The following is a 115343-nucleotide window of genomic DNA, read 5'->3' as shown; positions in this document are numbered from 1 at the left end:
TGGATACGGTTTTTCTGAATACGGTAGCTTTTACGCAAGCCGTCGAATACCGGCACATTGAGCCGCAGGCCCATTACCCCGTAGTTCAGCCAACGATCCCACGTAAACATCTGATCGAAGGAACCCGCTCCCGTGTTATACCCGTAGGAGAATACCGCAGAAAGATTCGGCAGGTACTGCACCTTATTATTCTTAAGGTCCAGTTGGGCCAGATCCTTATTAGTCTGCAACTGGCTATATTCTATACGCTGCTGGTAGTTAAATTCATCATACCTGTCCAGCGATTCTTCAAAGGATACATCTTCCAGCGAGCTGGTAAGTTCTATAGGTTGCCTTACAGGGTAGCCCATCTGAAACTTAAGGAGGTCCTTATTTACTTCATACAAGCGTTGGGTACGCGTACGCTCAGTACGTATATTATTATACTGCACCCGTATCCTGTCCACATCGATCTTCTCCGCGAAGCCATTTTCAAATAATGCCGTAGTCTCTCTCAAAAGGGTATCCAGCCGCTGGTAGTTTTGCTCCACCAGCTTCAGCCTTTCACGAAACACCAGCACCCCGTAGTAAGCCTTCGTCACCTGTTCAGCCGTGCGGATCTTCGTCCTCACCCTCTCCTTGGCCGATAGCTCCCGATAAGTCCTTGCCGCCTTCAGCCCTACAAAGTATGATCCGTCAAAGATCAACTGGTTTACAGTAAGATTAGCCGTACCGTCATATTTGGTACCAAAGGCCAGGATCAGATCCTCCTGAGGCTCCTGGCCCCCACCTGTATCCCCTGTAGGGAAATTACTGGGATCTACGAAGGTCTTTCGCAGTTCATAATTATAGTTCATGTCCACCCCTACAGTAACCTGGGGCAGGCCGGCAGCACGGATCTCACCCACCTCCGTTTTCGCAATATCCTCTTCCAGCAAGGCATTTTGTACCTGCTGATTATTATTCAGGGCATAGTCCACCGCTTCCTGCAGTGAGTAAGCCGTCCGGGTAGTGTTCGCTTCCTGTGCAGAAGCGCCGATAGCAATGAGGAGCGATAAGCTGAACAATGCCGTAATTCTGGCGAGCTTCATCATTTCTCTAAAAACAATTTTTCATATTTAGATAAAACTGCACGGCCTTTATCCGAGAGAATACCGTGCATAAATAAGTTGAACAGTTGATACTGTACATCCACCAGGTCAAACTCCCCGCGGGGAAATACCTGGGGGTCCATGCCCATCTGAGTTTGCTCAATTCTGGCAATGGCTAAGACCGAAGGGTTTATGTCTTCGCGAAAAAGGCCCTCTTCCATACCTCGCTTCAGTGTCTTTTCTATGAGTTGCACCAGGTCATTCTGCTTCCACTCCTCATAGATCTTATAGGCCTTATGGTGGTATTTTTTTAGGTCAAATAGCAGAGAAGGGTTCATGTTTTGCACATTCCGGCGCATACAGCGGGATATCCCCTGTATCACCTCGATCGCATTTTCTGAACCGTAAACCACTGATTCAATTTCAGCCTTCTCCAGGCTCAGGTGGTCCCGCGTCACTACACATACCACCTCCTCCTTATCATTAAAATACTGGTAGATCGTTTTCTTACTAATCCCCAGCTCCTTCGCTATATCATCCATAGTCACACTACGGATACCATACTGCAGAAACAGCCCCTCGGCCGTGTGAATGATCTTGTCTTTTACTTCCAAATCTATCTCTCCTAAACGAGGTCACAAACCTACGGAAACTTTCGATCCATTAAAAGTTTCTAAAGTGAAGTAACGGAAGAATTACGTGCGAGTTGAGTTTCAGGGATGAATTTTTGATTAAATGTGACGAGCGGCAACAGGCCATACCATAGTTTATTCAGCATGACGATAAATAATCTGTATTTTTACATCGCCTCATATGCAGGCGCAACCATACCCATCGCCAATGACCCACAGACCAAATCATAATTTTTTTGACTATGGCCCCGCCCGCCTTCATTATGATGTCATGGGATCGGGCCCTCACGTGCTGCTTGCATTTCATGGATTTGGCCAGGGGTACCACTATTTTCAGCCATTTGCCCAGGCAGTAAGTGAGCAATACACCATCTACAGCTTTGACCTCTTTTACCATGGAGGCAGCTTCTGGCATGATGGAGACACGCCACTTACCCCCGCTTTCTGGAAGGAACTGCTCACACACTTTCTCCGCCAGAATAACATAGACCGCTTTGGCGTTACCGGCTTCAGCCTCGGAGGCAAGTTTGTCCTGGCCACCCTCTCCTCATTCCCTCACCGCATAAACGAGGTGCTTTTCATAGCCCCTGATGGCATAAAGACCAGCTTCTGGTACAGCCTCGCCACCTACCCCGGGTGGTTCAGAGATATGTTCCGATCGCTAATAGTAAACCCCGGCCCCTACTATAAGCTAGTCAAAGCCATGCGAAAGCTTAATCTTATCGATAAGGGAGTATTACGCTTTGCCAGCCACCAGATGGATACCCGCAGGAAAAGGCGGCAGGTGTACTACGCCTGGATGGTCTTCCGCGAGCTGCAGTTTGATACCCGCCGTATCGCCGCACTTATCAATAAGCACAATATCCGGGTGCGCATGTTTCTGGGCCGCTATGATAAGATCATTACAGAAAAAAATATGCAGCGGCTACTGAAGCACCTTAAGCAATATGACCTGCATATACTGGAAGCAGGACACAATACACTCATTGCCGACGTGGCGGAATTTCTGAAAAAAGAAAACTAAAAACAGCAGAATCGCCAAATCCTCTGCAACCTTCGCTTTTTCTGTTAATTTTGCAGACCTAAAACCCTACTTACCGTGGAGCAACAAACGACTACCCTGGAGCAGGCCCGCCAACTTGGCCTGCTGGACGAAGAGTTCGAGAAAATAAAAGAGATACTTGGCCGCACCCCCAACTTTAACGAGTTGAGCGCCTATGCTGTCATGTGGTCCGAGCACTGTAGTTATAAGAACAGCATCGTATGGCTGAAAAAACTTCCCAAGGACGGTCCCCGCATGCTGGCCAAGGCCGGTGAGGAAAATGCCGGCCTCGTGGACATCGGTGACGGCCTGGCCTGTAGCTTCAAGATCGAAAGCCATAACCACCCCTCTGCATTAGAGCCCTACCAGGGTGCCGCCACCGGCGTAGGCGGTATCAACAGAGATATATTTACCATGGGCGCCCGACCCGTTGCCCAGCTTAACTCCCTCCGTTTTGGCAACCCCAAACTGGATAAGACCAAGTGGCTCGTACGCGGTGTCGTAAAGGGTATCGGCGATTATGGCAATGCATTCGGTATCCCTACCGTTGGCGGCGAGCTGTTCTTTGACGAATGCTACAATGTAAACCCCCTGGTCAACGCCTTCTCTGCCGGTATAGTAAAGGTAGGCGAAACGGTAAGTGCCACTTCCTACGGCGAAGGCAACCCCGTCTTCATCATCGGATCTGCCACAGGTAAAGACGGTATCCACGGAGCCGCTTTTGCCTCTAAGGACATTACCGAGGATAGTGTAAAGGATCTCCCCAGCGTGCAGGTAGGAGACCCCTTTCAGGAAAAGCTCCTGCTGGAAGCTACCCTCGAGGTGATACAAAGCGGAGCCGTGGTAGGCATGCAGGACATGGGAGCCGCCGGCATCATCTGCTCCACTTCAGAAATGAGCGAGAAAGGCGGCCACGGCATGGATATCTGGCTGGACAAGGTGCCTACCCGCCAGGACCACATGCTACCCTGGGAGCTACTGCTGAGCGAATCACAGGAGCGCATGCTACTCGTCGCTGAAAAAGGCTCCGAAGATAAGGTCAAGGCAATATTTGAAAAATGGGACCTGCGCTGCGAAAAGATCGGTGTCGTCACCAAAGGCCCTGAGCTACGCTTTTACGAAGGAGATGAGCTCGTAGCGGAAATGCCCGCCGAATCCCTCGTACTCGGTGGCGGTGCCCCCGTTTACCATCGTGAATATAAAGAACCTGCTTACTACGCCGAGTACAGGAAATTTAACATCGGCTCGGTATCGGATGTGAAGGACGAGAAAGAAACAGAAGCAGTAATGAAGCACCTGCTCACTCATCCTAACATCGCCAGCCGTGCCTGGGTAGCCGAGCAGTACGACTCTATGGTAGGTACCGACAATACCACCACCAACAGCCCCTCAGACGCACCTGTAGTACGCATAAAGGACACCAAAAAGGCGCTGAGCATTACCGTAGACTGTAACAGCCGCTACGTCAATGCTGACCCTGAGCAAGGTGCAGCCATCGCAGTGGCCGAAGCAGCCCGTAACATCGTCTGCTCAGGTGGTGAGGCCGTAGCCGTTACCAACTGCCTCAACTTTGGAAACCCCTACGTGCCCGAAGTATACTGGCAGTTCGTAGGAGCTATCAAAGGCATGATAAAGAGCTGTGAGAAGTTCGAGACCCCCGTTACCGGTGGAAACGTGAGCTTCTACAATCAATCTTCAGACGAAGGCCCCGTATTCCCCACCCCTACCATTGGCATGCTCGGACTGCTGGATGACATAAGCAACCGCATGACCCTCAACTTCCGCAAGGCAGGCGACCTCATCTACCTGGCAGGGCCTGTACAGGAAGATATCGCCAGTTCCGAATACCTCTACTCCTTCCGCGGAGAGAAAAAGAGCCCCGCCCCCGCCTTTGATCTGGATGTAGAATACAATGTACAGCAGGGCCTGAAGAAAGTGATTGCTCAAAAGCTCGTACAGTCCGCCCATGACGTATCCGATGGCGGACTGTTTATCGCACTGGCTGAATCCGCTATGCCTTCAGCCCTTGGTTTTAGCGTACGTACGGATGGCAACATCCGAAAAGACGCCTACCTCTTTGGCGAATCCCAGAGCCGTGCCGTTCTTTCCCTAAGCCCCGGCAAGCAGGATGCATTCGAAAGCGCTATGAAAGCCAGTGGCGTCGCATATCGCCTTATAGGGAAAGTGACAGAGGGCAGCTTCATCGTAGATGATCATACCTATATGGACAGCCAGCAGGCACGCGACCTCTACACCAAAACCTTGCCTGAGCTTTTTAACTGATACACAACCATCACATCATAAAAAGAGGCTGTCTCAAAAGGCAGACTCTTTCTTTTTGTTCAAAATATAATTTTGCATTCCTCGTAACTACCGCGGGGTTGTACCCCGTGGTTGCCACTTCCGCGAAGTTGTACTTCGCTATGCAGAGTGTTTCAGGTGATTTTCAAAATATTGTTTGGCAGAAAAAGAGGCCTTGCTACTTTTGAGACAGCCACTTTTTTTTGGACTCGTTTATTACCTATTTTTAAGTAAAACCATTTTATAAAAATTATGAAAAAGCAAAAATTATCCCTCAACGCACTCACCCTTAGCAGTTTTGTCACCCAATCCCAGCAAAAGCATTTGGCAGGCGGAGCCAAGACCGACTACAAACAATGTGGCACCGGATACGAAACCATCAATAGCTGTAATACAGACTACGCCGTGTGCGGCACCGGCCCCGTATAATCTGTACACCTGTTATCATTAAAAAAGGGAAGTCCGTGCCGGAGCTTCCCTTTTATTTTATGTAGCTATTCAAAGCCCCTTACCGCACCGCCACAATGGCCCGGCGTATATAGTAGTAAATGACAAAACACCAGCCCCATTACTATTCGGCGCCAGAGAATTTATAAAGACCCTTTCCAGTACCTCCCCGCAACACGGCTTCCTTATCGATTAAATACGTTACCACACGCAATTTTCTGACTTTTATACCATTATATACATGAAGGCTTACATACCTTCTTCATCTTTTTTTGTCAAAATTTTTACCAACCATGAAAAAAGAAAAGTTAAACATCAGCAAACTGAAAGTGAAAAGCTTTACCACCAACAAGGCAGACATAAAAGGTGGGTACGCCTCAGCACCCAACCAGTGCCCCACCGGACTCGGCGCCTATGTGTGCAGCAATATTGAGCCTTGCTAGTCAGCAGATACCATTAACTACAGAATGGCTACCCATATGGGTAGCCATTTCTTTTGAGTAACCACCTCCGGCGCCCGCTAGTAATGAAATAAGTTGAGAGTAAAGAAAGGAGCCCCTGGCTGACGATTGACAGCCATTTTAGTTATTCAGCCAGCATAAGTAAGCCAAAAAAAATAGTGCCGGGCACGAGGCCGGGCACTATCGGGTCATCTGTGTATTCAACGTTTCTACCTTCCTAACGATTTGGCTGGGGAGTTGTCCTTAAATAAGGCTTAATTTTTTTATGGCCTTTAGGAAATTTCTCCGGAATGTCCTCGTCAGCAATGGCCGGAGCAATCACCACGTCCTCACCATCTTTCCAGTCCGCCGGAGTCGCCACGCTGTAGTTAGCCGTAAGCTGTAGCGAGTCTATCACACGGAGCAGCTCATTAAAGTTACGTCCGGTAGAGGCAGGGTACGTCAGCATCAGCTTTATTTTCTTATCCGGCCCTATAATAAATACAGACCGCACCGTCAGGTTATTATCTGCATTTGGATGGATCATGTCATACAGTCCCGCCACCTTTTTATCCTCGTCGGCAATAATGGGGAAGTTCACCGTACAGCCCTGCGTTTCATTAATATCATTTATCCAGCCCTTGTGCGACTCCAGATCGTCCACGCTCACCGCCAGCACCTTAACGTTCTTTTTCGCAAAGTCATCCTTCATCTTAGCCGTGCGTCCCAGTTCAGTCGTACACACCGGCGTGTAGTCTGCCGGGTGGCTGAAAAGCATACCCCAGCTATCTCCCAGCCATTCGTGAAAGTTGATCGTACCTTCAGTCGTCTCGGCCGTAAAGTCAGGGGCCGTATCTCCTAGTCGTAAGCTCATTCTATTACAGGTTTTGGTTTATTTTATTCAACGGAGGTAATATTGATAGGTTATACCTAAATTTTATTTACGAAGTTACCCTCAAAAAATCAAGGTATTCAGCTACTTAGGTGTCTTTCCAGTAGGGTTGACATAAAAATCCCACACAAAATCTTCATGAAATTATGTAATAAACAAAGCAAAACGCCTCCTTTTTCGTTATATTATTTAAAAACGTAGCCTATGCGATTACCCAATTTTTTAATACTCCTACTGGCTGTCGCTCTTTTCTCCTGCGATGAAGACAGCATACAACCAGGTCCCGAAGGACGCTACAATGGCACCACCGATCAGGGTGAGCCCGTCACGTTTCGTATCGAGGAAATAAACGACGAACTGTTTATTACCAGCTACTCCATCACCATACTCTATGCAGTGGGTGGAGGCAATACCGAAACAGAGGTAATAGCCGAAAGCAACGCCAACGGACTCGGAGAGCTGGACAACAAAGCCTTTACCATATATCAGAATAGCGAGCAGAGCTACCCTATTCAGGGCTTTCAGGAGTCTAACCGCATGATATCCGGCACCTATATTTTGAAAGCATTGCTTATGCAGGATGATCAGCCGGAAGTTGTATCAGGAACATTCAGAGCCACTAAAGTCGATCAGGACTAATGAATAAAAAATTACTTTTTGCCGGCATACCGGCCCTATTTTTTCTTGCTTTTGCCACTGCCCAATCCATGGCACAAGTCATCTGGAACCCCCAGGCAGGCGTGCTTATCACTCACTACTCAGATGAGCCTACCGACGTAGATATTGATGACGGCGTAGGCTTCCAGCTAGGCTCCTACGTCCGCCTGCGCGTAACAGACAATGTATACCTGCAGCCCGGGCTATTTCTGCAGCGGACAGATGCAGAATTTGCCGGCGAGGTAAACGGCATCACCGATGAAGATGATATAAACACCACCTCCCTCAAAGTCCCCTTATACCTAGGCTTTTACCTCGGCAAGGCAGGCCCCCTGCGCTTACGCCTCGCCGGAGGTGTTGCCGGCAAGTACCTTACCGGCGTCAAGGACAATAACTTTTCACTCGACAGGGAACAGTTCAATGACTTTAACTGGAGCGTCAATATAGGTGCCGGGGTAGACCTGCTCCTCATTACACTCGACATAGAATACGATCTGGGCGTATCCCCTACCTTCGAGTCTATCTCCGAAGCCAAGACCCGCCTGCTCATGGTCAGTGCAGGACTTAAATTTTAAGCGGTCACAAACAAACCAATCGAATAACTTGGTACCTTCTATACTAACGCCCCTCCGGGGCGTTTTTTTTTGCCCACCCTGAAGGATTGAATAGTAGAGTGATTAAATCACAGAATTATTGATTACCCCGTAGAGACGCCATTCATCGCGTCTTATCCCGTTTACCCACATAATGGAAAAATCATTGAACCTTAAAAACACCATCAAAACTATTCCCCTTTCAGCACCAACTAGATTTAGCGCACACTGATAACCCAAGGGGTGCTCCCGCAATCGGGCAGACGCTGTACGGATAATCTGTGCACTAACCAACACCTCGGGGCATGTCCGGCAGGGCGTTAATTTAGAATGAGCGAATTTTGAATCTGTAAATGATGGATCGATGCCCGTAGGACCGCGATTTATCGCGACTTGTAGCGTATAGCAGGTCGTTCATTTTAAAGGGCTGGATGGGATCACAGAATGGTGATTCATCCCCACCGCCCCTAGAGCATTGCCGTCCAGCTAAGCGCATAAACTCCCCTCCTGAGAGAGAGGCCCGACTTTCGGTGGCCCGACTTTCGGTGGTATGGCAGAATGTTTAGACATACAACATAAAAGTGAACAGATACTTAAGCGGCAATCAGACCTGATCCACTTCCCAGGTGGCACCGTTCCACCCCAACCCGAGGCCTAAGCCGAGTGTCCAGCTTACCTTTTCCTCACAAAGCTTCATACGAATTTGTGTTATCGTAACGAACACAAGGGTTATTATTTCAAGCCGAATCGTATCTTTCACCTTAAACTCACAATCCGACTCGCAATCTATTGAAACCACGGTAGAAATACGATATAAGGAGAACCCTATACCTCCCGCCTCCTTTGTCTTTAACTTACCGGTGCAATTGTTTGCCATAAGTGCTCCATCGTAAAAGGGCCTGTTAAATATTTTCAGTGGTCCTCCTATAGAAATGAGATTCCCTTGTAGGGCCCAGATTTTACAATTCACCTTCCCCATAATATAATTTAACAAAATCCTGCTAAATATCATTGGGGTATAACCCCCACTTATAATGAGCGAGAGATTTGAAGGATGTAAGGGTAGAATAATTGTTTACGATAGACGCCATTCATCGCGTCTTATCCCGTTTACCCACATAATGGAAAAATCATTGAACCTTAAAAACACCTTCAAAACTATTCCCCCTTTCAGCACCAAATAGATTAAGCGCACACTGATAACCCAAGGGGTGCTCCCGCAATCGGGCAGACGCTGTACGGATAATCTATGCACTAACCAACACCTCGGGGCATGTCCGGCAGGGCGTTAATTTAGAATGAGCGAATTTTGAATCTGTAGATGATAGATTGCCCTTGTAGAGGCGCGATTCATCGCGACTTGTAGCGTATAGCAGAATGATGAGTAACGTAATAAAAAGCACCAAAGCCAGTCCGTCCCCCTTTCGATACCTATATAATTTCACCTTACCGCTTGGATACATCCCCCCACGTCAACTACACAGTATCAAATAACTTTTGCAGGTCTGCCCCTTCGCCCCAACCGTTGCGCTCCAAACACCTATTCCAGGCCGGAAGGCATAGCCGTCAAGCTAAGCACCAATTCCCCTCCTGTGGTAATAGGAGAGGTCCGACTTTCGGGGGGAAATAAAAACGCGAAGGCGTGTTTTATTTCGGGGTGGTCCGGCATTCCGCTGGGCCGGCTTCCGGTGGTACATGCAGTAAGTGGCAAGAGAGTAATCACTTCAGTGTACTCCTCTCTTAATTTGTCGGCTAGGCTCCCCGAGTGTGGAAAATTGCTAATGTGCTATTTTCAAGCCATTTACACCCTTAACTTGACGGCTATGGGCCGGGAGGGGGAATACGGAGCGGCTATAATAAGTGATTTTAAATGAGTGAATAATGAATTATTACCCATAGAAACACCATTCATCGCACCTTGCAGCAAAAACCACAGCCGTTCACCCCAAAAAAAACCAGGCCCTTGCGGGACCTGGCTTCATCAATTACAAAACAAAAGATCTTAAGGGCAGTACTGGCCCGGCTGGGGCGTTTTACCAGCCTGCGTGATGCTGATAGTCTTACTCGCTACCCCACAGCCCGATACCGTGACAGAGCCCCACCTGGGTTCGCACAGCATATTATTAGCCGCTACCGTAATCACAAAGCTGCCATTGTTCACTCCGCTGGCCGGTGATACAGTGATCCAGCTTGCATTGTCACTCACGCTCCATGAAGTATTTGACGTAACCGTGATACTACGTGTACCCGATGCAGAACCAAAGGAAGCCGAAGTGGCCGACACCGCCAGAGAGTTACCACACACAGACGTATTAGGGTAAAGCGCCTGCAGGGCCACCTTGTCATAGTTACTGAACTCGCCCGTCTCATTAGCATCGAAGCACGCCAGCATCACAGAGGCCAGGTCTATATTAGTCGTAGTAGGCGTGCCGGGAATGTGGATCGCACCTACTCCCGCGTCACCCTCATTGCCGCCGCTGCCGCAGCTTATAGAGCGGTTAAAGTAGTCCGTATGGCGTAGGCCCACACAGTGGCCTATCTCGTGAGTCGTTACATGCTCCAGCACCTTCAGGCCATAAGCCGTAGTACCCGAGTTGATCAATACCGTATGGTAAGGGTTGCCACTCGTAGGGAAACCCGCCGAGCCACCCCCTGCACCTACCTGGCGACACACCACAATGTCTTTGCCCGTAGTACTGTTACCAAATGAAAGAGTAAACGTAATACCCAGGCCGAGCGCATTGTAGTTAGCCACCGCATTTTGCAGGCCAGTTACCATAGAGGCATCCAGCGTACCCGCATCGCCGCTGCCGTTCTGGTAGCCCAGTACCTTAATCGTTCGCGTGCTGCCACTCGGTACACTCACCAGGTTAGTCGTGCGGTACTGCTCCGCACGCGGGCCATTACCATCCCCTATACTCGCCAGCAATTGCTCATAGGTAAAGCGGATGTCATTCTCCAGTATATAGTGTAGCTCCGTCTTTTTAGTAACGGGGTGCGTGAACATTTCCTTTCTGATGTCGCTCACATCGAAGCCCAGGTCAGAAAAAGCATCTTTGATCTCAGCAGAAATACCATCGGCAGATTTTGACGGTGTTACCTCCGCATCATCCGTACATGAAAAGGTGAATAGGGCAAGCCCTAAAACCAAGTAAAGTACAAAATAGGTGAACTTTTTCATTCGGTTAATAATTGAGGTTAATTGCTTTCAAAAAGCAATATGAAGGTATGTAAAAAACAAATCCTCGATACCAAAATCACCAAATATTTATTTTCACCACTAAGTGAAAATTGAGGGTTAGCTAAGACCCTTCAGGCACATAAATTGATCCCGAAAAACAACACCAAAAACAGTAGAAAATTTGGAAGGCAGAACCACGGAATAATAGATTAATTGTATGACAGAATGATCGATTAATAGAATAATTGAATACCCGTAGAGGCGCGATTCATCGCGTCTTGCGGCGGCTGGCAAAATGATGAGAAATAACACACACCCCGCAGGCTATTCCCCCTTTCGGCCCCACGTCAATGAAGCACACACTGCTACCCAATAGAGGTGATCCGCAATCGGGCAGACCCAGTACAGTTAACCTGTGCACTTACGACCGGGTCAGGCCATGTCCGGCAGGATGTTAATTTTGAATGTGCAAATGATCATTCTTACCCCTATAGACGCGATTTAGCGCGACTTGTGGCCGCATGCAGGGGGTTAATTTTAAATTAAAAAATCATAGAATTTATGGATTCATATCCATTCAGGCCCGGTTCATCACAGCTTACCTTCAGCAGCAGGTGATCGGCCCAGGGTTAAATGAAAATCTGATCAGCCAAAAGCCAGTACAGTACCTTACTCCGGTTTCGTGATCTCACATTCCATCACCAGGTCCTCAGGGTAATGCTCTGTGGATTCCCTGAACTCTTTTTCGTACGCCTCACCCAGTTGGGCAAAGGCATCAAAGAAGAACTGCAGGTACAGGCGGGGCACCATATTTATCATAGGCTTTCCCCGCACAGGCGTTTTATGATAGGCATCCCTGGCCCGGTACGCATATACAGGACCACCCTGTACATCAAACTCACCAATACTCCCGGAGACATCAAAGCGCTCATACCCCTTTTCCGTATTGTCCATCGTAGCCAGATCCTCCTCATCCAGCATGTAAAACATACAGTTCATAGACTTCCCCGGCGTCTCCTCAATGTTCAGGGCTATAAGCGCCTGTGGTATAACAGCACCGGAGTCAGTATCACAGCTAAGGCTATTATCTACAGGAGGGTGAGAAAGATCATTAGTAAGAACAAGCCGTCCAGAACCGCTGGTAATCCAGCAGGTGAACAATTCGGAGCGGACCCTCATATTTTCGCCCCAGTTGTACGTCCAATTGCTTTTTAGATGTCAGAGAGCCGTACCCTATCATCCCAACCTTTCCTTCAGGTATTTCCACAATCTCCCTATCCTCTGTAGGCTTACAGTAAAGAACGAAAGAAAGGATAAAAACGACTATGAAGAACAGACGACCGTGCATCATCATAATTCTATGGTTCAGTCAGAGAAACACAAGATAGCTAAAATGAGGAATTCAGTCGCGTTCCACTCTTCTGTATCTCCATCCCCTACGCAGGCAACCTTCATTAGGCCTGAACGCTGCCAGTGCTTATGCATAATTTGAAAAGTACCTTTCACGCATAATTCCCCTCGGGGTATTTTTCTCAAAAGGCTATATTGCCGCCGAAAACCTAATTGAAATGGATAAACTACTTCTCTCCGGAAATATTTACGACTATCAAGAGTATGGACTGGAAAAGGATTTCGAAGAAATGATCGTCAAACACGCTGACGATATCTTCGGGCCCAACAGCGTCTATATAGATATCAAAAAAAGGATCGGGGAGAAAGACAGCATCCTATCTATACCCGATGGCTACCTGATCGACTTTTCATTTGAAGCAGATCCCAGGTTATACATCATAGAAAATGAACTAAGCAGCCACGACCTGTATAAGCCCATCGGTTCTCAGCTCCTCAAATTTGCCATCGGCTATAAAGCCAGCGGCCGCAAGATCAAAAAACACATCATGGACTACCTGGAGGCGGACGCCGCCAGGCTGGAAAGGGTAGAAAGCGGATCCACCCGGGCCGGACATCGCAACATCGATGCCTTTCTGGAATACCTGATTTTTGAGAAGCCCGTAGCCGCCATTGTCATCATAGACCAGAACAGCCCCGACCTGGAAAATGTACTCGCACAGCTAACCATGGACACCGACATCATCGAGTTTCAGACCTTCACCTACCAGGATCAGCTCATCCACAAGTTTGCCCCCTTTAATGCTGAGATACGCGAAGCCACCGAATCCCCTAAAAACAACCTGAAGCCGGAGGAGCTGAACACAGTCGTAGTACCTGCCCAGGAAGATGGCTTTGAAGAAGAGTTTTTGAATAATGATCGGTGGTACTCCATCCGCATCAGCGCCAGTATGATCAATGAATGGAACATAGTGATTCCATATTGGCAAAAGGAAATTAAAGATGAAGGCCAACTATATAGCCAGCCTTATCATATAAAGCTTTTAAGCCATCTGATCCTCTGGCAGAAGTGTAACGGTCGTTACGATAGTAACTGTAGTCCAAGGAGTAGATCCTGATGTTGTTACAGTAGTAACAGTCAGGGTAGTATAATCCCCATCGCTAGCTTCTGCACCTGCTCTTATTTCATTTTTTAGTGACGTTGTGAAGCTTTCAACTTCTAGTTCTTCAAGTTTCATTTTCTCTTTTTTCATAATAGTAAATAATAAATGATTGAAAATTATAGTGATAAAAATGTAATTCGTCTATTGAATGGAACATAGCGGTTCCGGGCTCATGTAATTTCACTATATGAAATATATTTGAGCAAACGGTATAGTTGATACATAGGCAAACCTATAGCCCGCAGGCAATACTTACCCTATTAACTTATACGCAATAAATATTAATGTAATGCTTAATTATAAAGCACAGGATTCGAATGTATAGCAAAGCCGTATTCATGACTTTACTTACACTGAGTATACCAGGAAAATTCAAAGGATTGGCTTTCTCCCCCTACTTGCCTTCGGTTGGATTGCAGAGCTAAAATGGCTCTAAATTGAGATTTAGGGTATTTTTTTCTTAAAAAAACAGGTCGGATTTACTACTCTTCCAGCCTGGAAAAATCAATATGCTGTGGTTAATTAAATTGAGTGATCCGGGAGGATAAGTACCTCTGAGTCACTAAGTAATGATAAACATTCCAATGCTGCTATACAACACTTTTTCGCAATATTTTACATAATTTTTTAAAACACGAGGCTCATTATATTTTAAGTCAAATACAACTATTTTTCCGACTAATGAATATCATTTTATGATAAAACTTAAATAACCTTAGACGAACCCCATTCAGTATGTAACTACACTATAAATAAACCCAATTACCATTAATCCATTAACAATCTATGTTTAACCCAGACTCAAAAACCCTAAAACCTATCTACCGATATTTCCCTCGGATGCAAGCCCAGCCCGCTGGGGCTGTTTTCGTACTATCTTTATCACCTGCCCTTCCTGGAATGAGTTCAATTTTGCCTGTCACCATCCCACCATCAACTCTATAAACTATCAAACTCAATCATTCACTCAATCACTCATTCACCCCCTCCATCCCCATACTTTCCTTATATTGTCCCCTTAAATAAGAATGAGCCAAGAGACCTGATGAACAACTCCCTGCTGCTGAAGCCCAAACAAGCACTGAATAAGGCTTTTAGGAAGGTAAAGCCGACGCGTGATGAGATAGAGACCTTTAAGAAGGCCGCCATAGCCCTGCTGGACGGTATAAACCCTGCCGAGAGCGAGGAGCACCACAAGAACCTGCTCATTGCCTTTCTGAACCAGACCGGCTACCAGGGCAGCCACGCCATTAATACAAAGGACCGCACCGACCTGGCCATACACCACGGCCCCAAAAGCAGCAGCGAGGCGGGCGTGCTGATAGAGGCCAAGCGCCCGCCGAAAGAGGGTACTCCCCAGGCGGAGATGGTGCGGCCGGACCGGCTCAATGCCAAGGCCCTGCAGGAGCTGCTGCTCTACTACTTGCGCGAGCGGATCACCGCCCACAATACCGGCCTGCGCCACCTGGTCGTTACCGATATACAAAGCTGGTATATCTGGGATGTGCAGACCTTTGAGGCCGCCTTTGCCGAGGACAAGAAGCTGGTGAAGCAGTTTAAAGAATTTGAAGAAGGCCGCTCCGGTGGCCGCAAGACAGAGTACTTCTATAAAGAGATTGCCGCCCCCGCCATAGCCCGTGCCCAGCAGGTGGCGCTTATCCCCTTTGCCCACTTCTCGCTCGCAGACTATGAGAAGGCGCTGCGAAACGAAAGCAAAAAAGACGATACCAAACTGGGGCCCCTGCTCAAGCTCCTGAGCCCCCAGCACCTGCTGAAGCTGCCCTTTGCCAATGACTTTAATACGCTCGACCGCCGCTTTTATACCGAGCTGCTCCATATCATCGGGCTGGAAGAGGTAAAGGACAAGGGCCGCAAGCTCATCCGCCGCAAGGCCAAGCCCGACCCGGCCTCCCTGCTGGAGCAGGCCATAGAGCGGATAGATATGTACGATAAGCTCGAGAAGGTGGAAAATGCCGCCAGCTACGGCGACACCCGCCCCGAGCGCCTCTTTGGCGTGGCCCTGGAGCTCTGTATTACTGGGTAAACCGCGTGCTCTTTATGAAGCTGCTGGAGGCCCAGCTACAGGCCCACCACCGCCATGCGCGCGGTAGCGGCGACCAAAGCTTTCTCAACGCCGGAAAGGTGGCCTCATGGGACGCCATGGAGGCCCTCTTCTTCCAGGTGCTGGCCAAGCGCCCCGCCGAGCGCAGCCAACGGATGCAGGACACCTTCGGCCATGTGCCTTACCTGAACAGCTCCCTATTCGAGCCCTCGGCACTGGAACACGACGTATTCATGGTCAGCAGCCTCAGCGATGGCGAGGAGCTGCCCCTGCTCTCCAAAACGGTACTGCGCGACCACAAGGGCAAAACCCGCAGCGGCACCATGCCCACGCTGCACTACCTGCTGGCTTTCCTGGATGCCTACGACTTTAGCAGCGACAATGCGGGCGAGGAAATACAGGAGCAGAACAAGCCCCTGATCAATGCCAGCGTGCTGGGCCTCATCTTCGAGAAGATCAACGGCTACAAAGAAGGCTCCTTCTTTACGCCCGGCTTCATTACCATGTACATGTGCCGCGAGACGCTGCGCCGCGCCGTGTGCCAGCGCTTTAGCCAGCACCTGGGCAAGCCGGTCGAAAATATCCAAAAATTGTATGAGCTGATCGATCGTGACAAAAAGCAGGAAGCGAATGCCCTGATAGACAGCATGCGGATCTGCGACCCGGCGGTGGGTTCCGGGCACTTCCTCGTCTCTGCCCTCAATGAGCTTATCGCCATCAAGAGCGAACTCAGGATCCTGCTGGACCGCGAGGGCCGTACGCTGCGCGACTACGAGGTGCAGGTGGTAAACGATGAACTGATCATCAGCACCGGCCACGAGGAGTTCTTTAGCTACCGGCCGGGGCAGCGCGAAAGCCAGCGCGTGCAGGAGGCCCTCTTTCATGAAAAGGAGAAGCTCATCGAAAACTGCCTCTTCGGCGTGGACATCAACCCCAACTCGGTGAAGATCTGCCGCCTGCGCCTCTGGATAGAGCTACTGAAAAATGCCTACTACACCCCCGACAGCGGCTACAAGGAGCTGGAGACGCTCCCGAACATTGACATTAACATCAAGTGCGGCAACTCGCTGGTAAGCCGCTTTGCGCTGGATGAGGACCTGAGCAAAACGCTGAAAAAGAAGAAATTCAGTATAGACAGCTACCGCGTGGCGGTGGCGGCCTACCGTAGCGCGAAGACGAAGGAGGAGAAGCGCGAAATGGAACGCCTGATAGAGGAGATAAAAGGCGACTTCCGCACGGAGATAAGCAAGCGCGACCCCAAAATACTGCGCCGCAATAAGCTGCAGGGCGAACTGGTGCTGCTCACCACCCAAACTGACCTCTTCGGCCTGAGCAAAGCGGAAGCCAAAAAGCGGAAAGCCCAAACCAAGAAGCTAACGGAGCAGCTACAGCGACTGGACCAGGAGATAGAAGAGATAAAAACGAATAAGCTCTACGAAAATGCCTTCGAATGGCGCTTCGAGTTTCCGGAAGTGCTCAATGATGAGGGGGATTTTATAGGCTTTGACTGTGTGATCGGTAACCCGCCTTATGTCTTTGGCGGAAATTCTGGAATAACCAAAAGCGAGAAATCATTATACAAGGATCAATATGAAACTGGATCAGGCAAAATAAATTTATTTGCATTATTTATAGAAAAAGGCAATCAAATACTCAAATCAAATGGAGATTTTGGTTTTATAATCCCTAATACCTTTTTACGTGTCACCTCATATAGCCTGGCTCGAAAATTTTATATCAGAGAATTTCAAGCAACTATAATTTATGATTTTGGGGATAATGTATTCGAGGATGCAGTGACGACTGCAATTGTATTAATTGCCATTAAAAGAAAAATTAAAAATTACGAAATAAAGATCCTTAAACAAGATTCTGAAAATTTCATTAACACGAAGCAAATTGCTGATAATAATTTTGTAATAGCCACTAACCTGAAACCGAAGTCCTTAGATTTATTAAATAAAATAAAAAATAATAATACTACACTTGGGGATATCACTACTGAAATTATATTTGGTGTTGTTATTTCAGGAAACAAAGGCCAGGTAGTATCAAACAAGCCGCTTCCAGGTTATAAACCCTTTTTAGAAGGTAGAGAAATTGGCAAATATTTTATTGAACCTGTAGCCCAATGGATTAATTATAATCCTAGCCTATTACATAGACCAAGAACTAAGGAAGTTTTTGAAGCACCGGAGAAAATATTGATCCAAAGAATTACTGGAGGCAAAAGGCCCTTGAAAGCAGCTTTAGATAACCAGAAAAGATATACCAAAGAATCTATAAATAATATTATATTAAAAAGCGAAAACACATTTAATGCTAAATTCATACTAGCGGTCATTAATTCTGCACTGATTAATTGGTTTTATACAACACAATTCACAAATGAATCGAACCTAACTGTCAACCTTTCAAAAACTTACCTTTCTACTATTCCAATCGAAGAACCAGAGAAAGACATTAATTCTAGGATAATTGAATTGGTAGATAATATTCATACTAAAAAAGAAATTGGAGAAAAAACCATTTCTCTGGAAAAGCAAATCGACCAACTCGTCTACCAACTCTACGACCTGACGCCGGAAGAGATTGCGCTGGTAGAAGAGAGCGTGGGCGGCTAGTGAGGCTTGAGCCGAGCGTTGCTACCTATAAAAATAAACCCCCTGCTCCTTATCAGAAGCAGGGGGTTTTTATTATATCCTCCCCATAGCGGCCGGGTATTTTCTTATACCTGCCGGGGGAGTTATGGAGGCTGGTTTATTTACAGCTAGTTTGCTTATAGCGCGTAATGGTATTTTCGCACAAACCGGGCCAGTTGTTATCCACATCACAGTTCTCATAGTAGCTTACTATGTAGCAGTTTCCCACGATGAAGTTATACGTACCGCCGCCGCCGTACACGCTCTCTACCGTGCTGGTGCTCATGTTCATGAAACTATACTGACCGGCGTGAAAGCCGATGTATTTACCCGAAATCTCATTAACGGCGTAGGTAGTCTCGGCCACCTCTGCTTTGTCCGTAGCACTGGTAGTGAAAGAAAGAGTGGTCATCATACCCAACAGGGCGATAGCAAATAGGGTCTTTTTCATAGTTTAGTTTAATTTAACATAGTTAATTACTGTATGCAGGCTAATAAACTGAAATAGCAATTCCTAATAAACCGGCCTAACTCCTGTATATTGTTGATAAAGGGATGATTTTTGTACAGATATTTCTATTAATCAATTTAGAGGCGACTTCCGTTAGTTTAGATTGATTAGACCCTCTGTACCCGGCATGGATTGAAGTAGTGCAGAGGTAGGTAGTTTTAGTGGCTGTAGTGCTCGGGACCACCCCTGGATAAAAATACGCTAAAGCGTTTTTTATCCGGTCCCCTGCCTACTATCGTAGGAGGGGAAATAGATGGGTGTTGGGCGTGCTATTGTGGGCTTAGCTTGTCCTAACCCCTTAAAAATAGGACTAAGATTCTACAAGTTGAGTTGTTAGTTTTAGCTTACCATCTGTTGTCTGTTCCAGTGGCAAGTTACGTAGTTTCTTGGCGCTGTTTGTTCTTTTAAGGAACTGACTGGGCGCTTGTTTTCCAAGGCTGCCATGTAGACGCTCGTGGTTGTAAAAGTTCATAAAGCGATTGAAGGTCTCCTTTGCTTCCTGCAGGTCCTCGAACTCATATTTTGAGCATACGGCGCTTTCTATGATGGAATGAAAGGACTCAATATAGCAGTTCTCCTGCGGTGTAGCTACATGCGTGAACTCATGCTCGATGGCCATTTCCTTTAGGTATTCCCGAAACAGCCCTGCCTCAAACTGACTACCGTTATCGGTTCGTAAGGTTGCTTTTTCAGGTAACTGGTAATGGTAAAGTATTTCTTTCATTAGTTCGATCACCTGGTGCTTGGTCACGCTCCAGGCCAACCTGTAGCCTAATACTCCCCGGGAGTATACATCCAATACGGTAATTAGCAGCGCATTACGATGCTGACCGTGAATATAGATATACTTGATATCGGTCTGCAGGCATTGAAAAGCTGCTTCCGGGCTAGGAAGAAGATCCTGAGCAATGCGTTTGCCACGTTTGTTGCGCCTAATGCGCTGACTGAGCAAGCGAGCCTGCTTCATGAGCCGATAAACTTTTTTCTCGTTGATAACGAGCCTTTCGGTGTTTTTCAACCAGGCCGCTACCTTCTCATAACCATAATCAATAAACTCCTGGCTTAAGAGCCATTCGATCCGCTCCAGCACATAGGCATTGCTGTAAAGAATACCATCATAGCTCAGGGTATGTTGGCTTACTTTACGCCCTCTCTTGCCTGTCTTGGATTGATAGTAATAAGAGCTTCTACTCAGGCCACATAAAGGCAGCACTTTATATGTAGCATAACCCAGGTTAATATACTTTTGAGCAATCATGAGCCTGTACGCTTTTTGGCAGTGCTTTTTTTTAAAAGCTCTTCTTTAATGCGCAGGGCCAGTTCTTTTTCAGCCAGCATCTCTTTTAACTGCTGGTTTTCCTTTTGCAAGCGCTTAAGCTCAGGGTCTACTTTATAATGCTTGCTGGCTAGGGCATCTATGCCACCAGTATCATACTTTTCCTTCCATTGATAGAAAGTATTGCTATAGATACCGTGCTTGCGGATGGTGGCTGTAATGCCTTCCTTTTCTGCTTCTAAAAGAATCTGAAGCTTCTGTTCAGCGGTCCAGTGTCTTCGTTTCATTTGAGATACAAGTTAGTAAAGTTAACTTGTAGAATTCATTGTCCAGTTATTTAGGGGGCTAAGAAGAGCTGCAATTGACAGGTAGTACGACGCTCATTGAAAAGCTCCCTGCCATCTAGTAAGCAGGCTATATCTGAGCTGCACAACCTTAAATTCCATTGGATGCAAGCCCAGCTCCTGCGGGCAGGCAGGGGACAGATTGATTTGAAACCAAAGGTTTCATTCAATTAGGGGAGGTAACTAGCAGAATGCTGTACGTTTCACAAAAGATCGTTATCTTCTACCAAATTCTGGAAAGGGGTCGCGTCTAGATAGCACAGCCTCCACTCTTGTCCACGTTTCAAACACAAAAACTATAATACAATGATCAATAAGATTAGTAAAAAAAAACGCACACCGATAACTAAAAAAGAATTCAGAAGAGAAGTGCTAAAAAGACCCTATACCATAATAAATAAAAACATATCATTTAATATTATTAATTCTTCGATAAGGGGGCCTAAAAGCATATCTTTCAAAAACGTAACGTTCCAAAAAGAAATTAAAATCATAAACTTGTTATGTCTTGAATGCATTACATTTGATAATTGCAGCTTTGAGGGAGATGTTTTAATATCTAGCTTAAAACTATGGGAAAGTGTCACATCGATTGAAATATATAATTGTAGGTTTAACTCAAACCTACAATTCACAAACAATGAACTTAAAAAAGAACTAATAATAAAAGACAGCCACCTAGAAAGCTTAAAAATTAATGAACTGAATCTAGAAAATGACCTAATTTTACAAAATATAAAAATAAATAAAGAGTTACTTTTAGAAAACATTACATTTCACTCCAGTCTTATATTAAGTAATTTACAAGTAAAGGGGTATACTAAATTCAATAATATTATAAATTTTAAAATCAAAACAATTCATTCAATTTTAAAAATAGAAGATTGCACCTTCTTTGACTTCACTCACCTAAGGGAATTACATTATAAAGGAACTATTAAACTTAATAACAATAAATTCATTCGTTTATCAGAGATATCATTCACTTCTATATATTGTAAGTACCTCATGATTGAAAGAATAACAGCCTTAGAGGGAATAGATATAGACTTTTCAGGAATGACCATAGAAGCTTTTCGCCTCATTGCGGGAACTCAAACAAAGGGAAAGCTATCCCTTTCTAACGGTAAAGCTAATCACTTTGACATGACTGGTTACAACGAAAATCTATATTTGAAAATAGTAAGTTTTAGTTTTTCAAGCTTAATATTCAACAACGTCAATAATTTAAAATCCATTTCATTAGTTGGGTGCAACTTAATATCTAATAGAAATAAATTCAATAGGTTCATTTTATCAAACTGCTTACTAGGCAACTTATCGCTTTACAACACTAACTTTTCTGATTTTGATTATGTAAAAATAATAAACTCGAGCCTAAACGAAGTTTCGTTGTACAACAGTACAATATTTAACCCAAACACTATTACTAGATTCGACAATAAAGAATCAAGACACATTTTTCAACAATTAAAGCATGCAAATAATTCACAAAGTGATAGAATACAGGCTTTGGAGTTTAAAGCATACGAAATGAAGTCCTATTTTTACAATTTAATATATGAAGGAAAAATATTGAGTGAGGACGGATTAATAATGTTATTAAGCTGGACAAATGGCTTTGGCCTTAAGTGGCTACGCCCAATAGTAATTTCAATAATTTGGACACTAACTTTTTATGTTTTTATCGTTTTAAGCCTGAAAACAAGTAGTAATAACTGGCTTCTAATTAATCAAAACTGGCAAGCTTTCTGGCAGCTCTTTAACCCTACCCATCGGTTAGATAGTCTTTTTCAAGATTACCCTAACAATCTTACTGCTACCTCCTACTTCCTCGACTTCCTCCACCGTCTTGGCTATGCTTTCATAATCTACCAGGTGATTAGTGCCTTCAGGAAGTTTTACAAGAGTTAGGGACTGTAGTGCTGGTACCACCCGATTGCGGGCCCAGCCGAATGCGGCCCAGCCCTGAATTAAAATACGCCAAAGTGTTTTTTATCCGGTCCCCTCCTGCAAGCAGGCAGGGGACAGAAAGAAAAAGGTGCCACACTTTTTCTTTCAGGCTGGGCCGGCATTCCGGAGGTCCGGCATTCCGGTGGTAACTGGCAGACTGTTTGAAAAAACAACCTCTACCCCTATCTCCACCACAAAAACCAGCAGACCACCAGCTAATGAGAAACCTACCCCACCTGAAAAAGAGGCGGCAGGAACTACGTAATAATGCCACCGCCGCCGAAGCCACCCTATGGACGCTCCTGCGGAAGCGCCAGGTGCTGGGCCTCAAATTTCGCAGGCAGTACAGTATATATAATTACATCGTCGACTTCTGCTGCGTAGAGAAAAAGCTCATCATAGAGCTGGATGGTGAGGTACACAACGATCCCATCATCAATACCAACGACTACCACCGCGACCAAAAACTAAAGGCCCTGGGCTATACCGTACTGCGCTTTGAAAATGACACGGTGTACCTGCACCCCGAAGGGATCGTAGAGGCGATCAGGGGGGTAGTGGAGAGGTAGGAGGTTTTGCCGGCTGTAGGGCTCGGGACCACCCCGCCTGTCGGCACCCCTCCTACTATCGCAGGAGTTGGGCTTGCAGTCAAGGGAAATAGATGGGAGCGGGGCGTGCTATTGTGCGCTTAGCTGCGATTGACAGACAGCGAAGTACAATGCGCCTTTGAAAAGCCCCATGTCAATCAGTAAGCAGGCTATATCTGAGCTGCACAACCTTAAATTCCCTTGGATGCAAGCCCAGCTCATTTTGAAGGAGGGGACAGAAAGAAAAAGGTGCCACACTTTTTCTTTCAGGCTGGGCCGGCATTCCGCTGGGCCCGCACACGGGAGGTCCGACTTTCGCTGGGCCGACTTTCGCTGGGCCGACTTTCGGTTGTAACAGGCAGACTGCCGCCTAATCTGAATAGCGAAATTAACCTGGTATTTTCCGACCTTTCAATAATAGTCTTTCCTGTTGCTGCCCGCTCACTATTATCAAACCCTGTTTCCACCACATCAGAAGTTGGCAAGCCGAGTTCACCTGCATCATCCCCTGGGTAAAGTTCCTGCTCATATACCGTCACATTTCCTGCCGCATCCGCCGCTTCCACACGTACCCATACCCCCTTCACCATATCCACATCGCCTTTTAGTTCATATGCATACAGCTCATTCACTACCAAATCATTACACTCACCACCTTCCAATACCATGCCCCTTCCATCCATCACCGTCACCTGCAGAGAACAAATACCAAAGTCATCGGACGCATACACCTCCAGCACATCACCCATCTTCCCCCTAAATGCCTCAGCTACCACCTTTTCCACCTCCGGAGCATGCATATAGTCCCTCACAGCCAAATTTTGCCAGGAAATAAAGCCCTCAGCCGCAGCCTCATACTTCGCAAATAACGCATCATTCTCCCTCACACGCTTGCTATAACCAGTTGCCTCCCCGAATCTCCTGTGATGTGCCTTTTGCTTTTCACTTAGAGGCCTGGGTGATTTTGCCGGGCGGGCAGACACAATCGTTTTTCCTGCCCGCTGTCTGTAAACAATCGCGCCGCGCACCATCCCTCGTGCGCCTTCTATCCAGGGGTTATTCTCTATAATCGCCATGCTTTCAATACCTTTAATTTTCCAGTGTATATCCATCAAAATTAAAGTCCCATTCCTTACCTCATTATTTCAGGTAAGTATATTCACTTTTGTTAAAAGCTTATTAATCCACGAAAAACATCTGAAAATAGGATATATTCAATATACAGACCACACTTATCCTGTGCCTATCCCGTGGGTATCCCGTGGGTATCCTATAAGCCTCGTACCATCGTCTAAAAGAAGCATATATTTAACTATTTCAGGAAATAGCTAACAGACTCATTCACCTCGCGCCCAAACCATCCTATATGATCACCATGTGTACTTTTCCTGCTAAAAGTGAAGAGGAATACCACAGCCATACATAATCACTTCGTCTCGACGACTAGTTAAGTACTTAACCAGACAGCTATACACCTTTCCACCCCATCCTTTCACACGAAAAGCCCCCTGTTAGTAAAGGCTATATAAGATCAGGGAAAGGTCGGGGCCTACTCCTCACACCAGCCATCCCAGGTGTATTCCTCCGGGCAGCAGTCCGGGTACCACAATGAGCCCGCCCCGCCCTTTATCATAGCCATCAAGCTAAAGCGCTATTTTGCTGATTTTGAATGATTTGCTTATAAAAATGTAGTACTACTCTGCAGCGGCAGCCAGCAATAATTCCACTCCTTCTAAGAGCATAGCCGTCAAGCTAAGCACACAAATTGTTTTAAATCAACTGGTTCGAGATTAGCGAAGCGTTATCTCGTCCGGAGTGGATTAGACCTATTTTATCTTTCATGGTTAAAAAGTTTTAAAACTATATACTCAAGCCACCGTCTTATTTATCCCCCTTCTTTTTTTAAACAAAAAAAAGAGGCCGAAGCCTCTCTTATTAAATCGAATCAGGTTAGTATAGTTAATGAAAACTGCTTACGTGTAAATAATTAACCTACCAATACCTGATCAATAGCTATATCTATTAACAGAGAGCTTCAGAAATTTCTCTGCTTATTGTAATAGTTATTGGAACAGTAAGAGGCGTAATTCCTCCATTCACTTCCTTAGCCTCAGAGGTTTTAAAGCTTTCTACTTTAAGCTCTGACAATTGCATTTTCTGCTTTTTCATAATAATCTATGATTAATCTGTATAAATTACGTAGTAGAGTCAGATATTGTATAAGTCACTATGATAGGAATAGTAAGAGTAAGAGGCGTAACTCCTCCATTCACTTCCTTAGCCTCAGAAGTCTTAAAGCTCTCCACTTTCAGCTCAGACAGTTGCATTTTCTGCTTTTTCATAATAGTTAATGTTTAGTTTCTTAGTATAGAATTGATTTTAAAGCCATTTTAATACGCGAAAAGACATAGCTTTCCCGCTCCTCCCTTAGAGAAAGGCATATCACGTATAGGATATAAATAATAGTATGTAATAATATACTATCTTTCCTCCTTATACTGGACTTAATAAAAATAAAACCGGAGATACGTTACCCACTCAAATAGAAGGGATAAGAAGAGTAGTATTTCATTTGTAATAAGATAGCCTTTGGATTTTAAAGGCGATGGCCTTTAGCAATAGGCTATAACCAACGCGAAAATAAATTCGCGATATTTCCTGGTAATAGTCAAGTCTCATCATACAATTTGTTGAAAAAACCATCCTGAAAGAAGTTAAAGCAGAGGATACCTTCCTCTGCTGTCCACGGCTCGCAATGGTCTGTCCCAATCAGGGAAAGGTCGGGTCCTCCTCGTCACACCAGCCATCGCAGGTGTATTCGCCCGAGCAGCAGTCCGAGTACCAGAATGAGCCCGCCCCACCCTTTATGGCTTTGCCTTCAGAGGTGGTAAAACTGCTGATGCTCAGATTTGAGAGGTGTAGTTTTTTGTCTTTCATGAGTTAAAAAGTTTTAAAACTCAATATACTTAAGCCGCCTGTCTTATTTATCCCCCTTCTTTTATTTTAAACAAAAAAAGAGGCCGAAGCCTCTCTTATTATATGGAATCAGGATAGTATAACTAAAGATATTGCTTACATAAACTAACCTACTAAAACCTGACCTATTCGCTACAAGCAGTTAGCATGCAGCTTCGGAAACAGCTTTTCCTACTGTATATCCGATAATAATAGGAATAGTGATAGCCGGAGTAATCCCGCCTTTTACTTCCTCCTGCTTAGAGGTAGTAAAGCTTTCTACTTTCAGTTCAGACAGTTGCATTTTCTGCTTTTTCATAAGAGTGATGTTTAGTTTATTAGTAATAAAAGTGTGTTTGCTTTCCATCAGAGCGCCCTCTGCTTCCTGCGAGACGTACCTATCCCGTAAAACCAATCAAAAAGATTAGTTTAATTATACATTTACAAAATAAATGAAAGAGGAAGCAAAAGGGTTAAACCCTCAAAAAGAAGAGGCTCGACATGTTCTTAATCATAGGTTAAGCCTTGTATTTCAGTCAATGAGATCAGACATGAATCAAGGCCGAATAGTTATTTTCTTTTGAACAATTTGCAATCTTCAGCTCAAATAATCAAGTGTAATAAAACTTTTAATAATAATTTTTTTTACCTAGAAGGGCTATCTGCCGGATTGTGCTTGAAGGGTACTTCTAAAAATTCTCTTTAGTTTAGAGGAGAAACAAAATACCATCGTATTGAAAAAGCTTGCGCCTCTACTGGTACTGATCATAGGAACAGCCTTATCTGCAAGTGCCCAGAAGATCACCCTGCAACCAGACACCCTCCCCCTACCTCTCAGCTACCGCGGGCTTCATGTGCTGTCCGATTCCCTGGTGTGGGTAAGCGGACCCGAGGGTACCCTGCTGCGCACCACAGACGGCGGCAATACCTGGAAGCAGCTCCCCCCTCCCCCCGCCGACTCACTTGACTACCGCACCCTGTGGGCCTTTGATGAGCAGACGTCCGTAATAGGCTCTGCAGGCCAGCCGGCAATGATCTACCGCACAGAAGATGCAGGCAGAGAATGGCGGATGACCTACAGGGACACCTCAGGCCAGGCCTTTTTCGATGCCCTCCTGTTTGGCAGTGATTCCCTGGGTTTGGTGATGAGTGATCCTGTCGATGGTAAATTCCTCCTGCTGGCCACAGTGTATGGAGGCAGAGAGTGGCGGCCCATACCTCCCTCCGCTATTCCCGATGCCGGGAAGGGAGAAGCCGGCTTTGCCGCAAGCAATAGCGGTATGATCGCCCTGGGTGATTCTGTACTTATGTTTGCTACAGGAGGCAGCCAGGTAAGAGTTATCCGGCTGGATGGCCATTACCAGGGCTGGCATGCCGTAGATGTACCCATGGACGCTACCAGCGAGGCCAGGGGTATATACAGTATGGCCGCTAATGCTCAGGGCAACATAGTCGCTGTGGGGGGAGATTATACCCAAACAGATGACGAAGAAAACAACCTCGTAGTGTCCGCTGATGGCGGCCTCACCTGGGAGCGTATCGATAATGCGGGCCTGCGGGGCTACCGCTCCGGAGTCGCGTGGATACCAGGCACAGAAGCAACCTTTATAGCAGTGGGCACCTCGGGTATGGACATAACCTATGACGGCGGACGAACCTGGCAACCCTTATCAAATACAGACCTTAATGCCATCCGCTTCTCCCCTTCCGGCAAGGTAGGCTGGGCCGTCGGCCGTGAGGGGAAAGTTGTGAGGATTACGGTTTGGTAGAAGCCAGAAAAAGCCGCAGTAAGAAGGTGGCTCATTCATTTTTTATATCACTTTTCCGCACCCGTATACAACAAAACACATGGCTCAAAAATATTTGAATAATCTAATATTAACAAATTGTTAAATCGAAAATAAATGCGTGTATTCACACGTATTTAATTCCATCTAAAATGTACCATAAAATCCTATAGGCCTTTAAAGGCATAAGAAAAATTCTGACTCTTTCTATGTAAAAAAACACCATAAGAAAAAATATACCTCAAAAAAAATATAGTTGAGCCCCTCGCTGAATATCTCCTTAAAATAGATATTTTCACAAGCCTGCTAACACCCTGAAATCCAGTAGAAAAACCTTCTTTTTTTTACAAAAAAAACCTGCAACCTTTGATTCGTCAACAACGACAAAATCATATCATTAACAAACCAATTTTTTTCTAAACAAGAAAATGAAACAACCTAAATTCTTCTCTTCAATGGTAGCTACTATCATGATGTTTACAATTGCTTCCTGCGGCGACGCGACCATTGAAGAACCTCAACCAGTTGGACAAATCACACAAGAAGAGTCTGCTCTGCACAGTAGCTGCACCGGTTCATGCTGGGACTGCTACCAATATGTAAAGTGCCGGCTGGATAACAACCTGCCCGGTTACTGGGGCTCTATCGCTCAGAAAAGAGCTAACATCAACACCTACACCCCTTCTGTAGGCGCAGTCGTCATCCTGTTTGGCAGCGGCTATAATACTACCTATGGTCACATGGCACTCGTTACCTCCGTTACATCTACACATATTTATGTAGATGAAGGTAACTGGAACGGTACCTGCAGCCAGGGTCGCTCTATCTCCCGTACAGACAGCAGAATACAAGGGTATTATAAAAGGTAATTAAGTCTCTGTTTAAATAGAAAAAGAGGCCTCATTGACCTCTTTTTCTATAACTATAACATCGAAATTTACAAAAACAGCCCGGTCTCTGCAGAGGCCGGGCTGTTGTCATGTATATGGGTCAGCGCCTGTAAATCAAGCCCCCTCCTTTCTATCCCAGAAGCGGAGCTTCTTACACGTATCCAGGAAGTCCGCCGCCGAGGATCCATTGCTCAGGTTCATAAAGCCTTTGTCCAGGCTCTTAGGCAGGCCGGTCTTCTCGAAGAGCGGCATGGCAGCTTCATTATAGGCAACAAACTTATAGTGAGCGTAGCTATTAGCCACAAACTCGCGGGCCGGTGGCATCGCCGCCAGGTCCTCTATACCCTCCTTGCTGCCGATTACAGCCACAGCATCATACATCACAGAGGGACCGCCGTCTACCTTCTCATCCATCTGGTGAGATTTACCCTCAGAGCACGTTACACCGGCTACACGGGGACCTACCATCTCCACCATGGCACCAGCCTTTTCGGCCGCCTCCTTCAGAGCCTTCACAGCTTCAGCTTCAAAGCCCTCGCTCACCAGTATACCAATCTTACGCCCCCTAAAGTTGTCAGGCGTATTCTTCAGAATACTCAAAGGGTCTGAGGGTTTCAAATCCCTTCTCACCTCCATCGCAGGCGTTGCCGCTTTCGGCATAGGCTTTACACCCAGCCCTTCCGCCACTTTACCGGCCAGCTTATCATCTATATTCAGCAGATGAGAAACCATGCGCTCACGTATGGAAACCTTTTCTACCTTACTCAGCTCAAACACCAGGGCATCGGCCATATGGTCCTGCTCTACTTCAGTCTGACTGATATAAAACTGCCGCGCCTGACTGTAGTGATCGGCAAAGGTCTCAGAGCGGGCACGTACCTTAGGCCCGTGCGGCTCTTCCGGCACACTTTGATACCCCTTCTCCGCCGACTCGCGCGGACCGCCATCTTCCGGCCCCCAGCTATTAGGCTCATAATTAGCTCTGCCGTGAGGATTATGCATAGACATGTGGCCATCCTGCTGGAAGTGCGCAAAGGGGCATTTCGGCGCGTTGATCGGAATGTGCGTAAAGTTAGGCCCACCCAGGCGCTTAAGCTGCGTATCCAGGTAGGAGAAGTTACGGCCCTGCAGCAGCGGATCATTCGTAAAGTCAACCCCCGGCACCACGTTATTAGTCTGAAAAGCCACCTGCTCCGTGTCCTGGAAAAAGTTATCCGGCATCCGGTCCAGCACCATACGGCCCACCGGCTTGGCAGGCACCAGCTCTTCCGGTATGAGTTTAGTGGCATCCAATACATCAAAGTCAAATTTATCCGCAAACTCCTGGTCGAAAGTCTGCAGGCACAGCTCCCACTCAGGGTAGTCACCCGCCTTAATAGCATCCCACAGATCGCGGCGGTGAAAGTCCGGATCAGCCCCGTTTATCTTCACAGCCTCATCCCATATAACAGACTGCAGGCCCTGCTTAGGCTTCCACAGGAATTTGGTAAACGTAGCCTTGCCTTCCGCATTTACCAGCTTAAACGTATGCACCCCAAAGCCCTCCATAAACCTGAAAGAGCGCGGTATGCTGCGGTCACTCATGATCCACATGACCATATGCATCGCTTCCGGCATTAGCGACATAAAGTCCCAGAAGTTATCATGGGCCGTCTGCGCCTGCGGAAATGCCCGGTCAGGCTCCTGCTTGGCCGCGTGGATAAGGTCGGGAAACTTAATAGCATCCTGTATGAAAAATACCGGGATGTTATTACCCACAATGTCCCAGTTACCCTCTTTCGTATAGAAGCGAACAGCAAAGCCGCGCACATCACGGGCCAGGTCCACAGAGCCCTTATTACCCGCTACCGTAGAGAAGCGCACAAATACAGGTGTCTTCTCTCCTTTGCGCTGAAAGATATCCGCCTTGGTAAGCTCAGGTATAGGATCATACGTCTCGAAATAGCCATGGGCTCCGTAGCCGCGGGCGTGTACCACCCGCTCGGGAATACGCTCATGGTCGAAATGGAAGATTTTCTCTCTAAAATGAAAATCTTCTATTAAAGATGGGCCCCTCGAGCCTTGCTTCAGCGTATTTTGGTCATCGCCCACAGGTATGCCCTGCTGAGTAGTAAGAGTATCATAGCCTTGGCTGGCGTCCTGATGAGTCTCGCCGCCGCTGCCCTGGTACAAGTCCTCCTCTCCGTAGCTAACTTTTTTGCGATGGGTAGATTGGTCGGATTTTTTATCTGACATGATCGAAAATAAAAAGTGATAGAATCTTTATACTCAAAAAATGCTTCGGCAAGCCTGATCTTCCAGACCTCAAAAACTAAAAATGAATCCGAAGCTCTTTAAAAGTTATAACGTAAGAATCAGAGTATCAACAATTTGTTTAGTAATTTTAAAATTGAGTCAAAGAGATGTTGAATATTGGACAAACAGATGAATAGCAGGGCAGGTTTGAAAATTATTCTTTGCTCCGGGAAGATGCTTCTTAAGTCTGATGATAGTTTTTACTGGCAGGGCTCAGGGCACTAGAAAAAAATAAAGCCTGCTACATTTCTGAAGCAGGCCTCTGACATATCAAACGTCTATTGTAGGAATTTTTATACCACGTCCTGCTTAGTAAGGCTTTACGCAAGGACCAGCCTGAGAGCACCACTCAGTTTCAATGATACCTCCTTTTATTTCCTTAGTATTGGACGCCTCAGTAACAAAGCTCTGAAGGCTGATTTCGGTAAGCTTAATCCGCTTTTTCATAGTAATAGTAAGTATAATAGAATTAAATAAAACACAATTAACCCCAGAAGCCCTTACCAGGATCAGCCTCTTATGATGGTCTTATCGCAAGCCCATATTTCACGCGAGCACCATTCTGTCTCGTCTATTCCCCCTTTGAGCAACTGGGTTTTTTCGATTGGCTCAGCCGTTACAAAGCTCTTCAGGCTGATATCTTCTAGTTTTAAACGATTTTTCATAAGCTAAATGAGTCAAAAGTTTAGTTTGGCATAACCCCAATATAACCAATCAACCGACTGACCAAAAGACAATCTGCAGAATTAATTGAATTTGAATAAAGAAAAGAACCTACCAGTCCGGCTGTACAATGGCTTGTCCATAGTCAACACCTATAATTCAGACTCTGCCTGGCCGCTTTTCATCTGTTACCAGCAATTCATATGATAAAAAAAAGAGGGCCCTGCCCTGGCCCTCTTTCTCTTTCAGAAATATCTGTGTTTACTCAATCACAGCCGGAGCATCCCCATTGCACGCTTCAGGATGGCATGTATATTCTGGTCTGGTCTCCCCGCCTTTTACCGCTTTAATCTCAGACGTAGCAAAGCTTGCTACTTTCAAATCACTCAGAGAAAGTTTATTCTTCTTTTTCATAACTAAATAGTTTTAAAATGAACTGACAAAATACCAATTACCCGGATAAAAAGTAAGCACATAGATACATTATTGGGTTACCCGATGGTAGGCATCACAGAGTGATGATCCTCCAGTAGAGACCCAATTTATAGCGTCTTGCCCACGCCGGAACAAGTTGATAGTGGGGGAGTAAAAGAATAATTGAGTTACAGAATGACTAAGTTCAAAAAAATAAGATTACGGATTAACTCAAAACACACAAAGGCGAGCCCCCCTTTCGGCAACCATGTAAATAATGCGTACACCGCTACCCGATAGAGGTGGTCCCGCAATCTGGCAGACGTACTACAGACCACCTTTTAGCAGATGACGGAGTCAGGGGATCTCTGGCAGGATTAATTTTGGATGAGTGAATGAATGACTAATTGAATTATTGATGTGGGAATCCGTAGAGGCGCGATTCATCGCGTCTTCCCCTGCCTGGCAGAGGATTAATCTTGAATAACAGAATAATAGAGTTATAGAAAATATAATCGATGATTATCCCAAAATGAGTGTCATAACGTAATAAAGTCCTTGGATATATGCCCCTAAGTAGTTTTTTTACTTAAAAGATATTGGCGAACCAATAAACCTACCATAAAAAAATAGGTATCCGCCTACTTATGGTAAGCTTAAAATCAATCCGTATAACTTAAAAAGATATGAAAGAACAATACAGAAAGATGGTAGAAAGCTATGTCAGAGCCTACAATAACTTTGACATAGAAGGAATGACCCAAAACCTTGATGAAGATATGGTGTTCGAAAATATCTCGAATGGTAAAGTCGATCTTAGGACCGAAGGTTTGGAAGAATTCAGGCAACAGGCAGAATCAGCCAAGCAATATTTTAAACAAAGGGAACAAATAATCGAATCCTGGGATTTCAGCGGCTCAACAGTAAGAATTGCCATTCAATATAAAGCCCTGTTAGCTATCGATTTGCCCAACGGACTTAAATCTGGCGATACCCTGGAAATAGAAGGGGAATCCGAATTTGAATTTGTGGATGGAAAAATTAAAAAAATAACGGATAAAAGCTAAGTACTCCTGCTACACTGCCAATGCCTTATAGCAGATAAAGTAAATATTCAAATTTTCAAGCTCTGGTCAATTACCTCAATAGCAACCTCTCATCAGACTGTATACAGTAACGGTATACGCAGGCCGGTTTAGTTGTTCAAACATCATTCGTCACCTAATTGGAAAATTATTAACTTTATAGAAGATATTGATAGCAAAAAGAACCAGACTAACCACCAAAAAGCCTAACCATCCCTTACTAAACTAAACCTTACTTATGAACCTGAAAATGCTTATCACCAGCCTGCTTTTTACCATTGTCCTCACCTCTTTTACCTCTGCCCAGGAAGTCACTTACGATGCTAAGCACATTAAGGGGCTGGAGGAGCCTTTTGTGCTTAAAGAAGAGGGGGGGTAATAACCTATATACCGTTTACCCTGGCAAAAGAAAGATAGTGGTTATAGAGTACGATTCGAAGCTAAATACGATACAGGACCTTCCATCATACATTAGGCAAACTATAATATGTAAAAGGTGCCGGAATTGTAGATGGGAAAATACATTTATATAAATGGAGTTGATAGAAGGGCACAGGCCAATCAGTATCAAGATAAATGTCTTATCTGAAAGGGTACTTAATTATGAGGAAAAAACTTAAGAAGACTTTCTTCATTGGTCACTTCGTAATTTGGGCTATTTATTAGCTTTCTCATGAGCTTATTCCTCAATTGCTGAAAACTTTGATTTTTTATCAAAATATAATTCTTGCTATAAATAGGTATTGCGTTAGTTAATATACTAACAGCAGTAGTAAATTTTTTGTCTAAATCGCCTTTACTAATATTATCAACTTTACTCACCCTAAGCTTACACTCAACAACCACCATTTTGGCTCTTTCACCTTTCTTAGCTGCAAAAGCTAAGTCAGGGGTTTTACGTTTATCTCTTTTGTCTGACTTACATAGCATTTTTTCTACTTCGTCTAAGTCTATAGCTAAATGACCATCCTTAAATCTTTTACCATTGCCACCCTCACGGGCAATAAGTTTTGATAGCCTTTCTAGACAAAGCCTTTGTTTTTTTGAAAGAGGATGATTTTCTGTAGTTTCTTTACAATACAAAAGCTCAGTGTTCCTTTCCATATTGCTCGATACGATCTAAGGCTATATTAAACGAAGTGAATATTTCTTCAATATCTAACTTTAGGTACTTATAAGTATACATATAGCTATTTTTATATTTTTTTGAAAGATAATAATTCAAACCATCCTCGACACCTTCTTCATTTGATATATATTTTAACGCACTAATCATGTCAGGATGATGACTAGCAATTAAAAATCTTACACCCAGATTTTTATTCAGCAAAACAATTAACCTTGCATATTCCACCACCCACTGGGGATGCAAATGGGCTTCAGGCTCATCTATTATCATTAAAGTATTTTCATCAAAAGCACCAGACTTTCCAAGCATTTGGAGGATTGAAAAAGATTTTAAGCCAGTAGCACAATTTAGTAAGTTATATACCTTCCCATCTTTCCGCGTAAAAGTATATTCATTATAACCAGCCTCATCAACTGATACTTCTCCTTTGATAATATCTTCTTTCAGAATTGAACCTACCTTACTATTGATTTCTTTATTACGGTAATTTCTTCTAATGTAGTTATGCAAATCTTCCCAATGTTGGATTGTTGTATTATTAACATCAAGTAGCATAGGTGAATCAATATAAAAAACTTTTTCTATGGAGTGAATGGGCAATAACTTATTATTATTAATATCAACTATATTTTCACCAAACTCCTTTATTTTAAAGCTTTCTTCTTTTAAATCATTAAAGTATTTATACATATATTCATTATATATTTCAATACTTCTTTCTTTCTTCAGTGCTAATGCATTTTTCTGTGCCGAAAGTATTTCATCATTGACCAAATCAAACACGGAGTCGAGATCATCATCAACATAGCTTTCGCTTATTCTGGATAAAATTTTCTTTATTCTGTATTGGTTCTTCTCACTCTCAATCCGTTTGCCTATTTTTTCCTTTAAAAAAGAAACAACATCACTATACTCAGTATTCTCATCGAACATAGAGAGTTGTTCTGTATGAGAAGCATTGTTAAGATATCTTTTAAGTAAAAGATAATCTTTCGGGCTCAAATACTCTCTACCTAAAAAGTCAAATGTCCGATTGTGCTTTCTTAAATCTCTACTGATTGCGGCGTCAACATACTCATCAAAATTACTAGACACATTCAAAGACTGATACACTAATTTAGAAATGGTACTTTTGCCGCTTCCATTTTCACCAGCTATTACCGTGATACCATTTAAATCAATTTCCGCGTTTTTGATTGCTCTAAAATCGTCAATAGTAAATTTTAACTGAGACTTATCCATTTCCTTTCTCATTGACTATACAAAGTAGCACAATTATTCTCGTCTTGAAAAGTTTTTAGAATCTACCAAATAAACTGAAGCGCTCATCACCTTCCAAGACCTTTGATAACGATAAGGAATTATGAAAAGAAAAGGTAGCAATTCATATCAGTTGAAGACGGCGAGAATGAATTGCTGAGATCGGGCTATCCCTGAGTTATCACGCTTTTTCTTATAAAAATCCTACGTAAAAGGTTAGGCCAACTATCCTTTTTCCCTATCAATGACTATAATAGCCCTAGATATTAAAAAGTCGTCAACTAAGCCTTAGCCGGCCCATCTCATCATACTTCACACGGCCCTCCTCTATGAGATGGCGGAGAGACAGGGTAAAGGCCTCCGCTTTCGTAGCTGATAGCCGGGCGGTTTGCAGCTTTTCCTTCACCTGGTCAGGCAGCAGAGGGCCATTGTTACTTAGCAGGTTAATAATAGCCTCTTCGGCTTCCTTTTCAGTCTCGGGGCTAAGCTTCCCCGCCTTTTTCTCTTCCACACAGATATCGCATACCCCACACCTATCGTCATTGATCTCGCCAAAGTACTCCAGGAGTATCTGCGTACGGCAGCGGTGGTGGTGCGTAACGTAGGTAATGACCGACTCAGCTTTGTCTATATTCAGCTTGCGGCGCTGGTCCAGCAGTTCCTTGTCTATAGGCAGTTTGGTAGAGTCAAAGCGGGCGGTAATGAACGTCACCTGCGGGCGGTCCTTCTTAGGGTCGTAGATGAGCACCTCACGCTCGTGCAAGAAGTTCATCATGCGCACCACCTCACCGGCCGGCTTATCGATAGAGCCACCCAGTTGCCTCTCATCTATCTTCACAAACGTACTGAAAAGCTCACCCCCATAGTGCCGCAGCAGCGCCTTGATAAGCGGATCATAAGCCCCCTGCTCTATCTGGAAGCGGTACAAGTCGCGGTTATCCATCGTAAAGTAAGCCCGGCTCGGCTGATAGAAGCTTTCATTGAGCTGGATAAAGCCCTCTTCCTCCAGCTTTTTCAGGGCGTGGTAGGCCTCCAGCGCTTGCAGCCGGTACGTATGCGCAAAGGCCTGCAGGTCGAAGTCATAGCTCTCCATCTGGCTGCTGCCCACTGCTATCTTATAATAGTTAGCCAGGCACTGATACACCCGGCGCAGGTAGTCGATGGAAGGGTAAGCCTGCTGTACACGGCTGCGCAAGGCCTCAAGGTCATCCTGGTTATACAGCACCACCGCGTAAGCCTTCTTCTCATCACGGCCCGCCCGGCCCGCCTCCTGGTAGTAAGCCTCCAGCGTGTCCGGCAGGTCCATGTGAGCCACTACACGTACATCCGGCTTGTCTATGCCCATGCCAAAGGCATTAGTGGCAACTATCACCCGCGTATGGCTCTTGATCCAGGCATCCTGCTTCTGGTCGCGCTGCTCATTGCTAAGCCCCGCGTGGTAGTAGTCCGCAGAGATACCCTGCTTCGTGAGCCACTGCGCTATCTGCTGCGTACGCTTGCGACTACGCACGTACACCACCGCGCTGCCCTTTACCACCCGGAGTATCTCCAGCAGTTTGCCGTCCTTATTATCCTCATAGCGCACAGAGTAAGACAGGTTGGCACGGGCGAAGCTTTTTCGAAACACCTCCTGCACCGTACGGAAAGCGAGCTTATCACGTATATCATCCCGCACCTCTGGGGTCGCCGTCGCCGTAAGGGCTATGACGGGTACCTCCGGTAGCAACTCGCGCAGCTCGGCTATCTCCAGGTAAGGCGGCCGGAAGTCATAGCCCCACTGACTGATACAGTGAGCTTCGTCTATCGCAATAAGGTTTACATTCATGCGCTGCAGGCGCTCCCGAAAGAGCTCCGTCTTCAGGCGCTCGGGGGATACGTAGAGAAATTTGATATTGCCGTAGACGCAGTTATCCAGCGTAATATCAATTTCCCGGGGCTTCATGCCGCTGTAGATAGCCACGGCGGCAATATCCCGCCGGTTCAGCTGGGCCACCTGGTCCTTCATAAGAGCTATAAGAGGAGAGACCACGAGGCAGATGCCCTCTTTAGCAAGAGCAGGCACCTGAAAGCACACAGACTTACCACCGCCCGTGGGAAGCAGGGCCAATACATCCTTCCCCTCCAGGGAAGCGCGTACAATATCTTCCTGCAGGGGCCTGAAGGTCTCGTAGCCCCAGTACTGTCGCAGTATATGCCGTGGATCGCTGTAGCTTGCCAATTGAAAATAAAAAAGCACCGGCAAAAGCTGCCGGTGCCTGCAATATGGGGGAATATTATTTAAGTGCAGCTATGCCAGGCAGCTCTTTGCCTTCCATATATTCCAGGAGCGCACCGCCACCCGTGGACACATAGCTCACCCGCTCACCGTATCCGAAAGTATTAACAGCCGCTGCGCTGTCGCCACCACCTATGAGGCTAAATGCTCCATTATGCTCGGTGGCCTGTACCACCGCCTCAGCCACACGGCGTGTACCGTTAGCAAATGCCGGCATTTCGAACACACCCATCGGGCCGTTCCACAGTACCGTTTTAGACCGGGCTATCACATCCGCAAATACCTCGCGGGCTTCCGGGCCAATGTCCAGTCCCATGTACCCCTCGGGGATAGCGTGGTTCTGTACCACCTTCGTATCCGCATCGTTAGAGAACGCGTCTCCCGCCACAGAGTCAATAGGCAAGTGCAGGTGCACCCCTTTCTCTTTCGCTTTCTGGATCAGTTCATTCGCCAGGTCAACCTTATCCTCTTCCACCAGTGAGTTACCAATAGTTCCTCCCATGGCTTTGAAGAAGGTGTATGACATGCCGCCGCCAATGATCAGGTTATCCACCCTGTCCAGCAGCTTTTCGATAATGAGTATTTTATCCGATATCTTGGCCCCACCCATTATAGCCGTGTAAGGCTTCTGCGCGTCTCCCAGTACTCGATCCGCATTTTCCAGTTCCGCCTTCATCACATATCCCGCCATGCGGTCTTCAAAATACTGCGCCGCCACTGTGGTGGAAGCATGAGCGCGGTGAGCAGCACCAAAGGCATCGTTTACATATACATCGCCCAGGCTGGCGAGCTTTTTAGCAAATTCCTCATCCCCTTTGGTCTCCCCCTCATGGAAACGTACATTTTCCAGCAGCAGGATCTCGCCCGGCTTCAGGGCAGCCGCCTTATCACGGGCCTGCTCGCCCACACAGTCATCGGCAAAGTGCACAGTAGTACCAAATGTACTCTGAAGGTGGTCTACCAGGTGGCGAAGGGAGAATTTATCTTCCGGGCCATTCTTAGGCCGTCCCAGGTGAGACATGAGTATCGGAGAGCCACCATCCTGGAGTATCTTTCTGATGGTAGGCACCGCAGCCCGTATCCGCGTATCGTCGGTAATGTGCTGCTCTTTGTCCAGGGGAACGTTGAAGTCCACCCTCACCAGGGCTTTTTTTCCTGAAAAGTCGTAGGAATCTACCGTTTTCATATATCTGTCTAATGGTTTGACGGTTAATCTCTTTTTAAAAAATAATCGTGTGGCTCAGTCCGAACCTGCCGAGGCGCGACGCAGGCGGTCATTTATCGCGCGGCCCAGACCGTAGTCAGGTACGCGCTCTGCCAGTATAAGGCCGGGATTATGCCTGTCCAGCTCGCGCAGCCCGCTAAACAGGCGGCGAGCAGCCTCTGAGAGGTCACCGGTTTCACTGAGCACAAACTGCCGCTCGCTTTCAATCTGCGGAAAGCTATCGCGAAAGCTTAGAATAGCAACACGCTCTGTCAGCAGATGTTCGTCCAGCAGGTCCTCCATATCCACCAGTTTCAGCCGGGTGCGCGGGGCGTAGTGGCTCTTCAGCATGCCGGGCGCCCGCGGGTCAGAGGCACTGTGGTCGCGTACCTGTACCTTACCTACCACATCTTCTATCTCCTCCAGGCTCTTGCCCCCCATCCGGAATACCACGATCTCCTCATTCTCAAACCCGATAATGGTACTCTCGATACCTATATCGCAGTGCCCTCCATCCAATACATAGGGAATCTTAGTGCCCAACTGGTCCTCTACATGGCTCGGCCGCGTAGGGCTTATATAACCGAAAGGGTTCGCACTGGGAGCAGCAAGAGGAAAATCCAGGTCACGAAGTAACTCAAGTGTAAGGGCGTGATCCGGCACCCGGATGCCCACCGTGTCCAGTCCCGAAGTAACCAGGTCCGGTATAACAGGCTTACGCGGCAGCAACAGAGTAAGAGGGCCCGGCCAGAAAGCCTCCGCCAGTTTCAGGGCCGCATCAGGCACATTAGTAGTCAGTTCATTCAGCCGGTCCATTCCGGCAATATGCACGATAAGAGGATCGAAAGAAGGGCGGTTCTTTACCTCAAAAATCCGTGTGACCGCCTGGGGGTTCAGTGCATTGGCAGCCAGGCCATACACTGTTTCAGTAGGTATAGCCACCAGGTCACCATTACGAAGAAGTTTGCGGGCCTTTTCCAGGTCCTTTCCTGTTTCCATCATATCTCAATAGCCTTCTGCGAGGCACCGCAAATGTACTATTTTAATACCTTTTTTACGAACTTGGCCCGAAAATGAACCCTGTATGGGACTAAGCCACGAAAGAGGATGAAAATAAAACGAAAACATAAGCCCTATGCCAGGGGGCTTGCTATCCTGCTGATGCTGATTGCCATACTGGTAGAAACGGGAATTTTTTCTGGCACCGGATTAGTGCCTTATACTTTTTGGATCGCTGTAACTTCCTTTAGCTTATTACTCCTATCTACAACCTAATAAACTAACAACCAGATAATTACAATCGAAGACCCACCCATATACCTGGATAATGGTCTGTACCCCGAATTATGCCCCCGATATAAGGCCATGATGACAGATTTATACTATGCGGAAATCTTTTTCTGCCTGATTACGAAAGGTATGGCAAAATCTGCCATGCCCCCTGCAGGGGTGCCTGGGGCACAGGGGGATACTAAGGCTATTAATCAGGAAATTTTTTAACTAAGCCTGTAAAAAGTTACACCGTATTTGAACGAAGGATTATAGGTTGGCGAACCTGCCGGGAGATTGTAGCTTTGAATATGAATTAACGGTTCACCGTAATGATAGGGGAAAGCCCTGTTAGTGATCCCGTTTTTTCAGCGTTTATTTTAAGGTTGATAGTTGGCCCCGGTTGTTGATAGCCTCCGGGGTTTTTTTTATGCTAAAAAAGCCGATCCTTTCCGGACCCTCCCCATTTTATTAATAGTTAGTAACTGATACAGGGGCACTTTCAGCCCCCAAGCGTTTCAATCAGCCAGTTCTTATATTCCTCCAGGTTGTCATGCTCCTTATTCAGTGACTCATCCCAATAGTGCTCGGCCTCTGAATCCGCCGTTTCCTCATGGTCAAAGTAATAGACCGTGGTCTCCTCGCTGTTAAGTTGTATGAAGTAATAATCACCCCCCAGGTTATGCCCGATCGCGAAGTACTTTTCCGGCACGCCGCTACGGCCAAACATGGTATTGAGCCTGATGAGGTAGTAGGGGTCGTCTATAAGATATTCCCCATGATGATCCAGTTGCTTCAGATCCTCCGGGTACCTGAGTAACATATCTGTATAGTGATCCGGCAGGGTCACTTTTAACTGGCTTTCTATATAGCTGATATCTTCTGGTGTCATAAGCGTATGCAAAATACAAATGCCCGCCAAAAAGGCGGGCATTTTAGTGTTTTATCTCAGTAGCACAATGCGCCGGGCAAGCACTTCCTCTTCAAATTCCAGGCGACAGATGTAGGTACCGGCGGCCACATCGCCCCCCGAGCCATTCTTTCCGTCCCACACCAGGGTCTGCTTGCCTTCGGGTAGTACGCCCTGCAGCAGGGTACGTATCAGGCGCCCCTGGCTATCATATATCCTCACGCGACCCACACCATTCTGAGGGATATTCACCGGTATAAAAGTATAGGGGAATTCGCTGCCCGCCCTCCACGGGTTAGGATAGTTCTGCTCCAGCTCAACAGAGGGGCTCTCCTCCCGGGTAGCAAAGGGCAGGGCATTGGCTATCTCCGTAGCAAACACGCCATTACCGTGGGTAGCCACTACTATGCGGCCGTCGGTAGAGCGGTAAGAAACCATAGGCACCACATTCGTCCCTATCTCAAAGGGTCCCTCCTGTTCCCACACCGTCTGCATGCCATTAAGCTCCGTGGTAGAGTACAACCCCGTGCTGGTGCCGGCCAGATACAGGTAGCCACCCCCCTCCAGGGGAATGATCTCTACCCAGCGTACACTGGGGCCACTGCCGCTGCCATCAGGATTCTCCTCCAGGTTACCGGACACCGGCTGGTAATTCGCACCCCCGTCAGCACTATAAAAGATGCTGTTAATACCATAGTTAGAGAAGGCCACCAGGCTTTGTGAAGCGTTTACAGGGTTAATGCCAATAGAAGCCACATAACCCGCAGAGTTACCAGTCTCATCCTGTGGGAAAAAGGGGCTCGTAACGTCCCTTACCGAGTAGTTGCCCGACTGGGCATTAGTGATCACATACACCTTACCGGTATTAGTGCCATAGTACACCACATTAGCAGGCTCACGGGAGGCCTTTATGGCCGTGATCTGTCCCTGGGCAATATACGTGTTGCGCAGCCGCTCCCAGTTTACCGGGGTGGGGTCCTGCGAACCGGGAGGTATCTGCAGCAGGCTGCTATTGCGGTATACCACGTCTCCCGCTGCCAGGTACATCCGGTTCTGGTTATTCGGATCCAGTACAAAGGGGTTAATAAAGAGATATTCCTGTCCCTCAGCCAGCCCGGCGTTCACAGGATCTATCCGGGCAAAGTTGGTGATACCACCTTCCTGGTTGAGGGTAACGCGGTATATCTGGCTGTTCTGAAAAGAGAAATAGTATACCGCCCCGTTTTGCGTAACGGCAGTAAATCCTCCGTCACCGCTCAGCACGCGCGCCCATGGCTGGCTGGGGTCATCATCAAAAGTAGTATAAGAGCCATTATCCTGCAGGCCTCCTGTGATACGATCATTCACCTCGATCTCATCCTGCGACACCGTGTAGAACTGCGTAGTCACATAGCCGTTATTCAGCTCCTGCCACAGCACCTCCTCTGCCAGGCAGTTCGTGGTCACGCTAAGGCCGCCGTCATGCGCCGATAGCATGCGGTTAGGGCTGCTGTTAAAGAACACGATCTCATGCTGGTCCGGATGATGGTTGGGGTAAATACCGGCATCGTTAGAGGTAGCATATCCCCCTATCCAGGCAGTCTGCTCCGTCGAGTTAAACCCGTCCCGGGAGCGGTACAGGTTAGTCCCTCCCAGAAATACGATATTCTCATCCTGCGGGTGTACCGCCAGCAGCATGTTAAAGCTATCCTGGGTATCAAAATCCCCTACGCGGCCTCCAAAGGCCGGGAGATTCTGGCTGCGGTTAGACCAGCGGTCAGTGGCACGGTTATAGCGCCCGAGGTAGTCCTGAGTAGATGCGGCCAGAAAATACACAATGTCTTCATTGGACGGCGAAATACCAATAACGATCCGCTCAAAAGCAGGCGGAAAATTAAGGGGCGTAATCTCGCGCCATACGTAGCCATCCTGTGAGAAAAATATGCCGGCGATATTACTCTGACCCACAATAGCCACCTTGCTAAAGGTAGCATAGAAGTGTCCCTCACTGGTAACGGCAATATCGGTAAAGCGACTGCTCTCATTACTGAGGTTACCACCCAGGGCCAGTTGCCAGGAAGCGCCCCCATCCAGGGAGCGGTATATGCCGCCAAGGACGGCCGCGTACACCGCTCCATCAGGAGTGATAGCAGTGGGGTCTGCCACTATCCGGTTTACATAGTCAAAGGGGCTGTCCAGCGATTCGGGCGTGTCGGATTGGGTGGAGGGAAGGGGCCGCCAGCTTTGGCCATTGTCCGTTGATTTATAGATACCGTTTCCTCGGTAGGGCGCCTGCCCTCCGCTGGCCGTATTGCCCCGGATCTCACCAGTGCCATAGTACCACGTATCCTCGTATCCGGAGCGTGGGTCCTGCGCAAGTGAGGTAACGCTTTGCACCTCCGTCTGCCCAGTCACTTTAGTCCAGCTATCACCCCCCGTGCTGCTGCGCCACATGCCACCGGATACGCCACCGGCCAGCATGATGGACTCATTTCTCACGTCCATAGCGGCCGCACGGGTACGGCCTCCTACATTTACAGGACCTACACGCCTCCAGTCTTCCGCTCCGGTACGCGCCGTACGCAGGCTTTGGCCGTCCACCTGTGGCAGCCGGCGGCTGTAGGCCAGTTCCCGACTCCGGATATTAGCCGGAATGAGACCGGTAACAGGGTTGCGCAGCATGGCTGCCTCGTAGCTTTCGCGGCCTTCGCGGCTTTCCACCTCTGCCAGTTCGGTCTCTTTCTGTAATAGCACCGAAGCATCAGGCACTGATGGCAGCAGGATCGGGGCCTGCGTACCGTAAATAAAAAGAAGAAGTGAAGTGAATAGAACCGTAAGAAGGATGAATCCCGGAAGGACGCGTTGCCCGTTTCTCATTTTATATTTTTCTTTAAATATACCTGCCCGCCTTATCATTGACAAAAAAAGAGGGCCCTACCCTATGCGGGAAGGTAAGAAAGCAGACAAATTCCGGGATAAATATAAAGGCTTTGCTTTACATAGCAGAAGCTGCAGAGCGTTGATTTCGCTGCAACTGGATATACTTGTAGGCAAAAAAGGCCATACCTGCCGCTAAGAAGATACTGATAAGTATGGTCAGGTGATATTTGAAGCGAAAGGAGGAATCCTTATTGGCCGCCTTTTCCAGGTCAGCTATTTCTTTGTAGCGGCGGTTTGCCAGTGACTGGTATTTCCCCACTTCTGCTTCCAGCTCGTTTATTCGCTTGGAAGTGAAGTGGTTTTGGGTGATGTAAGAACTCTCCTTATTGACCTGAGAGGCACGCACGGCACGCACGATCTCAGTATCTTTCCTGATGATACCCTTAAGAGTGGAGATGATATTGCGCAGGTCACTCTTGGACTTGGTGCCCCAGAAGGAGCTATTGGTTTGCTCATACTCCTGGTACTGCTCCAGAAGAGCATCGCGTTCATCCATCAGGGCATCCAGTTTTTCTGCAGCCTGAGATTTCTGCTCTGTTTGGGCGTTGGCAGGGTGCAAAAATAGCAGGGCCCCGCCCAGTAAAAGTATATAACGTAACATACTCTATTCGATCGTTTATTTCACAAGCCGCTCATACTGAACGGCAACAGGTTGTTGATTGCTGGAACGAACAGATAGAACGCTTATTTTGCAGAGGAGGTTTCAGTGTTGCCTCCCGAAAGCTGTTTGCGAAGCATGTCCGGCAGGGGTATGGGGGTACCCTTTACAGGATCCAGCGTTACCATAACGGTATGGGCCAGGGTATGCAGGGTCACCTCTCCGTCTTTCCCCCTTGATATTATGGCGTAGTCCAGCTTGAAACTGCTCTTGCCCAGGTGGGAGGTGCGGATGAGTACCTCCGGTCGGGAATGTTTCATCTCTACCGGCCTTTTGTAATCTATACTCACATGAGCTACTACCATACCATATTCGCGGTGGTCCCAGCCACCTACCTCCAGTACGTAGTTCATACGGGCTGTTTCCAGCCAGGTAATGTATACGGCATTATTAGCATGGCCCAGCATGTCAAAATCAGACCAGCGGGTTTGGATAACAGTAGAATAGCAGAAGGCGTCCAGTGAAAAGTCCATAGTAATACTGAGGGGTTAAGAGCAGCAAATTACAGCACGGAAACCAAAAATAAAAATATGGTTTCCCTTATAGGTCTTTTCTTTCCGCCCCTTCTATTTCCAGTACGTAATCCTTTCCAAAGGCCATAGAGGGGGTCATAAAGCCGCTTTTATCCTTCGACTGCATGATTTTTTGTGCGGCAAGCAGGGCCGATTCGGCCGTGAGGCGGTAGGCCTCGGGCGTTTCCAGCACAGCCTGCTTTACCTCCCCGTCGTGATTTTTCACCTCGCCCCATACATAACAGCGGTTATTCTTTCGTGCCTCGTCGTCAGGGCCTTTCACTTTTTTCCGTATTTGCTTTTCAGCAACAGACTTCAGGGGACCGCCTTTTAATAGCCAGCCGATGTGTCTCATTAGTCGCATCATTTTCAGTGACTTGGGAGAAGTAGCTGTGTATACGATAATATTAGGGATACCGGTGCTGTGATAAGCCGTGGACACATCGCCCCAGGGTATGCTCACGCTTAGGCTGCTTTTATCTTTCCTGTAGGGTATCTCCCGGGTACGCCAGGCGCCGGGCACCTTGGTTATAGCTCCATCACGGCGTACTGCACCTCCTTTGTGGATATTTTCCAGCATGGTGAGGGCTGTGCCTCGTGACATGTTGCTGCCTCCCTTAAAGGCAAGTTCCAGCAGGTGGGCGTCTGGCAATTGTTCTTTCAGATGTGCCGCCAGGCAATCCGTAGGCACCACATCAAAGCCAGTGCCGGGTACCAGGGCTATGCCCTTCTCCTTCGCCTGGCTATCAAGCGTAGCCAGGTACTCAAACACCTCCAGTTCACCGGTTATATCCAGGTAATGCACACCATTACGCAGGCAGGCCTCCACCATAGGCTTAGCCGTGGCACTATACGGACCGGCCGCATGGATCACGGCCTTCTTACCTTTCAGTGCCTCATCCAGACTTTGGCTGTCACCCAGGGAAAAGGCACGCCAGGGCAGGCCCAGCTCGGTAGCTATTTCCTTCGTTTTTTCCTCATCTCGACCGGCAAGCAAGGGAGCCAGTCCTTTTTCGTGCGCCTTACGGGCTATCAATTTACCCGTAAAACCGTAGGCGCCATATATTAAAAAATCGTTCATTGATGCAGATTTATTTCATTGCCAGGGTCTTCTCAACCATCCTCAGTATACTTCTGTTATAGTCACATTTCTCTCCCACCTCTTCCAGTAATATCCAGGCCAGTTCACGACTCTCATTATTTCGCTGTAACGATGAAGCGTCGTCTGCCGAAAATAAAAAGCGTACATCGAAGTGAAAGTGGGCGGGCTCCTGCTTTCGGGCAGGTATGCGGTGTATGTCCAGGTCAAAGACAGCTCCATCCATTAGGGAAGTAAGCTGCTCTGCCCCCGTCTCTTCCTGAGCCTCCCGCAGAGCTACCTGCAATATATCCCGGTCGCCATCCGCATGGCCGCCCGGTTGCAGCCACTTGTCCAGCTTGCGGTGATGTAACAGCAGTACCCTGTCGGCCGCCGGGTTAATGATCCATGCTGAGCCTGTTATGTGAGCATGAGGAAGCTCCCTGAAGTAACAATCGGTGGGGTGTTGCTCCAGCAGGGAAAGAAAGCGTTTGAGAAACTCCTGCTCTTCAGGATACGTACTCACGTAGCTGTTCAGCCTCTTACAAAGGTCAAATGGTGAGTTCTTCATAGTGTGGTAATAAAAAAACCACCTGCCCGGGCAAACCTAGGAGGCAGATGGTTTCATTATTTTGAGAAGGTTTATTTATTCAATGACAATATTGACCTTATTTAGCCGCTTCTCTTTCAGTTTGTCCGTCTGAACACCCGCGCTGTTATTATTCATGTCGCCTTTGCGGGCATCGACAAAATATACCTTCGACTCAAGATCTTTAAAGGTTACCCGGCCTTTTTCATCAGAGGTCTGAGGCTCCTGTACCAGGTTCTCCCCGGCACGGTAATCCTTTTCATTGGCAAAGATCTTCACCGTTGCCCCTTCCACAGGGTTGCCCAGTTCGTCGATTACCGTAATCCTGAGACCGGTATCGAAAATACCTTTTTCGGAAAATGTAAAAGCACTAAGAGCGCAGACGGCCATCAGGGCCGTTATCATCATCAATCGTTTCATAGTCATCATTACTTATTATCGTACCGGATCGTAGGCCGGTAATTTGGTCTACGAATCCCTAATTTTATAGTTTTTCCGTAGTCCTCAAAGGCGGTATATGTTTTTTAGTGAAATGAGAGAAAAGTGCGGGATCAGGCTGCATCAGGCTTATCGAAAAGAGCGCTGGCCAGTTCATCAAAAGGTTTTGCCTCTTTATACAGCCGGTCAGAATAAACACTGGCCGTAAGCTTTAGATGGTCTGCACGATTATTAACAAAGATAAGCTCGATAGCCACGTTGCCATAAAGCTGGTCTATGTCATCAGACTGATTACTTAGGGGGGGCTTCAGGTAGTGTTTTTCAACTTCCTTCACCTTGTTATCCCGTTCGGTTACCCTGCGGTCTGACTGTGCCAGTCTGTAGCCGCTGTTCAGTACCCTGTCTCTGAGCTGGTCAAGTATGAAGCGGGCCTGCTGCCTGGCTACCTCTTCCTGAAAAAATACCGCAAAGCCATTGGCATAAGGGCTATGCAGCAGGTGTACTTCCAGTTGATGCCCAATACCTGCCTGCTTATAGTAATAGGCTTTTCCCATCTCCTGCATCCACAGCCCGGCGCCTGTGTCCACCCATTCACGATAACGCCCCATATAGTCCTCGCTGCGGCGTATCACCTCATGCACCACACTGGCATGCCGGTTTTTGCGCGGAAAAAGCCTTGACAAAATGTCATCTATATAAGACATAGTAAGTATTTGGGAGAGTAACGCGGCCCATGGTCAAATGATGCGATGTTACCTTACAAAAATGAGATTTTCCTCGTCAGACAAGTCTTCACGGAAAGCGTATCCTTCATAGTCAAAGCCTGCCAGGCCTGAAGGCTCAGTGAGACGCTCACGTACCACGTAGTCCGCCATTGCTCCACGCGCTTTTTTTGCAAACAAGGCAATCACCCGCAGCTTACCGTCACGATCTTCCTTGAAATGTGGCGTCACCACTTTAATACTAGTTTTCTTCAGCTTCAGCGCCTTAAAATATTCCTGGGAAGCCAGGTTTACCAGAACCGGATTATCGTGTTGCTCCAGTTCGGCAGCCAGGTCCTTAGCCAGACGCTCACCCCAGAAAGCATATAAGTCTTTACCCCTCGTATTGCTCAGCGGGGTTTTCATCTCCAGCCGGTAGGGCTGTATCAGGTCCATCGGTTTCAGTATTCCATATAGCCCGGAAAGTATGCGGATATGATCCTGAGCAAACTCAAAATCCTTCTTGCTGTACTCATCCACCCGGATGTTAGTATACACATCCCCTTTAAAAGCGCGCAGCGCCTGCAGGCTGTTCTTTTCATTGAAGGGGAGCTGCCAGTTCTGGAATCGCTCATGATTAAGCTCGGCCAGGTTTTGGCTGATGTCCATAAGTTTCCCAAGGGAATTTTCGGATTTTTTGCGAAGTATTTTTACCAGTTTTTCACTCTCCTCTGCAAAAACCGGCTGAGAATGAGAATATGAAGCGGCATCTGCCGAGAAATCCTGAGTTTTGGAAGGGCTTAATACTACGAGCATACTATTAATCTGACTGATTTAAAAAGTGCAAATATAGCGCTTGATTTTCCCGCAATAAAAAGGCGGGAAGTAAAGTGCTCCACTCCTATAATCTACGGCACAAAATTCGTCAGGTTAAAAAAATTCCTTTTATCATAATTTTTTTAAATCATTTCAAGTGTTTAAACAGTTATACAAACTAACTGAACAACAACACTTTACGCCAAAAACAACAGCTAACAACATCGACCTGATAAATTAGAAAAATTTTATTCTTTAGAGGTTTTAACTGTCAATTTTAAAAGAAATATGGTCGATTGTTAATGAATCGAAAAATGCTCAACCATTAATAATTTGTCATATGTCACTTAAAGAACATGACATACGTCTGATTGAGGACTTTATCGGAGATTCGCTAAACGAAAGCTCGCTGGAAGAATTTGCGGTAAAGAAAGCTACCTCAAAAGAATTTTACGAACTGCTGACCATGCAGGACGAAGTACTTCATGACCTTACAGAGGATCTCTACAAGGCCTGTGTTAAAGAGGAGGAAAACTCAGGTATACGCCCCGTGCCCATTGATCTCAAACCCTTCAAAAAAGCTGGTGATTTTTTCAAGCCAGACCATGTAGGGCTGGCACTGATGATCTTTGCCGGAATGGGGCTTACATTTATGGCCCTGATACTCATTTCCTTACAAACAGTCTATGGTTTTTGAGCCATGACTACAAAATACTTGCAGCCGCAGGGTGTTTAAGTGCCTCCTTTTCATGCGAAAAGACACGCCGCGTCTTAATTGCCTCGTTCATCGCGCCATTCTTAATGATATTTTTGTATTTTTATGTCTGTCAAGATGAACCATGAATCAGCTATTCACTGATCCGTATGTAATCCTCGCCGTTATCGTTACGATATTTGCGGTTTGTATTGCCATTCTTCCTTATTTTATAAGTCTGAAATACCAGGACTACCTGCGTATGCAGGTAAAGGTGGCCAATTACAAGATTCTGCAGGACACTCTGGAGAGTGTATCGGACGATCTGGATAATGTACTGAACCTGAAAGATGAGTTGCACGAACAACAGCAAAATACGATAGGCGAGTGGCTGAAGGATTATTACCTAAAGCAACAACAGGAGCTTATCGCTAACCTGAAAGGCATTGAACTTCAGACGGCAGACCAGGAACTTCCTCAAACCACCTCTCTTATAGAAGAATGCCTGTTCATGCTGAACAGGCAGGAGTTTTTTGCCGCAGTGCTGCAATCTTATATGAAACCCGAGTCCCTTGAAATGGAGGGCGTGGTGGAAACGCTGAGAGAAATGTTCAGCGAAGAGCAACTCCAAGGGGCCGGCCTGCACCTGAATATTACGGCTAATGAGGAGTGGTTCCGGTACATAGACCGAATAGAGCAGATGATCTTTCGTATTTGCGGGCTTCTGATAATGAACAGCTTCTTCCGTAAGCGAGCCCGCGAGGTACACCTCCACTTTGAGTTTGCTGATGAGAATGTGCTGATCCGCTTCCTGGATGATGACCCCTCAGAGAATGCAATGGAAATGGAACTTTTGCCCGAAGAGAGCAAAAGCACCATTTTGAGATGGCTGGAAACCCATGTAAGCAGCATGAGCGGTACCATCAAACCCTTCATCCAATATGATAAGGGCATGAAGCTGGAGATCTGGCTTCCATGTACCTATTAAAATCTCCATACTTCACATAGGAACCTACCTGAAAGCCTCAGGCAGGTGAGTGACCATTAGTAGTAGCCCGGCAATGAGCAAGAGGCCCCCCAACAGTAAAGTAGACATACCCATACCCATGGGGTTATACAACAGGACCATGCCAGCCAGAGCGAAAAAAAGGCCGTGTACCATGTCCTGATTACGCTTATGCACATAGCGTACCTGACAGTTACTCTCCGCCACTTCAGTGACGAGTTCTACGCTTTCCTCATCGAAGCCGCTAAGCATTAGCTCCTTTCTGATAGACTCCCTGCTGGTGCCTGTAGATAGCTGCTGCTCTACGTATTCGAGGATCATTTTCATGAAAGAATCCTCTGTCTGAATTCTTTCCTTTTTGTTGTAAGATGATGGTGTTCTCACGATATGTAAGGGGTTAATAAAATTGTACCTTAATTATCGATAGTTGGTTTATACTAATATACCGGGAAAATGTATGTGATGCGGGACACCACCCCGCAGCAGGCCATGTTTTAGACTAATGCCGGGATAATTATCGACCAGAAAACACTTACCATCTACTAATTTTCTATTTACAACTTCAATTCTCCTCTCAATACTTCCTTTTTCAGTCACCTTTTACGTTCACCACAGGCAAAATCCAGGTAAAGCAGACGATCACCAGGGGAAAAATGGCCCGGCACCCACTTCATTTTTAATTGAAAGTTGAACGCTATAAAACTATTTATCCAAAGCCACCCTCACCCGGCACCGGATTCTTTCAGAAGAGCGGGCACAAAAAAACCGTCCGCTGGGCAGCGGACGGTTTCGATAATAGTTACCGTATAGAAGCTTACGCTTCGGCTTTAGCAGGCTCGCGAAAGCCTACCATAGTGAAGCGTTTCACCACATATTCAGGGTTAGTGAAGCTGGCATTTCCAGCCGGGTTACCACCTGTTACATGGAAATCTGAGAAGCTGGCATTCTGGTTCACATAGATGCCACCGGTCAGGTTGAAGCTAACAGGTGTGGCTGCCAGTCCCATCTGGTCCATGATCTCCTCTTTGGTCGCCTGATCAGTGGTATAGGCGCCGCATGAAATAGCTCCGTGCTCCATAGCAAGGTCACGTGCCATAGCAATGGACTCGCCTGTATCCTTCGTACGGATAAGCAACACGATAGGCCCGAAGAGCTCCTTTGAGAAGACATCCTTCTTTGCCGAGGTCACTTCCAACACCACGGGCGTTGCCGTACGCGCTGTTTTGAACATAGGGTTCTCAATAGTGGCAGACTCCAGCCACACTTTATCACCCAATGATTTTGCCTCGTCCACACGCGAGCAGGTGTTCTGGTTCTGTATAGCTCCCAGTACAAAAGGCCCCGCCTTAGGGTTATTTGCCAGGCCGGTGATATTATCCGCCAGCTTTTGGGCAAAGTCTTCAAAAGACACTACTCCGTCAGCCGTTTTGATTCCGCTGTCGGGGATGAAGAAGTTTTGGGGAGCGGTACACATTTGTCCGCTGTACAGGCTCACCGAGAAAGCAAGGTTTTTTGCCACCTCATCTATATTCTCAGCACTGTCCAGGATCACGGAGTTCACACCTGTTTTCTCCGTGAATACCGTCTTGCCTTTCAGTCCCTCCAGGTAGCTGCCAAATTCGCTGTTGCCGGTGAAGTCGATCAGCTTCACATCCTTGTGCTCGGCCAGTTCCTTCGTAATCATCTTACTGTAAGTATCAGGCGCAAGCTGACAGATAGTAGGGTCAAGGCCATTTTCCTTAAGCACCTTTTGTACCTCGGCTACATAAATAGCAATAGGCAGAATAGCGCCGGGGTGAGGCTTCACGATCACGGGGTTACCCGTAACCAGGCTGGCATAAATGCCGGGCACCGAGTTCCAGGTAGGGAAGGTAGAGCAACCTATCACCACGCTAAGGCCTTTAGGCACGGCGCGCCACTCCTTATTAAGCTGTATGTTAAATTTCCCCATGGGCTTATCCCAAAATGAGTTTTTCGGCACGCGGGTCATTTCTTCCAGTCCCATAGCTACTGCCTCCAGTGCACGGTCTGCAGCATGCGGGCCTGAAGCCTGAAAAGCCATCATGTATCCTTGTCCAGTAGTGTGCATGGTTGCATAGGCCACTTCAAAGAACCGCTCACGTACCTTATCAAGTGATTCTACCAACAGGCCCGCCCTTTCTACAGGAGACAGCTTGCGCCACTGGCTAAACGAAGCCAGTCCGCGGCTTACCAGGGTTTCCGTTGAGAAAGAAGGATAGCTTACATTCAGTTTATCATTCAGGTAGGGTGATTCCTCCTCGCCAATCCAGGCTTCAGGCTCACCTTGCAGCAGTTCGTCAAAGCGACTGTTCAGCATACCTTTGAACTTATTACGACCGTCCTCATCGGCTGTTTCCCCGTATATCTTGGGACTGGGGTGTTCAGGGTACTGAGCAAAAAATTTGCGCTCATGCAAGGCACTGATGGCCTTGTCCAGGGTTTCTTTATGTTTCTGGTAAAAATCCATTGTTTATTCCTTGTAATTTCCAGCGAATATAAAGTTTAAGGAACAAAAAAGAGAGGAAACGGGGTACTGATAACAGTAAAGACCTTATGATGTAGGATTCTGACCTAATTCAGGACATCATTTGTCATTATTTAAAAATATATTTGTAGAAACCTACGAATAACTATAAGTGTCTGTGATCCGGTATATTTACCTATTGGTCTGGCTCTCTGTGATGCTGGGAGCGCAAACTGCCCTAGCCAGGCAGGAAGCCCCCTATGCCGCGGACCGTATTGTGGTACGTATAGGAAATGTCCATGATAAAGATAACGCTCAATCTCGCACAGGCACCACGATTAACAGAAGGGCTGTTCTGGCACGTATTCAAAAGCGTACAGGGGCCAGGTCCATCATGCAGCCATTCGATTACCTCCCGGCTTCGCCAAAAGGCAGACCTGCCGCACGAAGCAGTACGTCACACCCCCTTGAAGACCTTTATATAATACACCTGCCCGAGGGCACAGACCTCCAGGCGGCACTGCAACAGGCCCGTGCAACACCCGGGGTGCTCTATGCCGAACGCTACCACCTGCCTCAACCCCTGCTTGTGCCTGATGATCCCGAAGCCATTCCCGGAGGGCAGCAGGACTACCTCTCGCCCATTCGTGCCTACCAGGCCTGGGACATTGAGCGTGGCAGCCCGGACATTAAAATAGGCATACTGGATACCGGGGTACGCTATAGCCACCCCGACCTGGCAGGTAATATGGCATTCAATGACTCCGACCCGCCGAATGGCGTGGATGATGATGGCGATGGCTACGTGGACAACTACCGCGGATGGGACTTTGCCGATGGCGATAATGACCCTCATGACCCCGGCAACAGTCAGCATGGCACTGCCGTGGCCGGATTAGCAGCCGGTGTTCCCCAAAACGGAATCGGCATGGCTGGCACGGGCTTTTACTCCTCTTTTCTACCCATAAAAATCTATACTGACGAAGGCTACAACTTCAATAGAGGGTATGAGGCCATAGCCTACGCAGCCGACCAGGGGTGTCAGGTTATAAACCTGAGCTGGGGCGGACAGGGCCGCTATAGCCAGTACATACAGGATATAATTAACTACGCAGTGCTGGACCGCGATGCAGTAGTAATAGCTGCAGCGGGTAATACGGCGGGCGATCTCGAGTTCTTTCCCGCGGCTTACGACTACGTACTTTCGGTGGGGGCTGTGGATATAAATGATAAGAAAACCTCCTGGGCTACCTACCATTCATCTGTAGATATAGTAGCACCGGGAGATTTTAATTACACTACCTATCTGGATGACAACTACGCAAGTTTCTGGGGCTCCTCATTTGCCGCCCCCCTTGTAAGTGGTGCCGCTGCCCTTATCCGGTCGCGCTACCCCGGCATGAGCGCAGTGGAAGTGATGGAACAACTGCGGATCACCTCTGATGATATTTATTACCTCCCGGAAAATGCCCCTTTCCTTGGCCTGATGGGCAAGGGCCGCCTGAATATGGAGCGAGCCCTGACTGAAACCCACCTGCCTTCGGTTAGGGCCAGGGACATTGAGATAAAAGGACCTTATGGCAGTTACCTTTTTCCAGGTGATGAAGCTGCTCTGACGGCAAGCTTTACGAACTATTTAGCCGATGCTTCTCTGCTCAGGGTTACCCTCAGCAGCATGACCGAAGGGGTCACCATCGGGCAGGACTTCGTAAGAATTGGTGATCTTGCTAAAGGACAGCATTTTACTAATGACCCAGCCCCATTTGTTATCAACCTGTCTGATGAACTCGAGAACGGATCGGTGATCACGCTGCGACTGGATTATGAGGGAATTAACTACCGGGACTTTCAGGTAATACGCTTTCAACTGGTTGATGACCCCATTACCGTGTACAATGGACAACTTGGGGCCAGCTTTGGCAAAAAAGGTGAGGTAGCCTACCAGGAAAGCTGGCAGGGCGAAGGCATTCTCCATCAAAACACCGTTATCAGCTATAATGCCGGCATTATCATGGCTTCAGGGTCAGGACAGGAGGCCGATAACCTACCCAATGACTTCCGCACGTTTGCCAGGAATAAAGATTTTAATGCCCGGAGCTCCTATAGTCTGTACAACAACAGCATAGCTGATCCGGATGTACGCCTGCAGTGGACAGAAGATAAGGAATGGGGCCTTCTGGTAGAGCAAAAGGTCTATGCAGACACCACCAGCGCTACATATGAGGACTACCTGCTGGTGGAGTATCGTATCACCAATCGCTCAGATAGTCTTATCAATGACTTTCACTTTGGTCTGTATACTGACTTTGACCTGGGAGAAGGAGTGGATAACCTGGTGAGGTCAATAGACAGCCTGCAGCTCCAGTACACCCAGTCTGACACGGCCGTGGCTGGCGTAGCTTTGCTGCAGGGGGGCGAGTGGAAACCTAACGCCCTGGTAGTTAGAGACAAAAACTTTAAGCGGGTAGACATACCGATAGTATTTGACAGGGAAACCAAACGCAACCTGCTCCTACAGGAAACCCCTCGCTATGAAAGCGGCGCGGAGGGCAATGATGTGGCTCAGCTGGCAGGTGTACAGGTAGGAAACCTTAATGCATACGAAAGCAAAACAGTCACCCTGGTGCTAACTGTAGGTTCTGATGCAGAACAATTAGCCAGAAAGGTGCAGGAAGCAAAGACTATTATGCAGGAACTGGCTTCCAAACCGCCTGTGGGTATCACCATGAATAGCTGTCCCGGACTGCCTGTTTCCATTAGCCCGCCAGGTGGCAGGATGTTCCGCTACTACCGTGACGTGGCTGGCACAGACATGGTATTCGAAGATGCTACATTCACCTCACCGGGCTTCAGCCGTGATACCACCGTGTATTATCGTCAGGCGGATTCGCTCTGGCTGGGACCGGTAGGCGCTATAGAGGTTCACATTACGGAACCTAGGGCTTCTTTTGAGTGGGCAAATGATACGCTTATGCTGGACGAAAGCGGACCGGCAGCCATTTCATTGCAAAATACCAGTGAGGATGCCAGTATTTACTCATGGGATTTCGGGAATGGATACTATAGTAGTAAACGCTCTCCCTCCCCCCTATATGAGACCCCGGGCACTTATACTATTCACCTTACGGCTACCGCTGCCACAGGATGCTCAGATGTAGCACAGAAAAATCTGGTAGTGGTCCAACGAAATGAAAAGCCCGGGATCCCCTCCACCTTCAGGCTTTGTCCGGGAGAGTCTGCCACACTGGAGGCAGATAACAGCAGCTTGCTGAAAATGTACAGCACATGGCCGGCCGGGGCCGCGGTTGCGCAGGGTGCTCAGATAAAAACCGGAAGCTTGTACAAAGACACGGTTTTCTATATCACCAATGCCGCAGGACCCTACGAAAGCCTGCCTGTAACAGTGAGGGTGAATGTTACGGAAACCGATGCTTCCTTTACACTGCTTCCTGATACTACCGGGATCCATGCGAACGCCGCTGGCTGGCTCAGGGCTGAGGGGACCGCAGATGATTATTATTGGTATAAAGACAATGTATACCTGGGACATGGACCACAGATATGGCTACCTCTGACCAGTGAGGGATCTTTCCGTATTCGTCTGGAAACCACGTACGCGAGTGGCTGCAGCGAACTGCAGGAAGAGGTATTCACCTCTGTAGCCTCTCCCCTGCCTGCCGTGCAGGACACAGCGGTTTGCCGCGGCGAGAACTTGCTGATAACTCCGGAAGGTGGCGAATATTTTGCCTTTTTTAGTGATGCCATGGGGACAAAGCTTATCCGTAAAGGCACCTCATTACTGTTACCTGCTCTCACCAGGGACACAACCGTGTATATCGCCGGGCTTGACAGCCTGCTGCTCTCCTCTATGGTAGCCGTAGACATTACTATGCGGGCACCGGAGGCCACATTCACCTATACTGCAGACAGCAGCAGCTCCTGGGGCGTTCGTGACATTACCTTCTTGCCAGATAACCAAGGGGCCCTTAACTACCACTGGGACTTTGGAGATGGTACCAGCTCGGATGAGGTGATGCCTATACATTTCTTTGAAAATGCCGGCCGCTACGAGGTTATGCTCACGGTGACGGCCACAGATGGGTGTTCAGCATCAGAGTTCCGGATACTGACCCTTTCAGAAATTACGGCGCTGCCTGAAGAGGAAGATAAGGCCGTCTCGCTATATCCAAACCCTGCACGTACAGGCTGGACGCTCGATTTCGGCAGAATACCCGATGGTGAAGTGTTCATAAGCCTGTTTAACAGTACCGGTCAGTTACTACAGCAAAAGACTCTGCGAGGCATGCCAGCTGTTCAATTTGACCGTGATCAGCTCCCCGCAGGAATATACCACGTACGCTACCAGGGCAAAAATTCAGAAGGAACGGTAAGACTCATCCTCCGGTAGCTGAACATTTTTCTATTATTCCAGTACTTTCAGGGCAGAGACCTGAAGAAATCTATGCAACAAATAAAAGCAGAAGTGCTGACTATCGGGGATGAAATCCTTTATGGTCAGATACTTGATACCAATACCCAATGGATGAGCACTCGCCTGGATGCTGCCGGCATACGGGTGGTAAGGCGATCTACCATAGGCGATAATCGCGAAGACATACTTAAGGCCCTGGCCGATGCAGAAAACCGGGCGGATATCGTACTTATTACCGGAGGCCTTGGCCCAACAAGTGATGACCTCACAAAACCCTGTCTTGCAGCGTATTTTGGCGTACCGCTAAAGATGCATGAAGAGGCCCTGCAGCACATTACCGATCTTTTTACGCGCCGCGGCCGCGAGATGACTCCTCTGAACATGGCTCAGGCAGAACTGCCCGCTAACTGCACTATGCTGATGAATGAAAATGGCTCTGCACCGGGTATGTGGTTTGATGAGCGCGGAACAGTATTCATATCTATGCCGGGAGTGCCGTTTGAGATGAAAGCAATCATGAAAAATGAGGTCATGCCCCGGCTAAGGGAACGCTTTGAATTGCCGGTGATCTATCATAAGCTCATCCGTACTGCCGGAATAGGCGAGAGCTGGCTTGCCGATAAGATCAAAGACTGGGAAGACAACCTGCCGCCCCATATCAGGCTGGCCTACCTGCCTAGCCTGGGCATGGTAAGGCTGCGCCTTACCGCCACAGGCACCTCACGCACTCACCTGGAAAGTGATGTGCAGGAGCAGGCAGATAAGGTAATGCCGCTGATAGAAAAGTACGTATACGGCTACGATGAAATAAGCCTGGAAGAGGCTGTAGGCAATATGCTACGGGAGGCGGGCAAGACCCTGGCCACAGCAGAAAGTTGCAGCGGGGGCTACCTTGCCCACCAGATCACGCGTGTACCCGGCAGTTCGGATTACTTCCAGGGCAGCATCATATCGTATAGCAATACGGTGAAAATGGCCAGCCTGGAGGTAGATGAGGAAACCCTGAAAACACATGGAGCGGTAAGCGAACCGGTAGTGAAGCAGATGGCTGAAGGCGCACGGAAGAAAATGGGCACAGACTATGCGCTGGCTACCAGTGGCGTGGCAGGACCGGGCGGTGGCACGGATGAGAAACCCGTGGGAACGATATGGATTGCCTGTGCGGACAGCAAGGGCACTATCGCCAAAAAACTGCAGCTCACAACGGACCGAATAGTAAATATTCAGTACACTGCCGTAGCGGCACTGAATATGCTCCGATTAAGAATGTCCGGTAACGATTGAAGTAACGGTATTTAATTCTAAATTTGTGCTCAACATTTTTACAGTAAACCCAACGTAGCGAATGGCACTCGTCGAAATGGTAATGCCCAAAATGGGTGAAAGCATCATGGAAGCCACCGTGCTCTCCTGGTTAAAAGAAGAAGGAGACACTATAGAGCAGGATGAAAGCGTACTGGAAGTAGCTACCGACAAGGTAGATACAGAGGTACCCGCTATCCATGCCGGTGTGCTTAAAGAAAAACTGGCTCAGGACGGAGACGTGGTAGAGGTGGGAAAACCTATCGCCATCATCGAAACCGAAGGTGAAGGCGGCGGTGACACCAGCAGCGCAGCCCCGGCCAAAAAGGAAGAGAAGACAGAACAAGCCGCTCCGGCAGCCGCTGACAAAGCGCCTCAGCAGGAGGCAACTGTGGCATCTGATCGTTTCTACTCTCCCCTGGTGCTGAATATCGCCCGCAAGGAAGGTATCGCCATGAGCGAACTGGAGACTGTTCCCGGTTCTGGCCGTGAAGGCCGTGTGACCAAACGCGACATTCTCTCTTATGTGAAAAACCGTGGAGAACAGCCTGCCGCTCAGGACAAAGGCTCTGAAAAGGTAGCTCCTGCCTATACGCCAAGCCGCTCGACCGGCAGCCAGCAGGAAAGCGCGCCTAAACCAGCGGCTGTTAGCGTAAGCGGTGCTGATGAGATCATCGAAATGGACCGCATGCGTAAGATGATTGCCGACCGAATGGTGGACAGCAAGCGCATAAGCCCACACGTGACCTCGTTTGTTGAAGCAGACGTTACGAACATTGTTCGCTGGAGAAACAAGCACAAGAATACATTTAAGGAAAGGCATGCCGCCTCGCTGACCTTCACCCCTATCTTCATTTCTGCTGTAGTGAAGGCGATCAGGGACTACCCCATGATCAATGTGCAGGTGGACGGCAACAGGATCATCAAAAAGCACGACATCAACATCGGCCTTGCCGTAGCCCTGCCCTCAGGTAACCTGATCGTGCCTGTGATCAAAAATGCCGATCAGCTTAATGTGACCGGCCTGGCTCTACGTGTAAATGATCTGGCCCGCCGTGCACGTGATAATAAATTGAAGCCGGATGAGCTTTCGGGCGGTACCTTTACGGTATCCAATGTAGGCTCTTTCGGAAATGTGATGGGTACCCCTATCATCATGCAGCCCCAGGTAGGTATCCTGGCGCTGGGTGCTATCACCAAGAAGCCTGCCGTTATCGAAACCCCGCAGGGCGACATGATTGGTATCCGCCACATGATGTTCCTGAGCCACAGCTATGACCACCGCGTAGTGGATGGTTCCCTGGGCGGCATGGTGGTACGCCGTGTGGCTGACTACCTGGAGCGTTTTGATATAGACCAGGAACCCTGATAGGGTTTAACCCAGAAACAGACATAAAAAAACCCGTTTGGTTGCAACCAAGCGGGTTTTTTATTGATTAATGAAGCAGATGAGCCTACAGGAAGATCAGGCTTTTCATTTATCCGGATTATGCAGATTATGCAAATCCGCCTCATCGGGGCCTTCATCCGGCCTGATCCGTGCCGTTACCGGAAATATGGTGGAAAGCCCTTTCATTCGCTTGTCAAAGCTATCCATAATGGATACCATCAGGCGGTGAGTCTGACTCATCTGGCGCTCATGACGGCGGATAGGAATGGCATTAACCAGAATCACTACTAACACGAGCACCCCCAGTACTATGCCACCAATTATGGCGTATTGTTTCAATCGGGCCTGCTCGGCAAGCACCTGATTTCTGGAGAGGTGCATTTCCAATTCACGCACGTCGAAACGGTCGCGGTAGCTGGTCTCCACTTCTAATGATTCTGTCTGCTTGTCCTGTGATATGATCTCTGCCTCTACCGTGACAGCTTTATTCTGGTAATGATAGTACTGCAGTGAATCATTTGCCTGTAGGTACATTTGGCTCATATTGTTCAAAAAGCGGCGCTGGTCGGTAAGGCTGGCCTTTTCCAGATATTCCAGACCTGCTTTACCTGCCTTCATAGCCAGCTCCAGCTCCCCGCTCCGGGTATAGGCATTTACCATGTTACTTTGCAGGCTGAAGAGGTGGTCATCCTCTCCAATTTCGGCAAATAAATTTGCCCCAAGGCGATAATGCCCGGCTGCCTCTTTGTACTGTGCCTTGTTCTCATACATGAAGCCTTCTTTCCAGTAAGCCTGCGCTCTGAGATAAGGTCTATCCAGCTTACGGGCAGCATCCTCTACTTTATAGATACTTAGCCTGGCTTCATCATACTTTTGCTGTTGAATCTGAGCCAGTGCAAGATCGAGCCGGTGCTCAGCGGCCATTTCTGCCTGGCTGATATCTTCAGCGATTCTGACTGCCTGGCTGAGGTATTTTTCTGATTGAGTATAGGTACCCATTTTATAATGGACTATACCGATCATATGCGCCACCTTTATTTGGAATGGCAAAGGCACCTCATGCATATCTATCTTTATTGCATACTGTAATGCCTTTTCGTAGAGGCCTTCCTGAAAGAGGGACATGGCGATACCATATAGAGCTTGGCCTACCTTACCGGGCTTTTGGTTTTTCTGGTAGATATCATGGGCCTCAAAAAAGTGTATCAGGGCCTTTTGATAATTTTGATTTTCGTAGTGAAGATACCCCTGATTATATTGAAATATGGCCAGGTCTATGTGTTCATTTAGAGCTATGGCTACTTCATAGAATTTCTGCTGGTGAAACGTTGCTTTATCATGGTCACGAAAGTAAACCGCGTACACACCACTCAAAAAAGCGTGAGCCTTCTTCTCACCTGACCTATAAGCAATTTCTATACTTTTTTGCAGGGCACTTTCTGCAATAACCAATGCCTCATCAGGGTCTTCATCTTTTGTCTGTTCTGCCAGTTCCAACAGCTTCTTTACTTCAGTTTCTGATGAGGACTCACTTTGAAGTGTATCAGTGTCATTGAAAGTACAAGACACCGAACATATAAAAAACATAGCCAGTAGGTACCTGCTCATTTTCAGCCTCCGTTATAACCTGACGCAGAGGTTTCCTCTTCAATTTCAGGCCACTCGTAATTAGGTCCACCAGGCCCGGCTTCGCCTCCGCCGGCCTCACCACCGGAACCGGCAAATAATAAGGACTGCTGGCATGGGGTCAATAAAAACCCGGTCAGGCTTTTAAAATCATTCTTTTCCATCAATTAAAATATTAAGTGTAAAATCTAGAGTAGTTCGAGAAAGGATGAGTACTCCTGCGAGTTGGCATGAGCACTGGGGAGGGATGGCTGGTCTTCATACATAGCATTAGCGGTTAGATCGCCCCATACGCTGGTATGAGGCTCATTGGTTGATGAATACATATTTATGTATTTTTATCCATTTTTGAAATATAAAGGACTAATTTTAATAAGGTTTTATTCATTTTTTGTCTCAATATGTGTTGGAAAGAATAAAAAAAGCCCTGAAGAACCGCATTCGTCTCCAGGGCTATACAAAAAAGAAAAGCCTCCCTACTTGGGAGGCTTTTGCATATCGTAGATTCTCTAACTAATTCTGTACGATTGATTAGTACAGGTAAGTAAGAGCAGTCTTGTCATCATTGTTGAAGGGGCGGTCGCTACCGTCAGTACAAGAAAGCATCCAAGACTTAGCTGAAGCAGATGCTCCTGTAGGAGTACCAGGGATGTGGTTTGCACCTACTGAGCTTGCGCCTTCATTGTAAGCAGAACCTCCGCAAGAGATGCTACGGTCGAAGAAGTCAGTGTGACGGAAACCGATACAGTGACCCATTTCGTGAGCAATGATAGTAGCGATACCGTTAGTACCAAGTCCGTAAGAAGACTCAAGGATACCACTCATTTTGATCTCACCATAAGGATCGCCTGAAGCAGTAGGGAAACCGGCAGAACCAAGGATACCCTGACGCTCTTCACCTTTACGAAGGCGAGTCATAGTGATGTCTGCACTGTTAGTAGAGATACGCTGGAAAGAGATTTCCAGGTTCATCGCGTTATAGCGACGGATAGCCTCGTCAAGACCGGCGATCATACCGGCACTGTAACCACCGTTGCCACCTTGCTGAGCATACATAGTGATTACTCTGCTGCCGTTAGTGCTCACGAGATTGTTAGTGCTGTACTGCTCAGCAGCCGCTACAGTAGTAGCAGGGCTCATGTTCTGCAGATCTGCACCCGTAAGGTAGATGTCACCTTCCACAAGGTAACCATCACGGAAAGACATAGCACCTTCCGTGCTGAAGCCGGCCTGCTCGATCTGAGAAAGCACGTCCTGAGGAAGCTCATAAGGTGTTACGTTCTCAGCTTCTTCAGAGCAAGAGAAAAATGCCATGCAGCCAGCTGCTACTAGTGATAGATTCTTAGGGTTGAAAAGACGATTCATTAATTTTTCTTTAAGATAAATTTGGAATAAAAACTTTTGACAAATGTATATCGCGAATTATTATTTCGCAATAACAACTTTACCCAAAACTACCTATGGAGTACCTTTATTAATCTGAAAAAGTGGTTTTAGTAAATAAACGCCATATAAATCCCATGTTTCTACATAAATCAATTTACAATCTCTGTAAGATTTTGATACATTAGAAAAAAACTAATTAGTATTTCAGCACTAGTTAAACCAAATAAACAAAAAGGTACATAAACTTACCTCCGAACGCTCTATGGCATAGTGAACACAAATAGAACTAAACTACTGATTTTCAACAGAAAACAGTAAACAGGCTTTTCATCTTCCTTACACCGGGTATAAATAATAATAGTACTGAGTACACCTTATATTTACATCAATATTCATCATTAGAAAATGAAACAACAGGTAGAACAGACGCTGAAACCGGTGAAGGACCAACTTCTTTCACATCCGGTATATGGCAGGCTTAAGACCCTGGACGATATGCGCATCTTTATGGAGGAACACATGTATGCTGTATGGGACTTTATGTCTCTGCTAAAAGCCTTACAGCAACATATCACCTGCGTAGACGTACCATGGATACCTTCACCTTATGCTTCCTTAGGCCGGTTTATCAATGAAATTGTGCTGGGAGAGGAAAGCGACCTGAACGAGGAGGGTGTGCCTATGAGCCACTTTGAAATGTACCTGGAGGCAATGGAGGAAACTGGGGCTGATACCAGAGGCATGCATCTCTTTATAAAGGAGCTGAAAAATGGAAAGGCGGTAACCGAGGCCCTGGAGGCTGCCAGCCCGCTCCCCTCTACCACTGAGTTTGTACGGCACACCTTTGAGGTCATTGATACTGGAAAGCCTCATCTCATTGCAGCATCTTTTACCTATGGCCGTGAGGAGCTTATTCCGGAAATGTTTCTGGCGATAATAGACAGAGCGGGAAAGGAAGGCCGGAGCGCTTACCCTAAACTCACCTACTACCTTGAGCGGCATATAGAACTGGATGGCGATGAGCATGGCCCACTGGCTCTAAAGATGATCTCGGAACTCTGCGGAGACGATAACGACAAATGGCAGGAGGTGATCACAACGGCCAGGCAGGCAATAGAAGTCCGCATCAGGCTTTGGGATGGGGTGATGGAGAAGCTGGGCGGGTAGGCGGCACGAGCCGAAACTTATATTGTAATCAGAAATGGACCAGGGGCTCTGTAGTAAGGGCTACCCGTAGTCATCCCTTAAATAGGTATGACGAGTACTTATTAAAAACATCCAACTTATGCAGGACATGAGAAGCCTGTATACAGGCTGAAGAATGAGCAAGGGATAGGTATGCTCAGAACGATTTAAAGACGGTTAAGAAACGGTTTAGCTACGGGGTAGAAACCACAAAATAAGACAGGACGAAAGGTAAATAGGTATAAGCGGGTAGTATTACGAAAATACCATTTTCCCGCGAAGATTACCTCTGTTTGCTTCCTTAAATTGAGACCTGGCTGGAATCTGACGGCAGATTATGAGGGCTGGCATCATCAATATCTCTTCTATGACTGACTGGCCATATCCCGCATGATGAAGATCATGAATACGAGCAGGCTAACGATCCGGATGGTAAAGGATAGAAGGTACCCTTTGATAAAGGCATTCGGAAAGCCACTCTGCTTTAATTTATTCCTGACAGCCAGCCCATTTCGTACAATAAATGCCAGCATGACAATGATAAAGATTGGAAAGGCTATAAAAGGATCCACCAACTCATACCGGGACGTAAGGAAGTATAGTAACAAAAACACACCGATAAAAATAAGACTCCTGACGTTACGCCCTCCGTACATATCCACCAGTTCGGCTTTTTTGTCGGCACTCAGGCTCTTCAGAGCATTATTATATACCATACGGGCAAGGATCACTCCTGCGAGTATGATAAAAAACCCAATGTATAGCGTATCCATAGGAGACCAATATGCGGGATTAATCGCCTAAATCCAAAATGGATGAGGTGCCTTCACGTCGAGAATAATCAGGCGCTCCTTTACCTACTGCAGTAAATAGCCGTACGTTACCTATCCAGTCATCTTCTCCTTCAGCCGAAGCAGCCTACTTTCTTCGGTTGTCTATTCCAAAATATTCTAAGAAAACGAGGTGGGCATTTCAACTTCTGAGCTCGAACATGGTAAGCATGAATCCTTCGCGAACCAGGCAAAAGAATCCGTAGAGGCACAGGGCATACCCTGCGCCTAACATCGTACCACCTATTACCCAACCCTTTACAAAAAGGTCTTTAAAGGTGTAAAACTTCTTTTGAAATCGCATAAAAGCTCATAGAGGTCCAGGCTAGAACCACCCTTCCGGAGATTGGCGGCAATCCACAGACCTAATCTATAATCTTTACACTCATGCAAAAGAAGTTTCACAAAACAGGTGGGATGGCAATACTACCAGAAAGATCAGATCTTTTCCAGCACCTCTTCTACAGCATTGTAAACCTTGTCCAGGTCCTCGTTACTGATGACGTAGGGGGGGAGTATATACACCACGTTACCAAGGGGCCGAAGCAGCACATCACGATCCATGAACTCTTTGTATAAGGTATCGCGCACTTTATTCATGTAGCCTGTCTGTTCGGGGGTATTTACTTCAAAAGCCACCACGGTTCCCAGGTGCCTTACCCGCGAGACTTTACTGTGGTCGCGCATGCGCTCAGCAAAAAGCTCATGCTGGTGGTATATGCGTAACCTGTCGCGTGTACACTGTTCGGAAAGCAGTATGTCCAGGCTTGCTACGGCTGCAGCGCAGGCCAGGGGATTAGCTGTATAGCTGTGCCCGTGATAGAAGGTTTTTGATTTATCACTGGTACGGAAGGCATCTTCAATATGTCCGCTGCAGGAGGTGACGCCCAATGGCAGGAAGCCGCCAGTGATACCCTTGCTCATACAAATGATATCGGGGGCATGGTCCAGATAGTCCGTGGCGAATATCTTGCCTGTACGCCCGAAGCCTGTCATAACCTCATCTGCAATGGTAATGATATCATTCTCCTGGCATATCTGCATCAAAATATCGAGCAGGGCCGGCGGATAGGCTCGCATACCGGCAGAACCCTGTAGCAGAGGCTCGAAAATAAAGGCGGCGATCTCTCCGCTCTTCGCCAGTTTACGGAAGGCTTCGATTACTTCCTCATCATTATGCCCGGCAGGATAGGGGATGAAGTCTACCTCGAAGAGATAGGGATGAAAGGGCTCTGAGAAAGCCCCTCTGTCTCCGACAGCCATGGCGCCGAAGGTATCACCGTGGTAGGCTCCTTCCATGGCCACAATACGGGTACGTTTCTGCCCGATGTTGTGCCAGAACTGCAAAGCCATTTTTAAACCTACCTCTACGGAGGTACTGCCGTTGTCACTGAAAAATATTTTGGAGTGGGCTTTGGGTAATATTTCCTGCAGGCCTTCGGCCAGTTTTACCGCGGGTTCATGCGTAAAGCCGGCGAATATTACCTGCTCCAACTTCATGGCCTGTGCGGCAATGGCTTCGGCTATTTCTTTGCGCCCGTGTCCGTGGATGTTAACCCACCAACTGGATATGGCGTCTATGATTTTTCTGCCGTCGGGAGTAAAAAGATAAGGCCCCTCACCTTTTTCGATCATGATGGGACCTTCTCCGACTAGTGGGCTGAATGGGTGCCAGACAAGCTGCTCATCTCTCTTCGACCAGCTCTCCGGCGTACCAGTTTTTAAGGAGTTTTTCTGCATAGTACTTCACGGTACCCTTGTCTACCTTATCCAGTTTGGGTAGGCGTAAGAGGCAAGGGAACTGCGTATGTTTTAAAATGATCCTCTCCGACTCGGGATTGGACTCGCCGTTAAAAATTATACCTTTTACATGGTAGCCCCTGCGAATGAGCGTTTCTGCACTAAGCAGGGTATGATTGATACTGCCAAGATACAGGTTTGAAACCAAAATAACTTCCGCTTCGAAAAGATCTGCCAGATCGATCATGAGATCATTGTCATTCAGAGGCACCATAATGCCTCCTGCTCCTTCTATGACCATATCACGTCCGCTGCCAGGCACTTCCATATTTGCTTTATTTATGGTAATACCTTCCTCTTTGGCGGCATCATGCGGAGAGGCGGGCTTGTTTAAAAGGTAAGCTTCGCGGTAAAAAGCACTTTCATTATTACTAACCAGGGAGGAAACCACTTCAGTATCTCTGGGGGTGCCCGATTGTATAGGCTTCCAGTAATCTGCTTTAAGGGCTTCGGTAATGATGGCACTTACCAGGGTCTTTCCACTGTCCGTACCAATTGCGGTAACAAAATACCTCATGCGCTATGTTGTTTAATCGTCTCAATTAGTGCCTCTGTCTCCTGCCGGGTATTAAAAGCATGCAGACAGACACGCAGTCTTTCGTAGCCTCTCTTTACAGTTGGGCTAAGTATAGGCCGAACATCATATCCGGCATCCTGTATGCAGCGGGCCAGCCTGCGCACATTATCATTTCCGGGATACACAAACGCTTGGATGGCTGTATTTGAAGACAACCAATAAGCCCCGGAATTATTATCAAAAAGCCCTGATTTTTGGGTCAATACAGTATTAAAGTATGAAATATTCTCTGACAATTGCTGTCTTTTACCGGGATATTTCTCAAAAAACCTGAATGCTTCATATATGGCTATGAGGCTATGCGCGGGCAAGGCAGTCGTATAGATAAAGGAGCGGGAGAAATTGATCAGGTAATCCACTACTGTTTCAGAGGCTGCCACACAGGCGCCATGAGCACCTATGGCCTTACCAAAGGTATACACCGTGGCAATGATTTCTTCAGGAAGCCCTGCGTGCAGCGCCAGCCCTTTTCCCTCGCTGCCGGCTACGCCCAGGCCGTGGGCCTCATCCAGGATGATACGGGCTCCGGTTTCGCGGGCTACGTCAATCATATCGTGTAAAGGAACCAGATCACCATCCATAGAATATACGCTCTCGGCTACGATAAAGATTTGCCCGGAAGCTTTAAGGATCTTTTTTCTAAGGTCGGCAACATCATTGTGCCTGAAAGAGAAATAGCGGGCTGAGCTGAGCCGGATCCCTTCTTTAATACAGGCATGGGACAGCTCATCATACAAAACTGTATCGCCACGTTGCGGAAGCGTAGACAAAAGGCCCAGGCTAGCCGCATAGCCGGAATTATATAGAAGTGCCTTATCAGTCTTGAAGTAGGTAGCGAGAAAAGCCTCCAGCTCCATAGCCAGCTCGGAGTTGCCGCTGAGGAGTCTGGAACCACCGCTACCCAGCATCGCCGGAGCATCTAAAACCCTTTGGCGTACCAGGGCTGCTAACTCCGTATCACGTGCCAGTCCGAGGTAGTCATTACTGGTAAAGTCCACCATTTCAGAAGCCAGGCTGAGGCTACGAATAAGTCCGGCCTCCCTCCTTTTCCCCAGGGCACTTTCCAGCCTTTTTTCAAATTGCATTTTCAATTATTGACAATTACCTGCGCTATCGCAACGTTTGACACTAAAAACCACCTTACCCGGGAACTTTTTAATCAACTATTGATTTTTGGCCCGATGTTTGTTTTTCATCAGGCAAGACACCTTAAACACTACTTAACATGAAAAAAATTGTAATCCTATCCTTATTTCTTTTGGCCGGTGCATCATCGTATGCACAGTTTTTTACTATCGGCCCAAGAGTAGGCCTCAGCTCAAGTGACCTGAAGCTGCGAGAAACGACACTCGAAAACGGAGACGTAATCCGTTCCGGTGAACCCAAAGCGGGTTTCCATGCCGGTATGTTCACAAGAATTACCGTAGGTAACTTTTTCATTCAGCCTGAAGCGCTTTTCACCCAGGCGGGTGGCGAGATCGAACTGAATGGAAATGGCTTCAAAGAGGTATTTAAGCTGGATTACAACCGTCTGGACATTCCTGTTCTTATGGGGGCGAAATTCGGTCCCGTACGCATCGAGGGCGGACCGGTAGCCAGTCTGATGCTCAGTGACGATCAGAAACTTTGGGACGATGTTTCCGCCAACTTCAAGGAGTCCACACTGGGCTACCAGGTAGGGGTAGGATTTGATGTGGCCAATGTGATTATCGACTTTAAGTATGAGGGCAACCTGGAGAAATTCGGCACCATAGGCGGCTTCGAAACCGATGCCCGCAGCAGCCAGTTCATCGCCAGTGTTGGGTTTAAGATCTTTTAAAGGATCAACGATTCATCGCTAACCCTACCTTCAAAGGAGGCTTTTCAGCAGAAAGCCTCCTTTGTTTTTTATTTCATTCCCGTGGATTTTAACATCTATTTTTAGTAAAATGAATGGAAAAATATAATCATACTATGCAAAGAAAGAAATTATCTCTCAGTGAGCTGAATGTGCAAAGTTTTAAAACTTCCTCATTAAAGGCCTCCCGCGGGGGGAATCCTTCAACACTCACGGAATGGACGATGGATGAGTCATGCGGTGAATGCCCTACCATCAATTATACATTTTGTGACGGAGGCTACGTATGTATTAACACAGTACCGTAATCAGACATACCGGTTCATAGAAAAGGCTGCCTTCCGGGCAGCCTTTTTTCGTATAAAAATAGACGCTTCATTTTGTAATAGGATAGAGCAGGGCAAAGTTCAACCCAAAAGCCGTTCCGCGAGAGGTAGCTACAGCATTTGCTTCAAAATCATCCGGTGGTAAACGATAGAAAATACCCGAACGGGTAATATCTGTTGTGCCTACAAAATATTCCAGGCCAATCTGTAATTTCCCCCTATTCAGAAAAGGTCTTTCATACCCCAAACCTATTTTGGGAAGGAAAAATAATGAGCGCTCGTAAGCCTCCCGTATCTCGTATGAAAATATAATATTGCCGTCACGGTCGGTGAGTGCCCCGGTTTCGGCTATACCGGCAACGGGCTGACCTGGCAAAATTCCTATCCCTAAAGAGGGGTGAATGAATAGACTGCTTCTGCCTGGCCTCCAAAAATCATACTTCACACCCACAGGTAGCAGCAGGGCACCTGCCAGGGTGTTCCCGGAAATCAACGCGTTGCCCTCAGATACTATATTGGCCTGTCGCAGGTCTACAGGATAGGAACTGAACTGATACCGCTGTAAACCGAAGCTCCATTGGTAATTTTTGCCACCCACAAGCCAAACCTCAATTCCGTAACGGGTAGTGGTGAGGGTCTGCTGTTCCACTAGTCGTTGTCCTGCATCCTGCAGGCCAAATTGCTCCCATTTAGGTCCGGCGGTAATACCGATGTATAGCTGTGCCTTAACAAGACCAGGCCACACACCTGTTATCAGCACTATCAACAGGATCTTTTTCATACTAAAAGTTTACATTAAAGCCTACAATGCGGCCACTCAGAGAATTTCCTTCATGGGAAAAAGCCACATAGCGGATAGATAGTAACAACGATAACTGCACCGGATATGATTCTCCTATTCGCAGGTGAAAAGGAAGCATAATATCCGCACCACCGTACAGACCATCCTGCATGACCATCACTTCACGCATATCTTCTAAACCGAAGCGGGAAGTATCTGTGAGATCATTGAGCGCAAGGAATGGTCCTATTCCAGGAGTGAAAAAAAATCGTCTGTTACCCGTTCCTAATCTGTAAATAAGTATGCCACTCAGTTCACCGCCTGCAAGGTTAAAGTTGCCATTTCCGGCCTCTGGATTACCGGCCATTTGCCATCCCCGGTACAGTGAAACGCCTGCAGTAAATGCCAGCGGAATACCCAGAAAAGAAAGACTGTCGGTATAATTTAGCCTTGGCCCGGTGATGATCCTTCTGTGATCCAGATTGATCCACTGGTCGCGGGTGAGCACGCGGTCGGGAAATACTTTTTTATAGGCATCTTCGGATTGCCAGTAAAACTGCCATCCAAAATCCCATTTCGATTGGAGCCTGTACCCTACCATCGCCCCCAACCGAAGATCGGTTAGTTGAGCGCCGATAATATCTTCATGGCCCACTGCCAGTGATGTGACAGACAAAAAAGGCCCCTCACCAGGAGCCAACCACTGCTGGCTTCTCCCCACAAAGGGTATATATACCATAAGGATAGCTATGTAGAAGCCTTTTTTCATGTGTATGAAATAAGGTCCGGCCATAATCCTACCGGACCTGTATGAATTGCTCAGTATTTTAAACTTACGTTGCCTGAACGACCGGCTCGTGAAGAGGTATGGGTAGTTTCAAAAGTCTTTACCTTAAATGATTTGGCAGACTTTATCTTAAATTTACCTCCTCCTATTGGAATAGAGAATGTACCGGTATTAACAGCAAATACTTTGCTGATACGACCGGTATTGGTCCTCGTAAGAGAACCATTTGGTTCATTGACAATGAAGGGCACACTATTTATGTCCTTAAATTCGTAGGATACATTTCTCCAGGACAATGAAATATTATCGGCATTGCTTCTCCACCATATACGCCATCTGCGACGCTGGTTGCGGGTGCTACAACCTATGATTGCATAAATGCCGTAGTTTTGAGAGTAAAGCCTACCTTTAGTCCTTCTTCTCGGATTACTGTTGTACTGGTAAGTACCTGTCTTATTAGGGCCAAAAAGGCTTCCGATATTGGCATTTTCTTCGGATCCGATAAAGGTACTGTGATGCTTAAATACAAATAGATTCTCTTCTACTTCGACGAATTCATCCCCAAACTTGACCCTGGAGTTTTTGGCTATATCCAGTGCCTGTGCAAAACGATCCTGAACCCTTTGATTCATCATAATAGGTTGCATAGTCGGATCAGAAGGGTCTGTGGGGTCTGTAGGTGAAGGGTAAGGATCGGGCTGTGGAATGGGCGTAATGATAGTGTGACTTTCAGCCACCTTCACGATGAAGTTATCTATTCCTACCTCTCCATTAGAGTTGATTACGGTAGAAAGTATGGGATCTACCACCAGGCTTTCCTTTAATTCGGGCAACTGGTCTCCACTTTCATAACTTTCGATGCCGATGTCATCAGCCTGATCATAATTGGTAAGAGTACTGGGCATGAAAGTGGGCACAGGATTGAAACTTACAAAATAGTCGTTTTCCACTACCGGATTATCCAGCGCAATGGGTTGGTTGGTAATATAAGCAGCATCACCAAAATAGGTGTCACCCATTGAGGTATAGTTGATCTGCCTTTTCCAGTCTATTACTGCCCGGGGATCGGCATTGGACAGCTCATCTACAAAGGCCTGGAAGCTTTCGGCGCTTTCAAAATGAAGGCGGTTATTCTGCACCGTTACGCCTAAGGCATCGAGTGGAGCATAGCTCTCATTGTCCTGTACAGGGAGCTCTGTGAGCTCTTCTTTGGCACATCCGAAGAACAGGGTACCCGCTAAACAAACTAATAAAAGTTTTTTCATCAGATTTGATAATGTTAAGTTTAACAGCTACCAAAGTATCAGCGAATAATGCAACTATACTGCACTGGCATTTTTAATTTTATATCCGATGAAAAACTGTCCCAGCCCAACATAAAAATAGCTCTTTTCGATATTAGAATAGGCTATTGGGGCTCCCAGGTCTCGCATGGCGTTGAGGTACTCGTATACCATCCTTTTACTAAGCCCAAGCTTATCCGCCAGTTCCTGAGGGGTTCCCGTACATCTGAGTCTGATAAGCTGATCAAGACGGGATAATCTGTTGACGTAGGTCTGAATGGACATGGTATTTAGCTTTTTACTTTCTAAGTGAAACAATGAGACATATCCCTATCAAAAACCATCAAAAGCAGTGGGTGCTTAGATGGTTTCATCCGGATGATCAGATTAGAAGCAGACTGCGAAATTCTTATTTTTTCATTTAAGCATTATATAAGTTAATATCATGAATTTATAGATAAGCTGTTGATATTCGGCTATTTATATTTTCATGAAAAAACAAAAAAGGCTGCCTTCCGGGCAGCCTTTCATATATAGGTTTGAGTATTTTTTTAAGCTTCGCTAGCCAGCCACCGGCTGTTCCTGCTCTTTTCCTTTAAAAGAAGGCCGAGGCTTAAGGTTGAGGGTCTGGAACATCTGTCCGTCTGCATCTTCCTCAGGATTAGGCGTAGTCAGCAGTTTGTCACCCGCAAAGATGCTATTTGCACCCGCCAGAAAGCAAAGGGCCTGCTCCTCAGTGCTCATGCTTACGCGACCAGCGGAGAGACGCACCATCGCCTTTGGCATAATGATTCTGGCAGTGGCAATCATACGAAGCATCTCGTACACGCTCACTCGGGGCTGCTCTTCCAGGGGGGTGCCCTCTACAGGTACAAGAGCATTTACCGGCACAGACTCGGGGTGCTCGGGCAGGGTAGCCAGGGTGTGCAGCATGCCCACACGGTCATTATGGTCTTCTCCCATACCGATTATGCCACCTGAACAAACAGAGATACCCGTTTTACGGACATGATCGAGCGTATTCAAGCGATCGTCATAATTACGGGTAGTGATTATATCATCGTAATATTCTTCGCTGGTGTCCAGGTTGTGATTGTAGGCATAGAGCCCTGCTTCTTTAAGCTTTCCGGCCTGCTCTTCACTTAGCATACCCAGGGTACAGCATACTTCCATGCCCATACCGTTCACTCCTTTTACCATTTCCAGCACCTTGTCGAAGTCGCGGTTGTCGCGTACTTCTCTCCAGGCAGCCCCCATACAGAAACGGGTACTACCGGCTGCTTTGGCATCAGCGGCGGCCTGAATAACCTCGTTTACGGGCAATAGCTTATGGACCTTGACATCGGTATGATACCGGGCTGCCTGGGGGCAGTAGGCACAGTCCTCGGGGCAGCCACCCGTCTTTACGGACAGCAGGGTACATACCTGTACCTCATTAGGGTCGTGAAACTGACGGTGCACTGTAGCACCCTGATAGATCAGCTCCATGATGGGCTGATTGTATATTTCAGCTATCTCCTCGCGGGTCCAGTTATTGCGGATCTCAGTCATTTGGTAGGGCTTTAGTCAAAAACCTGAAATAGTATGGGTAAAGATGGCATGAGGAAGGCAAAAAACAAAAAAGCCCCGGTGAATAATCCGGGGCTTTTACCTATACGAATGGTTAGTGCTTAGTCGTTTATGATCCACTCGACATTTACACGCTCTTCGAGCTCCATCTCTTCCACCTCCAGGTTCACATTACCTTCGTTTTTACCGGCAGCATCGTACATGGCCATTTCAGTGCGCATAATGGGGCGGTAATCATTTGCATTTCCATACGATATATTGCGGATGGACCTGAGCTTTACGCCGGCTGCCTTAGCAAGTACATCGGCTTTACTCCGGGCATCTTTTACGGCCATCCCTATCAATTCTTCTCGGTACTTTTCTCTGCTCTCATCTTTCAGGGTGAAGCCAAATGAAAAAGGAACCTCTACAGGACTTTTGCCCATGATGTCCACTACCTCGCCCAGTTTCTTAGCAGAATAGTCTGAGGTTAGCTGAATTCGCTGAGTAGCTATGTACCCCATATCGATCCTTCTCCCATCGCGGTATTCATAGTTTTTATTGACGGACATGCGCAGGGTCTCTATATCGTCTTGTTTAAAGCCGTTGTCCTCAAGGTGCTTTACGATACCGTCCGTCATGCCTCTTAGTGAGGTGACGGCTTCCTGAAACTCCTTTGCTTCTGCCTGTACGTTGATGTATGTCTCCATGAGGTCTGGCAGAACGCTCATTTGGCCTACGCCGCTTACCTGCAGGCCTCCGTTTTCATTACCACTACTTTGAGCGATGGCGTCATTCTGGCAGGAGCTGAAGAAAAATGTGAGCATCAGCCCCAGAAAAAATATGCGTTTGGTATTCATAGTCTTAATTTTCATTATCTGATAATTAAAGAAAGCACAAACTGTTCCATATTGATACGGTCCAGTGATATTTTCCATATTTTCTGGGTGAGTATTTATAAAAAAAAGCGGAGCAGTTCAATACTACCCCGCTTAAACTTATTTCCTGTTGGAATGAATTATTTTACCTGCATCTCAAACGGCATCCTTGCCTGCATACCCTGGTAGGAGTTCAGCTTTTTCATGAGCTTCAGGTATTGGTAATACTCGCCAAGTTGCTGGCGGGCAATACGCTCTTCCGTTTTAGAGTTAAAGCCTTCTGCCAGCTTGGTAAAGAAGTCTTTTTCTTCGGGGTAATAGCGCACGCTGTAGTCACCATCTTCCAGTCCGGCAGAGGAGGCAGCTACTGAAATGGCGTCCTGCAATCCCCCCAGTTTGTCTATCAAACCACGCTCTAAGGCTTCGCTACCGGACCATACGCGTCCTGCGGCCAATTCTTTCATCTGGCTCAAATTCATATTCCGTCCCTCTGCTGCTTTGCTGATAAAGGTCTGGTAGCCTTCATTAACCTGCTTTTGGATGATCTCTCTTTCCTGCTCGGAAAGGGGGCGGCTCATAGTAAGGATATCCGAATACCTGCCTGTATTGACTACGTCTGTGGTCACACCGAGATGCTCATTTAGCAGTCCCTGGGCATTGAAACGGAGGAGGAAAATACCAATTGAACCGGTAACGGTATTTGGCTGGGCCATAATGGTATCGGCAGCCATGGCCAGGTAGTAACCACCGGAAGCAGCTACATTACTCATGGAGGCGATTACGGGTTTCTCTGCAGCTGTGAGGCGCACTTCATTCCACATAACGTCAGACGCCAGGGCGCTGCCACCGGGTGAGTTGATACGGATTACCACTGCTTTTACACGGTCATTTTCGCGCGCCTTACGTAGTTCTTCAGCGATAGTGAAAGAGCCGACCATACCATCAGAGCTCTCGCCACTTACGATGTCGCCATCAGCCACTATCACGGCAATACGGGTACTGAAGTCACCATCAGTCCTGAAGCTTGAGCGGTAGTCATCATGCTCGATAAGCTCCAGCTCATCATCCGCTTCTATACCGGTCTTTTCCTTGAGCATATTCTGAACTTCACTGGAATAAGCAAGGCCGGTGAGTAGTTTCATATCCACTGCATCCTGGTTTTTACGCACCAGCATGGAGTCTGAAATGGTACGCAACCTGGACGTTTCTATTCCGCGGCTGGCACTTACTTCTTCCAGGTAGGTATCGTATATACTGTTGAGGTAACTTTCTATCTGCTCCCTGTTCTCCTGGCTCAAATCTTTACGCAAAAAGGTCTCCACAGCGCCTTTGTATTCTCCTACTCTGAAGATTTCCGGCTCTACGTTTAACTTTTCCAGGGTACCTTTAATAAAGGTTACCTCTGACGAAAGACCATTCAGCTCAAAAAACCCTTCGGGCATGATATATACCTCGTCTGCTGCAGAGCATAGGTAGTAGCTGCTTTCGGTGAAGAACTCAGAGTATGCTAATACGAACTTTCCACTTTCTTTAAATTCAATGAGGGCATCACGTATTTCTTTGAGATGACCATATCCGGCAGTAAAGATACCGGGCTCTATATATATACCTTTAATATTGTCGTCCTCACGGGCATGGTCTATGGCCTCTACCATATCCACAAGGCCTATGGGAGTAGGCCCACCGAATATGTCACTTGGGTCAAAAGGCATGTCGGGCACTCTTTCCTTGAGAGGACCATCCAGCTTGAGGTAAAGAACGGAGTTATCTGCCACCGTAATAGTATCTTCGCTACCCGCCACTAGTGCTGAAAAGAGAAAAATCCAGAAGATGACGAAAACGAAAAGGGCCACCAGACAGCCCAAAACTACTTTAAAGAAAGTTTTCATATATCGTTAGCTAATTTGCCATACTAAAGTAATAAGGAGGTCTGCTAATAGGAAATTGTTTTGTTAGGGACGAATTTTGCACCTGATGAATGGAATATTTCTTTTGTTAGGGAGCAACCTGGGAAACCGGTTATCCAACCTCCGGCTTGCTGCAAACCTTCTGCAGGGCGGAGGCTGCGAAATTGTAGAATCTTCAAAAGTGTATGAGACTGAGCCGTGGGGAATTTCGGAGCAGCCAGCCTTTCTTAACCAAGTGTTAAAAGTAGAAACCTCTCTGCTTCCTGAAGAACTGCTGACCCTGTTACTGGCATCGGAGGAAGAAATGGGCCGTATCAGGCATGTGAAATGGGGGGAGCGGCTTATTGATATGGATATCCTTTATTACAATGACCTCATATATAAAAGTGAAAGCCTGGTAGTTCCACATCCGGAAATTGCCAATCGCAGATTTACGCTTGTGCCCCTGGCTGAACTTGCCGGGGCACAGGCCCACCCTTTTTCAGGGCTCACGCAAGAGCAGATGCTGAATGTATGTCCTGACAAGTTAAGGGTATGGCCCCATTTGTGATGAGTATAAAACCAGGCCTGCAGGGCTGAGGCTTCACAGGCCTGGTAGCATTCAATTAGCCTGCTCAGGCCTCTGTATCTAACCCCGAAAGTTCTGCATCCTTCACAATCTTCTTTACCAGCCCGCGCAGCACTTTACCAGGACCACATTCGATAAATTCGGATGCGCCGTCATTGTGCATATGCTCTACTGTTTGTGTCCACCGGACAGGAGCTGTTAACTGGGCAATAAGATTGCTCTTAATGGTCTCTACCTCAGTATGGGGGCGCGCATCTACATTTTGATATACGGGGCAAATGGGCTCTTTGAAGGTGGTTTCGCGAATAGCTTTTTCCAGTTCCTCACGAGCCGGCTCCATCAAAGGGCTGTGGAAAGCACCACCTACCTTGAGCACCATGGCGCGTCTGGCACCTTCGGCTTTAGCTTTTTCGCAAGCCTCCTCTATACCGCGGTGGGTACCTGATATAACTACCTGCCCGGGTGAGTTGAAGTTGGCCGCGACTACAGTATCATCAATTCCGGCACATATTTCCTTAACCTGATCATCTGTAAGGGCCAGAATAGCCGCCATGGTGGAGGGGTTAGCCTCGCAAGCCTTTTGCATGGCGTTTGCCCGCTGGGCTACCAGCTTAAGTCCATCTTCAAATGAGATTGCCTTAGCAGCGACCAGGGCACTAATCTCACCCAGAGAGTGACCTGCCACCATATCAGGGGCAAAGTTTTCTGTGGTTTCCGCAATAGCCACACTGTGTAGAAAGATAGCAGGCTGGGTAACGTTGGTCTGCTTCAGATCTTCATCAGAACCGGTAAACATCACCTCTTTGATGGAAAACCCGAGAATCTCGTCTGCCTTATCAAAAAGTTCTTTTGCACGGGGATTGCTTTCATACAGTGCTTTACCCATACCCTGGTACTGACTTCCCTGGCCGGGAAAAATGTAGGCCTTTTTCATGATCGTGGTTATTATGTTGCGTATTTAAAAACCGCGTGAAGATAATGGTTTAAGTTACTACAATACAAGCGTTAGGAGGGGCGGGTTGTTTCAGGCAATAAATCGCCTTCTGAGGGCCGCATCGGGCATGCGGCACTGGTCCTGTTTACCAAACCACTTATACCGGTTTCGTGCAACCAGGTCATAAATAGCATCGGCTATGAAAGAGGGTACTATTTTAAATACATACAGAAGGGGCCACGGGCCACGAAGGTAACGGGAAATCTCCAGGGCTGCCCGGCTTTTTGTGAAGACCATATCAGCCCTCACAAGTACCACACTATCAATCTTATCAGGATCTACATCATACTTCTGAAGAAGCTCCCTGCCGGGTTCGCTTTGAAGGGAGGCAAAATGGTAGCGGCCAGCAGGGTCACGGTCAATTATGAAGTTGACCGCTCCGTGGCACAGATTACACACGCCGTCAAAAAGGACAATATCTTTGCTGAGGGCGTGTGCATGATCCGGTTGATTTACCGGAATATCTGTATCCATCCTTTCAGGGTCTGAGTGGCCTGGCTGGGGTCCAGCACGTCATACTCTACTTCTGCTTCGTAGTAATAAACTCCGGTGCTGACGTCATCTCCATTATTCATACGGCCGTCCCAATTTATAAAGATGGAGTTCTCGCTATCGTTAGAATCAAATGAGTACACTTCCTTACCCCAGCGATTTACCACCTGTAACTGAACACGGCGCACAAAACGGGGACAACGATAGGTGCCATCTTCACTCATTCCGTTAAATGGCTGAAATAAGTCATTGAAACTATCACCATTCAGGGTAATCACGTTAGGCAGTTCGAAACTGGGGCAATTGTCATTACACACTGGGTCACTGAAACCACTCACTTCACCGGAACGGTCTATGGCACGTATACGGTAGCAGCCCGCAAAGGATGACAGCCCACGATGAACAAATATGGTATCGGTGGTAAGTGACAGGAAGTCGTAATTATCATCACTGCCGTCAGGGCTGAAGTATACCTCATAGCGTACTACGTCCTCATCACAGGCATTACCTAGCTGGCGGGACCAGGTAATGGTATTCTGAAAGTCATTGAAATCACAGGGCTTATCCAGGAGAAAGTTCTCACATGACTCAGGGGTATTGGCGTTAGGAATGGTAAGAGCCACAGGCGGACAGGGCGGCACTGTATCGTTAGGCACCGCACATATGATCTGAGAACGGTTAATGAGCGGATCATAAGGATCCAGTGCATCCGTACCATACGACCCGCGGGTGGTTACAAAGTAGCAATACTCTGTATCATCGTCCAATGGCTCATTGATCATGCTGCCATCATCTGTAAAAATAAGGCCTTCGGAGGTTACATTAACCGATGAATACATGATGAACGCATCCGGATCTGCCGGATCAACATTATTTCTATATACATCATGGGTAGGATAGTCATTGGTAATCAGGCTCCAGGGCACTTCGGCATCCCAGAGAAGGGTAAGTTCCCTCATGGAGGCGCGAATATCGGCTCTCACCGTGGAGGCAGTAGCTGACGTATCTATGGGTGTTCCTCCATTTGCCTGACTTGCGGTGAGTAATACACGGTAGGTGTAAATCTGTTCTTCGGTGTTAAGCCCTGTGTCCACAAAATCAATTACAGGATCACTGCTCTCAGTAGTGAATACTTCCTGGCCAGGCTCTGCGTCAATCCTCTGCCCGCGTTCTACCACATAGCGATAGGGCGGAGGGAAGTTTACCGGATCAAGGTCAAAGGGGGCTGTCCAGCGGACATAAACTTCCCCGTCCGTAGTACCGGTATTTTGAATATCTGCATTAAGAATGACCGGGGCTTCTGCTTTAATTTCCACACAAACTTCAACAGAGGCGTAACTCTCTCCTCCCTTTGGCTGAGGGAATACGGCTACAATGCGGTAACAATAAATGGACCCGGGAGCAAGGCCCTCTCCCCCACCGTCATCAAGGTAGCTGGTGGAGCCAATGTCTACTTCGTCTATGAGTTCATAGCCACTTCCATCGGGAATACCTGTATCACAATTGTCCGGAGTTACGTCAAAAGGTCCCACACGGCGCCATACCTGCATGCGTATGGCATTATCGCATGTATAATCATCCCAGTTAAGTTCCACGCTCCGGTCATTGGCCACCTGGGCCGTAATGCCTTCCGGCGCCGGGCCCACGACGGTCACATTCCATGTTTCGAAAGTAGCCAGGCTGGTGCCTTCACCCGAACCAGGGTTATCCTCTACCTTTACCAGCACCTGGTAAGGACGTTCACGGACGTGATCGCAATTTGTTTGCCAGTTGAAATAAAGGGTATCCGGACTCTCCTGTGGCCCATCGGGTTCCAGGATATAATAGGCCGGAGAGTTAATAATATTGTATACTCCCCCACTGCTGGACATAAGCACACGATCGCCGTCGGGGTCTATTCCTATGAAGGGTATGTCTTGCAGAAAAGTGCCGGCCGTAACGCATGTGTCGGGAGGGATGATCAGCTCAGGGCGGTTGTTGTCCGTTTCCACTACATCTACCTGCATGTCACGCGTGACGTACCCCAGCCGGTACCATTGTCCGTCTATATTTCGCCACTCTTCTACTATAAAGGCTAGGTTATACTCGCCGGGAGTGCCGGGAGCATTCCACTCCAGGGTACCCGTTACCGGATCCAGCGTAAAGGTTGTGGGAGTGCCGCCATCTTCGCGGGTACCGCCAAATTCGGGGTTGTTAGGAAAACGGTAATTTGCTACAGGCGTGTTTACGTCTTGCTTACATACCACGAGGCGGTAGGCGAGGCTATCGCCATCTATATCGTAGGCGCCGGGGTTGTGCGTAAACAGAACGCCAACGGCTGCATCATCTATAGGAGGATTATCTAGAACAGGCGAATTATTAATACCGAAGAAGGGATCAATCACCAGTTGGGTCTCAATATAAAAAGGGGTGTTTACGGAATTGTCCATATTTACCACCCCTTCGTTTCGGTTGAACTCGCGGAAACGAATGGTATAGGTACCTGCAGCCTGAAAGGTATGATCAAACTCAAAAATGGTGAGCTCTATCTGATTACCCAATGCTTCCTTTACAGCAAACTCTGTAGTAGTCAATTGAATGACTGTGCCATCACCAAAATCAATCTCACCACCTCCAAACTCCACAGTAGAACCTGTATCAGTATAGCCGGTAAGTACGAAATTATATTTGAGTGTACCCGGAGAAGACAGGTCTCTTACAGCAGTAATCTCACCTGCTCTGATATGGGTAGCGAGGGTAGCACCTACCACCCCGAAAATGAATATGCCTAAGAAAAACAGGAATCGTACAGATAGTTTACTCATGCTCAAACCACTAAAAAGTCCGAAAAGCCTCCGGTTTGCTGTTGCTTGTTTCTGTTTTAAACGAGCAATCAGGAAAAAAGGTACCTTTATCCCAGCCTGACGGAAGCCGCTTTTTAAACGATAATATCCGTCTTCCAATATACGAAAGTACACATTTTTCTGCAGCAAATACCAACTGAATAGGGCCTGGTAACCCGCCGAAGGTCTTTGTTTAAAAATACGACAATTTATATCGGGTCATACCCGCAGAATATTTTATAAAAACTTACTTCTGAATATCAGACTTTTAAGTTCTTTCAAAAAAATTTGAAAATTACCAAACCAGATACTATAACCTCTCGTTCAAACAATAACTACCATCCTGTGGCGCTCAATCCGGGATTGCGCCGGGGGACACTTTAAAACGATTGCAGTTCCCTATATGCCTTCCCTATTTAGAATCTTTTAAAATAGTTCCGTTCGATTGTTTACTAAGGGTTCCGACACTAATTTTGGCCGACTCTTATATTTTACAGCAAAAAATTAACATACATACACGTATGAGTTGGTTTGCACAAACACTAACAAGTTCGATAGGTAAAAAGGTAGTAATGTCCCTGTCGGGTTTGTTCCTGATAATTTTCCTTGTCGGGCACCTTTCCGGTAACTTTCTGTTGCTCAAATCCGACGGAGGAAAGGCATTTAACGAATACGCAGAATTTATGACCACGAACCAGTTGGTTCAGGTTATCCGCTACGTTTTATATGCGGGTATTCTTCTGCACATTTTTTATGCCATCTCACTTACTATTTATAACAACAAGGCGCGCCCTGTAGGTTATAAAGTAAGCCGGGCAAATGAGAACAGCTCCTGGATCAGCCGTAACATGGGTATTCTGGGAACGCTGATTGCCATCTTCCTTGTTATTCACCTCAGAAGTTTCTGGTACGAGATGAAGTGGGGTGAAGTACCGCCGGTTACCTATGAAAGTGTAGGCGAGGTAAAAGATCTTTACAGGATCGTAAATGCAGCATTTGCACAATGGTGGTATACAGCCATCTACGTGGTGCTGATGGTATTCCTGGCACTTCACCTTGCTCATGGGTTCCAGAGCGCATTCAGAACCCTCGGACTAAGACATTCTAAGTATCTGCCACTTGTTAAAAAGGTCGGACTGGCCTTCGCCATTATCGTTCCCGCCCTTTTCGCATCGCTCGCAGTAGTAATGTATATTAAATCACTGGGCTAAAAACCGAAAGAGTATGAATTTCGATAGCAAATCTCCCGAAGGCCCCCTAGCCGATAAGTGGACCAGACATAAATTTAACGTTAAGCTTGTAAACCCTGCCAACAAGCGTAAGTACGATATCATAGTAGTAGGCACGGGCCTCGCCGGCGCTTCTGCCGCAGCCTCTCTGGCAGAGCTTGGTTATAACGTAAAAGCATTCTGTTTTCAGGATAGCCCCCGCCGGGCGCACTCTATTGCAGCTCAGGGTGGTATCAATGCTGCCAAGAACTATCAGAACGACGGCGACAGCATATACCGTTTATTTTACGATACTATTAAAGGTGGTGACTACCGTAGCCGTGAGTCTAATGTATACCGCCTGGCTGAAGTAAGTGTCAATATCATTGACCAGTGCGTGGCCCAGGGGGTTCCATTTGCCCGGGAATATGGCGGACTACTTTCAAACAGGTCATTTGGTGGGGCTCAGGTATCCCGGACATTTTATGCAAGGGGCCAGACTGGCCAGCAGCTTTTGCTGGGAGCATACAGCGCCCTGAGCCGCCAGGTAGCTAATGGCAAAGTTCAGATGTTTCCCCGCACGGAAATGCTAGACCTGGTTATGGTGGACGGGCAAGCCCGCGGAATTGTAACGCGCAACCTGATCACCGGTAAAGTTGAGTCACACTCTGCTCACGCAGTGATCCTGGCCAGCGGAGGGTATGGCAACGTATTCTACCTGAGTACTAATGCCATGGGCTCTAACGCTACGGCGGCGTGGCGTGCCCACAAGCATGGTGCTCTTTTTGCTAACCCATGCTTTACTCAGATACACCCTACCTGTATTCCTGTAAGTGGTGACCACCAATCTAAGCTTACCCTTATGTCTGAATCGCTCCGTAATGACGGGCGTGTATGGGTCCCTAAGGATGTGAAGGATGCGGAAAAGATTCGTAAAGGGGAAATAAAAGCCAGTGAACTGGCTGAAGATAAGCGTGACTACTACCTGGAGCGTCGTTACCCTTCATTTGGTAACCTGGTGCCCCGTGATGTGGCTTCACGTAATGCCAAGTATGTGTGCGATGAGGGTCGCGGAGTAGGTAAAACCGGCCTTGCCGTATATCTGGACTTTGCCGATGCCATCAGACGCGATGGACGTGATACCATCTCTGCCAAATACGGTAACCTGTTCGAGATGTACGAGAAGATTACCGGTGAGAACCCGTATGAAGTACCTATGCGTATATACCCTGCGGTACACTATACTATGGGTGGCCTGTGGGTAGATTATAACCTGATGACAAGTGTACCAGGTCTGTTTGCTGCCGGTGAGGCTAACTTTAGTGACCACGGAGCAAACCGCCTGGGAGCCTCTGCCCTGATGCAGGGACTTGCCGACGGGTATTTTGTGATTCCTTACACAATTGGTAATTACCTGGCAAACGTAAAATACGACAAGATACCTACGGACCATGAGGCGTTTAAAGAAGCTGAAGGCCGGGTCAATAGCCAGATAAATAAGCTCCTGAGCATCAACGGTACTAAGTCAGTGGATACTTTCCACCGCGAACTCGGTAAAGTGATGTGGGAATACTGCGGTATGTCCAGAAATGCCGAGGGTCTGAAATATGCCAAAGGCAAGGTGAAAGAGATTCGCGAAGAGTTCTGGAAGAATGTGAAAGTGACAGGTACAAATGATGAGCTGAACCAGTCACTGGAAAAAGCAGGCCGTGTGGCGGACTTCCTTGAGCTGGGTGAGTTGATGATCGACGATGCCCTGATGAGAGAGGAAAGCTGTGGCGGACACTTCCGTGAGGAGTACCAGACGGAAGAGGGTGAAGCCTTGCGTAACGATGAGGATTTCTCATTCGTAGGTGCATGGCAGTATAACGGACCGGAAGCCCCGGAAACACTCCAAAAAGAAGAACTCGTATTCGAGAACGTCAAGTTGACGCAAAGAAGCTACAAGTAATATGAAACTTACTCTGAATATATGGCGTCAGAAGAACGCCACTGATAAAGGTAAATTCGTAGGCTACGAAGTCGATGACATCATTCCGGAGATGTCTTTTCTGGAAATGCTGGATGTGCTTAACGAGCAACTGGTAGCTAAAGGCGAAGATCCTGTAGAATTCGATCACGACTGCCGTGAAGGTATTTGCGGTAGCTGTAGTCTATATATTAATGGACGGCCTCATGGCCCCTGGAAAGGTACTACTGCCTGCCAGCTTCACATGAGAGCCTTCAAGGACGGACAAAGCATTACCATAGAACCCTGGAGAGCCAAGGCATTTCCTGTGGTTAAGGACCTGGTAACCAACCGTTCATCTTTCGACCGGATCATTGAGTCCGGCGGATATGTAAGCGTTAATACCGGTGGTACACCTGATGCCAATGAGATTCCAATACCCAAAAACGTGGCGGATAAGGCATTCGACGCGGCTACATGTATTGGCTGCGGTGCCTGCGTAGCTGCATGTAAAAATGCTTCTGCTATGCTGTTCGTAAGTGCTAAGGTATCGCAGCTTGCATGGCTGCCCCAGGGCCAGGTAGAGCGCAAGAGCAGAGCTGAAAAAATGGTGGCACAAATGGATGCCGAAGGTTTCGGAGCTTGTACCAATACAGGTGCATGCTCAGCCGAGTGCCCTAAGGAGATCAAGCTTGAAAACATTGCTAAGCTGAATGCCGAATACCTGGGTGCTAAAGCAACATCAGAAAACGTATAACAAAATTATGCGTTGATAAGTATTTAAGCCGGCAGAGTCTCTCTGCCGGCTTTTATTTTTTCAGAGCGATGCATACGGAAGACATATTACGGAACATCCGAAAGATTATCAGGGCGCTGAACCTAGAATCCAAAAAGCTGCAGAAAGAGCATGGGCTTACGATTACCCAACTCCTGGTTTTACGCCGGCTTCAGGTAACTCCTCAACAGCAGGTAACCCAAAAAGAACTGTGTGAGCAACTTAACCTTAGTCGCAGCACAGTAACTGGGGTGGTAGACAGGATGGTCAAAAAAAACCTGTTGGAGCGTCTTCCAAAAAAAAATGATAAGCGAACTAGCTATGTAGGCCTTACTACGCATAGCCTGAATATGTTAAGCACTATCCCCGATCCTATCCAGGTCAGACTTATCAAAAAGCTGTCAGAAGCCCCTGACGCTGAGCAGAAAAAAATCAACGAATCACTATATATGCTAACTGTGTTTCTGGGTATCGATCAGATTGAGGCATCTCCTCTCCTCATGGCCGAGGAATTCCAGGAAAACAAGGGCAATCAATCCGGAGATGCAGTTTAATTCACATTAATAGATTTTTTAACTAAATTTGTTCGTGCAGAAACAAAATCACATAAATTTTGTTATCTACTTAGCAAAAATTGCATTCCTATCATTAAATCCCAGTCTACTTCATGCAACTAATTGACCTGCTAATATTTATAGCGTACATGATCGGTATGCTCGGCGTCGGATATTACTTCATGGGGAAAAATAAAGATCAGGATGACTACTATGTTGGCGGTCGAAAAATGGGTAGTCTTCATGTAGGACTTTCGGTAGTAGCAACAGATGTAGGGGGTGGCTTTAGCATAGGCCTTGGGGGCCTTGGGTTTACCATAGGTCTTGCAGGCAGCTGGATGCTTTTTACCGGACTTATAGGAGCCTGGCTTGCAGCCGTACTTCTGATACCAAAAATTAAAGGAAATAGTGCATTTGCCAAATTTCTAACCTTTCCCCAACTGTTTGGCCACTGGTATGGTGCCAGGGTTGCCCTACTGGCAGGTATCATTTCAGCAATAGGCTACACTGGATTTACCAGTTCACAGATACTGGCGGGTGCCAAACTGGCTAATGGTACATTTCCTACCATGGACATGACCACTGCACTTCTCGTGATGGGTATCGTGGCAGTGGTGTATACTGTTATGGGTGGATTAAAAGCTGTCATCTATACAGATACTATCCAGTGGATCATCCTGATGGCCGGACTTATTTTTATTGGTATCCCTATGGCATGGGTAGCTGTTGGTGGCTGGGAAGGCATTACCGAAACGGTACCGGCTGAGATGGTATCTATGAGCAATCTTACGTGGACGGACTTACTGAACTGGGGGGTTACTATCATCCCTATATGGTTTGTGGGCATGACCCTCTATCAGCGTATCTATGCCACCAAAGATGTTAAATCAGCAAAGAAAGCCTGGTTTTATGCAGGTCTGTTTGAGTGGCCAATTATGGCCTTCATGGGTGTAATGCTCGGCCTAATGTCACGCGTGGCTGCTGAGCAAGGCTTATTAGGAGACTTTTCTGCCGCCACAATGGACGCAGAAACCGGACTTCCGTTACTATTACGTACCATATTGCCTGCTGGTATACTAGGTCTGATGATGTCAGCTTATTTCAGCGCTATTTTATCAACAGCAGATAGTTGCCTGATGGCAGCCAGTGGTAATGTAATGACTGATCTAATTGGTGAGAGGGGAATGAACTCTAAACATCATCTTCGCTATTCACAAATAGCCACCTTCATACTAGGTGGCCTTGCCTTGCTCCTGGCTACTCAGATGACGGAGGTCCTCGGACTTATGCTGTATTCTTATGCCTTTATGGTATCCGGACTTTTTATACCGGTTTTAGGGGCGCTTTTTTGGAAAAAGAGCAGTGCGGCCGGAGCATTCTGGGCTATGCTGATCGGTGGTGTGACCACGGTGGTGCTTATCCTGAGTGATATAGCCTTACCGTATAAATTGGATGCAAATATTTTCGGCCTTACAGCGGCTTTAATCGTATTTATAGTAATATCTTATTTATTTCCCGATAAACATAATGCAAACAGCAACAATGGAATTTCAGGTACTGAGCGCAATAGACACTCCAACCTTTCTTCAGAAAGACGAGATAGCCACATTTCTGTTTGAGCATCTGGGTAAGTATGGTGATCCTAAAGAGGACATTATGAAGTGCCTGGATTACGCTCTCAGCGACTTTGCCCATCAGGGTGGTTTTGTACTGGTGGCGCGTGAAAATGGAGATATTAAAGGAGCCGTAGTAATAAATAAGACAGGAATGGAGGGCTTCGTGCCGGAAAACCTTCTTGTATATATTGCTGTACATCAGGACCAGCGGGGAAAAGGCATTGGAAAGCAACTAATGGAAAGGGCACTGGATATGGCTAAGGGTGCCGTTGCACTTCACGTTGAACCCGATAACCCTGCCAAAAGGCTTTACGAACGCCTGGGCTTCACAAATAAATATCTGGAGATGAGATACACGAAATAAGCATGGCTTACCTGAAACTATATCGGCATAAACTTAAAGAAAACTTCGATTTCCTTCAGCAAACTTTTGCAGGAAGTGAAATCTCCTGGGGCATAGTCTCGAAGATTCTTTGTGGTAACAGAAGGTATCTTAAGGAACTGATAAATCTGGGGTGTAAAGAAATACACGATTCACGGATCAGTAATCTTAAGCGAGTCAAAGAGATCGATAACTCTGTACAAACCTGCTACATTAAGCCCCCGGCTCGCAGAAGTATTCCGGATGTGATCCAGTATGCTGATGTAAGCATGAATACGGAGTACTTTACGATGAAGCTCCTGAGTGATGAGGCTACTAAACAGGGCAAGACTCATAAGGTCATAATTATGATTGAAACGGGAGACTTGCGAGAAGGGGTCATGGGGGATCATCTGATCGAGTTCTATGCTAAAGTGTTTGAACTCCCTAACCTGGAGATAATCGGCCTGGGTACAAATCTGAACTGCCTTCACGGTGTCATGCCTTCACAGGACAAGCTGATCCAGCTCAGTCTTTATAAGCAAATAATTGAACTGAAGTTTGGCAAGGAAATACCCTGGGTCAGTGGTGGTACCAGTGTGACTATTCCCTTATTGCTAAACAAGCAATTACCCAAAGGGGTAAATCACTTCCGTGTGGGAGAAACGCTGTATTTTGGAGCTGACCTTTTTAATGAAGGGGTGATCCCGGGCATGCATGATGATGTTTTTGAGCTCTTCACTGAAATTATCGAGATCACTAAAAAACCCGTAGTCCCTATCGGAGAGCTGGCCGCGAACCCTCAAGGTGAGGTAACTGAAATAGATGAATCGCTATATGGACAAACCGCTTATCGTGCCATCCTGGACATAGGCCTGTTGGACATAGACCCTAAATATCTCATATTAGAGGGGCATGATTTTGAAATAGTAGGTGCCAGTTCAGACATGCTGGTACTGGATCTGGGTACCAACCCTGAAAAGATGAAGGTGGGCGACCAGATAAAATTCAAGCTGAAATATATGGGGGCTCTTGCTATTTTAAACAGTCACTATATAGAAAAGAAAGTAACTGAATGAAACACCTTACTGCCGAAGAGACGCGCTCTCTTGTGGCACTGAGAAGACGGCTGCACAGGGAGCCGGAGCTTTCCGGAAAAGAGTACGGAACCCCTTTGATCCTAAGTGAATTCCTTCGTGATAGTCGTCCTGATGAAGTACACCCTAGTCTGGGCGGTACAGGGCTTGCATTAGTTTATAATGGTACTGAACCCGGCCCTACGCTTATGTTAAGGGCAGATATTGACGCCCTGCCTATTGTGGAGGAAAACGACTTTGCCCACAGGAGCATTCATGAAGCAATAAGTCATAAATGCGGCCATGATGGCCATACGGCTATGGTAGCAGGGGCAGGCCTTAAAATGAAGCAGTACAAGCCGGCTAAGGGTCGGCTTGTACTGCTTTTCCAGCCTGCCGAGGAAACAGGCAAAGGAGCTGAACAGGTTATAGCTGACGAACGCTACGCTTCACTCAAACCAGACTATATTTTTGGCATTCACAATCTACCGAAATACACTAATCACACAGCCTTCACACGTGCCTCTCATTTTGCCAGTGCGTCCTGCGGCATCACCATTGATTACAAAGGAAAAACTGCCCACGCCGGTACGCCACACACTGGTAAAAGCCCGGCATTGGCTGTTAGTGAATTAATAGTAGCATTGAATGCATTGCCTAAGGGGTTTTCCCTGGAAATAAGGCCACTATGTACAGTTGTACACGCCCGATTGGGCGAAAAAGCCTTTGGCGTTGCTCCGGGTAACTCCACTGTAAGCGCCACAATAAGGAGCATCACCTCGGAAGGAATGGAAAATCTGGTGCAGGCAGCAGAGCGTATTGGACGGTCTATCGGGGAAAAATACGGCCTTAGGGTCAGGGTTTCGCTAAGTGAAAAGTTTCCTGCCACTACGAATAATGAGGAGGCCACAACTATCCTGGAAGACGCCGTAGCTGCGGCCGGGTTTAGCAGCCAAAGGCTGGAAGAGGCATTCCCCTGGTCTGAAGATTTCGGCCACTATCTTAAGGATAGCAAAGGGTCGTTTTTCGGCCTTGGTGCAGGAAACGATGTGCCTGACCTCCATGCTGAAAACTATGATTTTCCTGATGAGTTAATTCCTACAGGTGTGCGCATATACCTGTCTCTGATCGAGAAGGTGTTAGGCGGACTCAACCATCACTAGTTAACCACTAATGCCCATGATTTCGCATTCGCGGATCGAACTCAGCGAGTCTGCGCTGAGGCACAATATATTTTTTGTAAAAACCCAAATGGCTCCTGATGTGCAGCTGTCTGCTGTCGTGAAAGGAAATGCCTATGGCCATGGTATAGAGCAGTTCGTACCCCTGGCTCATAAGGCTGGTATACGACACTTTAGTGTATTTAGCAGTACTGAGGCCGACAGGGTGCAAAAAAGCCTCTCCACCACGGATTACGAGCTCATGATCATGGGCCAGGTGGCGGATGAAGACCTCCCGCAGGTGATAGAGAGAGAAATGCAGTTTTACGTCTTCGATCTGGAGCGACTGGAGGCTGCACTGAAAGCTGCCGAATCAATAGGGAAGCTAGCGCGGATCCACCTAGAACTGGAAACGGGCATGAACCGTACGGGACTGGAAGAAGCAAACCTGCCGGCCGCGATTGACCTGCTGGACGCGTACCGTGAGCATTTCATCCTGGAGGGCTTCTGTACCCACTTTGCCGGGTCTGAGAGTATAAGCAATCACACTCGTGTGGCAGATCAGTCCGCTAAGTTCAGGGAACTGCAGGAGCACTTTCAGAATCACGGGTTTCAGGCGAAGAGGGTGCATGTGGGCTGCTCAGCTACACTTATCTCCTACCCTGACTTCCAGTACAATATGGTGCGGGTGGGCATACTGCTGTATGGCTTCTGGCCCAGCAAAGAGACCATGATACGCTGCATGGTGCAGGGGCGTATAGGTCAGCAGGATCCGTTGCGGCGAGTCATCTCCTGGAAAAGCTATATCATGACGCTGAAGCGGGTACGGTTCGGAGAGTTTGTGGGGTATGGCACCGCCTACCAGGCACAAAAGGATATGGTTATCGCGGTAATCCCTATCGGTTACGCCTACGGCTTTTCACGTAATTTCAGTAACCAGGGAAATGCCCTGATCAGGGGCAAGGTAACGCCTGTGCTGGGTATTGTGAACATGAACCTGGTGATGGTGGATGTGACGGAGGTAGAAGATGCCATGCGTGGCGATGAGGTGGTATTGATAGGCCACCAGGGTGAAAACAGTATTAGCGTGGCAAGCTTCGAGCAAATGAGCAATCAATTGAACTACGAGCTACTTACCCGCCTTCCGCAGGAGTTACCACGGGTGGTGGTGGAGTAGCAGGTTGGGTTTCTATAGAGCAATTCATTAAATATGGCCGGCCTGACCTCCCGGCGCTATTTCTCTACTTTGAACGGTTCGGTTTTGGGGGAGGCTTATAATGTGTAGTTTCCCTAAATGGCTTACAATGACTGAATAAACACTGTACGAGCGATAGCGAGCATAGCCATTTATACTTTTTTGTACACTGGCCGTTTTTCTATTTTAGCATTTTAATACAATCTTCACTCACAAACTCTTTTTTTTCTTTTACGCATTCAGGTAAACCAGGGGCTTGGACTTCTTCTCCATTTCGTATTCTACCCGCAACTTCAAGATTTAATCCTAAAATTTACACAAGTAAGTACTTCGGTTGATCAGGTCTTAGTTTCCTCCAACAATCAAATATTTGAGTGCGGTGACTTGGAAGCTGTGCACCTTTCTTTTTAATTTCGATTAAAACACGATTCCCCCACAGTAAATCAGCGAAGTTTGTCTTTCTTTTTGTCTTTATACGAAATTCAAGAGTTGCACCCGCTTCTTTGTAGCCTCCATCTCCAAATACTTGGAAAAACCTATCACAAAACACTTGAGCTTCGCCTTTTTCATCTCCATCAAGGCTCAGAGCATACCCAACAAGTTTTTCAATTCTATCTTTCACATAGCTATTAGCTTGTATACAACGGTTTGGCTATGCGTAGTGTGGGATTTCAAGGCTCTTCACTATCAAACTGCTGCTTTGTTAATTAAATGCTTTAAAGTTCAAATTTACTGAACCGCTCCGCTTGACATATATTTATTGAAGTGTTGTAGTTTTTTCTATTGTCGTATCTAGATCATTCATTTTGATCATCTTAATTTGCGATTCTAGTACTCCAACTTTTATTAATTGAGAACACAGATGCTCTTGCTCAGAATCATTATAATATGAAACATTCCATTTAGATTGCTTATTTTTAGCTTGAATCATTTCAAAATATGGCAAATCAACATCAGCAAGTGAGTGACCAAGAACATATATAGTTCCTAAATCTTGGTATCGCAGGAATTGCGTTCTATTTTGTTTTATTACTTGTTCTGTTTTTTTTCTAAGTTTGATAAGTGGTAGCTTTGCGAATCGCCAAGCATCTTCCTCCCATTCTTTTTGTGTTGATGGCATTCCTGTACCGTCACTGTAATTGTATTCAATTTTTTGGTTCACTTTATGCCCAAAAATCACATCATTATCGAGACAAGAGCCATGTATGTGCCAAATTGAACTTTCAGGTATTTTATATATATCTTGAAGTGTTCTTGTGTAGTTAAAGGTGATGTATTGAGCCTCTTGATTCATTAATAACCGTTTAGTTCTTGGTTTTAATTGTATGCTTTTAATCCATTCCAAGAAGCATTTGGTTATCCCCGTGTAGATTTGCTCTGTTACGACTGAACATTTATCAGCTATATCTTCAGGAGTACTGTAGTACTTAGCACACTCATTATACAATTTAATGCTATTGTATGAAGATAAATCATTTTCAAAGTCACACCATCTACCATCAATTACATTAAAATTCCAAAATTCATGTATTTCGCAATATATCTCTCTTGACCAACCTTCCATGAAGTTTTCAAAGTCACAATAAGAAGTCGGAAAACCATGATGTCTATCGAAACCATTTCCAATAATATATAAGTGGTTGTTTTCAATCATAATTTATAAGTCTTTTTATCATTTTTCTAATGAACTTCAATGACCAGCTATCGGGCGCTTTTCCGCAGCTAATGAATAGCACTAATTAATGAAATCTTCCGAGGCTCACAACGGTTCAAAATGGCACTGCGTATAAAAAGATGAAAAATCCTGCGAACTAAAGTCAGTCGAAAACACCAATCTCTCTCAGCGGCTTTGTGCTACGATAGTATTGTTGTCATACTAGCCAATTCCTCACTTCATGGCATCCCCAAATTGAGTTTCAATTTCGGCTGGTTGAACAATTCTCTTATCTTCAACCATTAATATCGCTCTAGCAAATTTTAGTTTCGTAGTTCTGTTTACTAACACTGAAAATTCAAATTAGGTGATAAAATTGAATCCTCTATGTAGTTTGTTGGTGGGTCACAAACATTCAATAAAACAATAAGTGAAAATTACTGAAGCATCTCCATATATTTAATCCCCGCTGTCCAGTTTGTCAATTAGTTCCTTCAATTCCTCATCAAGTTCACTTAATACAATTTCCTTATTGAGTTCTGGTGCTTGTATTGAGGTAATTCGGCAAAATACTCTTTGGTTCTCCTCATAGAAGTTAAAGGAAAGCTTTTCGGATTCAGGATCAAATCTGCACAGTACGACTTCCTTATAAAACAAACTGTCCCGATAGTTCATGGTCAGATTGTAAATCCCAGCCTTTACAGGGAAATGTGATTGATCAACTTTTCCATCGTGAAATATAGGAATCATTGTTGTGTGCCATCCCAGTTCTTCGCTAAGGTTTATACACAGTTCATTCAAGTCAATTGCTTCGGTAGATGTTACCTGAATCTTATCGTTTCTCTTGTTCAGGTTCTGACCCATTACAGATGAAATATTCAAGGTTAATAATAAGAGAACGAGATTCTTCATGCGGTAATTGTCCTTTTGGTTATACACCTTATTGACAGCTTTTATCTTTTCTTCAAAACCATAAAGAAGTAACTTTTATTTTGTTCTTCTATTGAGTTTCCCCAACCACCGCCATATAGATAAATTTCATCCTCATCTTTTCGTTCAACTGTCACAGGAATCCCAAAGTCAGAGTAGAGGATGGTCAATTGATTTTTTGAATATTCGTAATAATACTCCTCCAAAAGAGTCTGGTCTTCAGAGGTGATTCTCATTTTACTTCCATCAAGTGAAACTTTATACTCAGGTTTAAATATCAAACCCCCGTCCCCTATCATGGTTATGCTCTCTCCACTTGTCCCTGTTACTTTCCAAGTACCCTCAATGTTGATCGAGGTACAACCAACCAAAGAGGCACTAATAATTATGGTTAGTAATATTCTCATTTTAATAGTTGCCAATGCACAGGCCATACAATGGTATGGTGATCTAAGTGAGGAATTGTCCCCCGTAGTGAAAGAACTTAGCTCACCAAACCCCTATAGGGTATAGCTATTATTGTACTCAGTTTTTAATTCGCCGTCGTCTTAAAAATCAAATAGTAAGATAAATATTATTACGAAAATAAGAACCAGATGAAATACGAATGGTAGATTAAAGAAGATTAGACTTGCTAACCGTAGGTTTTTATATTTTATATCATAGTCCATCAAGTTTTTCAGATACCTTATTAGGTATCTGAATGACATAATTCCCATTAATACCACAAGACCTAAAACAGGGAAAAAGAAAGTTAAATTGAATGAAAAATTTGAGCCAGCATATGAAGGATCTACTGGATGTTTTAGGTATAAAACAATGCTCAAGGCAAAGGATATTACCCCGAAGGCTAACGACCTTCTCCATTCATCAAGTTTTATTCTGTTACTTAAATAGGTAGTCATTTCAATTTGAGCATAACGGTCCCGGCTAAGAAACGTAAGGCTTTCGAAGCGATTCATTGTCCACCAGAACTAGATTTTGCTAAATGATCGAACCTTTCTAAAAGCCTTATCCGTCCTATGTTTTCTTAGCCATGGTTGGCATTAGTTATTTTTTTCATTTTTAAGTCACCTGATTTTTCGTCAATTTCAAATATAATTTGTCTTTTACCGTATTCATCAGGTTCGTTTTCCTTAATTCGATATTTGTAGTCAACAATTATTTGATTGTCCTTTATTGTTTTTACAAATGATTCAGCACAGCAATAATTGAGCAATGAATTGATATTTTGTTTTTCCCATAATTCTTGACTTTCAATAAATCGGCTATCAATATCGTAGGTTATGGCTTTATCAGTTTTGTTATTTCTCAAATTGATTCTGTCTGATCCATGCCAAGCTCCTGTTTTTAGTATAAGCCAATCGTTGAACTGACGTATCTGTTCGTCTTTATTCCATTCCCGTCCATAGTAGCCACCATCACCGAAATCTAAAGTGTCTCCAATTTGATTGACATATTTATAGTCAATATTATACTGCCAAGAGTGATGGTCAGCAATATAAACTGATTCACAAATCAGCTTACCTCCAATATCTTGACTAATTATTTCAGTTTCATATTCAGGACCAAAGCCAAAACCTTTCATTGCTGAATCAATGCCAATATAGACCATCAAGGCAGTTGTCAAGACAAAAAGTGCTAGTCCTATTTTTTTTGGTTTTTCTCCTTTTTTTCTCAGGTATCGATATAGTAAATAGGTCAACCCTGATGGAATTGATAGAATTACTACAACAGCAAGTAAAAACAATATTATTATGAGTATTCCCAAGTGCTTATTTTAATCGTACCCAATGGTAAGTATAAGAATTATAGCCGAATACATAGCACTTTTCTGTTAAATCACACAAAAGTTGAAGCGGCCTACAACCCTGAATCTAATTAGTGTCCCGGCTATTATTTATAACATTGTTAGATGCAGCGACTATTCGGTTTTTCTTCAATATTCGTATAGACATAAAAAAAGCCGCCCTTTAAGGCAGCTTTCTAATTTCATTATTCTGAGAAACAGGCTTTATTCTGTCTCCTCTTCTACCGGAGTATTTTCCTCCTCGTCAGTAGTCTCATTTTTGAGTTCTGCCGCTTCGTCTGACTCAAGTCTGCGGAAGTTTTCCGGGATCTCAGGCTCTTTATCCTCATCGGACACATAGGGGAAGATCTCCACGATATTGCTCTCTATCACTTCAGGGATGCGGAAGGAAACGAGCATATTATTCAGGCTCTCCCGAATACGGTCATATGCTTCCTTCACGTCATGGGCAGATACGAGCATGACCTGGGTAACTTTTTTCTCCTTACCGCTGTCCTCATCAGCTACCACATACGTGATCTTACACTTATGCCAGATGTCTATATCATCATAGTGGAACACGTCCACAATGTTGCTTTTGCTGATATTGGTTACCTGGAAGTCGCCACGGATGATGCTGCCTAACTCGTCATATATCCTCGCCTCTGCTTCTGTAAACGAAACGGCATCTACCAGGTAGTTTTCCGAAACGTTTTTCAAAATGCCCTTATCGTCTTCCTTTGCGTATTTTACTTTACAGATAAACCAGATTTTCATGAAATGGAAATGATTTTTAACAAGATACGATCCGAAAGATACGTAAAAATCCTCACACCATTGTGAGGTAAGGGGCTATGAAAAATTTCCTGCGGGGAGGAATAATCGTAAAGCCTTGCGATGGGCTGCCAAACCGTAATTAGGAGTCGGAAGGCGCTGAAAAAGCCTGGCACTAAGCCCGATACACCTAATCATTATGGTAGTCCGGGTAATTTCCGGCGCTGCTCCCTTACATGCCCGTCAATTTTTAGCATTTTTGCCATCTGATAAGAAAAGCTTATGAAACGCAGCCGTATCCGAATACAATGTCTGCCCTTGCTGGGGGACCACCTGAAGACCGAAGTAGAATCGATGGATTACAAGGTATTGAACCATAATGCCACCGGCGTGGAAATCGAAGGCGACTTTGAGGACTGCATCCGGCTTAACCTGTTTCTTCGTACCGCTACCAGGGTGCTTTACCAACTCAAGCGGTTTACGGCCAAAGACTCCAAAGCACTGTATGATGAGGTCTTCAGCTACTCATGGCCACGACTGCTCCGGGCGAATGGATACCTGCATGTGGATAGTTTTGTAAAACACGCGGAAGTGCGCGATACAAGCTACCCTAACCGGGTGGTTAAGGACGCTGTGGTTGACAGTCTTCAGAAATACTACGGCCGCAGGCCGGACAGCGGACCAAGCCGGCATGGTACGGTGCTTTATCTTTTCTGGACGGAAAAGGAGGGAATGATTTACCTGGATACCAGCGGCGAGGTAATTGCCAAGCATGGCTATCGCAAAAACCCGCACAAGGCGCCTATGATGGAGTCACTGGCAGCCTCTACTATTCTTGCCTCGGTGTGGGATAAAAAGCAGCCTTTTGTAAATCCGATGTGCGGATCGGGCACCCTGGCGATAGAGGCGGCGCTGATGGCAAAAAATCAGCCCCCGGGCCTGCATCGTGACAATTTCGGATTTATGCACTGTAAGTGGTTCAGAAGGGCCCGGTTCGAAGAGCTTACCGACCTGGCCAGGCGGCAGGCTGGCAGCAAGGGGCCGATGCCTACGATCATAGCCACAGACCGGGACCAGCGGGCTATACGGGCAGCAGAAGCCAACGCAGCCGAGGCGGGAGTAAGGGATATGATCACCTTCGAGGTGTGCGACTTCCGCGAAACGCAACTACCGGAGGAGGAAGGTGTGATCTTTATGAACCCTGAATACGGAGAACGCCTGGGCGAAGCGGAGCGGCTGCAGCCTACCTATAAAGCAATAGGGGATTTCTTTAAGCAAGAGGCAGCGGGCTATACGGGCTACGTATTTACCGGTAATATGGACCTGGCTAAAAAGATCGGGCTGCGTACAAGCCGCAAAATACCCTTTATGAACGGACGAATAGAGTGCCGCCTGCTGGAATACGAAATGTACCATGGCAGCCGTAGATAAAGGCTACCTGTCTTTTTCGAAAAAGTCACGCTGACGTAATACAGGCACAAGCCGGCGGGCCTGTATACGTACCAGCTCACCTTCACTGGTTTCTCCCAGGAAGTAGCCATCTTCATCGAGGCGGTAAAAGAGCTTTAGCTGCTGTGGCTCTCTGCCGGATAGCGTGTATATCTCTACAATGGCGTAAGGCTCTGTCCGGGCCAGGCTGTCATAAGCTGCGTTAGCGCCCGGCTGTACGTAATTGTCTGCTTCAAAGAAGGTGGCCCGCTGCAGGTAGTTAAACAAGGCGGCCGTATCCAGTCTTTGGACGTTACTCACACTGATAGCCTCATCACCAATAGTAATCTCGAAGTTCTGCCCGGGATTTTCAGGGTACCTCACCGCCATTCGCTGCAGTTCGCGCGGGCCCGCATTCAGCACGGTCTTATTTCGCCAGTCCTGCGTAGGGATAGTAAATAAACCGCTGACATAGCTATCATAACCGGGAATGTACACTACATACGGCGTTTCGCCTTGCCGTGGCAGGAAGTAACTTAATGTCTGGGTGGCATTACCTCCCGTGATAAACCGGCTTTCTTCGCCGGTTTCCGTAATGATCTGAACTTCTACCCCCGCCGAGTCAAGCCTTTGCCTGATTTCCTCAGCCTGCGAGCTAGCCACAGGCCGCTGAACGGACACCTGCGACAGCAGGGAAAGAAGGACATTAGACAGGTTAGCATCCATAGGGTATTGGCCGTTGACCTGCCAGCCGCTATTGGTTCGTTCCAACCTTACCGTATCATCAGGCTGAAAAAGCGTCACCTGACGGATAGCGCCGGTGTCCGGCACGGCAAAAGACACATTCTGTATGTTCACACGATCTCTGCTCTCATCCGTGGTCACCAGTACCATAATGGCAGCGATGAGCACACCTAGAATAACCAGCAGGCGCATATTGGTTTGTCGGCGATTCATTTGAATGTGGCGTATTTATTTCTTCTGTAAAAATATCTTATCACCCCAAATAATACCACGATGATGACAGGCGTGAGGAGGTTGAATAGCTGCCATTTCAGGGCACTTTCTTCAACTTCGGGAGCATCCAGCGGCCTTATACTGATGCGCTTGTTCCTGGCAGCAATAAGGCCGTCCTCATCCAGCATGTAAGCGAGGGCATTCAGCAGGAAATCATCGTTAGCAAAATCTGTCTGGGTGTAGGGATCTACTCCCAGGGGCACACGCTGCCGGGTACGGGGACTGAGCTGAGAGGCGAGCAGATCGCCATCACTGGTCACCAGTATCTTCGCCGGCTCTCCCGTTTCCCGGTAAGAGCGACTGTTTGCAACCTGAGGTAATATGCGGTTTCGGAATGAGGAAGTAAAGGGACCTTCAAGGAGCCAGGCAACTGGCTGTGCGGGATCCTGGAAGCTTTCCGGCTGCATATCCCGGCGCATGGAGTTATAACTTACTTCCACCGGCGCCGGCAGCACCCGTGTATACTGGCTGGTGTAAATAAGCGGTGTCTTGGTAATGCCCTCTGCTTTTACCGTATCTACGCTACTAACGTACCTTCCCAGCACGGCATCCAGATTACGGGTAATGGGATGATTGCTGTACCGGTTCATGAGTGGGTAAAATGGCCAGGGCAAAAGCCTGATCTGTGGCTGATTACCCATATAGCCAGTTACTACGGGAAAAGGGGCCGCATTCAGGTCCTGTATCAGGTCTTCGTTTATACGTACGCCATAGCGAAAGAGCATATTCCGCAATTGAAGGTCCTGCGGAAAAGCCAGGTATGACTCCCGGTTAAGGCTGTCCTCCTCCACCTTAAGACCATCCAGAAACATAAGCAGGTTCCCGCCATTCATCACGTACTGGTCCAGCTTGTAGCGATCGTCCCGGTTAAAGGCGCGGCGTGGCTTGGCCATTATAATGGCATCGTAGCCCAGCAGGTTCTCACTTTCAGTCAGATCGGCCTTATCCAGCCGGTAAAACTCCTGCAATACTTCCTGTACGCCCTGGTAGCTGATGCTGTCGGACTCTCCATGTCCCTGGAGCCAGCCAATACGAGGCTTGCTTCCACCGGTCACCTTGCGGATTGCTGTGGCCAGTTCGTATTCCAGTCCCTCTACACTCTGGTTGAGCCGCTCCTCAGGAGAGGCCCCCTGGTTACCTTTCAGTAGTAATACGCCGGTTTCTTCTCCGCCGTAAGCGACCAGAGCACCGGGGAAAATGAGTTTTTCCGTGCGGCCGCCATCTTCCGTATCATACAGATTGGTAGGCTGAATTCCCAGCCTGGCCAGCCGCTGGTAAAACTCCTGCCTGCCACTGGCACTGGCTGCCAGGTTAGGGTCTACAAACTTAAACTGTATATTATCACCCGCATAGGCACGAAACTCTTCTAACGTCTCACGTATACTACGTTGCAAACGCTGAAACCCTGAGGGAAACTCACCTTCCAGGTAAACCTCCACATACACCGGATCCTCTAGGCTGGTAAGTAGCTCTTTGGTGGCTTCGTTAATGGTATAGCGCTGCTCCTCCGTAAGGTCTGCCCGGAAAAAGAAACGGTCACCAAGCATATTTGCCAGAATAAGTGCGGCAAAGAGCACGAAAAACCGTAACAGGTCTTCAGTTTTTTTGCTGTCCAGATTTACCATTTTCTCGATCCGATTATAAGTCTGGTCAGGGCAAGCATAAGCAGGATGACACTGATAAGGTAGATTACATTGCGGCTATCCACCAGTCCCTTGCCCAGAGCCTGGTAATGGTATAGCAAGCCTGCCTGCTCCAAAAAGTAAGAAAGGCTTCCCCAGTCATTGATAGCTGCAAATGACCCCAGCCCGCTGTATAGCAGAAAGCAGAGAAATACCGCAATGATAAAGGCCACTATCTGGTTACTGGCCAGCGCAGAGGAGAAAATGCCTATGGCAGCAAATACGCCTCCGAGCAAAAGCAGCCCCAGGTAGGAGCCAAATACGCCGGCAGAATCCACATTGCCTTCTGGCTGACCTAATTCGTAAATAGAATAATAGTAGATAAGCGTGGGCAGTACGGCAAAGAATACAAGCAAAAAGGCAGAAAGGTATTTACCCAGGATAATCTGCCAGTCGGAAAGAGGCTTAGTAAGTAAAAGCTCCATGGTACCGGCCCGCCGCTCCTCAGCAAATGTGCGCATGGTGATGGCGGGTATCAGAAACATGAATACGTAGGGCCCGTATGAGAACAGGGTACCCATATCTGCATAGCCATATTCCAGTACACTGGTTTCGGGAAAGACCCACATAAGCAGCCCAATGCCTGTAAGAAAGACAACGATTACCACATAGGCCACCAGGGAATCCAGAAAACTGTCTATTTCTTTTTTAAGGACACTGATCATGATGCCTCTGCATTTTTCGGCACCATATGGGCACCGGTAAGTTCCTGGAAAATACTTTCGAGGTCGCTCTTCTGCTCCTGCATGCCTACGATGATAAGCCCTGCCCCCACTGCCCAGCGAAAAACATCTGCGCGGATGTCTGCCCTTTCTTTGGCGGCATGTAACTCATACAGGTTAGGGCCTACCTGCTTACTTCCAGCTACTCCGGGAGCTGTTTCTATCACCGTATCGGCCACAGGTTCAGTAAATTCTACCAGCAGGCGCTGGCCTGCAGCACGACCACTCAGGGCGGCCACGGGGCTATCTGCAACGATTTGTCCGCGGTTAATTATAATCACCCGGTCACACATAGCCTGCACTTCCTGCATGATATGAGTGCTGAAGATTACCGTCTTATCACTACTCAGGCTCTTGATAAGTCCCCGTATCTCTGCAAGCTGGTTAGGGTCCAGCCCGGTGGTGGGCTCATCAAGGATAAGTACCGGCGGATCGTGCAGCAGTGCCTGGGCCAGCCCTACGCGCTGGCGATAGCCCTTACTGAGCGCTCCTATCTTTTTATTCTGCTCCAGACCCAGCCCCACCGTATGCACCATGTCTTTCACACGCTGGCGTAGCACGCTACCCCGCATGTCATATAATGAGCCTGTAAAGCGCAAGTACTCATGAACGTACATATCCAGGTAGAGAGGATTGTGCTCAGGCAGGTAGCCCACACTCTTTCGCACAGCCATGGGCTGATGAAGCACGTCATGGCCTTCTACCAGTACGGTTCCGGCAGTAGGGGGCAGGTAGCAGGTGGCTATCTTCATGGTAGTGGATTTACCCGCTCCGTTAGGCCCGAGAAACCCTAATACCTCCCCCTTATTTACCTCAAAGGAGATAGTATCCACAGCCTGCTGGCTGCCATAGGTCTTAGTGAGTTGTCTTACGCTTACAGACACTTAATCATTACTTTTTAGGTTGCAGAGGACGCATTTCCACATCAGCTATGAGGTAGTTAGGATGGGTCCTCAGAGTTTCCACCACTGTGGTGGCGACATCCTCAGCCCTCATCTTATTCGAGCTGCCACTACTTCCGGTTATGTTATTGAAGAAGTCAGTTTCCACAGAGCCAGGGTATACGCACGTAACTTTAATGCCATCATTCCTAAGCTCTTTCATAAGCGAATGGCTAATGCCCCTTACGGCATGCTTGGAGGCTACATATCCGCTCATTTCCTCAATTCCGTTAAGGCCGGCAATAGAGGCTATATTGATAATATGGGCCTCACCTGCCTTTTTCATGGCCGGTACAGCCGTGCGCGTACAGTAGAAGAGTCCATGCACATTCACATCAAACATGGTATGCCACTTTTCCATATCGATTTCTTCCACCTTACCATTATATCCAAGTCCGGCATTATTAACCAGTATTACCGGGTCTTTTCCAAAATGATTACAGGTAGCCTCGTAGCTGTTTTGTACATGATCGAAACCGGTAACGTCTGTTTCAAAAAAATGAAAGCGGTCATGTGCAAGGTCTGGCTTGCTACGACTCCATCCGGCCACAAAGGCCCCTTCGTCAAGCAATGCTTTGGCTACTGCAAGGCCTATTCCCTTACTTACGCCCGTAACTATGGCTAGTTTGTCGCGAATTTCCATATGAAAAAATGTAGTTTTACAAATTAAAAACCGATACACCAGGTATGGCGGAGGCAAAACCCCGGGTCACCTATCACCAAAAAGCCGTTTTTCGGATAGCAACCGGTACAATATTGCTTTTTTTATTTGTGTTTAGCAAGGTGGAGGGCCGCCAGCATCAGGAGAGTAAGCCCAAGGACACCATCAGGCATACACACAGCCTTGACATTCAGCCTTTTTACGGTTTCATCATGCAGCACGCCCCCAGCGTGGCCCACCTCGTCGATAGTCACCCCCGTGGACTGCAATTGGATTTTCGCCAGCATACTTATGGTTATAATGACTGGGAGGCAATCTATAATTATCCGGATGCGGGACTCTCTCTGACCTATTTCGACTATCAAAACGAAGAGCTGGGCAAGTCTGTTGGCCTGCTGGGTTTTTATGACGTCTATTTCTTACGTAAAAGCGATCATACCCTGCGCTGGCGCGTTGGCTTTGGTGCAGGCTACCATACCACGCCCTATGACCGGGAAGAAAATAATAAGAATAACCTCCTGGGCAGTACCCTCACATTTGCTTTACAAAGCCGCCTTAGCTATGCCTTTCGTTTCCACCCACAGTGGGAGTCCAGCCTTTCGGTCTCTCTCACTCATTTTTCTAACGGGGCCATTTCCAAACCTAACAAGGGAATTAACATACCGGGAATAAATACGGGTATAGCTTACCGGCTTGAGGCTAAGGAACCGGAATATAAAGACCGGCCGGCCTGGATCATTCCGGATCGGCGCTGGCACATCAATATACTTTTAAGTGGAGGTGTGAAGGAAATAGAACCTCTGGGTCTGCCCCGCTACCCTTTTATGGTGGCCACAACGTATGCAGATTATCGCGCCAGTCAGCGTAGTGCCTTGCAGATAGGTATTGAAGGATTCTTCAGCCGTGCTAGCCGCGAGGAGATCAGATGGGACCGCGAGCTACAGCAGGGGAATAAGCCCGATTACCGCCGGATAGGAATCATAGCGGGCCATGAACTGCTGATCAACCGCCTATCTATTGTCACCCAGGCGGGGTTTTACATTTATGCACCGTACAATCGTGATAAACCGGTATACCAGCGGTACGGGCTCAAATATTATTGGGGAAAGGGGGGCTTTGCATCCCTCATGTTAAAAACGCACCTGGCAAATGCCGATGCGGTAGAATGCGGCGTCGGATGGAGGATATAAGAAGACACATTTTATCCTGCATAATTGTACTTGCAGGACTGGTAACGGCATGCAACGACCCCGACGCGCCTGATTGTTTTAAACAACGAGGAGAGATAGTGGACAGAGAGGTATCACTCCCCTCCTTTTCTGCTATCGAGGTAAGGGGAATGGTGGAAGTAGTCCTAACCAGCGGTACTGAACAAAAGGTTAGTCTGCGGGCTGGCGAGAAACTAATAGAGGAAATTACACTGGAAGTAGAACAAGGTGTGCTAAGGATAGACGACCGTACCTCCTGCAATTGGGTAAGAGAGTATGCTGACATTACTGTACATATAAGCCGCCCCTCACTAAGAGAGCTAACGCAAAGAGGCTCGGGTTCTATCCGGTCGGAAGGGGTGTTTCTGACTGACAGCCTGGACATCAGGGTGCTGGCTGGCACGGGCGATATAGACCTGAATATCACTGGAAAAGATATTTTCTATCTTAATAATTCGCTAGCCAATGTTATGCTCTCAGGCAGTGTACATACGTTTACGGCTCATCATTATTTCAATGATGCTATCCTTCACTCGGAAAATCTGCGCTCAAGCCTGACGGAAATTCAGCACCGGGGAAGCAACGACATGTTTCTGCGAGCTGATAAGCGGATCAGGGGCACGATAGAGTCGACTGGAAGTGTCTATTGCCTTGGCCAGCCAGGTACGGTCGAAGTAACAGAAAGTGGGTACGGGGAGCTCGTGCTCAAATAACCCTCTTTACACTCAACCTTACAGAACCATCATAGCATGCATGGGTAGATATAAAGATTTGCTTAGTAAATGAGCTATGGAGAGGCTAAAGTTTCGTGTGGCGAAAGGAGTTACGCTTAGTGGCAAGAAGGCCACTAAACAGGCCAGAAATAGGAAAAGGCTGCCCCCTATCAAGGGCAGCCTTTTTATATATCATCTTTCGGATATGGGCAATTAGCGTTTGAATCCCAGCACGCTACCTCCGCAGTACTTATTACTGTCGTCAAAGGTAAAGGTAATGTAGTATATACCTGTATTATTGCAGGGATAGGCTATGGCGGAAATATACTGACCATTGACCAGGCTAGAAACCATCTTTTTACGGTTGCTGTCATAGAGCGTCACTACGATACCGTCAGTTCCCTGCCCTTCTGAGCAAATATTGATCATATACTGAGCGCCTTTGGTAAATACATAGCTGTATTCCACCTTATTCTTAGCTCCGTCTTTACCGTCAATCTGGTAGCTCTTCAGAAAGGTATAGCCATTCTGAAGCTTAGGGATACAGGCATCCGTCAGTTGCTCACTGCTGCACTGGGCACTCACTTCCGAAGAAGAAAAAGCTGTAAAGCAAAAGAGTGCCGCTATGATAAATAATAGGTTTTTCATAAGATCTGCCGTGCGTTTTTATCCGATGATAAGATTTCTTATTGAATCTGTGGCCTTCTTAATATTATCCACATCCTCCTGAGTTATGTCTATGGTAGTCTTGCTATTATCTTCGATTACCAGCACACCGTCCACTACTTTAGAAGTAGGTTCGGCGTAGATAGTAGTGATCTGAATTTTTTCGAACGCCGTCTGCAACCCTTTCATGTTTTCAGCTAATTCTGCAATCTGGGGATCACCTTTTGCATAGTTATCGAGCAACAGCATAATGTTTTCCAAAATGATCTTCTGCTCACCGATACGCTCCATGAGCTCACGGTTATCAGGGCTTTTTTCAGACACCTCAGTAAGTATATGCATGGCCTCCAGCCAGCCACCCGTGAGCAATAAGACGCTCAGGTTGCTTCGCTTTTGTTCCTGCAGGTACCCGTTGATATCATTAAAGTTCCTGGTAGTGATCAGGAGCAGACTGTCCAGGTTACTGCTATTGGTGGCCAGTTGCTTAATCGTACGGAAGTCAAAAAACTGTCCGATACTGAGGCCATCCGCAAGGTCTTTCACACTATTGAGATACGACATTGCATCCTGGTTCTGCTCATATATATTCGTGTAACCAAGATCCGTGCCATAAACCCCCAGGTTCAGCGCCCTTTTAAAGTTGCTATTATAATTAGCCGCTTTTTCGGGATCGTTAAGCAGTGCATTATCATAATTAGCTCCTGCTTCTTTAATTAATACAGATATCTCCAATGGAGCAGGAATCTGCTGCAAAATACCACCAACAAGCTCATCAGAGAGCATTGGCGCTTCTTCCTCAACAGTATCCAGGCTATCCAGAAGAGCCTGTTCGTTAGGAGTGTTACTGCTGCCACAGGCAAACAGAAACAGACCGGCGCAAGCGAGATAAAATCTATTCATACATCCTAAATTAACCTGAACAAAAATAGAGATTAGGTTTTCGTTAGACAATGGTATTTTCCTGCGACTATCCGGTATTTATTACATGACACCGGAAGTTGCATTATTTTTTAAATCTGATCTTACCGAATGCTCCCAGTGCCTTATCCAGTATTTCGAAATAGAGCATTGCGTATAGCAGCAGGGTCATGCACCATATTACTGTCAGATTGAATCCGAAGGTATCAAAGTACCTGCCGAACAGATGCTTGGAAGGTGCAAAGAAGTGGGCACGGTAATCCAACGCATGATCCGGGGCTTCAGGCGTCAGGAATATCGGATCTACCTGTTGAATCAGCCGGCCGTCATATTCCAGTATTCGCTCTTTTACACTCACATTACGCACCAGATCTGACAGGCTTTCATTAAAGTACCTGTTCTTGAATTCATTGATATTGTAATCATAATCCTTCTCTAGCAGGTAGACCATTTTTTCTTTCTTGGAGACCGCATCGTTAAATAGCGTTTTGTAGTGCTCTTCCAGCCCGTCTATATACTGCCTTAATTTTGATTCGGTCTCAGCATTCATCGTTTCCGGAGTCAGGTCCTTTTCCAGATCCAGATCTTCCAGGCCTTCGGTATAACTTTCCTTTTGCAACTCGCTGCGAAGCATGTACAGGTCATAAGATAGTACTCTGCGGGTGCTGTCGTCCTCAGCCTCAAGGTTATTCATGATACTCTGCACCTTTTCGCGAAGCTTGCCGGCAAAGAAAGCAGCCTTGAAATCAGCCTGGCGCTCACGCTGCTCCAGCGTGAATATGGGTGATTCATAGGGGTTATTCTTATACTGATACACAGTCATAGCCTCATAGGCCCAGCGGCTGGCCATAAGGTCGGCCACAATAGGCACCTTACCGCGGGTACTGATGGTGTCATTCAGCTTATCAAAGCTAAAGAGCAAGCCACTGAGTATCATCTGAGGGATGAGCAGCATGGGTATGAGAATATACACGGTAACGGCGCTATTGAATGCACTGGAAATATTGAGCCCCAGCACATTGGCAAAACAGCTTACGGTAAAGAGAACAGCCCAGAAGGCAAATGTCATGCCCTGTATCTCAAGTATGAGGTGACCTATCACCACAAAGGTAAAGGTCTGAATGGCGGACATCAGGAACAGGATCACAATCTTGGAAGACAGATAACTGTTCCAGCTCAGATTGAGGAAGCTTTCACGTCTGAGTATTTTCCTGTCGCGAATGATCTCTTCAGCAGAGACTGACAGCCCCATGAAGAGGGCCACCACGATCGACATGAGCATGAAAGCCGGAATGTTTTCATTAAACCGGAAGAGGTAACCACCCTCTCCGGGTGCACTCTTGTACCTGATGATGAATGCCAGGATGATAGCCAGGACAGGTGCTTCCAGCAAATTGATAAGCAGGTACTGTCGGTTACTGAGCTTACTGAGCATATCCCTGGTAGTGAAGATCAGGGTTTGCTTCAGCTTGTTAGGGATATTAAGTGCTTTAGGGGGAACCTCTTTTACTTCCGGTACGCGCTTTATATTAAAGTTTTGGTTATAAAACTCGTGCCACTTTGTGGGGTTCACCTTACGCTTATTGGTCAACTGCCCGTACTCATCCACCACCTTGGCTTCGATGATATTAAATATCTGCTCAGGGTTTACATTACCACAGGTGTGACACTGACCCCGCTCGCGGTCTACCTGGTTGGTGATGGATTTAAAATAGGTAACCGCTTCCACAGGATTACCATAGAAAACAGGATAGCCGCCGGTATCCAGCAGGTACATTTTGTCAAACATCTTATAGATGTCTGAGCTGGGCTGGTGAATAACCACATAAATGAGCTTTCCTTTAAGAGAAAGTTCTTTCAGGAGGTCAATCACATTTTCAGAGTCACGTGAGGAGAGTCCCGAGGTTGGCTCATCCACAAAAAGGACTGCAGGCTCACGAATAAGCTCCAGGGCTATATTAAGTCGCTTACGCTGCCCACCTGAAATAGTCTTGTCCAGCACGCTACCTACCTTAAGGTCTTTGCGCTGCTCAAGTCCGAGGCTGGTAAGCACGTCCATTACGCGCTTATCCAGCTCCTCCTCACTCATGTCCGCGAAGCAGAGCTTGGCATTATAGTAGAGGTTTTGGTACACGGTAAGCTCTTCAATCAGGAGGTCATCCTGCGCCACATACCCTACTACTCCCTCTATTTTATCCTTCTCTGAGTGGACATTGAAGCCATTGATGAGTACCTCACCTTTACTCGGCTTTTCAATACCCGCCAACACATTGAGCAGGGTGGTCTTACCTGCTCCACTGGCTCCCATGATACCAATGAGCCTGCCGGGGCCTTCACTGATATTGATATCCCGAAGGCCAATGGCCCCGTTAGGGAACCGGAATTCGAGATCATTTGCATTAAAGGAAATATTGTGAGCAGTAAAGCCACTGATAAACTGCGAAATAAGATCGCTGTAGTACAGGGCAGAACCAAGAGGGGTTTTGATCGTGCTACCGTGGCTGAAGAGGTAAACCTGACGGCTCTTCATAATAAAGCCGTTGAGCATTACTTCCTGGGGACCTATGTATTTTACGAAATACATATCCACACTCCGCACGTTCATAAAGATAATCTCGCCTTCTACCTCAGCCTCCATATGTTTGGCCTCTCCGGTAGCCTGGCTACTGTTAGAAACAGTGAGAATATCTGCAAAAGGAAGCTCTTCGCTGTTTTCTTTAAGTACAAAACCTTCGATGAGCTTATATTCTTCCTTACCAACCTTAAATACGTTGGAGACGGTATCTATGATCTCCATACGCTGGGAGGTGTAGTTGCCATCGGAGCCCACCAGCTCCAGTAGCTTCACCAATACAACGACCTTCTGCTTTTGGGTGAGGGTCTTGTTAATCTTTTTACAGATTCCCAGCGTTCTTACGGAGTCACGTACGGAAGTAAGCTTACGCTCCTTCTTTACGGAAGCATCTTTTTCTTCCTCGTTATATCCTACGTATTTATCGTACAGTTCCAGGTATTCCTTAACAGAATCCTGGTCCAGCTCCTGCTGGAAAAAGCCGATCACGAAGTTACGCTCTGTCTCGGTAACCCCACCGTCCTGCTTGGTAATAATGGCGAATAGCTGAGTGAGTGCTTTAAGTATTTCTTCGCTCATGGTGTACGATTCCTGTGCCTTGCCTCAGGGCAGGGCCGGATATAATGAAAGTTGGTAAAATGAAACGGAAGTACCGGAAGCATCCGGCACTCCTTAGTAAGTTTTAAATTCGAACGGAATTTCTACCAGTTCGCTGAATTCCTCACCTGCTTCTTCCATGTCCTCATCATCCTCATGGAAATACCAGTCAATAGAGATATTGTCAACATCCTCCAATGCGCTCAGTACATCCAGAATAAGTTTGGAAGATGCCGTGTTGAAATACTCCAGCTTAAATACAAAGTTGGTAGAAGGGTTGGGATCTTCGCTGTAGGCACCAATCCAGTCGAGAACGGGCCCGTAAAATTCAGCAGAATCCTCAGGAAGGGAACGACCGGATATTTCGAAAATGCCGTTTCCTTTATCCAACAGGATCTTTGGGGTATCTTCAGTACCCTCCAGATTTATGATTTCCATAGTTTCCAGTTGTTAGCGTTTATTTAAAGTCTTGCGATTTTGGTCGTAAGTGAGAAGAAAGACTGCTGGTCGTTGATAGGTTCAAAGTCAAATTCCAACGGACGTCCTGACTTTCGCGCCATGTCAACAAACCCTAGCCCTGCGCCACCTTTGTCCGATATCTCGGTGTTTTTGATGATATCCTTGTAAAGCTGCTTAAGACCGTCTTTGTCCAAACCATTAATACGCTCGAGTTTTTCGCGAAGGTTAGGCACAAATTCATTCCGGATAGGATTACCGGAAATAATAATGTATTCGTCCTCCTGCTTGCCTATCATGAAAATAGCCGTCTGACGCTCTACGTCTTCTGCCTTATCATCAGCATGCTTTACAATATTCTGGAGGCACTCCACCATCACATTAAACACTTTACGCTTAATGCTGGACTCTTCTCCCATCGAATCCATGTTACGCTCTGCCATGGCCAGTACCGACTTGGTGATCTCCTGGGTGAATTCCCCTTCGTATACCAAGATGAGGTTACGGGCTAGCATGGTCTTATGAAGCTCATAAATGTACTTCATCGGTTTTTCCGTTAATACTTGATTATCCACTTCGTTTCAAAATTAATTTTTTTCACCTACCTGCTAAATCAGCCATCTGGCGCTTAATGCAGGAAATCAGGTCAAACAACAAATCTTGTTGTGTATCAGAACCTAATGCCTATCAATAGTACATCATCGGTCTGCTTGTGATCGCCTCTCCAGCCTTCCCATTCACGGTCGAATACATCGTGCATTTCTTCCATGGGCAGGTGCTGTGTTTCACGGATTAGGTTCCGCAGTCTCTTAGGTCCGAACTTCCTGTTGTCGGGCCCACCAAACTGGTCAGGGAAGCCGTCAGAACAGAAAAATACGGAATCTCCCTCCTTCATTTCCAATGTAGTATTGGTGAAGTTGGTCTGATTTTTATAGCGTCCGCCACCGATAGGGAAGCGGTTACCTTTTATCTCTTCGAGTTCACCTTCCTTCATTACATACAGCGGTCGGTGGGCACCGGCGTACTGTAGTTCATTAGTTTTGGTGTTGATCTTACAAAGGGCGATATCCATACCGTCTTTTGTCTTGGAGTCATCTCTGTCCTGTCGAAGCGTCTGAGTTACACCCTCATCAAGGAGGTCAAGGATGACACCCGGATCCGACACCTTACGGCTTCGTACGATATCATTGAGAAGGAAGTATCCGATAAGTGATATCAAAGCGCCAGGTACACCGTGGCCGGTACAGTCTACGGCAGCGATGTAGAGATCGTCTCCCATCTGCATGTACCAGGGGAAGTCTCCGGACACCACATCACGAGCCTTATAGAAGATAAAGCTTTCCGGCAGCCTGCGGCGTATCACATGGTTATCAGGCAGAATAGCTCCCTGGATACGCTTCGCATAATTGATAGACTCTGTGATCTTCTTATTCTTATTCTGAATCTCCAGCTCAATATGCTTTCGCTCTGTAATGTCGTGGCTCACTACGAGCACGGACTCAAACTTATTTTCTTCGTTAAATTCCGGAATGGCATTCACCTGCATGATGCGAGGCCCCATTGGGCTAGGAAAGTCCATTTCCATCTTAACTTTCTCATTAGACTCACCTACTGTCTGCAGGATGTTGAGCCACTGATCTACCACTCTTTGCTCCAGATCGGTCTCCGTGATATTCTTCTGCAGGAAGTGCGTGGGATTATACCCTGTGTAAGACTCAATGGTCGGGTTGATATAGAAGATCGATCCCTCGTCGTTGAGTCGGGTAATAAGGTCTGGTGAGTTTTCGGAAAGAGCCTGCATCTGGCTACGCATCCGCTGTTCCTGTTCCGCACGCCTTCTCTCGGTAATATCACGGGTATTTATCAGAATACCCTGAATAGCCGGGTCACTGAGAAGGTTCTTACCGGTAGCTTCAAGCCAGATGTCCTCCCCGTCTTTGCGGTGATATACATACTGGATGGTTACCGAATCAGCAGGGTTAGCGTGCAGGTCTTTGAACATATCCTCGAATACGTCACGGTAATCGGGATCAACGTGTTCAAGATCTGTGCGCCCTACAAGCTCCTGCTGGCTGTATCCAAGGATACGCTCAACCGAAGGAGATACGTAGCGTACGCTATTATCAGACTCATAGATCATAATTACCTCAGAGGCATTCTCAAGCAGTAGCTGCATACGCTTCTGCCCGCGGTTTACCTCTTCTATCTGGTCCTCAAGCTGCTGGTTAGTTCTACGCAGCTCCTCCTGGGTGGCCTCCATTTCCTCGGCATTCTGGCGCAGGATCTCCTGCTGCTCCTGGAGCTCATTACTCATGTGCTGAGACTCTTCGAGTAAGTTACGGGTACGCTCGTTTACTTTTATGTTAAAGATAGTACGGGCGATAATGAGGCTGATCTCCTGAACGAATTTTACCTGACTGGCATTAAAGCGGTTAAATCCGGCAAACTCAAGCACTCCATAGACCTTTTCATCAGTGATAAGGGGCACAAGCAGCAGACAGGTAGGGCGCTGGTCTCCGAGAAGTCCGGAAGTAACAGTTACATAATCATGAGGTATCTCTGTGCGAAGCAGGGTGTCCTGCTCAATCGCCGCCTGCCCTACAAGTCCTTCAGCAAAACGGTACCGTCCACTGAGGTATTTCTTTTTATGGTAGGCATAACTCGCCTTCATTTCGATGAAGACATCATTCGGGTCATCATCGTTGACCACGTAGAAGGCTCCCTGTATGGCGCCAATCTTCTCGGATACAAAGGCAGTAATTTCATCACCGAGCTTTTCGAGGTCATCATGCGCACGAAGGATATTACCCAGTTCAGCTACGCCGGTCACGATCCAGTTACGTTCCTTATCGCGCTTCTCTGCTTCCTGAATACTTTCGCGCATGTTAATAAGCGCCGTACCCAGGGTATCATCCTGGCTCAGAGGCTGGAAATCGGCATCGAAATCCCCCTTTCCGATCTGGTGAGCGAAACGGGCTGTGCGCTTCAGTGACTGCACAAGGTTATCAATGGCACCGGCCATTTCACCGATTTCGTCATTACTTTTCTTCTTTACCTTATCAGGAAGCACCCCTTTGCCCAGCAGGCTTAAGGTTCCTTTAAGGTCCAATACGGGGTCAATGAGTATCCTGGAGAAGATAAAGGCAATCATAGTAGCAAGTACCAGGATAATGGCACCGGCCATGAGAAACTTCCACAGGAGGTTTTCCACCTCACCGTAAATCTCTGCCGTATCAATCTTGGTCACGATACCCCAGTTCATCGAAGGTATGTAGTCCCAGGCAGCAAGAATTTCCTGCTTCCGGTAGTCTGTGTCTATCGCTATTCCACTCTCACCACTTACGGCTTTCTGTAACGGTACACCAGCCTTTTCGCCAATATAAACACCCTTGGTAAGGAATTCCCCCTCATCGTGACGAAGAGGATTGAGAAATATGGCTTTATTATTTTTCTCTCTTCCTATGAGTACCTCGCCTGTATTGCCGAGACCAGTAGTATCAGATAATACGGTATATATCGGCGCCATGTCTATTTGCATGATAAGCATGGCACTGCTTCCGCCCCCCTGCATAGGTAGTGCGTGAAGCAGGTAATGAGCATCCCCCTGCTTGAAAATATGGCTGAAGTAGGGGTTTTCAGTTCCTTTGGCAAAAGTCACACCATCCGGGTCGGTAAGGTAACTGCCCGAAGAGATTACGTTACGGTTATAACTATAGTAGACCTGCCCATCTGCTCCCGCCAAAAGGATGTTATGATACCTTCCTGCTTCAAAATATGGCGCAATAAAGTTATCGAGCCTGTCCGTCGCCATTTGGGTAAGGCTGTCTTCGCCTGAAGTCAGCCACTCAAGGTTTGACTGGGTAATATCGCTGCGGCGAAGTACCCTGGCGTCCGTGCCGGCCTGCTCGAAGAAGTAGGTGATCTTATCCTTTTTGAGCTTAAGTATAACGCTCAGGCTCTCGGTGTACTTCTCCTCCAGGGCTTTTTTACTGAAATTGTAGGTAATGAAGCTTACGGCTGCAATAGTGAGGGTCACTACTGTGAGTAGTACCGCCGTAATCTTACTTCCTATTTTTATTTTCCTGAACATACGATATCCTGGCGTTTATTCATTTACAAGTTCCTGCCCTACTGAGGCTTCTTCACTTACTGACTGGTCGGCGTCAAACCCAACCGCTTCGGGCAGTATGGAAAATGCCTGCTCCAGCGCTTTGATGTCCTTACCCCGGAAAGGCTTAAAAGAGGCAATCTCGACCACGCCAGCCACCATCTTGCCCTTCATGAAGGGGATAATGGCCAGGTTGGTTGGTGTACTGCTACCCAGTCCGCTGAGTATTTTAAGGTATCCGTCTGGCACGGCGGTAATATTCACCGCTTTACCTTCCTTAGCTGCCTGGCCGGCAAGTCCCTCTCCAAACTCGTATACGAGTGAAGCACTTTCGGGCATGATAAAAGCATATGAGGCGAAAAGCTCAATCTTACGCACCTCACTGCCATATCTGGCGAGGTACATAGCTCCCTGGCTTGCCTCCAGCTTATTAGAAATAGCAGAGAGTACCTGCTCGGCTTGGTGCTTCGCACTTCCTCCTTCTGCTATAGCTTCACGCACCACACTATCAAGTTCACTGTGACTACCAGCGACATCTCCTTCAGTATCCTCATTAACTGAGGTACTTGCGGAGGCACTCTCATCCGTAAACTTTTCCACATACACTACATTTTCTGCCTGCTTATTAGCATTTGCCATGAGCATGACAATGGCCACCAGGCCTGAAAATGCTGCTATGCCGAGAATA

The 115343-nt window shown here is 46.9% G+C and carries 110 protein-coding genes (2 of these 110 running past the window's edge); 37 read left to right on the top strand and 73 right to left on the bottom strand.

Annotated elements, in window-relative coordinates; genetic code table 11:
- Positions 1–1073, bottom strand: partial view of a TolC family protein gene (locus AB9P05_RS14225; RefSeq protein WP_371909493.1) — the 5' portion only. It extends 310 nt beyond the left edge of the window; the window shows 1073 of its 1383 coding nt (coding positions 1–1073); it begins with the start codon at positions 1071–1073; its stop codon lies off the left edge, out of view.
- Complete coding sequence (locus tag AB9P05_RS14220) at positions 1070–1684, bottom strand: TetR/AcrR family transcriptional regulator (RefSeq protein ID WP_371909492.1); 615 nt, start codon at positions 1682–1684, stop codon at positions 1070–1072. Before AB9P05_RS14220 ends, AB9P05_RS14225 begins: the two co-directional genes overlap by 4 nt.
- A 226-nt stretch (positions 1685–1910) precedes the next feature.
- Here AB9P05_RS14220 and AB9P05_RS14215 point away from each other — a divergent pair, with 226 nt between their 5' ends.
- From AB9P05_RS14215 to AB9P05_RS14200, 4 genes are all read left to right on the top strand, one after another.
- Positions 1911–2726 (top strand): alpha/beta fold hydrolase, encoded by an 816-nt coding sequence (locus AB9P05_RS14215; RefSeq protein ID WP_371909491.1) that lies wholly within the window; start codon positions 1911–1913, stop codon positions 2724–2726.
- Between the two features lie 75 nt (positions 2727–2801).
- Positions 2802–5027, top strand: coding sequence for a phosphoribosylformylglycinamidine synthase subunit PurL (gene purL, locus AB9P05_RS14210; RefSeq protein WP_371909490.1), 2226 nt, complete (start codon positions 2802–2804; stop codon positions 5025–5027).
- A gap of 270 nt (positions 5028–5297) precedes the next feature.
- Positions 5298–5474, top strand: coding sequence for a hypothetical protein (locus tag AB9P05_RS14205; protein WP_371909489.1), 177 nt, complete (start codon positions 5298–5300; stop codon positions 5472–5474).
- A gap of 311 nt (positions 5475–5785) precedes the next feature.
- On the top strand, positions 5786–5935 hold the full coding sequence (locus AB9P05_RS14200; protein WP_371909488.1) for a hypothetical protein: 150 nt from the start codon (positions 5786–5788) through the stop codon (positions 5933–5935).
- A 235-nt stretch (positions 5936–6170) separates the two neighbouring features.
- Here AB9P05_RS14200 and AB9P05_RS14195 read toward each other — a convergent pair whose 3' ends face one another.
- Entirely contained in the window at positions 6171–6806 is a 636-nt protein-coding gene (locus AB9P05_RS14195) for a peroxiredoxin (protein WP_371909487.1), read from the bottom strand.
- A 222-nt stretch (positions 6807–7028) separates the two neighbouring features.
- Here AB9P05_RS14195 and AB9P05_RS14190 point away from each other — a divergent pair, with 222 nt between their 5' ends.
- The gene (locus AB9P05_RS14190; RefSeq protein ID WP_371909486.1) at positions 7029–7463 is read left to right on the top strand and encodes a hypothetical protein; all 435 of its coding nucleotides are present in this window, start codon (positions 7029–7031) and stop codon (positions 7461–7463) included.
- Positions 7463–8056 carry a porin family protein gene (locus AB9P05_RS14185; protein WP_371909485.1) on the top strand — a complete coding sequence of 198 codons (594 nt, stop codon included), beginning with the start codon at positions 7463–7465 and terminating at the stop codon, positions 8054–8056. The genes AB9P05_RS14190 and AB9P05_RS14185 overlap by 1 nt, the downstream gene beginning before the upstream one ends.
- A gap of 622 nt (positions 8057–8678) precedes the next feature.
- On the opposite strand, the gene AB9P05_RS14180 is transcribed toward AB9P05_RS14185, so the two are convergent.
- The 4 genes from AB9P05_RS14180 to AB9P05_RS14165 all read right to left on the bottom strand — a co-directional run bounded on the left by AB9P05_RS14180 (position 8679) and on the right by AB9P05_RS14165 (position 12609).
- Positions 8679–8951, bottom strand: coding sequence for a hypothetical protein (locus tag AB9P05_RS14180; RefSeq protein WP_371909484.1), 273 nt, complete (start codon positions 8949–8951; stop codon positions 8679–8681).
- A 1125-nt stretch (positions 8952–10076) separates the two neighbouring features.
- The gene (locus AB9P05_RS14175; RefSeq protein ID WP_371909483.1) at positions 10077–11255 is read right to left on the bottom strand and encodes a M57 family metalloprotease; all 1179 of its coding nucleotides are present in this window, start codon (positions 11253–11255) and stop codon (positions 10077–10079) included.
- 669 nt (positions 11256–11924) lie between these two features.
- Positions 11925–12434 (bottom strand): hypothetical protein, encoded by a 510-nt coding sequence (locus AB9P05_RS14170; RefSeq protein ID WP_371909482.1) that lies wholly within the window; start codon positions 12432–12434, stop codon positions 11925–11927.
- Positions 12367–12609 (bottom strand): hypothetical protein, encoded by a 243-nt coding sequence (locus AB9P05_RS14165; RefSeq protein WP_371909481.1) that lies wholly within the window; start codon positions 12607–12609, stop codon positions 12367–12369. Before AB9P05_RS14165 ends, AB9P05_RS14170 begins: the two co-directional genes overlap by 68 nt.
- A gap of 214 nt (positions 12610–12823) precedes the next feature.
- Here AB9P05_RS14165 and AB9P05_RS14160 point away from each other — a divergent pair, with 214 nt between their 5' ends.
- Positions 12824–13723 (top strand): hypothetical protein, encoded by a 900-nt coding sequence (locus AB9P05_RS14160; protein WP_371909480.1) that lies wholly within the window; start codon positions 12824–12826, stop codon positions 13721–13723.
- Here the strand turns inward: AB9P05_RS14160 and AB9P05_RS14155 are convergent.
- Positions 13649–13858, bottom strand: coding sequence for a pinensin family lanthipeptide (locus tag AB9P05_RS14155; RefSeq protein WP_371909479.1), 210 nt, complete (start codon positions 13856–13858; stop codon positions 13649–13651). The genes AB9P05_RS14160 and AB9P05_RS14155 overlap by 75 nt on opposite strands.
- A 955-nt stretch (positions 13859–14813) precedes the next feature.
- Between AB9P05_RS14155 and AB9P05_RS14150 the strand changes: the two genes are divergently transcribed.
- Both AB9P05_RS14150 and AB9P05_RS14145 read left to right on the top strand, forming a co-directional pair.
- Positions 14814–15812 carry a hypothetical protein gene (locus tag AB9P05_RS14150; RefSeq protein WP_371909478.1) on the top strand — a complete coding sequence of 333 codons (999 nt, stop codon included), beginning with the start codon at positions 14814–14816 and terminating at the stop codon, positions 15810–15812.
- 14 nt (positions 15813–15826) lie between these two features.
- Positions 15827–18454 (top strand): Eco57I restriction-modification methylase domain-containing protein, encoded by a 2628-nt coding sequence (locus AB9P05_RS14145; protein WP_371909477.1) that lies wholly within the window; start codon positions 15827–15829, stop codon positions 18452–18454.
- Positions 18455–18590: 136 nt separating this feature from the next.
- On the opposite strand, the gene AB9P05_RS14140 is transcribed toward AB9P05_RS14145, so the two are convergent.
- The 3 genes from AB9P05_RS14140 to AB9P05_RS14130 all read right to left on the bottom strand — a co-directional run bounded on the left by AB9P05_RS14140 (position 18591) and on the right by AB9P05_RS14130 (position 20546).
- The gene (locus AB9P05_RS14140) at positions 18591–18923 is read right to left on the bottom strand and encodes a hypothetical protein (RefSeq protein WP_371909476.1); all 333 of its coding nucleotides are present in this window, start codon (positions 18921–18923) and stop codon (positions 18591–18593) included.
- Positions 18924–19293: 370 nt separating this feature from the next.
- Positions 19294–20241 (bottom strand): IS3 family transposase, encoded by a 948-nt coding sequence (locus AB9P05_RS14135; RefSeq protein WP_371909475.1) that lies wholly within the window; start codon positions 20239–20241, stop codon positions 19294–19296.
- Positions 20238–20546 (bottom strand): transposase, encoded by a 309-nt coding sequence (locus AB9P05_RS14130; RefSeq protein ID WP_371909474.1) that lies wholly within the window; start codon positions 20544–20546, stop codon positions 20238–20240. Before AB9P05_RS14130 ends, AB9P05_RS14135 begins: the two co-directional genes overlap by 4 nt.
- 363 nt (positions 20547–20909) lie before the next feature.
- Between AB9P05_RS14130 and AB9P05_RS14125 the strand changes: the two genes are divergently transcribed.
- Both AB9P05_RS14125 and AB9P05_RS14120 read left to right on the top strand, forming a co-directional pair.
- A complete protein-coding gene (locus tag AB9P05_RS14125; protein ID WP_371909473.1) occupies positions 20910–22517 on the top strand; it encodes a hypothetical protein in 1608 nt (535 codons plus the stop codon).
- Between the two features lie 257 nt (positions 22518–22774).
- Entirely contained in the window at positions 22775–23125 is a 351-nt protein-coding gene (locus tag AB9P05_RS14120; RefSeq protein WP_371909472.1) for an endonuclease domain-containing protein, read from the top strand.
- Positions 23126–23409: 284 nt separating this feature from the next.
- Here AB9P05_RS14120 and AB9P05_RS14115 read toward each other — a convergent pair whose 3' ends face one another.
- From AB9P05_RS14115 to AB9P05_RS14095, 5 genes are all read right to left on the bottom strand, one after another.
- Positions 23410–24255: a hypothetical protein gene (locus AB9P05_RS14115; RefSeq protein WP_371909471.1), complete on the bottom strand. Its 846-nt coding sequence runs from the start codon at positions 24253–24255 to the stop codon at positions 23410–23412.
- A 910-nt stretch (positions 24256–25165) separates the two neighbouring features.
- Complete coding sequence (locus AB9P05_RS14110) at positions 25166–25312, bottom strand: pinensin family lanthipeptide (protein ID WP_371909470.1); 147 nt, start codon at positions 25310–25312, stop codon at positions 25166–25168.
- 26 nt (positions 25313–25338) lie between these two features.
- Positions 25339–25485 carry a pinensin family lanthipeptide gene (locus tag AB9P05_RS14105; protein WP_371909469.1) on the bottom strand — a complete coding sequence of 49 codons (147 nt, stop codon included), beginning with the start codon at positions 25483–25485 and terminating at the stop codon, positions 25339–25341.
- Positions 25486–25912: 427 nt separating this feature from the next.
- Positions 25913–26080 (bottom strand): hypothetical protein, encoded by a 168-nt coding sequence (locus AB9P05_RS14100; protein ID WP_371909468.1) that lies wholly within the window; start codon positions 26078–26080, stop codon positions 25913–25915.
- Between the two features lie 181 nt (positions 26081–26261).
- A complete protein-coding gene (locus AB9P05_RS14095; RefSeq protein WP_371909467.1) occupies positions 26262–26417 on the bottom strand; it encodes a pinensin family lanthipeptide in 156 nt (51 codons plus the stop codon).
- A gap of 415 nt (positions 26418–26832) precedes the next feature.
- Here AB9P05_RS14095 and AB9P05_RS14090 point away from each other — a divergent pair, with 415 nt between their 5' ends.
- Together AB9P05_RS14090 and AB9P05_RS14085 are read left to right on the top strand one after the other, a co-directional pair.
- A complete protein-coding gene (locus tag AB9P05_RS14090) occupies positions 26833–27867 on the top strand; it encodes a WD40/YVTN/BNR-like repeat-containing protein (RefSeq protein WP_371909466.1) in 1035 nt (344 codons plus the stop codon).
- 446 nt (positions 27868–28313) lie between these two features.
- Positions 28314–28754, top strand: a complete 441-nt coding sequence (locus AB9P05_RS14085; protein ID WP_371909465.1) for a CHAP domain-containing protein — start codon at positions 28314–28316, stop codon at positions 28752–28754.
- A 135-nt stretch (positions 28755–28889) separates the two neighbouring features.
- Here the strand turns inward: AB9P05_RS14085 and AB9P05_RS14080 are convergent, their stop codons facing one another.
- The 4 genes from AB9P05_RS14080 to AB9P05_RS14065 form a co-directional block, all read right to left on the bottom strand.
- Positions 28890–31010: a catalase gene (locus AB9P05_RS14080; RefSeq protein ID WP_371909464.1), complete on the bottom strand. Its 2121-nt coding sequence runs from the start codon at positions 31008–31010 to the stop codon at positions 28890–28892.
- Between the two features lie 369 nt (positions 31011–31379).
- Complete coding sequence (locus AB9P05_RS14075; protein WP_371909463.1) at positions 31380–31517, bottom strand: pinensin family lanthipeptide; 138 nt, start codon at positions 31515–31517, stop codon at positions 31380–31382.
- Positions 31518–31579: 62 nt separating this feature from the next.
- Entirely contained in the window at positions 31580–31735 is a 156-nt protein-coding gene (locus tag AB9P05_RS14070; RefSeq protein WP_371909462.1) for a hypothetical protein, read from the bottom strand.
- Positions 31736–31994: 259 nt separating this feature from the next.
- Positions 31995–32147: a pinensin family lanthipeptide gene (locus AB9P05_RS14065; protein WP_371909461.1), complete on the bottom strand. Its 153-nt coding sequence runs from the start codon at positions 32145–32147 to the stop codon at positions 31995–31997.
- Between the two features lie 686 nt (positions 32148–32833).
- Between AB9P05_RS14065 and AB9P05_RS14060 the strand changes: the two genes are divergently transcribed.
- Together AB9P05_RS14060 and AB9P05_RS14055 are read left to right on the top strand one after the other, a co-directional pair.
- Entirely contained in the window at positions 32834–33214 is a 381-nt protein-coding gene (locus AB9P05_RS14060; protein ID WP_371909460.1) for a nuclear transport factor 2 family protein, read from the top strand.
- Between the two features lie 256 nt (positions 33215–33470).
- Positions 33471–33611: a hypothetical protein gene (locus AB9P05_RS14055; RefSeq protein ID WP_371909459.1), complete on the top strand. Its 141-nt coding sequence runs from the start codon at positions 33471–33473 to the stop codon at positions 33609–33611.
- A gap of 218 nt (positions 33612–33829) precedes the next feature.
- On the opposite strand, the gene AB9P05_RS14050 is transcribed toward AB9P05_RS14055, so the two are convergent.
- The 5 genes from AB9P05_RS14050 to AB9P05_RS14030 form a co-directional block, all read right to left on the bottom strand.
- Entirely contained in the window at positions 33830–34336 is a 507-nt protein-coding gene (locus AB9P05_RS14050) for a hypothetical protein (protein WP_371909458.1), read from the bottom strand.
- Positions 34320–35603: an AAA family ATPase gene (locus AB9P05_RS14045; RefSeq protein WP_371909457.1), complete on the bottom strand. Its 1284-nt coding sequence runs from the start codon at positions 35601–35603 to the stop codon at positions 34320–34322. The genes AB9P05_RS14050 and AB9P05_RS14045 overlap by 17 nt, the downstream gene beginning before the upstream one ends.
- Positions 35604–35898: 295 nt before the next feature.
- Positions 35899–37839: an ATP-dependent DNA helicase RecQ gene (locus tag AB9P05_RS14040; RefSeq protein ID WP_371909456.1), complete on the bottom strand. Its 1941-nt coding sequence runs from the start codon at positions 37837–37839 to the stop codon at positions 35899–35901.
- A gap of 55 nt (positions 37840–37894) precedes the next feature.
- Positions 37895–39082, bottom strand: coding sequence for a phosphoglycerate kinase (gene pgk / locus AB9P05_RS14035; RefSeq protein ID WP_371909455.1), 1188 nt, complete (start codon positions 39080–39082; stop codon positions 37895–37897).
- Positions 39083–39136: 54 nt separating this feature from the next.
- Positions 39137–40102, bottom strand: a complete 966-nt coding sequence (locus AB9P05_RS14030; protein ID WP_371909454.1) for an L-threonylcarbamoyladenylate synthase — start codon at positions 40100–40102, stop codon at positions 39137–39139.
- A gap of 105 nt (positions 40103–40207) precedes the next feature.
- On the opposite strand from AB9P05_RS14030, the gene AB9P05_RS14025 reads away from it, so the two are divergent.
- On the top strand, positions 40208–40375 hold the full coding sequence (locus AB9P05_RS14025) for a hypothetical protein (RefSeq protein WP_371909453.1): 168 nt from the start codon (positions 40208–40210) through the stop codon (positions 40373–40375).
- A gap of 496 nt (positions 40376–40871) precedes the next feature.
- Here the strand turns inward: AB9P05_RS14025 and AB9P05_RS14020 are convergent, their stop codons facing one another.
- The 9 genes from AB9P05_RS14020 to yaaA all read right to left on the bottom strand — a co-directional run bounded on the left by AB9P05_RS14020 (position 40872) and on the right by yaaA (position 48990).
- On the bottom strand, positions 40872–41261 hold the full coding sequence (locus AB9P05_RS14020; protein WP_371909452.1) for an SMI1/KNR4 family protein: 390 nt from the start codon (positions 41259–41261) through the stop codon (positions 40872–40874).
- 51 nt (positions 41262–41312) lie between these two features.
- Entirely contained in the window at positions 41313–44135 is a 2823-nt protein-coding gene (locus AB9P05_RS14015; RefSeq protein WP_371909451.1) for a FlgD immunoglobulin-like domain containing protein, read from the bottom strand.
- Positions 44136–44253: 118 nt separating this feature from the next.
- On the bottom strand, positions 44254–44799 hold the full coding sequence (locus AB9P05_RS14010; protein ID WP_371909450.1) for a hypothetical protein: 546 nt from the start codon (positions 44797–44799) through the stop codon (positions 44254–44256).
- A gap of 83 nt (positions 44800–44882) precedes the next feature.
- Positions 44883–45329, bottom strand: a complete 447-nt coding sequence (locus tag AB9P05_RS14005; RefSeq protein ID WP_371909449.1) for an acyl-CoA thioesterase — start codon at positions 45327–45329, stop codon at positions 44883–44885.
- 67 nt (positions 45330–45396) lie between these two features.
- A complete protein-coding gene (locus AB9P05_RS14000; RefSeq protein WP_371909448.1) occupies positions 45397–46449 on the bottom strand; it encodes a trans-acting enoyl reductase family protein in 1053 nt (350 codons plus the stop codon).
- A 10-nt stretch (positions 46450–46459) separates the two neighbouring features.
- Complete coding sequence (locus AB9P05_RS13995; protein ID WP_371909447.1) at positions 46460–47017, bottom strand: NUDIX hydrolase; 558 nt, start codon at positions 47015–47017, stop codon at positions 46460–46462.
- Between the two features lie 75 nt (positions 47018–47092).
- Positions 47093–47455, bottom strand: coding sequence for a carboxypeptidase-like regulatory domain-containing protein (locus AB9P05_RS13990; protein ID WP_371909446.1), 363 nt, complete (start codon positions 47453–47455; stop codon positions 47093–47095).
- Between the two features lie 131 nt (positions 47456–47586).
- Positions 47587–48177, bottom strand: coding sequence for a hypothetical protein (locus tag AB9P05_RS13985; protein ID WP_371909445.1), 591 nt, complete (start codon positions 48175–48177; stop codon positions 47587–47589).
- Between the two features lie 48 nt (positions 48178–48225).
- Complete coding sequence (yaaA, locus tag AB9P05_RS13980) at positions 48226–48990, bottom strand: peroxide stress protein YaaA (RefSeq protein ID WP_371909444.1); 765 nt, start codon at positions 48988–48990, stop codon at positions 48226–48228.
- Positions 48991–49330: 340 nt separating this feature from the next.
- Here yaaA and AB9P05_RS13975 point away from each other — a divergent pair, with 340 nt between their 5' ends.
- Together AB9P05_RS13975 and AB9P05_RS13970 are read left to right on the top strand one after the other, a co-directional pair.
- Positions 49331–49687, top strand: coding sequence for a hypothetical protein (locus AB9P05_RS13975; RefSeq protein ID WP_371909443.1), 357 nt, complete (start codon positions 49331–49333; stop codon positions 49685–49687).
- A gap of 142 nt (positions 49688–49829) precedes the next feature.
- The gene (locus AB9P05_RS13970; RefSeq protein WP_371909442.1) at positions 49830–50672 is read left to right on the top strand and encodes a hypothetical protein; all 843 of its coding nucleotides are present in this window, start codon (positions 49830–49832) and stop codon (positions 50670–50672) included.
- Positions 50673–50696: 24 nt separating this feature from the next.
- On the opposite strand, the gene AB9P05_RS13965 is transcribed toward AB9P05_RS13970, so the two are convergent.
- Positions 50697–51074, bottom strand: coding sequence for a hypothetical protein (locus tag AB9P05_RS13965; protein ID WP_371909441.1), 378 nt, complete (start codon positions 51072–51074; stop codon positions 50697–50699).
- Between the two features lie 430 nt (positions 51075–51504).
- On the bottom strand, positions 51505–53178 hold the full coding sequence (gene paaN / locus AB9P05_RS13960; protein ID WP_371909440.1) for a phenylacetic acid degradation protein PaaN: 1674 nt from the start codon (positions 53176–53178) through the stop codon (positions 51505–51507).
- A 175-nt stretch (positions 53179–53353) separates the two neighbouring features.
- Between paaN and AB9P05_RS13955 the strand changes: the two genes are divergently transcribed.
- The 3 genes from AB9P05_RS13955 (at position 53354) to AB9P05_RS13945 (ending at position 60278) form a co-directional block, all read left to right on the top strand.
- On the top strand, positions 53354–57583 hold the full coding sequence (locus AB9P05_RS13955) for a S8 family serine peptidase (RefSeq protein ID WP_371909439.1): 4230 nt from the start codon (positions 53354–53356) through the stop codon (positions 57581–57583).
- A 54-nt stretch (positions 57584–57637) separates the two neighbouring features.
- Positions 57638–58891 (top strand): competence/damage-inducible protein A, encoded by a 1254-nt coding sequence (locus AB9P05_RS13950; protein ID WP_371909438.1) that lies wholly within the window; start codon positions 57638–57640, stop codon positions 58889–58891.
- Between the two features lie 61 nt (positions 58892–58952).
- Entirely contained in the window at positions 58953–60278 is a 1326-nt protein-coding gene (locus tag AB9P05_RS13945) for a dihydrolipoamide acetyltransferase family protein (protein WP_371909437.1), read from the top strand.
- 105 nt (positions 60279–60383) lie between these two features.
- Here the strand turns inward: AB9P05_RS13945 and AB9P05_RS13940 are convergent, their stop codons facing one another.
- The 4 genes from AB9P05_RS13940 to AB9P05_RS13925 form a co-directional block, all read right to left on the bottom strand.
- Positions 60384–61907, bottom strand: coding sequence for a tetratricopeptide repeat protein (locus AB9P05_RS13940; protein ID WP_371909436.1), 1524 nt, complete (start codon positions 61905–61907; stop codon positions 60384–60386).
- 2 nt (positions 61908–61909) lie between these two features.
- Complete coding sequence (locus tag AB9P05_RS13935) at positions 61910–62089, bottom strand: hypothetical protein (RefSeq protein WP_371909435.1); 180 nt, start codon at positions 62087–62089, stop codon at positions 61910–61912.
- 24 nt (positions 62090–62113) lie between these two features.
- On the bottom strand, positions 62114–62251 hold the full coding sequence (locus AB9P05_RS13930) for a hypothetical protein (RefSeq protein ID WP_371909434.1): 138 nt from the start codon (positions 62249–62251) through the stop codon (positions 62114–62116).
- 205 nt (positions 62252–62456) lie between these two features.
- Complete coding sequence (locus tag AB9P05_RS13925) at positions 62457–63239, bottom strand: M57 family metalloprotease (RefSeq protein WP_371909433.1); 783 nt, start codon at positions 63237–63239, stop codon at positions 62457–62459.
- 477 nt (positions 63240–63716) lie between these two features.
- Here AB9P05_RS13925 and AB9P05_RS13920 point away from each other — a divergent pair, with 477 nt between their 5' ends.
- A complete protein-coding gene (locus AB9P05_RS13920; RefSeq protein ID WP_371909432.1) occupies positions 63717–64478 on the top strand; it encodes a DUF3050 domain-containing protein in 762 nt (253 codons plus the stop codon).
- Positions 64479–64861: 383 nt separating this feature from the next.
- Here AB9P05_RS13920 and AB9P05_RS13915 read toward each other — a convergent pair whose 3' ends face one another.
- From AB9P05_RS13915 to AB9P05_RS13895, 5 genes are all read right to left on the bottom strand, one after another.
- A complete protein-coding gene (locus AB9P05_RS13915) occupies positions 64862–65269 on the bottom strand; it encodes a hypothetical protein (protein WP_371909431.1) in 408 nt (135 codons plus the stop codon).
- 199 nt (positions 65270–65468) lie between these two features.
- Positions 65469–65630, bottom strand: coding sequence for a hypothetical protein (locus AB9P05_RS13910; RefSeq protein WP_371909430.1), 162 nt, complete (start codon positions 65628–65630; stop codon positions 65469–65471).
- Positions 65631–65764: 134 nt separating this feature from the next.
- Positions 65765–67066 (bottom strand): adenosylmethionine--8-amino-7-oxononanoate transaminase, encoded by a 1302-nt coding sequence (gene bioA / locus AB9P05_RS13905; protein ID WP_371909429.1) that lies wholly within the window; start codon positions 67064–67066, stop codon positions 65765–65767.
- On the bottom strand, positions 67011–67643 hold the full coding sequence (gene bioD, locus AB9P05_RS13900) for a dethiobiotin synthase (protein ID WP_371909428.1): 633 nt from the start codon (positions 67641–67643) through the stop codon (positions 67011–67013). Before bioD ends, bioA begins: the two co-directional genes overlap by 56 nt.
- On the bottom strand, positions 67640–68788 hold the full coding sequence (locus tag AB9P05_RS13895; protein WP_371909427.1) for an aminotransferase class I/II-fold pyridoxal phosphate-dependent enzyme: 1149 nt from the start codon (positions 68786–68788) through the stop codon (positions 67640–67642). The genes bioD and AB9P05_RS13895 overlap by 4 nt, the downstream gene beginning before the upstream one ends.
- A 140-nt stretch (positions 68789–68928) precedes the next feature.
- Here AB9P05_RS13895 and AB9P05_RS13890 point away from each other — a divergent pair, with 140 nt between their 5' ends.
- Positions 68929–69522: an outer membrane beta-barrel protein gene (locus AB9P05_RS13890; protein ID WP_371909426.1), complete on the top strand. Its 594-nt coding sequence runs from the start codon at positions 68929–68931 to the stop codon at positions 69520–69522.
- A 134-nt stretch (positions 69523–69656) separates the two neighbouring features.
- Positions 69657–69848, top strand: coding sequence for a hypothetical protein (locus tag AB9P05_RS13885; protein ID WP_371909425.1), 192 nt, complete (start codon positions 69657–69659; stop codon positions 69846–69848).
- 67 nt (positions 69849–69915) lie between these two features.
- Here the strand turns inward: AB9P05_RS13885 and AB9P05_RS13880 are convergent, their stop codons facing one another.
- From AB9P05_RS13880 to sppA, 7 genes are all read right to left on the bottom strand, one after another.
- Positions 69916–70647 (bottom strand): hypothetical protein, encoded by a 732-nt coding sequence (locus tag AB9P05_RS13880; protein WP_371909424.1) that lies wholly within the window; start codon positions 70645–70647, stop codon positions 69916–69918.
- 1 nt (position 70648) lies between these two features.
- Entirely contained in the window at positions 70649–71416 is a 768-nt protein-coding gene (locus tag AB9P05_RS13875; protein WP_371909423.1) for a hypothetical protein, read from the bottom strand.
- A gap of 50 nt (positions 71417–71466) precedes the next feature.
- A complete protein-coding gene (locus AB9P05_RS13870; protein ID WP_371909422.1) occupies positions 71467–72699 on the bottom strand; it encodes a hypothetical protein in 1233 nt (410 codons plus the stop codon).
- A 54-nt stretch (positions 72700–72753) separates the two neighbouring features.
- Complete coding sequence (locus tag AB9P05_RS13865) at positions 72754–73002, bottom strand: HTH domain-containing protein (protein ID WP_371909421.1); 249 nt, start codon at positions 73000–73002, stop codon at positions 72754–72756.
- A 276-nt stretch (positions 73003–73278) separates the two neighbouring features.
- Positions 73279–74268, bottom strand: a complete 990-nt coding sequence (gene bioB, locus AB9P05_RS13860) for a biotin synthase BioB (protein ID WP_371909420.1) — start codon at positions 74266–74268, stop codon at positions 73279–73281.
- A 119-nt stretch (positions 74269–74387) separates the two neighbouring features.
- Positions 74388–75125: an SIMPL domain-containing protein gene (locus tag AB9P05_RS13855; RefSeq protein ID WP_371909419.1), complete on the bottom strand. Its 738-nt coding sequence runs from the start codon at positions 75123–75125 to the stop codon at positions 74388–74390.
- 158 nt (positions 75126–75283) lie between these two features.
- Complete coding sequence (sppA, locus tag AB9P05_RS13850; RefSeq protein ID WP_371909418.1) at positions 75284–77032, bottom strand: signal peptide peptidase SppA; 1749 nt, start codon at positions 77030–77032, stop codon at positions 75284–75286.
- Between the two features lie 85 nt (positions 77033–77117).
- Between sppA and folK the strand changes: the two genes are divergently transcribed.
- The gene (folK, locus tag AB9P05_RS13845) at positions 77118–77600 is read left to right on the top strand and encodes a 2-amino-4-hydroxy-6-hydroxymethyldihydropteridine diphosphokinase (RefSeq protein WP_371909417.1); all 483 of its coding nucleotides are present in this window, start codon (positions 77118–77120) and stop codon (positions 77598–77600) included.
- A gap of 64 nt (positions 77601–77664) precedes the next feature.
- On the opposite strand, the gene fabD is transcribed toward folK, so the two are convergent.
- The 3 genes from fabD to AB9P05_RS13830 all read right to left on the bottom strand — a co-directional run bounded on the left by fabD (position 77665) and on the right by AB9P05_RS13830 (position 81908).
- Positions 77665–78552: an ACP S-malonyltransferase gene (gene fabD / locus AB9P05_RS13840; protein ID WP_371909416.1), complete on the bottom strand. Its 888-nt coding sequence runs from the start codon at positions 78550–78552 to the stop codon at positions 77665–77667.
- Positions 78553–78642: 90 nt separating this feature from the next.
- Positions 78643–79086, bottom strand: a complete 444-nt coding sequence (locus AB9P05_RS13835; protein WP_371909415.1) for a thiol-disulfide oxidoreductase DCC family protein — start codon at positions 79084–79086, stop codon at positions 78643–78645.
- Positions 79065–81908, bottom strand: a complete 2844-nt coding sequence (locus AB9P05_RS13830; RefSeq protein WP_371909414.1) for a gliding motility-associated C-terminal domain-containing protein — start codon at positions 81906–81908, stop codon at positions 79065–79067. The genes AB9P05_RS13835 and AB9P05_RS13830 overlap by 22 nt, the downstream gene beginning before the upstream one ends.
- Positions 81909–82447: 539 nt before the next feature.
- Between AB9P05_RS13830 and AB9P05_RS13825 the strand changes: the two genes are divergently transcribed.
- The 9 genes from AB9P05_RS13825 to alr all read left to right on the top strand — a co-directional run bounded on the left by AB9P05_RS13825 (position 82448) and on the right by alr (position 91801).
- A complete protein-coding gene (locus AB9P05_RS13825) occupies positions 82448–83137 on the top strand; it encodes a succinate dehydrogenase cytochrome b subunit (protein WP_371909413.1) in 690 nt (229 codons plus the stop codon).
- Positions 83138–83150: 13 nt separating this feature from the next.
- The gene (locus AB9P05_RS13820) at positions 83151–85085 is read left to right on the top strand and encodes a fumarate reductase/succinate dehydrogenase flavoprotein subunit (protein ID WP_371909412.1); all 1935 of its coding nucleotides are present in this window, start codon (positions 83151–83153) and stop codon (positions 85083–85085) included.
- Between the two features lies 1 nt (position 85086).
- Positions 85087–85839, top strand: coding sequence for a succinate dehydrogenase/fumarate reductase iron-sulfur subunit (locus tag AB9P05_RS13815; protein WP_371909411.1), 753 nt, complete (start codon positions 85087–85089; stop codon positions 85837–85839).
- Between the two features lie 68 nt (positions 85840–85907).
- Complete coding sequence (locus AB9P05_RS13810) at positions 85908–86411, top strand: MarR family winged helix-turn-helix transcriptional regulator (protein WP_371909410.1); 504 nt, start codon at positions 85908–85910, stop codon at positions 86409–86411.
- Between the two features lie 113 nt (positions 86412–86524).
- A complete protein-coding gene (locus AB9P05_RS13805; RefSeq protein ID WP_371909409.1) occupies positions 86525–88030 on the top strand; it encodes a sodium:solute symporter in 1506 nt (501 codons plus the stop codon).
- A complete protein-coding gene (locus AB9P05_RS13800; protein WP_371909408.1) occupies positions 87954–88391 on the top strand; it encodes a GNAT family N-acetyltransferase in 438 nt (145 codons plus the stop codon). Before AB9P05_RS13805 ends, AB9P05_RS13800 begins: the two co-directional genes overlap by 77 nt.
- A gap of 2 nt (positions 88392–88393) precedes the next feature.
- Complete coding sequence (locus tag AB9P05_RS13795; protein ID WP_371909407.1) at positions 88394–89467, top strand: alanine racemase; 1074 nt, start codon at positions 88394–88396, stop codon at positions 89465–89467.
- Positions 89464–90627: an amidohydrolase gene (locus AB9P05_RS13790; RefSeq protein WP_371909406.1), complete on the top strand. Its 1164-nt coding sequence runs from the start codon at positions 89464–89466 to the stop codon at positions 90625–90627. The genes AB9P05_RS13795 and AB9P05_RS13790 overlap by 4 nt, the downstream gene beginning before the upstream one ends.
- A 16-nt stretch (positions 90628–90643) precedes the next feature.
- Positions 90644–91801 carry an alanine racemase gene (alr, locus tag AB9P05_RS13785; RefSeq protein WP_371909405.1) on the top strand — a complete coding sequence of 386 codons (1158 nt, stop codon included), beginning with the start codon at positions 90644–90646 and terminating at the stop codon, positions 91799–91801.
- A 331-nt stretch (positions 91802–92132) separates the two neighbouring features.
- Here the strand turns inward: alr and AB9P05_RS13780 are convergent, their stop codons facing one another.
- The 6 genes from AB9P05_RS13780 to AB9P05_RS13755 form a co-directional block, all read right to left on the bottom strand.
- Positions 92133–92441, bottom strand: coding sequence for a type IIL restriction-modification enzyme MmeI (locus AB9P05_RS13780; protein ID WP_371909404.1), 309 nt, complete (start codon positions 92439–92441; stop codon positions 92133–92135).
- A gap of 135 nt (positions 92442–92576) precedes the next feature.
- Entirely contained in the window at positions 92577–93473 is an 897-nt protein-coding gene (locus AB9P05_RS13775; RefSeq protein ID WP_371909403.1) for a bacteriophage abortive infection AbiH family protein, read from the bottom strand.
- A 459-nt stretch (positions 93474–93932) separates the two neighbouring features.
- Positions 93933–94385 (bottom strand): hypothetical protein, encoded by a 453-nt coding sequence (locus AB9P05_RS13770; protein ID WP_371909402.1) that lies wholly within the window; start codon positions 94383–94385, stop codon positions 93933–93935.
- 41 nt (positions 94386–94426) lie between these two features.
- Positions 94427–94810: a hypothetical protein gene (locus tag AB9P05_RS13765; protein ID WP_371909401.1), complete on the bottom strand. Its 384-nt coding sequence runs from the start codon at positions 94808–94810 to the stop codon at positions 94427–94429.
- Between the two features lie 623 nt (positions 94811–95433).
- Complete coding sequence (locus AB9P05_RS13760) at positions 95434–96174, bottom strand: hypothetical protein (protein WP_371909400.1); 741 nt, start codon at positions 96172–96174, stop codon at positions 95434–95436.
- 243 nt (positions 96175–96417) lie between these two features.
- Entirely contained in the window at positions 96418–96969 is a 552-nt protein-coding gene (locus tag AB9P05_RS13755) for a DUF4494 domain-containing protein (protein WP_371909399.1), read from the bottom strand.
- A 279-nt stretch (positions 96970–97248) separates the two neighbouring features.
- Between AB9P05_RS13755 and AB9P05_RS13750 the strand changes: the two genes are divergently transcribed.
- The gene (locus AB9P05_RS13750; RefSeq protein ID WP_371909398.1) at positions 97249–98397 is read left to right on the top strand and encodes a class I SAM-dependent RNA methyltransferase; all 1149 of its coding nucleotides are present in this window, start codon (positions 97249–97251) and stop codon (positions 98395–98397) included.
- Between the two features lie 3 nt (positions 98398–98400).
- Here the strand turns inward: AB9P05_RS13750 and AB9P05_RS13745 are convergent, their stop codons facing one another.
- Genes AB9P05_RS13745 through AB9P05_RS13725 form a run of 5 tightly spaced genes read right to left on the bottom strand, consistent with a single transcriptional unit; the run spans position 98401 to position 103399 of the window.
- A complete protein-coding gene (locus AB9P05_RS13745; RefSeq protein ID WP_371909397.1) occupies positions 98401–99351 on the bottom strand; it encodes a DUF4340 domain-containing protein in 951 nt (316 codons plus the stop codon).
- Positions 99348–101036, bottom strand: coding sequence for a gliding motility-associated ABC transporter substrate-binding protein GldG (gene gldG, locus AB9P05_RS13740; protein WP_371909396.1), 1689 nt, complete (start codon positions 101034–101036; stop codon positions 99348–99350). The genes AB9P05_RS13745 and gldG overlap by 4 nt, the downstream gene beginning before the upstream one ends.
- Entirely contained in the window at positions 101030–101758 is a 729-nt protein-coding gene (gene gldF / locus AB9P05_RS13735) for a gliding motility-associated ABC transporter permease subunit GldF (RefSeq protein ID WP_371909395.1), read from the bottom strand. Before gldF ends, gldG begins: the two co-directional genes overlap by 7 nt.
- The gene (gene gldA, locus AB9P05_RS13730) at positions 101755–102699 is read right to left on the bottom strand and encodes a gliding motility-associated ABC transporter ATP-binding subunit GldA (protein ID WP_371909394.1); all 945 of its coding nucleotides are present in this window, start codon (positions 102697–102699) and stop codon (positions 101755–101757) included. Before gldA ends, gldF begins: the two co-directional genes overlap by 4 nt.
- Before the next feature lie 7 nt (positions 102700–102706).
- Positions 102707–103399 (bottom strand): SDR family oxidoreductase, encoded by a 693-nt coding sequence (locus AB9P05_RS13725; RefSeq protein WP_371909393.1) that lies wholly within the window; start codon positions 103397–103399, stop codon positions 102707–102709.
- A 44-nt stretch (positions 103400–103443) separates the two neighbouring features.
- Between AB9P05_RS13725 and AB9P05_RS13720 the strand changes: the two genes are divergently transcribed.
- Positions 103444–104607: an acyloxyacyl hydrolase gene (locus AB9P05_RS13720; RefSeq protein ID WP_371909392.1), complete on the top strand. Its 1164-nt coding sequence runs from the start codon at positions 103444–103446 to the stop codon at positions 104605–104607.
- Complete coding sequence (locus tag AB9P05_RS13715; protein ID WP_371909391.1) at positions 104595–105338, top strand: head GIN domain-containing protein; 744 nt, start codon at positions 104595–104597, stop codon at positions 105336–105338. Before AB9P05_RS13720 ends, AB9P05_RS13715 begins: the two co-directional genes overlap by 13 nt.
- A gap of 213 nt (positions 105339–105551) precedes the next feature.
- On the opposite strand, the gene AB9P05_RS13710 is transcribed toward AB9P05_RS13715, so the two are convergent.
- From AB9P05_RS13710 to AB9P05_RS13680, 7 genes are all read right to left on the bottom strand, one after another.
- A complete protein-coding gene (locus AB9P05_RS13710; RefSeq protein WP_371909390.1) occupies positions 105552–105986 on the bottom strand; it encodes a hypothetical protein in 435 nt (144 codons plus the stop codon).
- A gap of 18 nt (positions 105987–106004) precedes the next feature.
- The gene (locus AB9P05_RS13705) at positions 106005–106904 is read right to left on the bottom strand and encodes a hypothetical protein (protein ID WP_371909389.1); all 900 of its coding nucleotides are present in this window, start codon (positions 106902–106904) and stop codon (positions 106005–106007) included.
- A 103-nt stretch (positions 106905–107007) separates the two neighbouring features.
- Positions 107008–110073 (bottom strand): ATP-binding cassette domain-containing protein, encoded by a 3066-nt coding sequence (locus tag AB9P05_RS13700; protein WP_371909388.1) that lies wholly within the window; start codon positions 110071–110073, stop codon positions 107008–107010.
- A 93-nt stretch (positions 110074–110166) separates the two neighbouring features.
- Positions 110167–110529, bottom strand: coding sequence for a DUF1987 domain-containing protein (locus AB9P05_RS13695; protein ID WP_371909387.1), 363 nt, complete (start codon positions 110527–110529; stop codon positions 110167–110169).
- A gap of 23 nt (positions 110530–110552) precedes the next feature.
- Positions 110553–111092, bottom strand: a complete 540-nt coding sequence (locus AB9P05_RS13690; protein ID WP_371909386.1) for a SiaB family protein kinase — start codon at positions 111090–111092, stop codon at positions 110553–110555.
- A gap of 125 nt (positions 111093–111217) precedes the next feature.
- A complete protein-coding gene (locus tag AB9P05_RS13685) occupies positions 111218–114637 on the bottom strand; it encodes a PAS domain S-box protein (RefSeq protein ID WP_371909385.1) in 3420 nt (1139 codons plus the stop codon).
- Positions 114638–114652: 15 nt separating this feature from the next.
- Positions 114653–115343 carry the 3' portion of a GAF domain-containing protein gene (locus AB9P05_RS13680; RefSeq protein WP_371909384.1) on the bottom strand. It continues 173 nt past the right edge of the window, so the window shows 691 of its 864 coding nt (coding positions 174–864); its start codon lies beyond the right edge, outside the window; it ends in the stop codon at positions 114653–114655.

Source organism: Roseivirga sp. BDSF3-8, from assembly GCF_041449215.1.
In the GTDB taxonomy this organism is placed as follows: Bacteria; Bacteroidota; Bacteroidia; order Cytophagales; family Cyclobacteriaceae; genus JBGNFV01.
This window is presented reverse-complemented; position numbering and strand designations above follow the sequence as displayed.

Bases quoted from the DNA above. Each gene is read 5' to 3' on its own strand.
- AB9P05_RS14215 (WP_371909491.1), top strand. From the start codon at position 1,911: ATGACCCACAGACCAAATCATAATTTTTTTGACTATGGCCCCGCCCGC.
- AB9P05_RS13690 (WP_371909386.1), bottom strand. From the start codon at position 111,092: ATGAAGTACATTTATGAGCTTCATAAGACCATGCTAGCCCGTAACCTC.
- AB9P05_RS13795 (WP_371909407.1), top strand. From the start codon at position 88,394: ATGGCTTACCTGAAACTATATCGGCATAAACTTAAAGAAAACTTCGAT.
- AB9P05_RS14050 (WP_371909458.1), bottom strand. From the start codon at position 34,336: ATGGAAAGGAACACTGAGCTTTTGTATTGTAAAGAAACTACAGAAAAT.
- AB9P05_RS13715 (WP_371909391.1), top strand. From the start codon at position 104,595: ATGGAGGATATAAGAAGACACATTTTATCCTGCATAATTGTACTTGCA.
- AB9P05_RS13705 (WP_371909389.1), bottom strand. From the start codon at position 106,904: ATGAATAGATTTTATCTCGCTTGCGCCGGTCTGTTTCTGTTTGCCTGT.
- AB9P05_RS14160 (WP_371909480.1), top strand. From the start codon at position 12,824: ATGGATAAACTACTTCTCTCCGGAAATATTTACGACTATCAAGAGTAT.
- AB9P05_RS14045 (WP_371909457.1), bottom strand. From the start codon at position 35,603: ATGGATAAGTCTCAGTTAAAATTTACTATTGACGATTTTAGAGCAATC.
- AB9P05_RS13930 (WP_371909434.1), bottom strand. From the start codon at position 62,251: ATGTATTCATCAACCAATGAGCCTCATACCAGCGTATGGGGCGATCTA.
- AB9P05_RS14150 (WP_371909478.1), top strand. From the start codon at position 14,814: ATGAACAACTCCCTGCTGCTGAAGCCCAAACAAGCACTGAATAAGGCT.
- AB9P05_RS13975 (WP_371909443.1), top strand. From the start codon at position 49,331: ATGTCACTTAAAGAACATGACATACGTCTGATTGAGGACTTTATCGGA.
- AB9P05_RS14175 (WP_371909483.1), bottom strand. From the start codon at position 11,255: ATGAAAAAGTTCACCTATTTTGTACTTTACTTGGTTTTAGGGCTTGCC.
- AB9P05_RS14070 (WP_371909462.1), bottom strand. From the start codon at position 31,735: ATGAAAAATCGTTTAAAACTAGAAGATATCAGCCTGAAGAGCTTTGTA.
- AB9P05_RS13765 (WP_371909401.1), bottom strand. From the start codon at position 94,810: ATGAGAATATTACTAACCATAATTATTAGTGCCTCTTTGGTTGGTTGT.
- AB9P05_RS13970 (WP_371909442.1), top strand. From the start codon at position 49,830: ATGAATCAGCTATTCACTGATCCGTATGTAATCCTCGCCGTTATCGTT.
- AB9P05_RS13825 (WP_371909413.1), top strand. From the start codon at position 82,448: ATGAGTTGGTTTGCACAAACACTAACAAGTTCGATAGGTAAAAAGGTA.
- AB9P05_RS14080 (WP_371909464.1), bottom strand. From the start codon at position 31,010: ATGTCAGATAAAAAATCCGACCAATCTACCCATCGCAAAAAAGTTAGC.
- AB9P05_RS13815 (WP_371909411.1), top strand. From the start codon at position 85,087: ATGAAACTTACTCTGAATATATGGCGTCAGAAGAACGCCACTGATAAA.
- AB9P05_RS13835 (WP_371909415.1), bottom strand. From the start codon at position 79,086: ATGGATACAGATATTCCGGTAAATCAACCGGATCATGCACACGCCCTC.
- AB9P05_RS13915 (WP_371909431.1), bottom strand. From the start codon at position 65,269: ATGGATACGCTATACATTGGGTTTTTTATCATACTCGCAGGAGTGATC.
- AB9P05_RS14180 (WP_371909484.1), bottom strand. From the start codon at position 8,951: ATGGCAAACAATTGCACCGGTAAGTTAAAGACAAAGGAGGCGGGAGGT.
- AB9P05_RS14005 (WP_371909449.1), bottom strand. From the start codon at position 45,329: ATGGACTTTTCACTGGACGCCTTCTGCTATTCTACTGTTATCCAAACC.
- AB9P05_RS13700 (WP_371909388.1), bottom strand. From the start codon at position 110,073: ATGAGCGAAGAAATACTTAAAGCACTCACTCAGCTATTCGCCATTATT.
- bioB (WP_371909420.1), bottom strand. From the start codon at position 74,268: ATGACTGAGATCCGCAATAACTGGACCCGCGAGGAGATAGCTGAAATA.
- AB9P05_RS13820 (WP_371909412.1), top strand. From the start codon at position 83,151: ATGAATTTCGATAGCAAATCTCCCGAAGGCCCCCTAGCCGATAAGTGG.
- AB9P05_RS13750 (WP_371909398.1), top strand. From the start codon at position 97,249: ATGAAACGCAGCCGTATCCGAATACAATGTCTGCCCTTGCTGGGGGAC.
- AB9P05_RS13890 (WP_371909426.1), top strand. From the start codon at position 68,929: ATGAAAAAAATTGTAATCCTATCCTTATTTCTTTTGGCCGGTGCATCA.
- AB9P05_RS14055 (WP_371909459.1), top strand. From the start codon at position 33,471: ATGAACCTGAAAATGCTTATCACCAGCCTGCTTTTTACCATTGTCCTC.
- alr (WP_371909405.1), top strand. From the start codon at position 90,644: ATGATTTCGCATTCGCGGATCGAACTCAGCGAGTCTGCGCTGAGGCAC.
- AB9P05_RS13695 (WP_371909387.1), bottom strand. From the start codon at position 110,529: ATGGAAATCATAAATCTGGAGGGTACTGAAGATACCCCAAAGATCCTG.
- AB9P05_RS14015 (WP_371909451.1), bottom strand. From the start codon at position 44,135: ATGAGAAACGGGCAACGCGTCCTTCCGGGATTCATCCTTCTTACGGTT.
- AB9P05_RS14060 (WP_371909460.1), top strand. From the start codon at position 32,834: ATGAAAGAACAATACAGAAAGATGGTAGAAAGCTATGTCAGAGCCTAC.
- AB9P05_RS14155 (WP_371909479.1), bottom strand. From the start codon at position 13,858: ATGAAAAAAGAGAAAATGAAACTTGAAGAACTAGAAGTTGAAAGCTTC.
- AB9P05_RS14020 (WP_371909452.1), bottom strand. From the start codon at position 41,261: ATGACACCAGAAGATATCAGCTATATAGAAAGCCAGTTAAAAGTGACC.
- AB9P05_RS13875 (WP_371909423.1), bottom strand. From the start codon at position 71,416: ATGAAAAAAGGCTTCTACATAGCTATCCTTATGGTATATATACCCTTT.
- AB9P05_RS13885 (WP_371909425.1), top strand. From the start codon at position 69,657: ATGCAAAGAAAGAAATTATCTCTCAGTGAGCTGAATGTGCAAAGTTTT.
- AB9P05_RS13910 (WP_371909430.1), bottom strand. From the start codon at position 65,630: ATGCGATTTCAAAAGAAGTTTTACACCTTTAAAGACCTTTTTGTAAAG.
- AB9P05_RS13925 (WP_371909433.1), bottom strand. From the start codon at position 63,239: ATGGCATTTTTCTCTTGCTCTGAAGAAGCTGAGAACGTAACACCTTAT.
- AB9P05_RS14025 (WP_371909453.1), top strand. From the start codon at position 40,208: ATGAAAATAAAACGAAAACATAAGCCCTATGCCAGGGGGCTTGCTATC.
- bioD (WP_371909428.1), bottom strand. From the start codon at position 67,643: ATGAGGTATTTTGTTACCGCAATTGGTACGGACAGTGGAAAGACCCTG.
- pgk (WP_371909455.1), bottom strand. From the start codon at position 39,082: ATGAAAACGGTAGATTCCTACGACTTTTCAGGAAAAAAAGCCCTGGTG.
- AB9P05_RS13800 (WP_371909408.1), top strand. From the start codon at position 87,954: ATGGAATTTCAGGTACTGAGCGCAATAGACACTCCAACCTTTCTTCAG.
- AB9P05_RS14185 (WP_371909485.1), top strand. From the start codon at position 7,463: ATGAATAAAAAATTACTTTTTGCCGGCATACCGGCCCTATTTTTTCTT.
- AB9P05_RS14085 (WP_371909465.1), top strand. From the start codon at position 28,314: ATGAAACAACCTAAATTCTTCTCTTCAATGGTAGCTACTATCATGATG.
- AB9P05_RS14010 (WP_371909450.1), bottom strand. From the start codon at position 44,799: ATGTTACGTTATATACTTTTACTGGGCGGGGCCCTGCTATTTTTGCAC.
- AB9P05_RS14000 (WP_371909448.1), bottom strand. From the start codon at position 46,449: ATGAACGATTTTTTAATATATGGCGCCTACGGTTTTACGGGTAAATTG.
- AB9P05_RS13805 (WP_371909409.1), top strand. From the start codon at position 86,525: ATGCAACTAATTGACCTGCTAATATTTATAGCGTACATGATCGGTATG.
- AB9P05_RS14135 (WP_371909475.1), bottom strand. From the start codon at position 20,241: ATGATTGCTCAAAAGTATATTAACCTGGGTTATGCTACATATAAAGTG.
- AB9P05_RS13755 (WP_371909399.1), bottom strand. From the start codon at position 96,969: ATGAAAATCTGGTTTATCTGTAAAGTAAAATACGCAAAGGAAGACGAT.
- AB9P05_RS14130 (WP_371909474.1), bottom strand. From the start codon at position 20,546: ATGAAACGAAGACACTGGACCGCTGAACAGAAGCTTCAGATTCTTTTA.
- AB9P05_RS13995 (WP_371909447.1), bottom strand. From the start codon at position 47,017: ATGAAGAACTCACCATTTGACCTTTGTAAGAGGCTGAACAGCTACGTG.
- AB9P05_RS13865 (WP_371909421.1), bottom strand. From the start codon at position 73,002: ATGTCCATTCAGACCTACGTCAACAGATTATCCCGTCTTGATCAGCTT.
- AB9P05_RS14200 (WP_371909488.1), top strand. From the start codon at position 5,786: ATGAAAAAAGAAAAGTTAAACATCAGCAAACTGAAAGTGAAAAGCTTT.
- AB9P05_RS14030 (WP_371909454.1), bottom strand. From the start codon at position 40,102: ATGATGGAAACAGGAAAGGACCTGGAAAAGGCCCGCAAACTTCTTCGT.
- AB9P05_RS14190 (WP_371909486.1), top strand. From the start codon at position 7,029: ATGCGATTACCCAATTTTTTAATACTCCTACTGGCTGTCGCTCTTTTC.
- AB9P05_RS13710 (WP_371909390.1), bottom strand. From the start codon at position 105,986: ATGAAAAACCTATTATTTATCATAGCGGCACTCTTTTGCTTTACAGCT.
- AB9P05_RS14100 (WP_371909468.1), bottom strand. From the start codon at position 26,080: ATGAAAGACAAAAAACTACACCTCTCAAATCTGAGCATCAGCAGTTTT.
- AB9P05_RS13920 (WP_371909432.1), top strand. From the start codon at position 63,717: ATGAAACAACAGGTAGAACAGACGCTGAAACCGGTGAAGGACCAACTT.
- AB9P05_RS13895 (WP_371909427.1), bottom strand. From the start codon at position 68,788: ATGCAATTTGAAAAAAGGCTGGAAAGTGCCCTGGGGAAAAGGAGGGAG.
- bioA (WP_371909429.1), bottom strand. From the start codon at position 67,066: ATGCAGAAAAACTCCTTAAAAACTGGTACGCCGGAGAGCTGGTCGAAG.
- gldG (WP_371909396.1), bottom strand. From the start codon at position 101,036: ATGGTAAATCTGGACAGCAAAAAAACTGAAGACCTGTTACGGTTTTTC.
- AB9P05_RS14095 (WP_371909467.1), bottom strand. From the start codon at position 26,417: ATGAAAAAGCAGAAAATGCAACTGTCTGAACTGAAAGTAGAAAGCTTT.
- AB9P05_RS13880 (WP_371909424.1), bottom strand. From the start codon at position 70,647: ATGAAAAAGATCCTGTTGATAGTGCTGATAACAGGTGTGTGGCCTGGT.
- AB9P05_RS13725 (WP_371909393.1), bottom strand. From the start codon at position 103,399: ATGGAAATTCGCGACAAACTAGCCATAGTTACGGGCGTAAGTAAGGGA.
- AB9P05_RS13950 (WP_371909438.1), top strand. From the start codon at position 57,638: ATGCAACAAATAAAAGCAGAAGTGCTGACTATCGGGGATGAAATCCTT.
- AB9P05_RS14110 (WP_371909470.1), bottom strand. From the start codon at position 25,312: ATGAAAAAGCAGAAAATGCAATTGTCAGAGCTTAAAGTAGAAAGCTTT.
- AB9P05_RS13935 (WP_371909435.1), bottom strand. From the start codon at position 62,089: ATGGAAAAGAATGATTTTAAAAGCCTGACCGGGTTTTTATTGACCCCA.
- AB9P05_RS13870 (WP_371909422.1), bottom strand. From the start codon at position 72,699: ATGAAAAAACTTTTATTAGTTTGTTTAGCGGGTACCCTGTTCTTCGGA.
- AB9P05_RS13830 (WP_371909414.1), bottom strand. From the start codon at position 81,908: ATGAGTAAACTATCTGTACGATTCCTGTTTTTCTTAGGCATATTCATT.
- folK (WP_371909417.1), top strand. From the start codon at position 77,118: ATGAATGGAATATTTCTTTTGTTAGGGAGCAACCTGGGAAACCGGTTA.
- AB9P05_RS13985 (WP_371909445.1), bottom strand. From the start codon at position 48,177: ATGTCTTATATAGATGACATTTTGTCAAGGCTTTTTCCGCGCAAAAAC.
- AB9P05_RS14125 (WP_371909473.1), top strand. From the start codon at position 20,910: ATGATCAATAAGATTAGTAAAAAAAAACGCACACCGATAACTAAAAAA.
- AB9P05_RS13720 (WP_371909392.1), top strand. From the start codon at position 103,444: ATGGCGGAGGCAAAACCCCGGGTCACCTATCACCAAAAAGCCGTTTTT.
- AB9P05_RS14170 (WP_371909482.1), bottom strand. From the start codon at position 12,434: ATGAGGGTCCGCTCCGAATTGTTCACCTGCTGGATTACCAGCGGTTCT.
- fabD (WP_371909416.1), bottom strand. From the start codon at position 78,552: ATGAAAAAGGCCTACATTTTTCCCGGCCAGGGAAGTCAGTACCAGGGT.
- AB9P05_RS13685 (WP_371909385.1), bottom strand. From the start codon at position 114,637: ATGTTCAGGAAAATAAAAATAGGAAGTAAGATTACGGCGGTACTACTC.
- AB9P05_RS13770 (WP_371909402.1), bottom strand. From the start codon at position 94,385: ATGAAGAATCTCGTTCTCTTATTATTAACCTTGAATATTTCATCTGTA.
- gldF (WP_371909395.1), bottom strand. From the start codon at position 101,758: ATGATCAGTGTCCTTAAAAAAGAAATAGACAGTTTTCTGGATTCCCTG.
- AB9P05_RS14165 (WP_371909481.1), bottom strand. From the start codon at position 12,609: ATGATGATGCACGGTCGTCTGTTCTTCATAGTCGTTTTTATCCTTTCT.
- AB9P05_RS14120 (WP_371909472.1), top strand. From the start codon at position 22,775: ATGAGAAACCTACCCCACCTGAAAAAGAGGCGGCAGGAACTACGTAAT.
- AB9P05_RS13940 (WP_371909436.1), bottom strand. From the start codon at position 61,907: ATGAGCAGGTACCTACTGGCTATGTTTTTTATATGTTCGGTGTCTTGT.
- AB9P05_RS14205 (WP_371909489.1), top strand. From the start codon at position 5,298: ATGAAAAAGCAAAAATTATCCCTCAACGCACTCACCCTTAGCAGTTTT.
- AB9P05_RS14195 (WP_371909487.1), bottom strand. From the start codon at position 6,806: ATGAGCTTACGACTAGGAGATACGGCCCCTGACTTTACGGCCGAGACG.
- AB9P05_RS13790 (WP_371909406.1), top strand. From the start codon at position 89,464: ATGAAACACCTTACTGCCGAAGAGACGCGCTCTCTTGTGGCACTGAGA.
- AB9P05_RS13810 (WP_371909410.1), top strand. From the start codon at position 85,908: ATGCATACGGAAGACATATTACGGAACATCCGAAAGATTATCAGGGCG.
- AB9P05_RS14075 (WP_371909463.1), bottom strand. From the start codon at position 31,517: ATGAAAAAGCGGATTAAGCTTACCGAAATCAGCCTTCAGAGCTTTGTT.
- AB9P05_RS13945 (WP_371909437.1), top strand. From the start codon at position 58,953: ATGGCACTCGTCGAAATGGTAATGCCCAAAATGGGTGAAAGCATCATG.
- AB9P05_RS14105 (WP_371909469.1), bottom strand. From the start codon at position 25,485: ATGAAAAAGCAGAAAATGCAACTGTCTGAGCTGAAAGTGGAGAGCTTT.
- AB9P05_RS14140 (WP_371909476.1), bottom strand. From the start codon at position 18,923: ATGAAAAAGACCCTATTTGCTATCGCCCTGTTGGGTATGATGACCACT.
- AB9P05_RS13745 (WP_371909397.1), bottom strand. From the start codon at position 99,351: ATGAATCGCCGACAAACCAATATGCGCCTGCTGGTTATTCTAGGTGTG.
- AB9P05_RS13990 (WP_371909446.1), bottom strand. From the start codon at position 47,455: ATGAAACGATTGATGATGATAACGGCCCTGATGGCCGTCTGCGCTCTT.
- sppA (WP_371909418.1), bottom strand. From the start codon at position 77,032: ATGAAAACTTTCTTTAAAGTAGTTTTGGGCTGTCTGGTGGCCCTTTTC.
- yaaA (WP_371909444.1), bottom strand. From the start codon at position 48,990: ATGCTCGTAGTATTAAGCCCTTCCAAAACTCAGGATTTCTCGGCAGAT.
- AB9P05_RS13775 (WP_371909403.1), bottom strand. From the start codon at position 93,473: ATGATTGAAAACAACCACTTATATATTATTGGAAATGGTTTCGATAGA.
- paaN (WP_371909440.1), bottom strand. From the start codon at position 53,178: ATGGATTTTTACCAGAAACATAAAGAAACCCTGGACAAGGCCATCAGT.
- AB9P05_RS14145 (WP_371909477.1), top strand. From the start codon at position 15,827: ATGAAGCTGCTGGAGGCCCAGCTACAGGCCCACCACCGCCATGCGCGC.
- AB9P05_RS14065 (WP_371909461.1), bottom strand. From the start codon at position 32,147: ATGAAAAAGAAGAATAAACTTTCTCTGAGTGATTTGAAAGTAGCAAGC.
- AB9P05_RS14115 (WP_371909471.1), bottom strand. From the start codon at position 24,255: ATGGATATACACTGGAAAATTAAAGGTATTGAAAGCATGGCGATTATA.
- AB9P05_RS13855 (WP_371909419.1), bottom strand. From the start codon at position 75,125: ATGAATACCAAACGCATATTTTTTCTGGGGCTGATGCTCACATTTTTC.